This window comes from Vibrio rotiferianus CAIM 577 = LMG 21460 (genome assembly GCF_002741985.1).
Taxonomy (GTDB): domain Bacteria; phylum Pseudomonadota; class Gammaproteobacteria; order Enterobacterales; family Vibrionaceae; genus Vibrio; species Vibrio rotiferianus.
Genome location: NZ_APHW01000108.1, coordinates 287,654 through 372,221, shown reverse-complemented (window position 1 = coordinate 372,221; position 84,568 = coordinate 287,654). Strand labels below are relative to the sequence as shown.

Below are 84,568 nucleotides of genomic sequence, written 5' to 3'. Positions count from 1 at the left end.
TCACGGCTCAGACGACAAAGCGATCATCACGCCAGATCAACCGGGCGATGACAAAGGCGCGGTTCAAGAAGACGTAACGTTGACCACTGGCGGCAACCTAAACGTGGACGACCCTGATGCAGGTGAAGCTGTCTTTCAACCGCAAACAGGCGTTCAAGATGGCAACTGGGGTACCTTCTCTATCGATGAGCAAGGTAACTGGACGTATACGCTGAACAACAGTCACCCAGACGTGCAAGCGTTAGATGCTGATAGCGAACCGGTTATTCGCACCATGACAGTGACGTCTGCGGATGGTACCACTCATGACGTGGTTGTGACGATCACCGGTTCAGACGACAAAGCGGTCATTACGCCAGATCAACCGGGTGATGATAAAGGCGCGGTTCAAGAAGACGTAACGCTGACCACTGGCGGCAACTTAAACGTGGACGACCCTGACGTAGGTGAAGCGGTATTCCAACCACAAACCGACGTTCAAGATGGTAATTGGGGTACTTTCTCTATCGATGAGCAAGGTAACTGGACGTATACGCTGAACAACAGTCACCCAGATGTGCAGGCGTTAGACGCTGATAGCGATCCGGTTATTCGCACCATGACAGTGACGTCTGCGGACGGCACGACTCATGACGTTGTAGTCACCATTACTGGTTCAGACGACAACTCCATTATTACGCCAGATCAACCGGGTGATGATAAGGGCGCGGTTCAAGAAGACGTAACGCTAGCCACTGGCGGTAATTTGAATGTTGATGACCCTGATGTGGGTGAAGCAGCCTTCCAGCCTCAAACTAACGTTCAAGACGGCAATTGGGGCACCTTCTCTATCGATGCAGATGGTAACTGGACCTATGAGCTGAACAATAGCCACCCAGACGTGCAAGCGTTAGACGCCGATAGTGAACCAGTTGTTCGCACTATAGCTGTGCAGTCCGTCGGAGGGGGAGCGCATCAAATTGTAGTGACGATCACGGGCTCAGACGACAAAGCGATCATCACACCAGACCAACCGGGTGATGATAAAGGCGCGGTTCAAGAAGACGTAACGCTGACCACTGGCGGTAACCTAAACGTGGACGACCCTGATGCAGGTGAAGCGGTCTTCCAGCCCCAAATAGACGTTCAAGACGGTAATTGGGGTACTTTCTCTATCGATGAGCAAGGTAACTGGACGTATAAGCTGAACAACAGCCACCCAGATGTGCAAGCGTTAGACGCTGATAGCGATCCGGTGATTCGCACCATGACAGTAACATCTGCGGATGGCACGACTCATGACGTGGTCGTGACGATCACGGGCTCAGACGACAAAGCGGTAATCACACCAGACCAACCGGGTGATGATAAAGGCGCAGTTCAAGAAGACGTAACGCTGACCACTGGCGGCAACTTAAACGTGGACGACCCCGATGCAGGTGAGGCGGTATTCCAACCTCAAACCGACGTTCAAGATGGCAACTGGGGTACATTCACTATCGATGAGCAAGGTAATTGGACCTATAAGCTGAACAACAGCCACCCAGACGTGCAAGCGTTAGACGCTGATAGCGATCCGGTGATCCGCACCATGACAGTGACGTCTGCGGACGGTACGACTCATGACGTGGTTGTGACAATCACGGGCTCAGACGACAAAGCGATCATCACACCTGATCAACCGGGCGATGACAAAGGCGCGGTTCAAGAAGACGTAACGCTGACCACTGGCGGCAACCTAAACGTGGACGACCCTGATGCAGGTGAAGCGGTATTCCAACCGCAGACAGACGTTCAAGACGGCAATTGGGGCACCTTCTCTATCGATGCAGATGGTAACTGGACGTATACACTGAACAACAGTCACCCAGATGTGCAGGCGTTAGACGCCGATAGCGATCCGGTGATTCGCACCATGACAGTGACGTCTGCGGACGGCACGACTCATGACGTGGTCGTGACGATCACGGGCTCAGACGACAAAGCGATCATCACACCAGATCAACCGGGTGATGATAAAGGCGCGGTTCAAGAAGACGTAACGCTGACCACTGGCGGCAACTTAAACGTGGACGACCCTGATGCAGGTGAGGCGGTCTTCCAACCTCAAACCGACGTTCAAGATGACAATTGGGGTACGTTCTCTATCGATGAGCAAGGTAACTGGACGTATAAGCTGAATAACAGCCACCCAGACGTGCAAGCGTTAGACGCTGATAGTGATCCGTTGACTCGCACCATGACAGTTACGTCTGCAGATGGCACGACTCATGACGTGGTTGTGACAATCACGGGCTCAGACGACAAAGCGATCATCACACCTGATCAACCGGGTGATGATAAAGGCGCGGTTCAAGAAGACGTAACGCTGACCACTGGCGGCAACCTAAACGTGGACGACCCTGATGCAGGCGAAGCGGTCTTCCAACCGCAAACGGACGTTCAAGACGGCAATTGGGGTACCTTCTCTATCGATGAGCAAGGTAACTGGACCTATAAGCTGAACAACAGCCACCCAGACGTGCAATCGTTAGACGCCGATAGCGATCCGGTGATTCGTACCATGACAGTAACATCTGCAGATGGCACGACTCATGACGTGGTTGTGACTATTACAGGTAACAACGATGCTCCTGAATTCATTAGTGGAACGAATGATAGCCACGGCCTAGATGAAGATGGCAAAGCCGATACCGATAGTTACCAATTTAGCATTAATGAGAATGCTGTTGCTGGCGTAATTGGGCAGGTTGAGGCATTTGATGTCGATAAAGGTAGCAATGTAACTTATCAGTTAACCAATCATACTGACCTTTTTGAAATAAATAGTCACACAGGTGAGATCAGCGTTAAAAGTGGCGTAGTCTTTGACCATGAAACGTCAGATAGCTACCAACTATTGGTAGAAGCTCAAGACCAGTCTGGAGCGAAGGATACGGCCAACGTCAATGTCGTGATAAATGACATTAACGAAGCTCCAATCGCTGAAGATGACAAGGGTATTGAGAAAGAGACTAAGGTTTTAGATCACACGAACTGGGACGACAGCACCGATATTAGTGTGGATTACTACATCGTTGATACCAACACGGGTAACAAAATCGGTGACGCTAACAAGGCGGATTACACCGGTGACGGTGGTACGCATAAGTTTGGGGTTAGCTCCTCCTTAGATGGCGGTACGGATCAGGTAAAAGACGGTCAAATTGGATTCGATGATGCCACTTCACACAGTGAGGCTATGCGTTTCACTTTCGCTGATGGACAAGTCGCAGATCATGCTGAAGTTCAAGTTGAAAATCTTTGGAGCTCTTGGGAGCCTGGAGTTGAGCGCGGTGTTTGGAAGGCTTACTACAAAGGTGAGGTTGTCGCTTCGGGAGTATTTGAAGGAACTGGCAATGGTAAGCAAGTTGTAAGTATTGATGCGGATGGTCGATATTTTGATAGCATTGAAATGTCAGCCGTGGGTTACAAAGATGGCTTGGTTGATCCTAAGGGGTCGGAGTACTTTGTAACACAAGTTTCTGCCGATTTGACGAGCTTTGATGAGGACTATCAAACAACAGGAGCCGGTATTCTAGAGCTGGATGTGTTAGCGAATGATAGCGATCCAGACGGTGACGAACTGACTATTATTAACTACCCACAAACAGAATATCTAAACTTAATAGATGGCAAATTGGTGTTTGATGCAGCCAAGTATCTTGAGTCATTGCCAGAAGATCAGCGCACGATTAAGACAGGGGAAATAAAGGAATACTCATTTGAATACGTCATTGAAGATGCGGATGGCCTAACTGATAAAGCTGAAGTGACAGTGCATGTAGTAGGTGAGCCTATTTCACTGGATGATTCGCATATCACGCTCGATGAGTCTGCAGTTGGTGCGAACTCTAGCGTACATGCTGAAGGTGATTTAGTTGCCAGCCTTGGTTCTGCATCAGATGCTGAGTTCCGATTTGATTCTGAACAGAATCTGGAGAACGTTACCAGTGAAGGCAAGCCAGTTGTGTTTGAAGTGAGTGATGATCGCGGTACTTTAACCGGATATGTTGGCTCAGGTGATGATAAGGTCAAAGTCATTGAAGCGAGCATTGATGGTAAAACTGGGCATTATACTGTCGAGCAATATGAGCCAGTAGATCACTCTGAACTAGGTGCTGACACGTTAGATATCCCTGTTAGCGTTCAAGTGGATGCGGGTGGCCGAGTTGAAAATGCAACTTTGCACCTTGGAGTTGTTGACTCTTTGCCTTCAGTTAATTCAGAGCATCATGAAATCATGGATGTTGACCCACAAAACAACAGTGTTGTTATCGCGTTAGATGCATCGGGTTCAATGTGGGATGACATGGTTAAAAACGAGCAAGGCGTTGAAGTTACCCGCTGGGACCTAGCACGCAGTGCAATTAAGACCATGTTTGAAAAGTATGATGATCTTGGTGACGTTCGATTTAAGATTGCGACGCACTCAGGTTATCCAGATGGTCAAACGTCTGAATGGCTGGAATCGGTAGATGATATTGATGCTTACTTGGATTCGATTGGTCGCGGCGGCTGGACGCCATATAGCCAAGCGATTGACCAAGTAAATGCTGCCTTAACTGACCTTAGCCAAGAAACAGATGACACTAGCAATCATCAGCTTTACTTTATTTCGGATGGTGCGCCAAGCGACTTCAACTCATGGACAAATACGTCAGATCCGGCATATACAGAGTTGCGCGAGAGCTTAATGAAGTGGTCTACAGCAGACGATTTTGAAAGTGAGCAGCGCTACGAGTACTTAGCTAATGGTTGGGATCAACCGACAGAAGCTGAGCAAAGCATCATTCTTGAAAATGCGATGGAGCGCAGTATCGGGTCGAGCGGTGCATCTTTAGAGAACATCTGGTCAATTGGCATTGGTGCTGGTGCAGATTTGAAGTATCTAGAACCAGTTGCAACCGATAAAGGCTCTGCTCTAGTAGTAACTGACGACTCACAAATAGAGGGGCTTCTGAACAAAACAGTATCAGGACAGCTTCAAAGCAACCTTCTAGATGAGATCGGTGGTGATAGCCAATGGGTGGAGCAAATTGAAGTTGATGGTGAAACCTATCATTACAATAAAGCTGATGGCACAGTAAGTACAAGTAATGGGGCGGTTATCTCTCTACACTCGCTAGCAGAGATCGACACTGAGCATGGTACGCTAACCCTTAACTTTGAGAATGGTCGCTATGACTACAAAGCGACGAATGTTAAGGGGCATCAACAAGAAAAATTCAATATCACCGTTATCGATGCAGACGGAGATACAGTGACTGGTGAAGTGACAATCGATATTCGAGATCGCGCTCCTGAGTTTATTAGCAATACTGATGCAGATCAGACTCATGGAACCGATGTCAGCGGTATGCCAACTGCAGATAATGCAACTTTTAACGTTGCAGAGCAGGAAGCTGGATTGTTGGTGGGTAAGGTTAAAGCTTTCGACCCTGATGGTGCAGATACCATTAAATACGAGCTAAGTGGTGGTGATGCCAATTTATTCCGCGTAGATTCAAATAGCGGTGAGATTTGGCTTAAAGACGGAGTTAAGCTAGACCACTCTGTTCAGGATAGTTATCAGTTGGAAGTCACGGCGACGGATGGTACGGACAAAGACACAACTCAGGTCACTCTAAATGTAACTGAAAACCATGCCCCAACTTCATCGCCAGTACATGGCTTTGCTGAAATGGAAGACTTGCCGATTAACAAAGTGACGGTTGTGTTTGATGAATCAAACAGTATGACTCGCACATTTGATGGGCAAAATACCGTTGGTAGTGAGGCTACTGCAGAAAAGAGCGAATCAAGAGCTTATAAGGCAGCAGAGGCTCTGCATTCCATGGTTGAAAACATGATTGAGGATGGCGGTCAATCTAATACTTTCATTCGTTTGGTTCGTTTTGATGGCGATACGTCTACACAGAGCTGGTTAACTTTAGATCAAGTAGAAGACATGAGTCGTCCGCCTTTGCTGAATGGACGTGATTCCAATGATCCTGAATATCTGAGTGAAGTTGCCTCTTACGTGAGTCGATGGTGTGATATTGATCACGGTACGAACACAGACTATAGCAAGGCACTAGAAGCCGTCATGGCCTCTAACGAAATTGGAACTCGATTCCCTTGGCAAGATGGCTTAGATGAAAACGGCAATTTTGATTGGGATCTGTACTTGAAAGAACAGCCAATCGAAAGTAAAGAGACCATATTCTTTATCTCTGACGGCGCACCAAACCCTAAAGAAGGTGAAACAGCAGCTCCAGATTTGAATGAACGATGGGAAGAGTATAAGCAAACGCATGATGCCAAAGTTTATGGTATTGGTATTGCAACGTCAGACAATGAAAGTGCAGCCCAAGCACTGGAAGAATTGAGCGACCAAGTTGTATTTATCGATTCTGGCGAGCAGTTAGGCCAATTCCTAAATCACTTTTCACCTGAACCAATTGCTGGTGAGTTGCTGTCAGGAAGCCAAGATGCAGATGGCGACATCATGACAGTCTCTTTGGCTGATGGGGACTTCACTCTTTTAAGTGCTGATTTGCATGATGTCACCGTCGACCAAGACCTTGTTTCTTCGACGAGTCAAGTCGATGGGAGCTTACATGTTGAAATGGCATTTGGCTTGTTAGAAGTCGAGTCAAACGGTAGTTACAGCTTTACACAAAGTGATAGCTTTACCTTAGAAGGTAGCCAACAAGTCGATCTTAACTTTCTCTTTAAAGTGTCAGACGGAAGAGGCGGGGTGAGTGACAACGTCTTTACTCTAACACTTAGTGAATCAGGTGCAGACGTCGCTTCTACTGAGCGTCATGCTGTCATGGGTAATGACCTGGCCAACTTGCTTGATGGTAGTGAGACTATTGATATCATGCTGGGACAAGACGGTGCAGATACCTTAAATGGCGCTGCAGGCGATGACATCCTAGTGGGTGGTCTTGGCAATGACATTCTCATCGGAGGTTTAGGGAATGATATCCTAACGGGAGGTGAAGGGAGCGATACGTTTACTTTCACCAATGAGTCTTTAAGTTCTGAAGCATCTATGGATGTCATCAAAGACTTTAATCTCGGTGAAGATAAATTAGACTTGAGTGATATTGTTTCTCCAGTAGATGATGATGTGGCGGCCATGGAAGCCTTGCTGGATCACGTCAGCGCTAGTTTTGATGGTGAACAGGATACCCTCAATCTAACGATTACTAATGAGACTGGCCAATCTACATCGGTCGCACTGGAGCACTTTGACATGTCTGGCCTAGAACTGGGCGCATCAGCGACTTCGCATGAAATTGTTGACCAATTGTTCCAGCATCAAGTGTTTACAACTGACTAAAAATTTAGCGTTGGTAAGATAACTATTAATGTTAAGCGGCATCTGGATTATTCAGATGCCGTTTTATTTTGGTTAATCCAGGGACTACATATTCTGATAACTCGGTCCACCGCCACCTTCTGGTGCTTTCCATGTAATGTTTTGCGATGGATCTTTGATGTCACAGGTTTTGCAATGCACACAGTTTGCGGCATTGATTTGGAATATTCGCTCGCCTTCGACTTCTACCACTTCATACACGCCAGCAGGGCAGTAACGTTGGCTCGGCTCATCAAACTTCTTCAAATGGACTTGAATCGGAATATGAGGATAGGCGAGTTGCAAGTGGCAAGGCTGATTCTCTTCGTGTTGCGTACCTGACAAAAATACCGATGAAGGTTTATCGAAGCTGATTACACCATCTGGTTTCGAGTATTGAATAGGTTGGCACTCGTCGGTTGGTTTCAGTTGTTCATGATCGTGCGAAGGATCTGTGACCGTCCACGGTATTGGTTTCTTTACCAGTGGCTGCCATAGATTGTGCTCGAAGGTGGAAAGTGCGCCGCCGATCACACTGCCGAACTTATGAATATTTGCACCAAAGTTGCGTGTGTCATTAAGTTCTTCATATAACCATGAATCTTCAAACTTGGTTTGGTAATCCGGTTCCGAATTGGATTCTGTGAATGCTTCAGCAATGGCTTCTGCGGCTAACAAACCGGATTTCATCGCAGTATGGCAGCCTTTGATTTTGGCGACGTTTAAGGTGCCCGCATCACAACCAATCAATAAACCGCCGGGGAATTGCTGTCTCGGCAGAGAAGACAGTCCTCCTTTCGCTATGGCTCTTGCGCCGTAAGCGATTCGTTGAGCGCCTTTCAAATGCTGCTCGATTGCAGGGTGGTGCTTAAAGCGTTGAAATTCGTCAAACGGACTCAAGTAAGGATTGCTGTAATTTAAGTCGACAATAAGCCCAACGGCGATTTGGTTGTTCTCCATGTGGTAGAGAAAACCGCCGCCTGTGGTGCTGGATTCACACAGAGGATACCCTGCAGAATGAATCACGCTGCCTGATTGACCTTTGGCATCGACAGGTAACTCCCAAATCTCTTTAAGCCCAAGCGCATAATGTTGCGGTTGTTTATCATCGTCTAAACCAAATCGTTGAATGAGCTCTTTACCTAGATGACCTCGGCACCCCTCGGCGAATACGGTGTATTTGGCTTTTAGCTCAATACCGGCTTCAAAGTTGGGTTTGGCTTCTCCTTTCTTGTCCAAACCCATGTCGCTGGTGTTTACTCCTGTAACAGCGCCAAATGCATCGTAGTTAATCGTGGATGCGGCGAAACCGGGATAGACCTCGACACCAAGTGATTCTGCTTGTTCTGCTAACCAACGACACAAGTTCGCCAAGCTGATGACGTAGTTGTTTTCGTCATTGTGCATTGGGTTAGGTGTAAGAAAGTGGGGAACACGAACGTGATTAAGTTCTGTGGTTAGGTACAAGAAGGCATCGTTTTTTACAGCTGCGGAAAGCGGCGAGCCCATGCTTTGCCAATCAGGAAAAAGTTCATCCAGTGCACGTGTTTCGAATACCGCGCCAGATAAGATATGTGCACCAACTTCTGAACCTTTCTCTACCACACAAATAGACAGCGGTTCACCTTCACGTTCTTGATTGAGTTGCGCTAAGCGGCATGCTGCACTCAAACCAGCAGGTCCGGCGCCGACAATCACCACATCAAATTCCATACATTCTCTTTCCATCTTCTTGCTTCCTTGATACGAAACCTTTCTTTGTGTTTTAGGTGCTTCTTCTATTACGCAGTGCTCGTATAAAGAAATATAGTCCAGTTGACGTAAACGTAAACTAAACTAAGCTCAAATGGTAACGTCATAGGGCGTGATAAAGGTTTTGAGTGACGGTGTCATGATGTATTTTTACCAAGCAAGGTTATGAAAAAACTGAGCTTTAATGCAAATCTTTGTCGCGCATGACCCAATTGCTAGGACGCGTATCGCTTTGCGATCTGCTAGGAGGGAATGTGAAAGTACTGGTTGCGATTAAACGTGTAATTGACCCTTACGTTAAAGTAAGAGTGAAATCTGATGGTTACGGCGTGGAAACCAACAACGTGAAGATGACGATGAACCCATTCTGTGAAATTGCGGTGGAAGAGGCGGTACGCCTTAAAGAAGCTGGGGTAGCAGAAGAGGTGTTAGTGGTGTCGATTGGTGACACTAGTTGTCAGGAACAATTGCGCTCAGCGCTTGCATTAGGTGCGGATCGTGCGATTCATATTGATGTTGAACAGTCACCAGAACCGCTTGCGGTCGCGAAGTTACTCAAAGTCGTGATGGAACAAGAACAGGCTCAATTGGTGCTTCTGGGTAAACAGTCAATCGATACGGATAACAACCAAGTCGCGCAAATGTTGGCAGCACTGTCGAATCGTCCGCAGGGGACATTTGCATCGGAAGTGAAAGTAGAAGGGGAAACGGTTCTGGTTACGCGAGAAATCGATGGTGGCTTAGAGACGCTCAAACTGGATCTGCCTGCGATCATCAGCACGGATTTGCGTTTGAATGAACCGCGTTACGCCTCACTACCTAATATCATGAAAGCAAAGAAGAAGCCTCTATCGGTAATGACGCCAGACTTCTTTGGGGTGAGTGTCGAGCGTTCTCAGCAAGTGCTGGAAGTTATGACTCCGCCTGCCCGTAAAGCTGGCGAAATAGTTGGTAGTGTGAGCGAGTTAGTCGACAAACTCAAAAATGAAGCGAAAGTGATTTAGGAGGCATAACTATGGAAAACAAACCGTTAGCAACCTTGGTCGTTGTAGAACACGATAACCAATCACTTTCAGTCGATACACTACGCGCGTTGAGCGCTGCTTCTCAAGTTCAACAAGACGGCGCCTCTTTGCCTGTCACCGCTTTGTTAGTCGGGCACCAATGCAGCTCAGTTTTGGATGAGTTGAAGTGTGTGCAAGGTATCTCTCAGATCGTTGTGATTGATGCAGCTGAATACCAGCATGCATTGGCAGAAAACCAGTCTACCTTGATTGCCGAAGTTGGTCGGGATTATTCGCACATCCTAGCTCCTGCGAGTACCTTCGGTAAGAACTTGATGCCCCGAGTCGCTGCCTTACTGGATGTTGGGCAGTTGTCAGATGTGATTGCAATTGAATCGCTCGATACGGTTGTTCGCCCCATCTATGCCGGTAATGCGTTAGCCAGAGTTCGTTCGGACGATGCAACCAAAGTGATGACGATTCGAAGCTCAGCGTTTGACGCAATTGCTCTGTCTGACTCTCCAGTAGCCGAGAATGTCGTGACGTTAGAAACGGTCATTAAGGTAGAGCACAGTGAGTTTGTTTCACAGCAAAAAGCGGAAAGCGAAAGACCAGAGCTACCAGCAGCAAACGTTGTGGTTTCTGGTGGTCGAGGGTTAGGTAGCAAAGAGAATTTTGCGCTGGTGGAACAGCTTGCAGATAAGCTTGGTGGTGCAATTGGCGCATCACGCGCTGCGGTAGACGCAGGTTTTGTCTCTAACGATTTGCAAGTTGGGCAAACGGGTAAGATTGTCGCGCCTCAACTGTACATTGCCGTGGGTATTTCCGGTGCAATTCAACATTTAGCAGGGATGAAAGATTCCAAGGTGATTGTGGCGATCAACAGTGATCCTGAAGCGCCAATCTTCCAAGTCGCAGACTATGGTTTGGTTGGTGATTTGTTTGAGATTATGCCGGAGTTGTTGGAGAAGGTTTAAGTTCGGTATTTGTAGGGCGCCGTTCCCTAGAGTGAAGAATGAGCGAGTAGGGAATCTCTCATTTAAATTCATCTTCAAAACAAAAGGGCTTCCAATCGAAAGCCCTTTTGTTACTCATGGAAAACGTTACTTAAACGCTCGGTTTTCTTAGGTGCTCTGCCAGTACTTTTGTGAACCTTGCTGCTTCACCGCCGGTACATGCTCGGTGGTCAAACGTAATCGACAGCGGCATGGCTTTCACTGCTACAGCTTGCCCGTCTCGAATTACGACCTTCTTAATGATTCGACCAGCACCGACAATCGCGACTTGTGGCGGCGTGACCACAGGCGTTGCGTATATGCCTGCAATTGCACCAAAGTTTGAGAGCGTAATGGTGGCGTGTTGCAACTGCTCACGGCCAATCTTACGTTCGCGTATGCCTTGTACGGTTTCATCTAACCAACGACGTACCTCTTGCGGCTCGTATTCATCAGCGTGTCGTAGAACAGGCACGTACAAACCGTGTCGGCTGTCTACGGCAATACCAATATTGACCGTGCTGTGGACACAACGCGTCATGGTTTCGGCATCAAACCACGCATTCATAGCAGGCTCTTCCTGACACGCATGCACGATCGCTTGGACCAGACGAATACTGATGTCTTCACCTTGCTTCCAGCCTTCCAAGACAGCTTCTTCAGTAATGGTCACTGCCGCGACATTGTGGTGGGATTCCGCCATGGTCGACACCATGGTTCGGCGTGCGCCTTTGAGTACTTCCGTACCTGGGCGCTGTTTGCCGGCTTCGTCGTAAATGTCGGCATCGACGATCAAACCGTCCGGACCACTGCCTTTGACCAAATCTAAATCCACACCCAGTTTCTTCGCTAATAGGCGAGCAGAAGGAAGTGCAGTGATGAGGTTATCTGGCGATGGATTGTGTTCGCCGCCAATCCAGAAATCGTCCACATTTACGCTGTGTGCATGTTGGGAGACATTACCAACACCGTTGCTGCATCGGCAGTTTGCTTCTGTTCGGAGACGGTTTGCTCTGCTCCGGTTTCGTCGATTTCCAGAAGTAGAGCACCAATGTTGATTACGTCGCCTTCTTCGCCATGACGACTCACGATACGACCGCTATAAGGAGCAGGAACATCCACGGTCGCTTTTGCGGTTTCTACGGTAAGCACCACTTGATCGAGCTTGACCATATCGCCAACACTAATATGCCATTTGACAATTTCTGACTCAGCGAGACCTTCGCCGAGATCGGGTAAGTTAAACGTCTTCATTTCCAATCCTCCACGAGTTCGCGCGCGGCGAGCACAATGTCTTCTTCCTGAGTCATGTAATAATCTTCGTTGCGGTAGTACGGCATGATGGTATCCATGCCCGTGACACGTTTTGGTGGTGCTTTGAGTAGGCACATGGCATGTTCTGCGGTTCTGGCTAACAGTTCTGAGCCGACACCACAGGTTTTACTTGCTTCATGGACCACCAAGAGGCGTCCGGTTTTCTCAAGTGAACGGAAGATGGTCGCGGTATCAATGGGTTTGATGCTGGCTAAATCAATCACCTCAACTTCGATACCTTGATTGGACAGTGTTTGAGCCGCTTGCAGTGATTCGACAACACATGCCCCCCCCAAGTCACTAACGTAATGTCGCGACCTTTGCGAAGGGTAAAGCAAGTGTCGAGAGGTAGCGCTTCGCCATTATCCACCACTTCAGATTTCACTGTGCGATAGATACGTTTTGGCTCAAAGAACATCACCGGATCGTTGCTACGAATGGCTGCTAGAAGCAAACCATAAGCGCGTTGCGGTGATGAAGGAATCACAACCTTAAAGCCTGCGGTGTGAGCAAACAACGCTTCTACACTTTCAGAATGGTGCTCTGGTGCATGAATACCGCCACCAAAGGGCGCGCGGAACACTGCAGGGCAGGTGAGTCGACCACGAGTACGGTTACGCATTCGTGCCGCATGACACATCAAATGCTCTAATGCAGGGAAGACAAAGCCTTGGAATTGAAACTCTGCCACAGGTCGTAAGCCTTGCGTTGCCATGCCGACAGTGACACCGCCAATAAGCGCTTCAGCAAGAGGTGTGTCGATAACGCGCTTAAGACCGTATTTTTGTTTGAGTCCAACTGTGGCGCGGAATACACCGCCGTTATCACCCACGTCTTCGCCAAGGACGATGACATTCGGATCGTGTTCCATTTCATGGTGCAGTGCGAGGTTCACTGCTTCAACTAACGTGAGTTCAGCCATGTTTCCCTCCCTGCATTCGCATTGCTTTGTTGATTAGCTCATCCCTTTGCGCATGAAGCTCTTGGGGTAGGGATTCATAAAGGAAGTCGAAGCCCGTTTCAGGCGCTTGATTCGGCATATTGAGATAACGTTCAACGGCGAGTTCAACTTGTTCTTTGCAGTGGGTTTGCCACTCTTGCTCTTTCTCGTTACTCCAAACGCCTTGATTGGTGAGAAAGGCTTTAAGTCGACGGACGGGCTCATATTGCCAAGCCGTTTGAACTTCATCCTCGTTACGATAACGGGTCGCGTCGTCGGCAGTAGTGTGATCGCTCAAGCGGTAACTTATGGCTTCTATTAACGTTGCGCCTTTGCCTTTTCTGGCTCGGTTAAGCGCATTCTTCGTTGCATCAAACACCGCAACGATGTCATTGCCATCCACCGTAATACCGGGGATGCCGGCGCCTTTGGCTTTTTCTGAGAGAAATTCCGCAGCGCATTGCAAACTACGCGGTACGGAGATAGCCCATTGGTTGTTGTTTACGACGAACACCAGTGGAATGTTCCATGCGCCCGCACAGTTAACGGATTCGAGGAAGTCGCCTTTTGATGTTGCGCCGTCACCACACATCACCAAGGCTGCCTCATGGTTGCCTTGGATCTTCAGTGCAGATGCAACACCCACCGCATGAGTGCATTGGGTGGCGATAGGCACGCAGAAAGGTAAGTCTCGGCTAGGGAATGGGCTGCCTTCGGGTGCGAAGTCGCTTCCGCGCTCATCGCCTCCCCAGTATTGCAGGTTCTTTTCCATTCCTATGCCACGACACAACATGGCAGGCATGTCGCGATAGTATGGAACAAAGACGTCACTGGCTTTTAGTGCTCTGCCTACGGCAACCCCAATGGCTTCCGAGCCAAGATGCGAAGGGTAGGTGCCTAATTTACCAGTGCGTTGCAGGGCAACGGCTTTGTTATCGTAGGTGCGAGTTAATACCATATCTTGGTAAAACCCGACCAAGGTTTCTAGATCAGCCCAGTTGGGTAGTTGGCTGACGAGGTTCCCATCATGGTCGATAAACCGATGCATGGGTAATGCCTGAACGTTCATCTCAAGCTCCTTTTGACGCTGCGGGTCTTTTGGACTGCAGCTGCTCATAGTTAAATCAAAGTCTGTATGGGTACTCAGTCTTTGATATCAGCGCAAAAGGTCATACCTAGGATTGCAGTTGTTTTTGTTAGTTATCGACGCACCTCTTTTCCGTCTCTCTAGCAAAACCGTGTTGTGGTAAACACAAGGCGACATCTCATACTGCTGTTTACACCGCCTAATCCAGTGATGAATCTTGGTATAACCAGATATAGTAAGTGTAAACAAATTGTTAAATTGTGCTTTGGTTTGAGTTATCTTCATCAGTAAAGTTTCGCTTACACCGCACTTTTCTAGGATAAAACACTGCTTTTTAGAATTGTAAGTTTTCAAAGTTGAAGGGATTCACTGAGCTTGATATGAAAATTGTAATAAAATTGTGTTGTGAAATTTCACAGAGGATTCGTTTTAATCTGCAGGGTTTATGTATGAACTTTTGAGCTCTCTCGTCAAGGGAGGGACATTTGTCCTCTAGATTTCGCCAAGACGGCGTTACCATAAACACGAAAATTATCAATACAACAGAAAGGTGCTTTGCTCTTCCTTGTTCTTACTGGCAGTGGGAAAATGAGCGCACTAATAATTATAGGGCAACGCCATGAACGTACTCGTTATTAATGGTCATCCAAATTTGGACCGTTCTTACGCAAACTCTGAAATCCTATCCCATTTCTCTCAGAACACGAGTTGGCAGATTGCAAATGCCACTGATTTTACTGGAGATATAAAATCTGAGCAGCAACGTCTTCTTAGTTCTGATCTGGTTATTATTCAGTTCCCACTTTACTGGAGTACGTTTCCATCAGTATTAAAAGAGTGGATCGATCAAGTATTTACCTATGGATTTGCTTTTGGTCCAAATGGAAGCCAGTTAAAAAACAAAAAAGTGTTGTTTTCAATCACGGCCGGGGCGACAGCAGAATCATACTCTGAATCTGGTTTTAACTTTATGCCTCTAGAGTGTTATCAGCGAGCGTTTGAACATGCATTTAAAGCTGCTGAAATGAATATTGTCGACACCATCGTTACATTTGAAATGAATGCCATTCCAGAGGAAGGCGGTGATGTAGAAAAAACCATCGAGTTAGCTCACCAGCACGCAAGTCAGGTTATCAAAGTCGTAGATTCTCACAACGGATAAAACATTATGCTTCAGTCATTACTTGGTATCGCCGTATTACTCGGTGTGGGCTTCCTATGCTCAGAAAACAGAAAACAAATTAGTTGGCGTGCGGTTTCTGGCGCGTTTGGAATCATCTTGGTTGTTGCGGGCTTTGTATTGGCAACAGATATTGGTGCAGATGTATTGCTATCAGTGTCTAGTGCAGTCGGTAAGGTGTTTAGCTATGGCACGGAAGGCATTAAGTTTGCGTTTGGTAGCTTAGTGAACTTCAGCGTTGATGGTATAGGGTTTATTTGGGCGCTACAGGTTCTTCCACAAATCATTTTCACAGCGTCACTGACCTCCCTTCTTTACTATTTAGGCATCATGCAGTGGTTCGTTCGAATCATTGGTGGTGGATTGCAGCGAGTGCTGGGCACATCTCGTGCAGAGTCAATGAACGCTGCTGGTAACATTGTATTAGGCCAAACAGAAGCTCCGTTGCTGGTGAAGCCATACCATCGCGTACTAACACGAGCACAGATCTTCGCTATTATGGTGGGCGGCTTGTCGTCTATTGCAGGCTCAATTCTGGCAGGTCTTGCTGGCATGGGTGTTGATCTCAACTACTTAATCATGGCGTGTTTTATGTCTGCACCTGCAGGATTGATGTTCGCAAAGTTGATCATCCCTGAAACAGAAGAAACGATCGATGAAGTGCCAGAACTGCCAGATAATGAAAAACCGACGAGCTTTATTGATGCGGTAGCGAAGGGCGCGATCGCAGGTACCTCTATTGCGGCAATTGTGGGTGCGGTCATTATCTCATGTATTGGCTTAATGGCGATGTTAAATGGCGGCTTGGGTGCGATAGGAGAGTTCTTTGGGTTTAATGGCTTAACGGTTGATGTCATCCTTGGCGTTCTATTCTCTCCTGTTGCTTGGCTGATTGGTGTTCCTTGGGGCGAAGCCATGAGTGCAGGGGCATTTTTGGGCCAGAAAATTGCCCTTAATGAGTTCGTTGCTTTCGCAAGTATGGGTGGGGTAGAACTGAGCGATCGTACAACAGCGATCATGACCATTGCTTTATGTGGCTTTGCTAACATTGGCTCGGTTGCAATGGTTTGTGGTGCACTAAGCAGCATGATCCCAGATAGAGCGGGTGTTATCGGTAAGCTAGGCATGAAAGTACTACTTGCTGCAACTCTTGCAAACCTGATGAACGCAGCAATTGTTGGTTTGTTCGTTTAGACATTTATAATTGAGTCGAGTTGCTCTAAAACGCCACCTTGTATCATTTACGGGTGGCGTTTTTTATTTGTTATGTTATACCGATGTTTCTTGGGTGCTAAGCGATGCACTTAGGGGTATTTACCTAAAAACAAACAACCAGTTGGAGAGACAATGTATCACGCTCATATCTATTATCCTTTAATCCATGAACAGAAAGCGCAGGAACTGAGTGACCTCATCCGCGAGCAAAGACAAGATGTACTTAGAGTATTCCCGCTGGTGAACAGACTTGTAGGTCCTCATAAAATGCCTATGTTTGAACTACACATGGAGTCGGTAAGCGATGAGTTTGTATCATGGTTAGATGCGCATCGTGGTGACTTCTCCGTGTTAATTCATCCCGTCAGCGAAGAAGAGCTTATTGATCATACTGTTCGCGCCATATGGCTTGGCCGTGAGCTTGGTATTTTTGAAGATAAGTTAGACGCTTAAGCGGTAAAGTCTCCCTCTCTCGGTAAGCGTGCTTAAGCAATGTGTGCTAAACCTAAATATGAGGCGGTAGTTATTTTGCCACCTCATAAATAGAGATAATCATTAGTGCTTAATCAGGCGTTAAGGTTAACTTAACTCTTAATTTTTAGGGAAGTGCAGTTTACGACCCCAACGCAATTGGCAATGAAAGTGACGTTTTCTGAGGGGGAGGGGTATGCTAACACTACTTCTAGTCGTACTTGCACTTTATATCTTTTGGTTGCTGTTTAGGAATGGACCAGCCTTTGCTGAGCATGAGCCCAAGAGCGATAAAAGCTGGGTTGGGCCAACAAGCAACATAGAAGAGTGGCGCGGCTATTGTCATAATGTTGTCCAACCGTTTAGTTCTCAAACGTCGTTTTATGCCATTGCCTACTTTGCGAATTTTGTTGCTGCCGCGAATGCGATTTCATGGTCTACGGTCTACGAAGGGGATTACCCGGTTATCATAAGTCGTTTTGGTAGCTATTTTATCCTGTCAACACATGATGCGTTGCTTACCTCAGGCTTTGTTGCATTAGCTATTTTTATTATCAATTGGCAACTTGCTGTTCATTGTGCAGGTATTCTTAGCCAGTTCCTTGTAAGAGTCTTAATTATTAATCGCACACGCTTTGTCGCGATTAGTCTGGTGTTTTGCAGTTATTTTGCTTACCTACTGACTGTCGGTATCTTTTGGTTGTTTCAAGAACGTTATTCAATTTGGGATGGTCTAAAACTATCCCCGGTATTTCTCATTCTGGCGCTTTTGCTTGCGTTTGGTTTACCTTCAATGAAGCGTAAGCCTTCCAAATAAATGATGAAGTTGCGGAGAATTAAAGGGGAGTGGACAGGAAGCGGAGCTATTCGCCTGTAGCATTTGTATAAGCATTGATGTAGCATTGCCGACCTTTTTCGTCAGTGGGAGGATTTATGTACATCGGCTTTGACTACGGCACCGCAAACTGTTCGGTGGCGAAAATGGAACAGGGTGAGCCTAAGTTGCTCAAGCTTGAGGGAGCGAATCCCTACATTCCTTCCACCCTTTCTGCACCGACTCGTGAGTCGGTTTCTGAACACCTTTTCCGACATCGAGACATCAAGCCTTTTGATCAGGTCGGGGAGCAGGTGTTACGTCGTGCAATTAACTTCAATCGTGAAGAAAGCATAGATCTTGAACTTGAAGATATGGCTTTTGGTCAAGCTGCATTAGAGCGTTATCTTGCAGATCCTCAAGACATTTATTATGTGAAATCGCCAAAATCATTTTTGGGCGCATCGGGTTTACGCGACGTACAGCTCAGTTTTTTTGAGGACTTAGTATGTGCCATGATGGATAACATTAAGTCTCAGGCTGAGAACGATGCACAACAGTCAATTACTGATGCTGTGATTGGTCGTCCAATAAACTTCCACGGCCGTGGAGGAGAGGCTGCCAATATTCAAGCTGAAAATATCCTGTTACGTGCGGCGAAACGAGCTGGTTTTCGGAATGTTGAGTTTCAGTTTGAACCGGTTGCTGCTGGTCTGGAATATGAAGCTACGCTCACTGAAGACAAAACTGTTTTAGTGGTCGATATTGGCGGGGGTACTACAGACTGTTCACTTATCCAAATGGGCCCATCTTGGCGCGGAAAGGCTGATCGTACAGCAAGCTTGTTATCACATAGTGGGCAACGTATTGGTGGAAATGACTTAGACATTGCGTTGGCGTTTAAAAAGCTGATGTTCCCATTTGGTATGGAAAGCAAGATGGAGTCAGGAATTGTTATGCCAACGACTCAGTTCTGGAACCCAATTGCGATTAACAATGTTGAAGCTCAAAATGACTTCTACTCGCGTGAAAATCTAGCCGCGCTGAAACTGCTCCACAAACAAGCGCAAGAGCCACAAAAGCTTGCTCGTTTATTGGAGGTCTACCATGAATCGCTAGGTTACAACATTGTCCGCCGAGCTGAAGAGGCAAAGGTTGCTTTGTCTGAAGAGCCATCCTATCGAGCGGGCATTAATTTGCTATCTGAGCTGATTGAAGTTGATGTGTTACGTGACGAGATGATTGACGCTATTGAGTCTCCAAAAACAAAAATGACTGAGCTTGTAGCAGAAGCGGTAAACCTCGCAGGGGTAACACCAGATGCAATCTTCATGACCGGGGGATCGGCACGCTCGCCAATATTGCGTGAAGCAGTACAAACCGTGTTGCCAAATATTCCTGTTGTTAGTGGCAACTACTTCGGTTCCGTAACCGCAGGTTTGGCGCGCTGGGCTGACGTTTGTTTTAAGTAGTTACATCTTACTTCCTTTCTATGCAAACGCCTCGCTTCTTTGAGGCGTTTCTATTTCTTGTAAATGGCACACCTTTCCCTAAAAGGGTGGCTGCACATTATCCTTAATTTGTTGGTAAATAGTGCAAAGTGAATAACTAATCTTCGGTTGGTTCTCGTTTACTGAATTATGACAGTAATTTCGTTTAGGATACGTTACTCTCTCGCACCTTTATATCGCTCGTAGCGCCCGAAAAATAAGGGCTCTGCGGAAAAATAAGAATTTCTGATAATGAAATACGAACAACAAATCGGATATCGATATCCTAAAGGTCGATTTGCGATGGTGAGTGTTTACGCGTTCACTGGTGCAGCCATTTTAGCATCGACCATTTTTTCTCTTCTCTTGTTTTTGTCTATTGATGAAAACCCAATGATGCAAGCGCTGTTTGGTGGTTTGGCAATCATTTTTGAAGCGGGCAAGTTTTACGCTTGGTATGAGTATGGGGAGCGTAGAGCACACAGGAATTTTTCTGGCGCCCTGACTGCTTTAGTCTTTTATCTGGTGCTTGCTGCTATATCGATTGGAGGCAGTATTGGTGGTATTAACAGTGCGACTAATACAGCGCAAAGTCATATATCGGTAGAGCAAGCAAAAGTAGACGCGTACAACCGTCAAATCGCTTCGATAGATCAGCAGATTGAATTGAATAATTTGGCTGCTGAGAAATATATTCAGATGGAACGTATCGCAACAGGTGTTGCGCGCATTCAAGAGCAAAACAATAAGCTGCGTGAAGAGCAACAACGATTAGCTACAGAGCGTGATAGCTTGCCTCCAGTCGCACAAGGCTCAGTGATTGGTTTGATTGACAGCTTGGCAAAAGCATTTGGTACGACATCATCACAAGCGCAGTTGGGCTTAGTTGTGTTCTTGTCTATCTTGTTGGATTTTTTTGCAGCGTTCTTTGTCGGTTTGATTGGTGAGGAACAACGTTTCCGCCATTATTTCAGACTTTATAATGGAGTTACTCTGGAAGCTATAAAAGACATTGAACCAGAACCTGCGGGATATTTACCTCACATTAAAGAAGAGGATGAATCTGAAGCGAACGACTCAATAGAGCCAGAAGAGCCAAAAACACTATTAGAGCAGGTCAGTGAATCACTTAAGAATCACCAAATTACGTGTACCAAGAAGGCTGTAGCGAAACATTTCAGACTCTCAGCTGAAGAAGTCGATAAGGTGTTTGAAGAGCTAAGCGAACTCGGTTTAGTCGGTAAGAAAGCCAATCACCATTATCATTGGATTGGTCAGGCTGAAGCGGCTTAAGCATCGCGAATTAAGAATGAGAGAGCGTCCAGATGGACGCTCTTTTTTGTTTATTTTAAACCGATATTCACCCAGCGTATTCATATCGTTCTGAGATTAATCCGAGATGACCTTCTTGGTGGTGTATTGAAGCGGTTTCTTTTGTCATTTCAGAAGATTAGTCGTTGGCGAGGTCAATTTCTCTTGCGATATTCTGATCATTCATCACAACGCCATCGACCTCAATGGTTGCACCATCTAAGTTGGCTTCCTGAATACCATCAAGTTGAGTGTTGGTATCAATCAGCACGGTTTTGGTCTGGAATTCTGGCCCGTGGTCATTTTGACAAGCAAGGACAAAAGTTCGGGAGCTGGCATCGTAGCTGTCTACTAAGCCTGTACACTCAAAAGACTCTAATCTCTCAGGCGTATCATTGTTATCTGTTGCAGCAAAGCTGCTTGCTGAAGCAAAAGCGCCGAAAAGCATAATTAAAGGCAGTGTCATTTTACGCATTATTATTCCCTCATTTGGTCATACGTATCTGTATTAAAGATTGAAAAGAAAAGTTGATACGAGTAAGAGGGAGAAGCACCACGGGCGCAGTGCTTCTGGTTGTGTTTTTGGGCTTAGTGGCTTTTTAATCCTCGGCTTCCCAAGGTTCAATCTCAAGTGCAACATTAGTGTTGTTGATGATAGTACCTTCCACTTCTACGTGTTTATTGGCGATGTTTGAAAATGACAGACCATCTTCATACATTGTTTTGCCATTCACAACCACGCTTGAGTTATCTATGGTTTGGTTTAGGTCATTCCAACAGTGGTCGATATCGAAAGTTGCTTTATCCACACCGTTTACTTTGTAGTTGGATACCCAGCCAGAACATTCAAACTCATTAACGTTCCAGTCATCATCGTTATCGTCTGCCCAGTCTGGTTTCTCAAACTCTACGTGAGTTGCAACAGGTGTGTTTGCGGTTCCCAATACAGAAGTGACTTCAACCTCAGCGCCTACTGCCAAGTTTGAAATCAACGACGGATTACAAGGTGCGTCATCATCACTTTGGAAGCAGGTTTTGCTATCAATTACAAACGTACCACGGTAGTTCAGTTCAAATGCACTCTGATCTTGGTTTACCCAAGTAACGATACCTTCAACATCATTATCACCAGCTAATTGGTTGTAGTTTTCAATCTCTACATAAGAAGCATCGAAGACATTTCCATTGAAAGAACCTTCCGCTTCCACCCATTGACCTACTTGTAGGTCTGCAATGCGGCCATAAGCGACCGTGACATTTGCGCCAAGTTTGAACTCTTTCTTATTGAGATTAATGCTTGAAATTCGACCTTCGATTTCATCTTTTTCAGAAAAATCGGATTCAAATTTCACTACTGAAAGAACTTTATATTGGTCGTTCGCTGCAGGTAGAGAAGAAACCATTACCCAGTCACCATTTTCGATATCTGACTTATTTAGATCTGGATAGACGAGCTCAAAACCGTTAATGGTGAACTTGCCAGTGGTTTTATCAATGATCTGAATGTGACCCGTCATGGTTGGCTCTAGTGTGACAATAACGGGTGCGTTAGAGGATTTTTCTTTGCCAGACCCGACTTGTACCATCATATTAGGCTTAATCGAAGCCAGGTTGGTTTGCTTCCCGCCATACATCACTTCTGATACGCGGTAAGTGTAACCATTTACGGTGATTGAATCGTTTTCACTGTTCACAGACTCTACCGTACCGATAGCGGTACTCGGTTTTGCAGTAGGCTGGGTAGAAGAATTACTGCTGTCTCCAGAACCACCACAACCTGATAATACCAACCCCACTGCTGCTACAAGCGCTAATTTTTTCATTATTTGGACCTATTTTTGAAAGCTTCTTTATGAATTTGGTTGTATCTTATGGCGCGTATTGTGAAGTGATCGTGAAGAAACGTGAGCCCTATGAAAATTTTAATTGTCGACGATAATCACAATGTCTCAGAGACCATTGCTGATTATTTGGAACTCGAGGGAATGACTATTGATTGCGCATACCATGGAGAGGCGGCGCTAAATCTAATCCGAGATAATCATTACGATGTCATCATTATGGACATCATGATGCCGAAGCTTGATGGCATCAGTACGGTCGAGAAACTTCGTTGTGAATTCTTGTGCGGTACACCCATTCTATTCTTAACTGCGAAAGATACCTTAGACGATAAAGTGGCAGCATTTAATGCGGGTGGCGATGACTATTTGATGAAGCCTTTTGCCATGCAAGAGCTGAGCTTAAGAGTTCATGCATTGGCTAATAGAGGGCCTAGGCAAGATATCGGCACTCTAAAATTTGCGGACATAGCGCTGGATGTGAGGACTGATGAAGTCACCCGAATGGGCAAATACATTAAACTGAGTCGTATCCAAACTACCATTCTTAAATTACTGCTCAAGCGTGCCCCTGCCGCGGTATCGCGTTCAGAAGTTATTGATAACGTATGGGGTGATGAGCCGCCTGGTAGTGATGCATTAAGAAGCCATATTTACGGTTTGAGAACGGCACTTGATAAAGGTTTTGATGATTCCAGATTAGAGACAATTCATGGACAAGGCTACCGACTCAAAGCATAAAGAATATCCGAGCATATATCGTAAAATCCGTTGGGGCTTTGGCTTAATGACCTTTGCAATGTTTACATTGTTTTGGTCATTGATTTACGTTGCTGAAAATAAGCTTGAAGTATTGAGTCTACACCACTGGCTTGATACTGAAGTTGAACTCTACAAAGACAATTACCAAAAAATGGGCTGGGATGCACCGCTACCTAATGTAATGGAGTTTGATACCTATTGGAGTGAAGCTCCCACACCAAGTTGGTTGTTATCGTTTAAGTTTCCAGGGTTTTATGAGTATTTGCTAGGCGATGAAGACAAGCACTTTGTGGTGTTTGACCATCCTTCAGGAAAAGGGGTGATGTACATTGTTTTTCAAGATGACTCCGATGATTATCTGGATGAATACGAAAGCTCGTTACATCAATTTACCTTCCTGTTAGGCGGGGTGTTTTCAATAATCATGGTGGGATATGGCGTTTATATGGTGCGTATTCTGTCTCGTCCACTGACTAAGATTGAAGATAAAATTGCTTATATGCCGCCAGATCAGCCAATGTTTGAAGTGGATACCAATTTTAGTGAAACACGCCATATAGAACAGACATTACTGGACAGTAAGAATGAAATCGCGGGTTATTTTCGCCGTGAGCAGGAGTTCAGCCGTTTTGCATCGCATGAGTTGCGTACCCCAATCATGGTAATCAAAGGCTCTGCTGATATTCTCAGTCGGGTACCAGAGCAGCCACGGGTGGCACAGAAAGCAATAACACGAATGCAGTCGGCTGGTGAAGAAATGCGAGTGCTGACAGAGGCGTTCCTTTTACTAGGCAAAGAGAAAATTGAGCCACAACATTACGGCGACCATGAATTGCTCTCATGCCTTAATAGACAGTTGGAAGAGCTAGCCCCTTTGTTTGCTAAACAAGGTGCGGAGTATCAGCTAAAAGAGAGCACCAGTGGTGTAGCACATGCTCCGGAAAGCTTTGTCACCATTGTGATTAATAACCTGATTAAGAACGCGTTCAGCTACAGTGTGGGTGACATCGAGATCGAGCTAGATAGTACAGAGTTAGTTGTGACAAATCGTCACGATGGCAATGAAACATACAACGCTGGATATGGGTGTGGCTTAGTGATTGTGCAGCGTATCTGTGAGCGAATGGATTGGCACTTTGAGCTAGAAGACGATGGAGTTAGGTTTACCGCTAGATTGGGCTTTGTTTCCTAATTTATCCTTTAATTTTACTCCTTTCAACTCAGGTCTATAAATCTGGGTGACCCTATCTTGACGTATAAAGAGAATGCGCGTTCATAACCCAAAAAAATGATGCCGCTAACTTATCTTAGCGGCATTAAGAGGGTAACCTCTCCTTTTTATTCTTCGCTCTTAAAATGCATAGGTAATATTGAATCGGAAATCACGCCCCGGGCTCGCATAACCTTGTGCTACTGGGCTTCCGATGTATGCCATGTATGAGGCATGGTCAAAGTAGTACTTATCAAAGACGTTTTTCACCGATAGGGTTAAGGACAGCTCTTCATCAGTGAGTGGCATCCAGTATGCGTAAACATCGTGCACACCATAGCCTGGCTTTTCTGGATGAACGGTTGGATCCGCTACATCGGTCAAGCGTTCAACAAATCGTGCGTTCCAGCCAAACTCAAGGGTTTCCATTGGTTGGTAGATCAGATCAAGCACCCAAGTATCACCAATCGATGTTCCTAATGTAGAGTCTTCATCTGAAAGCGGAGTACCGTTTAGCTCTGGACGGGATTGGTTGTAACTCAGTCGGGCAGACACATCAGCAATCGCATAACCTAAGTAAGCGGTAATACCTTGGTTATCTAAATCACCCACATTGGTGTAAACCGCACCTTGGTTTGTTACCACGTCTTTGATGGTGCTATCGAAGAAGGTGACGCCAGCAAAGAAATCATCGTATTGGTAATTTGCCCCCAGCTCTAAGTTACGTGCTTCTTCAGGCTTACGATTTGGGTCGTTTTCGCGGTAGTCGATAACAAACAGTTCTTTGATTTGTTGACCACGGAATGCTTCTGCATAACTAGCAAATAGGTTCAAACCTTCCAACGCATAGTAATTAATACCCACGTTAGGGCTAAAGCCGCTCGAATCAAAATCTTGATCCATGTTATCAGTAAGCTCATACCAGTCATAACGAGCTCCCGCGGTAAGGATGATGGTTTCTGTTAGCATCCAATCATCTTGGACAAACAGACCATAGACTGTGCCTTTTTCTTCATCATCCTTTTTACCATCGTAGTTGGTTTCAAACTCAGATTTGTCTTTCTTGTAATCCAAGCCATAGACCAAGGTGTGGTCGGTAAATTTACTCGTGTTGAAGATCTTTACGCCAGTAGTCTGGATCGAACCATCACTGGTGCCCCAACGAGGATGATCTTTATGGGCTAAGCGGCTATCGGTGTAGTAGAAAGTCGTGTCTAAATTAAATAGTTCGCTTGCTGCGTATTTGTGATTCAGAGTAAAAGTAGAACGATCGGTTTCTTGGTCGAGAGGCGCGTTTTTAAAGCTTGGCTGGAAGTGAGGGCGATTTAAACGTCGACCATCATCATTGCGGTAATCGTAACTGACAGATAAGTAATGTTCGTCATTCAACTGACCGGATAGTTTGAGCAATGCGATTTGCTGTTCTAACGCAGTGTATGGTTGTTCCTGACCTTTGCCGTCTTCGATGTTATCACCGTCGACGTAACCAAATGAAGCCAGAAGACCAAGCTGATCAGCGACTTCTCCGTATAAACTTGCTGAAACCTTGTAACCCTTATTATTGGTGTAATAACCGCCCTTTAGCATCGCACCATAGGTCTCACCCGCGGCAAGAAGATCATGTGCGTCTTTAGTGGTGAACTTGATCGCGCCACCCAAGGCTCCAGAACCATCTGTTGCTCGACCAGTGCCGGCACTCACATCAACTTGTTTAAGTAACTCTGGCTCAATTGACAAACGACCTTGGTGGTGGAAGAGGTTACCGGATTGCTCTGCACCGTCGATAGATACATTCAGCATGGTATCTTCCAGACCGCGGACATAGATCTTTTGAGAAACACCAGAAGAGCCACCGACGCTCACTTCTGCATCTTTACGGAAAATGTCATTCAAATCTTGAGCTTGTGATTTGGCGAGCTGGTCGGAGTTTATCGTAATATCGATTCCTTCCGGGGTGTGTCCTAGCACCTCCATCACTTCAATGTCATCCTTGGCGAACGCTGATTGTGATGCAACCACAAGCGCGATGGTGAGTGGGCTTAGCTTAAATACGGTTGAAGCAGGCACCGTAACCTCCATTGTTAATGAGAATTATTATCGAGTGAGATTTTGGTGATTCTTCCTCTTTGAGTAAACGACTTTTACAACTGTTACAATCCTTTTGAGGAGCCGGAATTAGCGTCGTTTAGGTACTGAAATATCCATCGTCAATCCCTTTTGTTCTGCGTTGTAAGCGATAACCTTGCCGCCTACTGCTTCGATATGGCGTTTAGCGAGTGCGAGACCAACCCCAAAGCCTTTTCGGGATGTAACTTGGTTATTGGCTTTAAAGAAGGGTTTGAAGATTTGTCGATACAGGCTAGGGTCGATACCCGGACCTGAATCGGTAATCAAGATTTGATAATGATTGGATTTGGTGAGAACACGAATGTCTAACGTTTCTTTTGTTTGTGTGTATCGCAGACCGTTACGAATGATGTTCTCCAAAGATTGGCAGAGCGCCATTTGGTTTGAGTCTTGTAGAGGAAGAGAATGCTCTTGCAGCAATGAAACCTGTTTATCCGGGTATTCAAAACGCGCATCTTCTACGATGATTTCAATCAGCTCGGCGAGATCAAACGACTCGGTTCTTAAGTTTGGTTGCTCATTTTCAATCCACGCAAGGGTCAGTGTGTCTTCGGCGGTCGCTCGCATTTTTTGAGTATCGCTTTTGATTCGTTCTAGCATTTGCTCGCGTTCTATATTTTTATCTACGCAGTCAATTGCCATCTCAATTCGAGCGAGTGGGGTACGTATCTCATGTGACATGTCCGCAATAAGGTTGCGGTTGTGCTGAATCACATCTGACGTTCGTTCCGCCATTTTGTCGAAAGTACGAGCGACTTGGCTAATCTCGTCGTCGCCTAGTTTCATGGTATGCCCAATACGAGCAGAGTAATCGCCCTGACTGAAGGCTTGGCTGGCACGATGAAACTGCTGTAAGGGGCGCATAACATAGCGGTACAAATACACAGTAAGTGCTAGTAGAGAAAGAAAGGGAATCACAAAGCGAAACAACCAAAACGCGTGAGACATGTAGGTTCCCGGTCGCATTCGATCTGGTAGCAGAATCAAAAAGTGGTATCCGAATGGAGAGAGTGGGACTTCCATAATTGGGTTGTCTGGGAAATCGAGGTGAATCTTCCACTCTACACTTCGACCAATTCCATAACCTTGCCAAAAACGTTGGTTGAGCGGGTTCCCTCCTTTCACGTCAAGGTGGGATTGCAACACGGTTGCCCAAGTTGATTCTTTGATAGCAAGCTCTTCCAGCCAAACATCAAGTCCGTGCCAATCTTGTTGGTCAATGAAGGTTTGTGCGGTATTGCCCCAATCTAAAATTTGTTGACGATGAGACTTCTTTAAATAGCTCATTTTCTCGTTAGAGAGGATGGCAGCACTATGAATCAGAGAGAAAAAGATCACCACTCCAAGGGATAAGACGATAAATAGCCGCCAAAACAGCATTTTTTTCATTTAAAAATGTATCCCTTGCCATGAACGGTTTGGATGCGGTCGTTAGACATTCCCTCTGCGATGAGGCGCTTGCGTACTCGGCTTAAGTGCATATCAAGAGCACGGTCGTATTGACTGAACTGACGCTCTAGAACGGTCTGATAGAGAAAGGGTTTACTTAACACTTCACCGCGATGTTCGATTAAAGTCCAAAGTAACTTGAACTGAATCGGTGTGAGTTGAACAGGTTCCATTTCTGGGCGGTGATGAAGCGTAACGGAATGCGTCTGCTTACTGAGAAGAAGCTCTCTATCAGTGAGTTTTGTGGCAGAGTTAGGTTGTTGAATCAGTTGGGTTCGGCGCAGTATCGCTTCAACACGTAAGCTAACCTCGGTGAAGCTACAGGGTTTAGTAATGTAATCATCAGCACCACATTTAAGACCTTGAATTCGATATTCTTCCGCACCGTAAGCGGTGAGCATGACAACGGGGGCTTGCGACTGAGATCGAATCACATTGAGTACTTCAAATCCATCAAGGTTAGGTAGGTTCACATCTAAAATCACCAAGTCGAACGTTTTTTTATGAAATGCGCTTACTCCATCGTCACCACTGTACATAGAACTCACGCTGTAACCTTGCTCCTTGAGTAGTTCTGTGAGTTGAAGGTTGAGGTCGGGATCATCTTCAACTAACAAAATAGAAGGAGCAGTTGAGGGAGCACTAGACGACCAGTTTTGATGAGAAGTGGTAGCGGCTGACGTTGGACTGAACATGTTGATGCATTACTCATTATTTGATAATGCGAACTATTATCAAAAATCAACTGGTGAAAATCAATGTGCTGAATGAGAAAGCTATCAGTTATTAGTAATAGAGCGTCAAAGTGCGACCTAATTAGAAGTTTCGTTATCGGAGAGGGAAGAGATGCGAACGTGTGATTTAGGACGGTTAATTAGTAAATAAAAAGCGGCGAGTGGATGAAAAGTGAACAAAAAGAAAACCCACCAAGGCTGGTGGGTTTTTTCGGTAGTAGCAAAAGAAACTATTTCATTTTCTTAACTTCTTGCTGAAGTTGTTCTAGCTGTTTCATTTTCCCTTGTAGCCCAAGAGATTGGTAGCTAATTGATGCAGGGTTCATCATTTGGCCTTGCTGCATTGGGTAATCCGGCAACGTCTGGAAGAACTCACCTAGCACGTCTTGGATTGGTACGAATAACCACATGTTGTCTGCCATCCAGCGTAGGTACATACCAGATTCGTGTGGCGCTTTCTCGAATGGGTCAGCACGTAGGTGGATGATCTTCGGCCAGTTTGGAGCGAAACGAACCGCATCCGTGATGTTACCTTCTAGTGTAGCGAAGTGCAGTTTCCAATCGTTCCAGCGAACTGCGTTTAGTTCACCGTTTGCTGTGAAGTACAGTAGCGATTCACGTGGACCTTTCTCTTCTTTACCTTGGAAGTAAGGCATGAAGTTGTAGCCATCAATATGTACGCGCCAGTCTTTGCCGTTTGCCTTGTAGCCTTTAGCCAGTTTCTCTTTCACGTCAGGAACGCCTGCTGCTGCCATCAGTGTTGGTAACCAGTCTTGGTGCGCCATCATTTCGTTGATCTTAGTACCTGGTTCGATTACGCCAGGCCAACGAACAAGTTGAGGAACACGCATACCGCCTTCCCAAGTGGTACCTTTCTCACCGTGGAACGGTGTTGCACCGCCATCAGGCCAAGACACGGTTTCTGCACCGTTATCCGTTGAGTAGATTACGATGGTGTTGTCAGCCACACCTAGCTCATCCAATTTATCCAGTAGAACACCCACTTGATCATCATGCTCTAGCATGCCATCCGCGTAGATACTGATACCAGATTTACCTTGGTACTTTTCTTGTAGACGAGTCCAAACGTGCATACGGGTGGTGTTGTGCCAGATGAAGAAAGGCTTGTCTGCTTTTACGGCTTTTTCCATGAACGCCAATGACGTTTCTAGGAACTCTTCATCCGCATGCTCCATACGCTTGCGCGTCATTGGGCCAGTGTCTTCGATCTTACCGTCAGCAAATGATTTGATTACACCACGAGGACCGTAGTTTTTACGAAACTCAGGGTCTTTCGGGTAGTAGTATGTTTCTGGTTCTTCTTCAGCGTTTAGGTGGTAAAGGTTACCAAAGAACTCGTCGAAACCATGATTAGTTGGTAAGTGTTGGTCTTGGTCACCCAAGTGGTTCTTACCGAACTGAGCTGTCATGTAGCCTTGCCCTTTTAGAAGGTCGGCAATGGTTGGTGCCCAGTCTGGAATACCATGAGTTGAGCCTGGCATACCGATTGTAAGCAAGCCAGTACGGAACGGTTCTTGGCCTGTGATGAATGATGCACGGCCGGCAGTACAAGATTGCTGACCGTAGTGATCAGTGAATAGTGCACCTTCGTTTGCGATACGGTCGATATTCGGGGTTTCGTAACCCATCATACCTTGGTTGTACGCACTGATGTTCCAGTAACCAACGTCATCACCAAAAATCGCAAGGATGTTTGGTTTGTCTGCCGCCACTGCTGCGCTTGAGGTTGCCAGTACGCCGAGACCGACAGCCAGCTTGCTCATTTGGTTAGCCATAAAAACTCCAAATTGGTTGAAAGTTGGAAGAGAAGCACAGGTACTACCTACGCTTCGTTGGCTATTAAGTTAATGATGCAATTGAAGAATGTCGCTTTATAGTGTTTATAACCATAAGTTATGCAGGTAATTAACTCATTGTTTTATAAGTCTAATATTCAAACCTTTCGCTTTGTGTGGTAAACTGAAGCGAGACTTGGGTCACGTTAATCTTGTTTACAATGAGTGTCTATCGACCTTAGTTTTAGTCCAAGTTTATTTATGCTATTGGATTCGCATTAGTCTAATTTGTGAACTATATGTTTGTGTGCAGGATGCACTTTTCTAATACAGACAGAGGTTTATATGACAGCGAATTATGGCGTTAAACGCCGATTAGCGATTCTTGCCGCTGCTTTTATCGGCGCGACAAGTAGCAGTATCGCAGCAGAAAAACCGAACATTCTGGTTATCTGGGGTGATGATATTGGACAGTCGAATATCAGCGCCTATACGTTCGGCCTCATGGGCTACAAAACCCCAAACATAGATAGAATCGCAAAAGAAGGCATGATGTTCACCGACTATTATGGTGAGCAATCTTGTACCGCGGGCCGTTCCACCTTTATTACTGGTCAAACAGTACTGCGAACGGGCTTGAGTAAGGTAGGCCTTCCAGGTGCGGATCTGGGCTTACAAGCAGAAGATGCGACAATTGCAGAAATGCTCAAACCACTCGGCTACATGACGGGGCAGTTCGGTAAAAATCACTTAGGCGATAAAGATGAACACCTTCCAACTAACCACGGCTTCGACGAATTTTTTGGCAACCTCTATCACTTGAACGCCGAGGAAGAACCAGAGAATGTGGATTATCCGAAAGATCCCGAGTTTCGTAAGAAATTTGGTCCTCGAGGTGTGATCAAGTCTTTTGCTGATGGCAAGATTGAAGATACCGGTCCGTTAACGCGTAAGCGTATGGAAACGGTAGATGAAGAAACGTTAGACGCGGCGCTTGATTTTATGGATCGTGCGGTGAAAGCAGACAAGCCGTTTTTCGTCTGGTGGAACGCAACTCGCATGCACTTCCGTACTCACGTCAAAGAAGGCAATCTAGGTAAAACGGGCATCAGCTTCTATGCCGACGGTATGGTTGAGCACGATAACCACGTGGGTCAGCTTTTGAAGAAAGTGGATGACCTAGGCATTCAAGACAACACCATTGTATTTTACTCCACCGATAACGGCCCACACATGAACTCGTGGCCAGATGCAGGTACAACCCCATTCCGTGGTGAGAAAAACACCAACTGGGAAGGGGCATTCCGCGTTCCAGCAATGGTTCGCTGGCCGGGTAAAATTGAACCGGGAAGTGTTTCTAATGAGATCATGCACCATATGGACTGGATGCCAACGTTCTTGGCAGCCGCAGGTGATGATCAAATCAAAGAGAAGCTCCTGAAAGGTTATACAGCGGGTGACAAGACATTCAAAAACCACCTTGATGGCTACAACTTTCTGCCTTACCTAACTGGTAAAGAAGATAAAGGGCCGCGTGAAGAAATCTTCTACTTCACAGATGATGGTGATTTGAGTTCACTTCGCTTCCGCAACTGGAAGATCGTATTCCTAGAGCAGCGCGCAAAAGGAACACTACGTATCTGGGCTGAACCGTTTACACCATTACGTGTGCCTAAGATCTTCAACCTACGCATGGACCCATACGAAGTGGCGGACATCACGTCGAATACATACTACGACTGGTTGATTGACCACGCATACATGTTGGTTCCAGCACAGGCTTATGTAGGTAAATTCTTGGCAACGTTCGAAGAATTCCCACCGCGACAAAAAGCAGCAAGTTTCTCACTTGATCAGGTGATGGAGAAGTTGCAGGAAAGTCACAATAAATAAATTGATTGCAAGTAAACGTGGGGCTCTTCGGAGCCTCTTTTTTTTTGCGCCCCGTTTCAGTTTTTCTTAAAACTCATGTAATTGCTTGTCTAAAAAGAAAAAACACTTCTATCTTTGATCAGAGTATAAAAAGAATCACACACAAGGACAGTTATGACTCAGTGGGCATGTTGTAAGCAGGCTCTGATCGGCCTAGCAGCGCTCGTCAGTTTTTCTCTGTTTGCACAAGAAACGCTTTCTTCACAAGAACCTCTTGTTGAGCAGCAAGTCGGGACAGACACACCTAAATCAATCGATTCCTCGAAGCTTACCTATGTTGGTAGTGAAGCGTGTATTGATTGCCACAAGAAAGAAACCGAAGCGTGGCAGGGTTCTCATCACGATATGGCGATGCGTCATGCCGATGCGGAATCTGTACTCGGTGACTTTGATGACCATACATTCACCTTTGAAGGGAAGCCAAATCGCTTCTATCGGAAAGGGGAAGAGTATTGGGTCAATATCCAAGGGCCTGATGGTGAGTGGCATGATTACAAAATCAGCTACACCTTTGCGTGGGAGCCGCTTCAACAATACATGGTGCAATTCGAAGACGGACGCGTGCAGCTAATTCCTTTCGCTTGGGATTCGAGAACCAAGCAAGAAGGCGGACAGCGCTGGTTCCATCTTTATCCCGATACCACCCCAAAAGATGAGTTTTACTGGACGAACACGGGTCAGAATTGGAACTTCATGTGTGCTGATTGCCATTCAACCAATCTAGAAAAAAACTACGATGCAACAGCCAATACGTATTCGACGACATGGTCAGAAATCAATGTCGGTTGCGAAGCATGTCATGGCCCAGCCAGTGAACACGTCGAGCTTGCCAAACAAGCAGAAAAATCTGGGAATACCATAGCCTCAGCGAACCACTATGGTTTTGACCGAGATTTAGGTATGGCAGTAAAAGAGTGGGTCTACGAAGAAGGGCACAGTACGCTCCAACCAAAAGAAATCGCGACGACTCATCAAGTTCAAACCTGTGCGCAGTGCCATAGCCGTCGTACACAGTTAAATGAAAGTGCAGATCACGTCAAAGGCTCGTTCCTAGATAAATACCGCCTCAGCTTGATTACACCAGAGCTCTATTATCACGATGGTCAAATCTACGATGAAGATTACGTTTATGGCTCATTTTTGCAGTCTGCCATGGCAGAGAAAGGGGTAACCTGTACCAACTGCCACGATCCTCATACCGCAGAGTTAAAAATCCCTGAAGAAGCGGTTTGTGCTCAGTGCCATATTGCATCTGACTACATGCCGGAAAATCACACGTTCCACGAGGCAAATACCGAGGCATCCCAATGCACCACTTGTCACATGCCGGAAACGACCTACATGCAAGTTGACCCGCGTCGTGACCACAGCTGGCATGTGCCACGTCCGGATCTAAGCCAACACATCAATACGCCAAACGTCTGTACATCATGCCATGAAGACGAAACCAACCAGTGGGCGGATCAGAAAATAGGCGAGTGGTTCCCGAATTCGAAATACCGTAATCAACAACACTTTGCAGTGGCATTCTACGCCGATTCTATTGGTCATCGCGGCGCGCCTGATGCGTTAGCGTATTCCGCTCAAGACTCACCGTTGAGTGACATTATTCGTGCCTCTGCGTTAGAGCGTATGGGTGGCAATACCGGACAAAACACCCTAGTATCTCTGGCTCGTGCGGTGAAGCATGAAAGCGATATGATCCGTTTGGGTGCCGTTGCTGGTTCTTCTGGTTATGAATTTAGCGATCGTTGGCAAATTCTCGAACCATTACTAACTGACCCAGTATTGTCCGTTCGCGCTGAAGCCGCGGCTGCTTTGGTTCGTCATTATCCAGAAATGAATCCGCTGCAACGCGACAAGATCAAACAGCCGTTGGAAGACTACATGGCAATCCAACGCTTTAATGCTGACCGAGGCTTTGGGCGAACGAACCTAGCGAATGTCTATCGAGATCTTGGCGAAACAGACAAAGCCATTGCGTCTTATCAAAAGGCGATTGAAATAGAACCTTATTTCGAGAACAGCTATGCAAACTTAGCCGATTTGTATCGTGCTCAGGGCGACGACAAAAAAGCATTAGAAACCTTGATGGCAGGGATTGAAGCGCAACCTAAATCGAGTGCTTTGCCTTACAGCGCTGGTTTGGCATGGCTTCGTGTTGGAGATGGCGTTAAGGCAAACCAATATTTGAAACAAGCGGCTGAAACGGCAGGACACAACCCGCAGTATTGGTATGTGTATGGCTTGGCCCTAGAGAAGAGTGACATACTCGCGGCAAGCAAAGCACTGAGCACAGCCTACCAAGTGGGTGGAAATCCGCAGCATTTGTACGCCGAGTGTGAAGCGTTAGCGCGCAACTATAAACAAGGGGCCGTAGCTTTTGCTTTTGAACAATGTGTTAAGCAGCTTGCAGAAGTGGCTCCAGCGGAGGTTGTTCAACAATTACGAGCTACAATTTCAAATTAAAATTGGCGGTAAGTTATTGGCTATAAATGGTTACAAATAAGTTGGGTATTAAGTTTATAACCAATAGTTATAGGGCTTGTGAGTAGGATGTACACAGCAAAAATTACGCATTTTGAGGGCACATTATGAACCACGCACAACAAGCCATTAATGAATTAATCGAACAAACTGAAAAAAGCGTCATTGGACAAAGCCATGTGGTTCAGGCTTTGGTGATAGGGTTACTGACCAATGGTCACGTACTTCTAGAGGGTTTACCGGGGACGGCAAAAACGCGCTCGGTGAAATCGCTTGCCAATCTACTTAATACCAGCTTTGGTCGTATTCAGTTTACCCCCGACTTGTTACCTTCAGACGTTACAGGTACCGAGGTGTACCAAGAACTAGATGGCAAGCCTCAACTCCACTTCCAACCAGGTCCAATCTTTAACAGCATCGTATTGGCGGACGAGGTAAACCGTGCGCCAGCAAAAGTACAAGCTGCACTGCTAGAAGCGATGGCAGAAGGTACGATTACAGTGGGTGATAAGACGCACGTCTTGCCAGAGTTGTTCATGGTGCTTGCGACGCAAAACCCAGTTGAACAAGAGGGCACTTACCCATTGCCAGAAGCGCAGATGGATCGCTTTATCATGAAAGTGACCGTCGACTATCCAGAAGATGAAGCTGAGCGTGACATTATTCGTTTAGTGCGCAGTGAAGAGCTGGGTTCAGAAACCAGTAGTGAATTAGTGACGCCAAAACACATTGAGCCAGAGCTTGTGATTGAAGCGCGATGTCAACTGCCAAATATTACTGTTTCCGATTTGGTCGAGAACTACATCGTTGCGCTTGTGATGGCGACGCGTAAACCAGAGCGCTACGCGGATTCCCAGCTACAAAAATGGATCGAAATCGGCTCAAGCCCTCGCGCATCAATTTCGTTGGACAAATGTGCTCGTGCTTACGCGTGGCTACAAGGGCGTGACTATGTAACGCCTGATGACGTACGTGCGATGGTGCCATCGGTACTTGGACACCGATTCTCACTTTCTTACGATGCACTTGCCGATGGTGTTGATCACCAGCGAGTGGTGCAAGAGCTGCTTGATTGTGTAGAAATCGGATAAGCAGGAGGGACTATGGCAAAGCCAACGCTTACTCCTCAATCCCAAGGGCTCGATCCTCGCTTGTATTGTGATTACGCTCGCTTAGTGCGTTTACAAGCACAAGCCGAATCCTTCAGCCTGCTGCCTCACTTAAAAGCGGGCAGTGTGCTTTCTGGTCGTCATAACTCATTATTTCGCGGACGTGGTTTGAACTTTGAAGAACTGCGTCACTACCAGCTGGGGGACGACATCCGAAACCTAGATTGGAAAGTCACTATGCGCACGGGCAAGCCTCATGTGCGCAGTTACACCGAAGAAAAAGACCGCAATGTGATTGTTTGTGTTGATCAGCGCAGTGCGATGTTTTTTGCCTCTACCGAGGTCATGAAATCTGTAGTCGCTGCTGAAGTCGCGGCTATGTGTGGTTGGCGAGTATTGAAAGACGGTGACCGAGTCGGGTTTGTTATCGCCTCTGACTCTGCTCTATACCACAGCAAAGCTCAGCGTTCCCAAAACGATTTGCTCGCTCAGCTGAAGCGGCTCTCTCAGGCCAACCAGCGCTTAAATGTGGACTCGTTAGATTCAGACAAAGTGACGTTCAGTAAATGGATTGAGCTCATTAAACGGATGAAGCTAAAACAATCCACGCTGATTTTCATCAGTGATTGGCGCGATTGCGAAGAGCACCACCTTGACCACCTTAAGCAACTTCAACAGCACAACGATGTGCTCGCGGTGATGGTAAGCGATCCTCTAGAGCAGTCGCTTCCGCAAGATTTGGCGAAAGTGAAATGGGTGATTGGTGATGGTCGTTACCAACTCAACCTAGACAGTAAAGCCAAAGTCGATGCAGCTAGCGCCAGCTTGGTTGAGAAAGTTCAGTTACAACGTCAATCACTGGCACAACTCATGGCAATCAAAAAGCTGCCTCATATCGAAATCGATACAACAGGTGACCACATTACTCAATTCCAAAAACTCGTTGGAGGCCGGTAAATGACAGACTTACACACGCCTCCAAGCACGTATATTCTGCGTGAGCTACATGATGTCGCGGTGCCAGAAAGCGTCAGCTGGGTGCCACAAACCATTGGTTGGAAGATCCTTGCAATTGTGGGTGCGATTGTACTCATGTATGTCGGCTACCGACTGGCACACCACTGGTGGGATAACCGTTACCGTAAAGAAGCTATTGAAGCGATTTCTCGTTTAACACCAGATGACGCCAGCATGCCGAAAGCGCTGTTCTCGATTCTGAAAATCGTCTTAATCCATCTTGATAGCTCTCATGCTCGCTTGTTTGATACCGCGTTCCTGCGCAAGTTAGATGAGCTTAACCCCAAGCACAAATTGTTTGATGATGAAATATCTAAGCGATGGCTGCAAAGTATCGTTGACCCAAGTGTCGAACTGGAAAAAACAGAGCGTTTACAACTTTTTGAACGTGCAACTGAGTGGGTGAAAGAGCACGATGAGAACGCTCACAACATTGAAAAGCGCACGCTTGCCTACAAAGCGCGTGCATTAAAAGGAGGTCGCCATGGGTGATCTTCTTGCTTCATGGCTTGGCATGAGCAGTTTTGAGTTTGAGCATCCGCTTTGGTTCATCATCTTGCCGCTGCCTTTGGTAGTGTATTTCCTCGTCCCAGCTTACCGCACCAAACAAATGGCCATCAAAGTGCCGTTCTTTAGTCAGCTTGTGGATGCGATTGGTGAAACGCCGTCAGAAGGCGCAAGCCAACTCACTCCGAGCTGGTGGCAGCGCGCAACGCTCATCATCTCTTGGCTTTTGGTCGTGACCGCAATGGCAAAGCCGACAGTACTTGGCGAGCCACAGGTGCGTGAAAGCTTAGGCCGCGATGTTATGGTCGTCGTCGATTTGTCTGGCTCAATGGCAGAGCAAGACTTCACATCCAAAACCGGTGAAAAGATCTCTCGTCTCGATGCAGCCAAAGAAGTATTGAGTGACTTTGCCAAAACGCGCAAAGGCGACCGCTTAGGGTTAATCTTGTTTGGCGATGCGGCATTTGTTCAAACCCCTTTAACGCCCGATCAAAAAGTGTGGTTAGAGTTGCTTAACCAAACGGATGTGGCGATGGCTGGGCAAAGTACTCACTTAGGTGATGCAATTGGCTTGGCGATTAAGGTGTTTGAGCAAAGTGAAAAGTCGCGTACCGACGTAGAAGAGAACAAAGAGAAAGTCGCCATTGTTCTGACAGATGGTAATGATACCGGAAGCTTCGTTGAGCCGATTGATGCGGCGAAAGTCGCGAAAGCCAAAGATGTACGTATCCACGTGATTGCCATGGGTGATCCACAAACCGTGGGTGAAACTGCACTAGATATGAATACGATCAAACGTATTGCCAAAGAATCCGGTGGTGAGGCGTTTGAAGCGCTCAACCGTGACGAACTTGCTAAAGCCTATGATGAGATTGGTAAGTTAGAGCCACAGCTTTATGAAAGTACCACTTACCGTCCCAAGCAAAGCTTGCATCATTACTTAATGGCTTTGGTGGTTGCGATGTATTTAACCGCGTTCTCGTTGGCAACATTTAAGCGTCGTCGACTATCAGTGAACAGTGAAGGTTCTGTACAAGCAGACAACGTAGAAGGAGAGCGCCATGTTTGATTCTCCTTTCTCTAGCATGGGGCTAGAACAGTTTGTCACACAGTTCCATTTCATTCGTCCAATGTGGCTATTGGCGTTCATCCCAATGTTTCTTTTGCTTTGGTTAAGGTGGCGAGAAGAATCCAAGCCAAGTTGGAAAGACATTCTTCCTGAGCATTTACGTAAAGCCTTAACGATTGGCGACTATGGTTGGCGAAAACAACTGCCGCTCAAGTTACTTATGATAATAGTAGCGATTGCCATCATCATCTGTGCTGGACCTTCTTGGGAGCGCCAAGCTTCACCGTTTGGCGAAGACAAAGCCTCCATGCTGGTGGTGTTGGACAACAACGACTCAATGTTGCAAAAAGACCTTCCGCCAAGTCGTTTGGAACGCTCTAAGCAAAAGATCCGTGACCTCTTGGCAGCAAGAAAAGGTGGCAGCACTGGGTTGGTTGTGTATGCGGGTTCTGCTCATGTAGCGATGCCTGTGACGCAAGACAGCAAAGTATTCGAACCGTTTCTAGCGGCGATAACACCAGAAATCATGCCAGTTGAAGGTAAACTTGCTGAAACGGCGTTGCCTTTGATTGACCAACAATTACAAGGCCAACCGGGTTCTACGGTTCTGTTGGTTACGGATGGCGTCAATCCTGCAACCATTACCGCTTACAAAAACTACTTTGCAGACAAGCCTTATCAATTGCTTATCTTGGCTGCGGGTAACTCGGACATTGTTTCTAACAACCCGGTCGATTTGGACTCGTTAAATAATCTTGCCAGCGCGACGGGTGGACGCCTTGTTGAAGTGACGGTAGATAACAGCGACATAGAGAAGCTGAATCGTTTTGTTGAGCGAAACATGCAACTCAATGGCGAATCATCCATGCCTTGGAAAGATATGGGCTATCAACTGCTGTTCCCAATTGTTCTCATCATGATGCTTTGGTTCCGCAAAGGCTGGTTAGTGCAATGGTGTGTGGTTGCGATGGTGTCAACGTCTTTGTTTATGACGCCAAAAGCCATGGCGGAAACCGTCTCGCTCAAAGCGGATAAGCCTGAAGTGGTGCAAGAGGTAACCGTCTGGGATAAAGCGTCTCAATGGTGGTGGGATTTATGGCTCACGCCAAATCAGCAAGGACAGCGTTTGTTCAACAAAAACGAATACCTTGAGGCAGCAAAGCACTTTACGGATCCGTTGCGTAAAGGGACGGCTTATTACTACGCAGGCGAATACAAACTGGCTCATACCGCTTTCTTGGAGATGCAAAACGATCCATCAGATGCAGTAAAAGACTATGGCTTGTACAACGCTGCGAGTGCGTTGGCGCGTCAACGTGAATACTTGGCCGCGCGTAATTTGTTGCAAACACTGGCAGACAAAGACACCTTGAGTGAGCAATTGCGACCAGACGTCGAGCATAACCTAAAAGTCATTGGTGGCATTGTCGAAGAGATAAACCGCACCAGTGAAAGCCAAGCGGGGACAACAGATGGACCCGAAGAGTCGTTTGAACTGGGGGACAACCCACAAACGGCAGATGGGGCAGACGAAAAAACCGCGGCTGAATTAATGCTGAAAGAGAAACTCAATGCGAACGAAATACTTGGCAGCCAGGAACTGGCGGATAAGTGGTTAAAACGCGTAGAGGCCGATCCCAAGTACTTCTTGCGCGCTAAATTCCAAATTCAACTGCGTGAGCCCGTGACAACGGAGCCGAAGACACAACCGCAACGACAACAAGAAGAGGAGCAAGCACAATGATGAATGCATTCAAACTTGGCGCTGACTCCGTGGTTGGGCGTCTAAGCACTATCTTAATGATGTTTACTTTGTTTTTTACTGGCTTGGCGAACGCACAAGATATTCAAGACTTGCAGCGCCCGTCTCTACCTAAAGAAAGTGATGTCGAGTTATTAACATGGGTTGGCAAGCAGGGAACAGGGGTCGATGCGAAGGAAGCACCTAAGTTCAGTGTGAATGAGCAGGTGATCTTGTACATCGAAGTCGCAACGCCTCGTTGGTTCACTGGTGGTACACGCATTGGCAGCGTAGAAATCCCTAACGTGATTGCAAAGCAGCGTAACCAATTAGCAACCAACTATACCGAGCGTAAAGGGGGGGGCAAACGTGGTCTCGTCAGCGCTGGGAAATAACTTTGTATCCACAAGCCTCAGGGCAGTTTGTGGTTCCACCTGTCGCCGTTGGTGTGCAAGTCTCTGCGCCTGATGGTTCGAAAGTTGCTGGTACACTTTATACGCAGCCAATTAAGTTCGAAGCGTCTATGCCTTCTGGTTTGCTCAGTGATGACTCTGCATGGTTTACCGCGACTAAAGTGAGTGTGGATCAGAAATGGACAACGTCTAACGATGAGCTGAAAGTCGGTGATGCAATCACTCGCACCATAACGATCAATGCACAAGACAGTTTGTCAGTGTTGCTTCCAGACTTGTTATCCAATGATTCTACTGCCAGTTATCAAGCATACCCTCAACCAAACCGCTTAGACGATAAGCAAACGCGTGGCGATTACCAATCAAGTCGCATAGAAGAAAGCGTGTATGTGATTCAACAAGGCGGTGAGTTCACCTTGCCTGAACACAAGTTCCAATGGTGGAATAGCAAGAGTAAAGCGCTGGAAACGGTGGTGATTGAGGGTAAGACCTTCAAAGCCAAGCATACATTCAAATCGTTTGTTAGAGCTTATTCCGGTTGGTTGATTGGCAGTGCAGTGACGCTATTTGTTCTCGTTATCGCCGTCTTGAGCATTCACCGCTATTATCGTTCTCGTCCTACGCCGCCATGGTTGGTATTCAGACGAATGGTGAAAGCGAATCGATGGGGTGCTGCTAGAGCAAGCTTGTATAAGCAGCTGAGAAGCAACACGGGTGGCCTTGAAATGAGTAAAGCCAGTAACACTGACGTTTGGCAGAAGCGTTCACAGCGCCTACAAGAGGGGCAGGAGGATGCAAGCTTGATGAATGCGCTTTGGAAAGGGATACAAGCGCTGAAGCCAAAACGCCTTAAGTGGGCGATACCAAAGGCCTTGCCGCAACTTGATGAGCTACGGAGCAGGAACATGCGAAAAAGATAGCCTCTAAAAGCTCCAATCAGTGGCTAGGTACTCTTTGCTAATATTGAGGGTCTTGTATATTTTGTTGCCAATAGTTGATTTAGACCCACTAGAGCTTTAAATCTGCGTGCGCCAACAAATCAAGTCATTGTCAAAGAGCGAAGCACCTTAAGGTTACTTATGTATAGATTTGTATGGAAGAGATAATATGCCAGCGCTAAAATCGACCACCTAAGTACAGACTCTCGAGAATCATATCAAATGAATCAAAAATTTATGCTCCGTGCCTTGGAAGTATCACGGAACGCACTCCCTGCTTGCCAGCCAAATCCACCTGTTGGTTGTGTGTTAGTGAAAGATGGTCAAATCGTATCGGAAGGGCACACACAAGCGATTGGTGGCAATCATGCAGAAGTGGAGGCCCTAAACGCATATAACGGTGATCTAAGTGACGTCACCGCGTACGTAACACTAGAGCCATGTTCATTTGTTGGTCGCACGCCAGCTTGCGCTAAAACCTTAGTGACTTGCGGCATCAAAAAAGTGGTGGTTGCTATGCTCGATCCTGACCCTCGTAACGCCGGTCTTGGTATCGAAATCCTAAAAGAAGGTGGCGTTGAAGTCGAAGTCGGCTTGTGCGGTGAAGAGGCGAGTGCATTCTTGAGCCCTTACCTAGGAAAATCCTGAGCGATTTTCAGAATATTCTTCGTCAATGCGAGGTTAAAACTCGCGAAAACATGCATAGACGCTCAAATCTGGTGTTCTGAGTCGTTAACTATCATGCTGTTAGCTAAAATAAGGTCATGTCCTGTTTTATGTTTGCAAAATGAAGAGCACCGACTTAAACCTTATCCCTATTTTCGTGGCGATTTATGAAGAGCAGAACCTGTCTAAGGCTGCTGCTCGTCTTGATATCAGCCAACCTGCGGTGAGCAAAGCACTCGCTCGTTTGCGTGATATCTATGACGAACCACTGTTTCACCGCAGCACATCGGGTGTCGAGCCGACCAGTTTTGCTATGGATATTTATCCTGCAATGGTCGCAGCGCTGAAAAACTTTACGTCTACTTTATCCGCATCTAGTAGCTTCGATCCTAAAGTGTCTAATCGTATATTTTCGATTGCTTGTGTCTCGGTGGCGAGCTATGAGTTGATGCCTCAACTGCTACGTCAAATCCGCAAGAGCGCACCAAATATTGGGTTGGAAGTGCATCCCTTATTTACTGAAGATTATGAAAGCGATCTTCGTTTGCAAAGGTACGACTTAATCATTGATATGCCACCGCGAGGACGCACCGTTCTCAAGATGGAACCAGTATTTTCTGAGCGTTTGATGGTGGTGTGCAGTGCAGACCATCCTCGCATTCAAGACACCTGTTCTGTCGAGCAATTCTTGGCAGAGGAGCATGTCGTGGTCTCGCGTTGGCATGCACGCAAGAGCCTGATGAGTGAAGAAGATATCGAAGACCTAGCTAAGCGCAACATTGTATATCGTGCGTCTGGCGCGATGGAGATGCTACCTGTTATTGATGGCTCCGAATATATTGGGATGTTACCGCTGTCTACGATAAAGCACTTCTCTAAAACTTATAACATTAAGGCGGTACCACTTCCTTTTAGTGATAAAATTCACGATTTATGTGCGATTTGGCACTCGAGCCGCAACAATGAAAGTGCTCATCAATGGTTGAGAACTCAGCTCAAAAAAGCTGGTAAGGTAATCGAATACTAGGTAGGGAAGAGTATGAAAGCAATACGCGCCATTCTAAACGGTAAGAAGGCCGGAACACCGGAGCTTCGCAGTGAGATCATGCGAATGCGAGAGCAAGGTGTGGATCTGCAAGTTCGGGTCACTTGGGAATCTGCGGATATGGAACGCTTAGTTAAAGAAGCGGTTAATGAAGGCATTAAACGTATTGTTGTCGCGGGTGGTGATGGGACTGTCAATGAAGCCATCACAGCGCTCAACCAGGTAAACTCAAATGCTAGACCTGAGTTGGCCATTATCCCTATGGGGACCGCGAATGATTTCGCGACTGCGACGAAAATCCCCACCACGATTCGAGAGTCTATAGAACTTGCTGTTAATGGTGACGCGGTTGCGGTAGATAGCGTTCAGGCCAATGAGCGCTACTTTATGAATGTTGCAGCAGCAGGTTTTGGAGCAGAAATTACCGCGGAGACCCCCGTAGAGCTAAAGAACTTTCTTGGTGGAGGCGCTTACACGTTAACAGGACTAGTGAAAGCGTTGGGCTTTAAACCTTATGATGGAACGCTGACGATTGAGCAGGGTAGCTTTCAAGGCGAAATTTTAGTCGGTGCGTTTTGCAATAGCCGACTCGCTGGTGGAGGACAAGAGCTTGCACCAAGTGCATTGATCGATGATGGCTTAATGGATATCACCTTAGTACATCCATTCTTGCCCCATGAGCTACCTCAGGTGCTTGAAGAAATTCAGAACCCAACTGAAAAAGGCCAATTTGTGAAGCACACTCAGGCAAGTTGGTTAGAAATTGACTTTCCGAAAGCGCTGCCATTAAACCTTGATGGTGAGCCTTATCGATCCAAGAAGATCCGTTTTGAGGTTCAACCCCAAAGTATACGTTTGGTGCTCCCGCCTCACTGCCCATGCTTAGTAGTGCGTTAAACCCACAAAATGAAAGCCACTAGCCTGGTGGCTTTCAGCTTACTGACAGTAAAGTTAGAGCTTTTGAATAGTATCAACGTCAATTTGTGTTGTTGTCCAGTCGGAGTCTACTTCGCCACGAATCGCAACGCGGTCTTGCGGTGATACGTCTTGCCCCATCCAATCTTCATTGTCGATCTCAACTTGAATTTGGCCTGTATTATCTTTAAACAGATAAGTTTCATTCCCAAGTGATTGAACGATGCTACCTGTTAACAGTACATAACTGTCGTCAGATGCTTTCTGAGCTTCTTTTACTGTGTTGATTGCTGCCGTTTCAGGACCGTTGAAGGCAGCCAATGCAGAGCCAGAAATTAGAGCTAATGCTGTCGTAATAATCAGTTTTTTCATGCTTATGGCTTCCTAATTTAGAAGTAGTATGTAGAGCCTACGTTGATTGATGCTGTGTTTGCGTAGCTATCAAGTTGGTATTTTGCGTTAGCACCGATGGTCAACTGAGGGAAGATCTTGTATTCAGCACCAACAGAGAATACGGCACCAAACTCGTTGTTCTTTTCTGTGCTGTGGAAAAGCGTTTTGCTCATTTCCACATCGTCATTTGAAACCAACTCATGCTCCTCATACTTACCTGCTTTAGATTCGTATTGTGTGTAGCTCAGACCTGCTTTTACTTTGGTGGTCCATTTATCGTTTAATGCGTAGCTAAACACAGGAGCAAGGGTGATTTGTTTTGCTTTGATTGAAGAATCCCATTCCATTTCACGGTGGTAGTCTTTACCATCAATGTTCTCGATGCCTAAGTTTTTTGAACGACTATCGTCCAGTTCAAATTGGCTGTAACCTAGTTCTACTGCCCAAGAGTCGTTGATCGAGTAGCCAACAAAGCCACCATAAATACCGTCTTCCAATTCAGGGTTTAGATTCACACCGTCAGCTTCAAAAGATGTTTCAAAATCGTGGTCGGTGGTGCCGAATCCATACTCTAAACCCACATAAGGTGCTGCTGCTACCGAAAATGAGCTTGCTGCTAGAATCGTCAGGACTGCTTTTTTCATTCTGTTTTTACCTCTTCGTTTTGATGAGAGGTATTGTGTGTGAAGAGTCGTGAAGTGATCGTGAAGAAAAGCCTACCGTTTGGAAATGAATAAAAAAACTCCCCGAGAAGGGGAGCTTTAAAGAAGTGGTAATGGTGTTAGTAGACGGTGCACCATTCGTTTTTCATGTCAATAAGATGCCAATTATCGCGTTGATTGGCTTCATCCATTGCTTTATCTAAGTGACCGACGCTGGATTTTCGGTCGTATTTCCACTCGCGGTCTTCATCGGTGTGATGAACGATCATCGCCATCGAGTTTGGTTGACTGGTTGCCCACTGCATCATCGCGTGGTCACCGTCTGAGTTACCAATCGCGAGAACAGGTTTCTTACCGATGATGTGTTGAATGTTTTCCACTTTCCCGGCTTTGTCATCGATCGTAAGGATTTCACCTAACTTAGTCACGGTTGGTTTACCGTCGTTGTAATCGTACTTGTATTTTAGTGCGCTACCAATGATTTGCTCTGCAGGAATGCCGTAGACCTCTGGTGCCCAAACTCGCATGAAGTCCACGCCGCCACCAGATACTATGTAAGTCTTAAAACCATGCTCTTGCAGGTAGGTCACCATTTCGCGCATTGGTTTGTATGTAAGTTCGGTATAAGCTTTGCCAAAGCGTGGATCTTTCGCGACTTTCAGCCAATCGGCGACTTTTTGCTGATATTCCTCTACCGTCATACCACTATGAGTGACTTTAACGATCTCAAGCAGTGCTTTTTCACCGCCCTTAAAGACGCCTTCAATATCGTCATTTAGTACAGATTTAAACGGTTCTTGCGTCTTCCACTCTGGGTGATCTTTTGCCATGATTTTCACTTCGTCTAGCGCATAGGCCAGCTGGAAGTAGAAAGGCTTCTCTGACCATAATGTACCGTCGTTATCAAATACGGCAATACGGTTTTGCTCAGGGATGAATGTCGATTTTGTTGTATCCAAAGATTGGTCAACGTAGTTCACGATGGCGGTCTTACTCGCTCCATCTTTCCAAGATGGCAGCAAGCTTGGGTCGCAATCTAAAGCCATCGTTGAGAACGATAAACCAGATAAGACTGCAAGGGCACAGATGTGTTTCTTCATATTATTATTTACCTAAGTTTGAATGTATTGTTTGTATACATTTGGGTATAGAGAAGAACAACGTGGATTTAGCCTCTTTCCCTAACCATTTCCCTAACCAAGAGACGTGTTAATTGGTAAGAATGCGCAAAGGGGCAGTAACGTCGCTTCTCATGCGTAATCGTGCTTAATCAGCATCTTTAGCAAGGCGAAGTCCCATGTCCGACATAATTATAGACTGGCTAGCGAAGTCTCGACGGAAATTCTCTGATTCATCAGAATCATAGGCAAAGCTGCCGCCTCGTACGGACTTGTGTGCTAGGCCTGCTTTTTCGTCTTTAGCGTTGTTCGGATTCTCGGTTGGGCCAAAGCGGTAGAAGGTGTCGTCATAAGCATCAATAACGAACTCACCAACGTTGCCTGTCATGTCATACAGACCAAGCTCATTGGGTTGCTTTTGACCAACTGGGTGAGCTTGGTTTTTAGAGTTATCGACGTACCACGCCACATCAGCAATGTTGTTTGAGCCTGCGAAAGTGAAACCTTGGCTCTTGTTACCACCTTTTGCGGCAAACTCCCATTCCGCTTCTGTCGGTAAGCGGTAGTTTTCACCAGTCAGTTCGTTCAACTTCTCAATGAAGTAATTTGCTTGTTGCCAGCTCAAGTTATTAACGGGAATGTTTGCACCTTGGAAGTAACTCATTGAAGAACCCATGACAGATTCGAATAATTCTTGAGTGACCTCGAATTTGGAAATGTAGAAGCCGTCTACCTTTACTTCGCGTGCTGGGGTTTCTGCCTTCTTGGCGGAGTCGCTGTCCGATCCCATGACAAATGAACCGCCTTCAACTAACACCATGTCTTGATCAATGTTGAGCGCGATAGGGTGCGGTGATTGAGTCGCACAACCACTCATTAATACGCTGAATGATAGAATGGAAAGTGCGGTTAACGATTTGCTTTTAAATGATTTCATCAATAGTTTCTCGCCAAAAAAGTCACGATAAATATTAGCAATAAACGCTATGAAAAAAGGTTATAAACGGTATAACAAGCCTCTTGTATTAATGGGATTTATGATTAGGTCATCAAGGTGAGAATGGCAGGCTTATGAGCGTTCTCAGCTGCATTTCATAACGAAAAAGGTGACGTATGCACATTACTCAAGGTCCTCAGTTCAACGGTAAAGCCTCTAAGCGTTTGCATGTCATGGCAAAGCCTATTGGGGCAGCTTGTAACATTGATTGCACTTACTGCTATTACCTCAGCAAACAGGACTTACTTGAGTACAAAAAAGGCTGCACGCCTGTGATGGATGAAGAGACGTTAGAAACCTATATTCGTCAGTACATTGAAGGACAGAACACGCCGGAAATCATCTTCTCTTGGCAGGGTGGTGAACCAACGATGTTGGGCTTGGATTACTTTAAAAAGATTGTTGAGTTTCAATCTAAGTACAAGCCTGAAGGCGTGGTCATTTCAAACGATTTGCAAACCAACGGTACGTTGCTCAACGATGATTGGTGTGCATTTTTAAAAGCAAATAACTTCTTGGTCGGTTTGAGTATCGACGGGCCAGAAATGATGCACAACGCTTACCGAACCAACCGTGCAGGGCGTGGCACGTTTAACCAAGTGATGAAGGCTGTTGAACTGCTGCACAAACACGAAGTGAAGTTCGCAACACTAACTTGTGTAAACAATCTAACCAGCCGCAATCCTCTTGAGGTGTACCGATTCCTGCGTGATGAAGTGCGTTCTCCACAAATGCAGTTTATTCCCATCGTGGAACAAAAAACGTTCCGTACTACAGCTCCTCAAACATGGGAGCCGCAAGAGCAGCTAAAACAAGGCGACAAGCGTCTGATTCCTGGTCACAAAGACTCTGTGGTTGAGCCATGGTGTGTGGCAGACGAGGCGTGGGGTAACTTCCTTATCGCGATTTTTGATGAGTGGATTCAACACGACATTGGCAAAGTGTTTGTGCAGTACTTTGAAGCGAGTGTAGAGACTTGGATGGGGCGCAAAAACCCACTTTGTACACTGGGCGAGATTTGTGGCAAAGGTTTGGCAATGGAACCAAACGGCGATGTTTTCGCTTGTGACCACTACGTTTACCCAGAATACAAGATTGGCAATATCCACCACGAAAAATTAGATACGTTGGCGTATGGTCCTGAGCAGCAAAAGTTTGGCTTTGCCAAGACTCGCTCGCTAACCAAGCAGTGCCAACAGTGTGATTACCAATTCGCTTGCTACGGCGAGTGTCCGAAAAACCGTTTCATTCGCACCAAAGATGGTGAACCAGGGTTAAACTACCTGTGTGCAGGTTGGAAAAAGTTCTTCTCTCATGCTGATAAGGCTATGGCATACATTCTTCGCGCTACGGGGAACCCTGTGGCACATGGCAAATTCAGTGATGCGGTGTTACGCCAACAAGCGGCGAAGCGTCCTGTATTCGAAACCAAATTTTAAGGGGATTGATATGACATTCACAAAAACGTTATTAGCCATCGCTCTGGGCGTCACGGTTAGCCAATCTGTTGCCGCACAGGATGAAACTTTGCTGGCACCGGACCAAGTTTCTTCTACCAGCGTGACAAGCGCTCAAAAAGCAAACTCAGCGCAGATGTCGCCACAGCAAATGGTTGCGAAGTTGTCTTATCAAGCGCAGGACATCAAACAGCCCGTTGAAAAACGTATTGAAGCACTGCATGAGTTGGCGAATTACCCAAGCCAAAACGCGCTGGTAGCGGTTGCACGCAGCCTTCAAGACCAAGACCCTGCGGTTCGTGAAGCTGCGATTGTCGGAGCAGAACCTTACACGATTGAACATCGTTGGCGCATGATTGAGCCACTGTTGAGTGATCCAGAGGCGATGGTTCGTATTACTGCAGCGACCAACTTAGTGCGTGACTTTTCTAATGTGAGCAGCGAGCAACAGCAAATGCTTGAAGCCCCGGTTGCTGAACTGATCAGCTACTTAGAGCACAAGAAAGACGACGGCTCTAAACTGCTGTTAGCAGATGTGTATCGTTGGCACCATGAATGGGATAAAGCAGATAAAATCTATCAAGTTTTAGTGACCACTCAGCCGGAGAATCCACAAATCTGGTTAAGCTTGGCGGACAACTACCGAGCTCAGCGACGCGATGCTGATGCAGTGAAGACGTTGGATTCTGCAATTAAGCTTCATCCTGATAATGCGTCTTTGCATTACTCGAAAGCGCTGACACTAGTGCGTTTGGATGAGAAGAAGAATGCAGCAAAAGAAATCGAAAAAGCGGCCAAGATGGCGAAAGATAACAGCTACTACTGGTATCTCAATGGTGTACTGCAAGAAGACTACAACTTAGACAAATCGGTGAAGTCTTTTGAGCAAGCGTATTTGATTTCTGGTGCGCCGGAACAGCTTTATGCGGTTTGCGATATTTATGTTCGTTACGACAACCCGAAAACCGATGAGTGCTTGGGCGAACTAGAGAAAGTCGCACCAAGCTACGTGATTGAGCAATTGAAAGAGAAGAAAGGACAGAAGAACGCCAAAGCAAGAAGCTAAGGCTATTCTGGCTCTTTCCCTAAGCTTGTGCTGTTACATAACAAACTGAGAACGGCACATTGAGGCGATTGAACTCCTTGATCCAACGCCATTGGTTATCTTGGAGTTTATCGCCCGGACCTTTCACTTCTATCCATTCAAACTTCCCATCTTTAAATGCAATCAAATCCGGCATACCGTTTCGATAGAGTTTTAGGTCGCTTAACTGCACGTTAAACAGTTCGACCAACAGGTCATTAGGGATATGTTCAAGTGCGAGGGATATCAGCTCTTCGTTCATGTATGCCCAACTGACGAAAGGATTACTGATCCCAACTTTATCTCTGTATGTATCAAACAACGCCTGTGTATTCCCTTGTTGAACTTGCTCAAGTGTATTGTCGATAAGCTGCTTTCTTTTATCGGCAAAATCGGCGTGATACAAATCCAATGGTCGATGTTGATAAGCGTTAATGAATGCGCCTTCTATCGGTGCAAAAATCGCATCCCACAAGGTTAAGCCTAACAAGCCGTTGAGTAGGGTATTCTCGGAATAGAAAACGGTCCAACCTAAACTTTCGAAATGTGCTTTTGTTGCTAGCTCCACACGTTGCTGGGAGAGATCCAATTCGATATGGTATTCGCTGCATTTTTGCTTGGTGGCTCTCGGGACTTTCAATCCTTGTTTACGTTTAACGCGTTGTTCAAGCTTTTGTGCCACTTCAAGCTCGGAAACATCTATAGGGTGAGCGAGCATTTCAGTGACAATGTCACTAAACAAATCGTTTTGTTCCAGCTTGTCGTAGATGCGAGCTCGACGTTCTCTGCTTGGGCTGAGTGCCGTTGTCTCAAACAAGGCAATTGCAATCCCAAGTTCGTTTATGCGTTCGTAATCACGGGCAATGTCGTTAATCATGTGCTCACGTTTACGGTCGACGTAGCGATGTTCAACCCGTTCTGGCATCGCTTCGATAAGAATATCGAGGTTATCTTTTTGTTTTCTTTCGCATTGCCAATAAAGGTTGGAGAGCTGGCTGAGCTCAATAAGACGGTCGATTTGCTCTCTGCTCTCGAAAAATCGACGTGCTTTACTTAACTGGTATTGTTCGAATTGGTGTAAGCCTAAATCATCGAGCACGAACTGGCTGAGGTCTTGATGGGTATTAGCAAAAAACAGCGTCAGCAAAACATCAATCATGTGTGCGGAGTTAAGCTTAATCACCGTGAAAGCCAGAGCCTCAAATAGCTCGAAACGCTCTTCACTCAGGCATGCCACTAATGCCTCTTTCTTGAGGGATTTGGGATGCTCAGGGTAGAGCGTGACGATCTCAGGCTTGGTCAGTAGATTTGCTGCTAACTCCTGCGTTGTTAGTTCAGGGGAGAGCGAGACAAAGTAATGAGCTGCCAATTCATCCAAAGCAGACTGGATATTCTCGATTTCTTGATAGTTGAGTTTGTCGCTTCGAAACCAGCAACCTTTACGGCTGTATAGGCGAACAAGAAGACACTGTGCGGGTTTGTTCAAGTTCTCAAACGCGGATAGCCATTGGTGCTCATCTGAGCAAAGTAAGTCGCTGTACCATTCGGTAGCGTGCTGAGTGAGTTTAAAGAAGTTATCGAGATAGTAATCTGGCGCGAGTTCGACGGTGTTTTCCATAACCAACTAACAATAAAAAAGGCTTAACCCATAGGTTAAGCCTTTTTCGAATCAATTTCTGCAGATCTATTAGATAAATAGAACGGGACTGGCGATTAAGCGTTTTTCAGTTGCGCTACTTTCGCTTCAGTCAGCGGTTTAGTGATGAACGCTAGTACGATACACACTGCCATCATTACTGCTGAGATAGTGTAAGCAAGCCCGTAACCGTCACCGTTAGTCATTGAGAAACCAACAACAGCAGCACCGATTGCACCACCGATACCCCATGCTGTGTATAGCACACCGTAGTTAGTGCCGTAGTTCTTCAGGCCGTAGAATTCAGCCGTTAGAGTAGGGAATACTGCTAGAAGCGTACCGTAACCTACTGCTGCAATTGCTGTACCGATGATCAGCGTGAACTCAGTCTTGAACGTTGCGAACAGAACCATGTTGATGCCCTGTAGAACGAACGCTAGAAGAAGAGTACGAACGCCACCGATCTTGTCTGCAAGCATACCTGCTGCTACACGGCCGCCTGAGTTAAACACCGCAAGGATAGACGCTAGGTAAACCGCGTTTGGTAGGTTAGCTTGAACGCTTGCGATAGTTGTGATGTTACCGATGATCATAAGACCAACAGAAGCTGCGAACGCGTACATGATCCATAGAGAGTAGAACTGTGGCGTTTTAAGCATTGCTTTCCAAGTTAGGTCGTCAGACTTCTTCACAACCTTAGGCGCTTGACCTTCTTTTACTTTAGGCTCTGCTGGCGTGTAATCCGCTGGTGGGTTGTTGATTGTTGCTGCTAGAGGAACTGCGATAGCAAGGATACCAACACCAAGAACTAGGAAGCTCGTTTGGATGCCCATGCTGTCGATCAGCGCAGAAGTCACAGGAGCTAGGTAGATAGCTGCAAGACCGAAACCTGCTGCGATGATGCCGTTAACCATACCTTTCTTAGATGCGTGGAACCACTTCATTGCTGAAGGAGAAAGACACGCGTAACCAAAACCGATACCTGCACCAGTGATCACACCGAAAGTGATGTTCAGCATTAGTGGTGAGTTAACAAAACCAGACGCGATCATGCCTAGACCTGTAAGAACAGTACCTAGGATAAGAATCAAACGTGGACCCATACGGTCTTGAAGAATACCTGCAACAAGAAGACAGATAGAGAAAGTAATAGTTGCAGTCGCGTAAGGTGCAGATGCTTCTGCTGCGCTCCAGCCTGACTCAGTCACTAGTGCTTTGTTGAATACACTCCAAGCATACAGGATGCCAAGACAAAGGTTGATACAGAATCCCGCTAACAGGATGCGCATAGCTTTATCAATCTTGCTCATTTTTGTTCTCAGTAATACCTCTTGGCGGATAGCAAAGAGGGGTCGGTTTAAAGATAAGGTTTACTCAAAATAAGTTTGCGTTTTTCAACACATAACGTAATGAGCGCGGATTATAACCAATAAATGTGTGATTGGAATCTCTTTTTACCCCTGTAGCTAAAAAAAATTTGAAACATTAAAAATGATTGTAATGAGGGTGTTTTATATATGACGAAAATGTTGATCTAACGTAAAGAAGCTTTGGTTTGGTAGTGAGATCCTAAGTGAAACAAGGTTGATAGCTCGAACATGGGTGTTTGGCTCACAGTTTAAGCAAAAAGTTTCAAAATGTTTAAGTGTTAATGTTCTGTAACAAAAGTGGCCAAAATAGAGACTGCTTTTTGTAAGTGCAGGATCTAAAGGGTTTATAAATTCGAGAATGTTAACTGCTTGTAATAACTAGATTCAAAGGGGAGGGTTGAACACAAAGTGAGCAAAAAATGTGCTTGTAATTGCTAAATAGATAAGCAAAATAGGGCGCAAAATGAGTTTTCATTAATGAAAGGATGCTTTTCTCTACTTGTAGTGAGGTGACTTATGAAATTGTTCCTATTACTTATGGCTTCTATTTCTGCAGGTGTCGCATCAGCAGATCACATCCATTCATTCATGCTAGGTCTTTCTATTGCATCGCTTGCAGTAGGTAGCTGCTACTTCTTCGCATTCCGTAGTTCGCGTTTCCCACAGCTTGCTTTGTTCTTACTGATCTGTGGCATGTTGTCTAAATTGACGATTACTGTGGTCGGTGTGATGTGGGGTATGTCAGCTGAGCTGATTACGTCTCCTATCGTGTTTGCTTTGTCTTACTTGTTCTTCTCACTAGCCGTGACCTACTTGTGGTTCAGCTATCGTCAAAGCATCACTAAGATTCCAGAGCGCTTTAAAGCTGCTTAATCAGCGTCACTTATAGCCGAATACAAAAACGCCAGCGATCATCGCTGGCGTTTTACTTTCTGTGTTTACAGCGTTACAGTAAGCGGTGGCTCTGGTACTTCCAAGAAGCACGCTATCACTCGGTACAATTCGCCTTCTGCAACGGTGATCTGACCGTCAGACTCAATTGCTAAACGACATGCTTTGACGAACAAAATACGCTGTTTAGGATTAAGTTGTAGTAAAAGTTCTAACGCTGCTCGGCTTAATCTCCAGTCTTGGTTAGCGTCTGGCAACTGAGTTTTCGGTAGGCCTAAAGAGGTGAGCGCACTGTTGAAAGCATATTGTGCTTTGTCTTTTTCTGAGTGACTTACCCAGGCTAACTCTCTCAGGAGCCAATGAACACTCTCCATCAATTGCATCAGTGATTTACTCTGGCGAGTAAAAGCAAATGAGGCAAGTAATTGCTTTTCCAGTAAGTTAATGACACACCATTCTCCAAGTGAGTAGTGATTATCGGTTTGGGATAATTCTCGTAGCACTTGGCATAGTCTGTTCTTTTGACCTTCACTGAGTGCTTTGAGGGCTGGGACTGCAAGCTCTAATAGAGGGAGACGCAGATGCGTTGGCAGTTCGTAATCCAACCACGGTAATAGTTTTGCGTGTGAAACCATAGGAATGTGGCCTTTGATCATCTCACGCTGCACATCACTGCCATCAAAGATCAGCAGCAATGCAATAAAGCGAGAGCTGTAGGGCTCACGTGCAATATCGACTAAGTCTTGTGGTAATTGGCTGATGAGCAGTCTACCTGTTTCACTCAACTCCGAAGAAGTTGGCGTTTCGACTCGAGTCTTAAGAGCTTGAGAGCCAAAATCGGCATCCGACGCAAACCCACTGACTTGTCCAGTTTCAAACGCTGAAGTTTGGCGCTGACTTCCGCGCGAAAAGCTGCCATCCCAACTTGGCTCGATACGGCGAATTCGTTCTTCGAGAGGCGGGTGAGTAGCGAATAAGCCAGTGAAGCCAGACAAACTGCTTTGCCCAAACATCATGTGACTCATTTGGCTACTTGCTTTCGCTTTTAGGCTTGAGCCAGATGCATGACTGCCAATCTTTTTCAAAGCACCTGAAATACCTTGGTCATTACGAGTAAACTGAACCGCACTCGCATCAGCTAAGAATTCGCGTTGACGCGAGATGGCTGCTTTGATCATCGAGCCGAATAAAGTACCAACCCAACCAAGAACTAAACACACGATCGCGATCAGCATGATTACCGCAAAACCTTTTTCTGAATCGGAAGAGCTTCTTGATACGCGACTGGTGTGGTGAGTGTTATCTAACACCAAATGACCGAAATGGGCAATGCAAGTGATGCCGAACAGAACACCAATTAGACGTGTGTTCATGCGCATGTCACCGTTTAAGATGTGGCTGAACTCATGAGCAATCACGCCTTGTAATTCATCGCGTGTGAAGGTGTCTAGTGCGCCTTGCGTGACACCGATTACAGCATCATCAATACTCATCCCTGCGGCAAACGCGTTGATACCTCGTTCTTCCTGCATCACATAAACAGGAGGAACGGGAATCCCTGAAGCAATCGACATTTCCTCCACTACGTTAAGAAATCGCCTGTGTTTGGCATCTATCGTGTTAGAGGAAATCAGCTTGCCACCGATGCTTTCAGCTACGCCTCGGCCGCCGTTCGAAGATAGGTCAGATAGGCGAATCATCGAGCTAATTGCAACGATCAACACGACACCCGCAAAGCACAACAAGACATAGCTAATGGCAGTGTTTTGATCAAATGGCTCACCGGTCACCCCGTAGTAAATACCAATCGATAGGACGCTGACCAAACCCGTGATGACGAATACCGCTAAGGAGAACAGAAACACCAAAAGCCCGGTACGCTGACGTGCGGTATCTTGATGGTCGAAAAAATCCATTAGAACTCAACCTTTGGTGCTTCTTGGATTGCTTCGCTGTCTGCAAACTCCAGCAACTTACCATCTTGGAAGCCAAACATATTGGCAAACAAGACTGGTGGGAAAGTTTGTTTGTAAGTGTTGTAGCTGGTAACAGCATCATTGAAAGCTTGGCGAGCAAAAGCGACTTTATTCTCCGTGCTGGTTAGTTCTTCTTGCAACTGAGTCATGGTTTCGCTGGCTTTCAGTTCTGGGTAAGCTTCAACGACGACGTTTAACTTACCTAGTGCATTTTGTAGCATGCCTTCTGCTTGTGCCAGTTGGCTAATTGCCGCATCGCTGTCTGGCGCGTCACTTGCTGCTTTCAAGCCCGAAATTGCCTGGTTACGCGCTTGGATGACTCGCTCGAAGGTTTCTTTTTCGTGTTCCATGTAACCTTTCGCTGTGCTGACAAGATTTGGGATCAGGTCGTAACGACGTTTTAACTGAACCTCAATCTGAGCAAAGCTGTTTTTAAAGCGATTACGCAGCGTCACTAGTTTGTTGTAAATACTGACCGCAAACACCGCGATAAGCAAAATGATGACGATGAAAACAATAAGTGAAGTCATAGTAAGTTCCATTTTGTGAATGTATTTGGACTTTATATAAGTAGTTGAGATATTAAGCAAATTAGACTTACTTATAATGTGCAATGTTTTGTAATTATGGAACGTATTGCGTATTCAGTACGAGGTATCAAAGAGGGGAAAGGTGGTGACAAGGTCTGTGGAATACAAATTAAAAAGCCCGACAAAACTGCCGAGCTTGTTCGAACTAGATGATTGTGATTAGCGCTTATGCTGACATTGGTACAAGAACCATAGTACCGATGATCACTGTAATCAGACCCGCTAGAACTGGCACTGATGTGCGTTTTACTACCTCAAACGGACTGATGTTTGCCATACCTGAAGTCGCAACGATTACACCAGATACTGGCGAGATAGTGCGACCGAGGTTAGATGCTTGAAGCATTGGGATGATTAGGAACGCAGGGTTTAAACCCATCTTCGCAGCCAGTGAAGGAGCAAGTTCTACGAACGCGTAGAATGGTGCGTTACCAGAACCTGTTGCGATTGCCGCTGCAACAGTAAGGCCAGTTAGGAGCAGCATCAGAGCAACGCCGCCTGCACCAGCGTTATCTGCTAGGTGAAGTAGGTTGTCGATTGCACCGATAGACATTAAACCTTGCGCGAATACGCCCGCAGCTACCAACAGCATTACTACGCCTTTGAACGCATCCGCCATGCCCGCGTAACATGAGTCTAGATCTTCAAGAGATTTCTTGCCATCGAACTTGTTCACAACGTAGTGAATAATGGCGCCCAAGAAAATTGAACCAACTACGATGGTGTAAATATCTAGGCTTAGACCAGGGATTGTGCGGCCGTTGAATAGGAATACACCGATGATTGGTAGGAAAGGTAGCACGGCATAAAATGCTGGCGCATCTGCTTTAATTTCAGATACGTCGATTCTCTCCATTGGAGTATTTTCTTTCTTGTCTAGGTATTTGTTCCAGAAGAAGGCCGCCGCTGCCATTACGATGATCGCGCAAATAGAAACAGGAAGTACGGTTTGAACTGCGAACACGTCAAGCGCTAGACCTGATTTTTCTGCAGCGATAACTACGTCACCTGATGTTGGTGAAAGAATGATTGCAGCTGGTGATGCACACACTGCAACTGCTGCTGGGCGAGAGATGCCCATCGCTGTCATCATAGGGAATAGGGTAGCCATCAATAGGACGCCTAGACCTGTTGCTGAACTCACTGCAAGAGACATCAAACATGCCACGATGTAAGCCGCTACCAAAAGGACGTATGGAGACTTGATAACAGAAAGCGGTTTAGAGAACTGTTTTACTACTACATTGTTTGCGCCGATATGCGTCATGTAAGACGCGAAACCGCAAAGTAGCATGATTTGCATACCAAGACCGCCACCACGGTATTGAAGCATGTATTTTACGTACTCTAGTGCGTCCGTCACCATATTACCCGTTGAGGTTACTTTTGATGGCAGAACGTCATGGCCAAGAATGCCAGTCATAAGAAGCAAACTAATACCTGCGGTTAATAACACGCCAGCAGCTTTATAGCCTTTGACGATGAAATAACCCACAGCAATGGTCACTGCTAAGCCAATTAAGAGCTCTAACATAGGGTTGTCTCCAAATATTATGAACAAAAGAAAGAAACTGTTTCAGTTTATGTCTAGGAATTTACAGAATTCTTTCCTGTGGCACGAGACTAAATTAGAGCTAGCATGATCTAAAACAAATAATAGATTAATAAATAATTGCGTTGGATTATATTGTTTAAATTACGTTTTTCAGGTGTTATGTACTGGTTTTGTTGTTTTTAATGAAACGAAAATATGAACAATTTGTCGAATAAAAATCGCACGAAATGATTAAAAAGTGGGAAAAGCAATAGTTCGAGCTGGATCACGTTAAAGACGCTTGGTTGAACAAAAAAGCTCCGAATGAACGGAGCTTTTGTTTAGACGTCTTTATATTGAAGCGCGAGTTACACGTTATGCGTAGCGTCGAACTAAGAGGTTCCAACTGCGTTGTTGACGTTCAAATTCTTCCTTAATTTGTTCGTATTTCAGCTTTGATACTGAACGTTCGTACTTTTTCACTACCGTTGCTGTTTTCTCACCCAGCAATTCTTTACGTGCTTCGTAATATTCTTGCATGTGGTGTACGAGTGCATCGAATTCCTTCTGAAGCTGATCTCTAATCGATTGGCTGTTTGGCTTACTCTCTAGTTTCTCTTTGGCTTTCTTCAATAATTGAGTTGCTCGTGCTTTCTCAATACGAAATGTCGAAGTCGTGCGAAGCTTCGTCGTCAAACCTAACCAAGAGCATGATTTTATTAGCCATTTGGTTGGATCGTAGTGCCACCAGTAGACGCCATTGCGGTAATCGTTCTCAAAGATGTGGTGGAAGTTATGATAGCCCTCACCAAAGGTAAAGAATGCCAAAATGCCGTTATCGCGAGCGGTGTTTTTGTCGGTGAAAGTTTGCTTGCCCCAAACGTGCGCCAATGAGTTGATAAAGAAAGTGGTGTGATGGCTCAAGAACAGACGAGCAGCACCAACGATCAGGAACATTCCCCAGATATCACCGTATAGAAGCCCAAGAGCCAGTGGGAACCCGATGTTAGTCGCGATAGCCAAAAGAACATAATACTTGTGTTGCCACACAACGATTTTGTCGCGCTTCAAATCGCGACAGTTCGTGTACTCGTTCTCTCTTGATTTGTTGTAATCACGAAGCATCCAACCAATATGCGAGTACCAAAAACCGCGCTTAGCTGAGTAGGGGTCTTTGTCGTTGTCGTCGACATGTTTGTGGTGAACTCGATGATCAGATGACCAATGCATAGCACTGTTTTGTAGAGAGAAAGCACCACCGATGGCAAAGATGAATCGTAAAACTGGGTGAGCTTCGTAGGTTTTGTGACTCCAAAGGCGGTGATAGCCCGCTGTAATAGAGAGGTTGGTGAAACTAAAGGCAATAATGCCCCAGGTCAGATGTTCCCAACCTAAACCGTAGCGGTATGCATACCAAGGTAGTACAACAAAGGTGAGAATGAAACTGGCAGAAAATATCAAAATATTCAACCAGATGAGTGGTGGTTTATTATGCTTCACAATGTGTCCCTAACTTTGAGCTAACAACTGTACGCTAGAATATCAGCGTACACGTGTAAGTCAAATCATAGTTATTTGACTTTGTTTCGAGATGTGACAGTTCTATCACTAAAAGAAATGTCGCATTATTGGCAGCTTAGAGTGGGATATTTTGCTTTTAAATGAATAATGAGTAGTATTAATCAATGAGCTGAGGCGTTAGGTTTGAAGTATCTACCAATAATTAGCGGTATATGAGGTGGAAAATGCCAACGCTAGCTAGAGAAGCAATAGAAAACATAGGAATACGTAATGGAATTACGAGTAGCGGAATATAAGGATTATGAACGCATAGCGCAGTTACATGCGGACAGTTGGAAGCGTCACTACCGTGGTGTTTTGAGTGACAGTTACTTAGATAGTGAAGCCATCGACGACAAATTGTTGATATGGCAAACGCGCTTAACCAATCCACCATTTAACCAACATATCGTTTTAGCCGAAGAGGGCGGTCTTCTTCTTGGTTTTGTTTGTGTGTTTGGCAATCACGACTTTGAGCGTGGTAGTTTTATTGAGGCTTTGCATGTTGATGATGGCTATCGCGGTCGTGGGATAGGAAAGCAGCTTTTGTTAGCTGTTGCTGAGTGGCATCAACAATACTTTAAAGACAGCGGCCTTTACTTGGAGGTCGTGTCTCAAAATACGCAAGCAGTCGAGTTCTATCGACATCTTGGTGGTCAGGAGTGTAAAGAACGAAACTGGCGAGCTCCAGGCGGCAGTGAAGTATTAGAAAAAGTGTTTCGATGGACGAATGCTCAGTCATTAGTGTCTGGGATAGAAGAGCACGTCGTTTACTCCTGATCCTTAAGAGTATTACCTCAACAACAAAGCAGCCAAGAGCTGCTTTTTTTGTTTCTCTCATCTATTATTGCTGCTTAAAAAGCACTCAAATAAACAATAGATCTCAAATAGAAAACACGTGTCACAAACAAAAGAAAGATCGCTGCGCTGCATCACTGTATTAACTGATATATAATTAGTTCTAGAGTTGTTATGTCTATAATTTCAATGAAATAGGTTTAAATGGGTCGTTGGCACGATAGTATGGATGCATTGCGTAAGGTATACCAGTATGCAGAGCCGAATCTGACGTTAGTTGGTTGGATGGGGTTTGTTGGCTTTCCGACGTACTTTATTGTATGGGAGTACTTGTTCCCACAGCCATACGAAAACTTACCGCTGCGCTTGTTTTGCTCACTTCTATTTCTCGGGATTATCGTTAGAAACAAATTAAGCTCTCGCCTAAAAGCAAACATGCATTGGTACTATCAGTTTGCTATAACCCTTTGCTTACCATTTTTCTTTTTCTATATGTTGCTGATGAATGATTGGTCCAATGTTTGGGTTATGTCATTTATGTCGGCGATTTTTTTGCATATCCTTTTGGTCCATATCACTCGAGTGATGTTTATCCAAACGTTCGTTGGGGTTTTTCTGGCTACGTTTTTTGCGTGGGCCTCGAAAGGGTTTCACCTGCATATAACGATGGATTGGACTCATGTTCCGATCTTTTTGTTTATCTATCTTTTCGGCAATCTATTTTATTTTAGAAACCAAGTTGAACATGAAGCGAAAGTATCAATAGCTAAGTCATTTGGAGCGGGGATTGCTCACGAAATGCGTAACCCGTTAAGCGGGCTTTGCTCTTCCATCGATGTGATGCAGTCAATTATTCCAGATCCAAAACAAGAGAAAAAAGACACTTATCAACTGTCCATTGAAGATGTTGAGTTATTGCGCGAGATTAGCGATGACGCAATGAAAATGATTCAGTCAGGTAATGAGACTATCGATTTGTTGCTGACATCAATAGATGAGAATAGAGTTTCTCGCGCTACCTTTAAAAAGCATAATGTCCAACAAGTGATTGAAAATTCAATTGAAAGTTTCAGCTATAAGCGAGCGTCAGATAGGGCGGCAATATCAATCGATATCCGGAGTGGCTTTGACTTTTTAGGTAGTGACACTTTGTTAAAGTACGTAGTTTACAACCTATTTAAAAATGCATTTCATCATCGCAGTTCAGAAGACTTCCATATTCACTTGACCGTTGAGTCGAACGATAATGCCAACCGTATTGTTGTTACTGATAATGGGGCTGGGATCTCGGTTGATGCTCTTGAAAACATTTTTAGGGACTTCTATACAACCGGTAAATCTGGAAATTATGGACTAGGCTTACCATTTTGTAAGAAGGTCATGTGCTCCTTCGGTGGTGATATTAAATGTGTCTCTGAGCTTGGAGAGTGGTCTCAATTTACGCTGACATTTCCTCTTCTTAATTCGCCAGTAGTAGAAGAAATAAAGGATGAGTTAATCAAGTTGAAATCAGTACTGTTGATATCTAACCAAAAGATCCTTGTGAGTAAGGCGACAGACTTAAGTCGTCATATGGGGTTTCAATTTGATGTTATTAATACGCTAGATGTCTTCAATAAGAAAGAGTATGAGTTCGAGTATGACGTGATTTTTGTCGACCTTGAAAGTATTGATATCCGAGGAACACAGCTGGATAGAATTGAATCACTTCTATCATTTACAGAAGGGCGAATCGTTTACTTGTTCCAACAGCATTCACCATCTCGTCCAATTAAGGCTGGTTATTTCCCTATCTGGATGGAGACTCAAGCTTGGTTACTAAACACTTACACGACGATCGAACGGTTATTGTTTGATGTTGATTATGAGTCTGCTGCGGCCCCTATTAGAGAAATAGAGCACGATAACAGAAGGACTATCATGGTCGTTGACGATAACGAGTCGCTACGAAAGTTCACCGCGTTGTTGTTAGAAAAGCAGGGATTTGATGTTATTCAGAAAGAAGATGGCGAACAAGCACTGGAAGCTTTGAGTTCTGAAAGTATTGATTTAATTTTAATGGATATTGAAATGCCAGTGATGGATGGGATTGAAACATCGCGCAAGATTCGTAGTTCCAAGTGTGCTTACTCGACGATTCCAATTATTGCACATACAGGTGATAGTTCACCGGTGACACTTGAAAAGATAGAGTCATCAGGCATGTCTGATTTTATCGTCAAGCCAGCTGATAAAGCTCGATTGTTTGACAAAATCGCTCATTGGATATAGAGCTCAGCGAACTGAGCTCCGAGTTTATTCGTACTAAAACAGTTATTTAGACAAATTCTAGTTCAGGGTTATTGAAAGCCTTTTCGCACACGGCCAATACGTGTCCGACTTGAGCCGTTGTGATATCAGCGTTGATAGAAAAACGAATGATATTCTTGTTTTTTCCTGTGGCTGGTCGACAGAAAACGGCTCCAAATACATCATGTTCCTCTAGAAAGTCCCTCACTTTTTCCGTGTTCTCTTCGCTTCCACATTCCAAAGCAATGATCTGTGATTCACTACGAATCTGAAATCCAATCTGCTTTAGTCCGGTTCTTAAAGATGATGAACGTGCAAACAAAGCTTTTCGTTTGTCATCCGCACTTTTAATAACGTTCAGCGTAGATTCCAAGCGGACAACTTCTTGAGGAAGAATTGTCGAGCTAAAAATAGCAGGATACGCAACAAACGGGAGCGATTGAGATAGCTTTTGCGGGCCCAAGATTGCGCCTGCCCGATAAGCAAATGTTTTGGCTAAGCTAACCGTAATAAAATCTACTTTACTCGTTAAACCAAGTGCTTTTACTAGCCCGGCTCCTGCAGGGCCATGTGTACCTAATGAATGTGACTCATCGACGATAAGAGCGCAGTTTGATTCAGAAGCAATTTCGTAGATTGTTTCGAGGGGCGCTATGGTTCCAATAGTGCTGTAAATAGAATCAACGATAATAATGCCCTCACCGTGTCGCTTGATTTGCTTTTGAAGGTGGTTCATGTTGTTGTGCATGAACGGGTGAATTTCAGCTCCAGCGATACGAGCTCCCTCCCACAATGACATGTGGGCGAAGAAGTCGATATAGACCGGAGTTTGTGGTGCACATATCGTTTGTAATAAGCCAACATTTGCAGCCCAACCTGATTGGGACAATAAACAACTTTCCATTCCCGTAAAATCAGCAAGTTGCTGTTCAAATTTAGGCTTAGATTGCTCATCTTGTAAAAAAATTGCCGACATTACGACGTTATCATCATCTACTGATATAGCGTGCTGGTGGTCAGCTTGAATCTGTCGGTTGCTTGACAAGGATAGGTAGTCGTTGCTTTGCATCACCACTGAACTATCCGTTGGGCGTTTTCCTAGTACAAGGTGTTTTTTGTTTTGATTTTTTGCTATTAAATCATGGATGTAAAAGTCCAGACGCTCCTCAACAAAGGAAGGAAGTGGTTTTATTTTAGCTTTGTCACTCATAATATACTCTCTTCGTTATACAGAAAACGTCAGCGCTGACACTGTGTATGATCCGTATTGTGAGAGAAGTGTCATTACCCAAGTTGCATAAGTTTGAGAGCCCATGCAAACTCAATATTTAAGGCTTTAACTATGCTAAATCGCATATAGGCTTGTGGGGATGCAATCTACTTATACAGGCAGTCTAAGGTGACTTTTTGAGGCCAGATAGGCGAACTGGTTAGTGTTGATTTTGGGTTTCATTGTGACAAAAAAAGCGCGATGACTCGCGCTTTTAATTGTATTTGAGAGTATTTTTATCGCTTATTACGAAGGTAACGCTTACGACGTTCTTCTTTACGTTTCGCTTTCTCTTCTTCTTTGCGAGCAGTTTCGATTTCTACTTCGATTAGCTCTTGAGTAATCATCTCTGGTAGCTCAAGAGTAATTTGACCCAGTGTGCCTTGACGAAGTTCGTGAAGAAGGATTTCAGATACTTTGTGAAGGTCTACTCGTCCGCCAGCACGCAATGCACCACGGCGACGACCGATCTCTTCCATCATCTCGATATCCGATTGTGGCAGTTCGTCGATTTGGTAACGCTCTTTTAGCTTTTCAGGGTAGTGAGCCGCTAGGTATTCCACCGTGTAGAAGGCTACTTCATCGTATTCCATTGCGGTGTCCTTTACCGCGCCAGTTGCAGCAAGACGGAAGCCACTGTGTGGGTTTTCTACTTTTGGCCATAGAATCCCCGGAGTGTCAGAAAGAACGATACCATTTTGAAGGTTAATACGCTGCTGACGACGTGTAACCGCTGGTTGGTTGCCTGTTACTGCAATGGTACGGCCCGCAAGTGTATTGATAATGGTCGACTTCCCAACATTAGGGATGCCCATGATCATGGTGCGGATGTTTTTGCCGATTTCTTCGCGATGCGGAGCAAGTTTACGTACCAACTCCATAATTTTTTGGACTTCAGACGGTTGAGAGGTAGTAATGGCAATCGCTTTTACGTTGTGCTCTTTCTCGAAGTGGTCAATCCAAACTTGAGTCAACTCCGGATCTGCAAGATCGCGTTTGTTAAGCACTTTTACTACAGGCTTATCTCCCTTGAGTTCCGCAATCATAGGGTTTTCACTACTAAAAGGGATACGAGCATCAAGCACTTCAATAATGACATCAATTTGAGGGATCGCTTCTGCAATCTCTTTTTGGGCTTTATGCATGTGGCCCGGAAACCACTGGATAGAGTTGTTAACCATTTGAATATATAACCTTTAGTAATTCTCAATCTTGCTATGACATATAAAGAGAGTGTCGGTAATACCGTAAGCACAAGAGGTAGCTACGTCGTCGCATAATTAGGTAATTCTAACACGGAAAGTTGGTTTGACCTTGTATAGTTGCTTGTTTAACTATCCGGGTGTACAAAAACTGTGCTTGTCGGAGTGAAATCGGTAAAGTAATTGTGGTTAAAAATACAGTGTCTTCTTCTTGCAGCTTAAGTGTAGACTAACGAGTAACTAGCAATATCAATTACACGAATACTAAAGATGTCAGATTCTTCTTCACTTCAACAAATTATTCACTCGCGCCGTTCCGTACGAAAATACGATGCAAACGCAAACTTTAACCATGATGATGTAGCGCATGCGTTAGAACTCGCGACACTCAGCCCTAATAGTAGCAACATGCAGATGTGGGAGTTCCATCGTGTGATCTCAGAAGATAAGCGAATGAAACTTGCCGATTATTGTATGGGACAAAATGCAGCCAAGACGGCAAATGAGTTAGTCGTATTTGTAGCGACGACCCATAACTGGAAAGAGCGCGCAAAGTGCAACGCAGAGACTGTGCGTCAAGCTTTCGAAGGCCGTGACGACGTTGCGGCCAAGCGCGCTCTAAAGTATTACGAAAAATTAATCCCTATGGTTTACAACAACGATGCGATTGGCTTCCGTGGCGCAGTTAGGAAGGTTTATAGCTGGTGGTTAGGACGCAGTAAACCAATGGTACGAGAGGTCAGTAAATCAGATCTCCGTGTTTGTCTTCATAAAAGTGTTTCTCTTGCGGCAATGACGTTCATGTACGCGATGCGAGACAAAGGATACGATACTTGTCCTATGGAAGGCTTCGACTCCAAGAGAGTAAAGGAGTTATTGGGACTGCGTAGTAGTGATCAAATTACCATGGTGATCAGTTGTGGAGTGAGAACTCCTGAGGGCATTTATGGAGCTCGACACCGCGTTGAAAATGAGTCGGTGGTTAAAATGCATTAATAGGTAAAGCTTTATAACTCTATGCCGATAAATATGTAGAGCTTAATCTCTGCTAGTCAAACTAGGTCGAATTTGTCTAAAATGAGACCAAATTTCAATGCGATGCAGAGAAGTGTGCAGTAAGTATCCTTTTATTTATTTACAAAACCTATTGTAAGGACTAAAAAAGGAGACTTGGAAATATTGCTTCCAGATGTTTATGGGAGACATCGTTCATCTTGATCGATCTACAGCTTGGATAAAGTGGTTTTATGAGTAACGTAACCAGCACAATTTTGACAGAAAGTGGTACTAATGAACTTGAAATTATTGAGTTTCATTTAGAGAAAAAATTACCTGATGGCACGACGAAGACATGCTATTACGGCATCAACGTAGCTAAGGTTCGTGAGGTTATTCGTGTACCAGAAACTACGGATTATCCTAACGCTCAGCCACACATGATAGGAGTATTCTCATCTCGTGAGGTGTTAACTCCCTTAGTTGATCTTGCTGGCTGGTTAGGTGTTCAAACTCGTCAAGATATTGAGCGTAAGTTCGTTATCGTGACAGATTTTAACAAGATGACCAATGGCTTTTTGATCGACAGCATCTCACGTATTCATCGAATTTCTTGGAATGATGTTGAGTCACCAAGCCAGTTCCTTGAAGCTGGTGAACAAGATTGTGTCGTGGCTGTTGTGCGTAAAGATGGCAACTTGATCATGATTCTTGATTTCGAAAAGATTATCGCAGATATCAACCCTGAACTGAGTATGGAAAAATACGATGTTACAGGTGATAAGTCTGTGGATCTTAATCAAAGAATGGTTGGCAAACGCAATAGCAAGACAGTTATGGTCGTGGATGACTCTGCGTTTATTCGCTCGCTAATTCAAGATACGTTAGCATCGGCAGGGTATAACGTTATAACCTGTAAAGACGGCGGTGAAGCTCATGAAAAATTGATGAGTTTGATTGAAGTTGCTAAAGAAGAAAACTTGCCAGTGAAAGAGCTACTGGATGCAGTTGTTACAGACGTTGAGATGCCGAGAATGGATGGTATGCACTTAGTTAAGCGCCTACGTGATACAGAAGCATTCAAGGAAATGCCTATTGTTATGTTCTCGTCTCTGATGAGTGAAGATAACCGAGCAAAAGCCCTTGCTCTTGGTGCAAATGATACCATTACCAAGCCAGAGATTGGTCGCATGGTGAATATGATGGATAAATACGTGTTTAATTTCACGTAAGTTCCAGAATAAATTAAAAGAGGCTGCCAATCGGCAGCCTTTCTTTTATTCAAGGTAAGGAAGAATTTTGAGCTCGCCACTTTTGTTTGCTGATTGAAGCCACCCATATAAAATACCGTATTGAATTATATTGGACTTGTTCGTGGAGCATAGGCTGTTGCAATCAGTATTGCATCAGGGCTTGAACCTGATGGATACCATAGAATCTTCTAATCTGAACCCAAACCATCAATGCCTGGAAACAGTATAGGTCAGTTCTGATTATCGGTATCTATTACAGTAACCGTATTAGCTACTTTCAATAGCGAGAAAAAGAAGAAGTGATTGAAGGCTGATCAGGAAATATTTTGATTGTTTTTTTAATAACTTTGATGAATTCTATACGGGGTGAGAAATTATTATTTATAAGTAGTTTATATTTAATTAAATCTCCAATAACTACATCATATATAAGATGACGTCGATGGGTTTCGATTCTACTAATTTGCTTGCTATGGGACTGATATTCCTCGGTTCTTACGTACAAACTGCTATCGGTTTTGGCTTGGCTATTGTGGCTGCGCCCTTACTTATTCTTTGGGCTCCGGAATATGTGCCTGCTCCAATTTGCCTTGTTGCGTTATTTATTTCTTTGATGAATGCGATGAAGCATCGTAGCAGCGTTGAAATTGGCGGTTTAAAGATGGCGCTAATTGGTCGAATTCCTGGATCGTTAGCGGGTGGGGCGCTACTGTTTTTTGTTTCAACAGAAGCTCTCACGCTTTGGATTGGTTTTCTTGTACTTTTTGCCGTGGCAGTCAGTGTTCTTCCATTTCGTATAGAGCCGACTCCGGGTCGTATGACGTTTGCTGGTTTCTTCTCTGGCTTATTTGGTACAAGTTCTGCAATTGGTGGACCTCCAATGGCTTTGTTGCTGCAACATCAAGAAGCTAACCAGTTACGCGGTAATCTTTCTGCTTTCTTTGTTTTTAGCTCTATTATCTCGCTAGTGGTACAAATTCCGGTTGGATTCTTCACACTTCACCATTTGGTGATCACTTTACCGCTTTTACCCGCTGGGGCTCTTGGTTACTGGTTAGCAATTAAAACCACGCAAACTCTACCAAAAGAAAAAATTCGCTTTGGCGCGCTGACACTCTGTTTTGTCAGCGGTATTACGGCAGTGATTCAAGGTCTAGCTTTGTAATAGCGGATCTTCGTTCTCAAATTCACTTTACAAACTTACTTTGCTCTATAGAATCGCGTCACTTTTTATTTGTCGAGTTAGTTATGAATAACAGTCGTTACGGCAATTTTATGGCTGCACTATCCTTCATTATTTGGGGATTGCTGCCTGTTTATTATCGCTTTCTGCCAAATGCGTCAATGGATGAGCTATTAGCGCTACGTATTATTGGTTCTGTGCCTGTAGGCTTTATTTTGGTACTTGCAATTACTCGTCACAAGCCCAACTGGAATGTGATTTGGCAAGATAAAAAATCGCTTTGCTATACGTTTGTGGCGAGCAGCTTGATGTGTATCTCTTGGGTTGCGTTTACCTGGGCGTTAACGAATAACCGAGTCATTGATGCGAGTTTGGGTTTCTTCATTGGTCCTCTAATTTCGGTAGCTCTGGGAGTCTTTGTCTTAGGCGATAAGCTCTCAAAAGGGCAGTTTACTGCGATCCTATTGGTGACGGTTGGTGTGATGTACCAAGTGATTCAATATGGCCAGTTACCTTTAGTGGCTCTTACAATGGGGTTGTTCTTCTCACTTTATGGCCTGTTTAAGAAGAAAATTAAATTTGATTGGAGCACAACTTTATTTATAGAGGCTGTGGTTCTTACGCCTTTTGCGTTCGCGTATTTATTGATCAAGCAGTGGTCTGTAGGTGAGTTGACGTCTACGGTAGATATGACGACTTTCATGCTTTATTTAGGAAGTGCGCCAGTGACCATATTACCATTGATCTTCTACTCAATCGCGATTCGTATCACTAACTTGTCTACTGTTGGTCTGATGCAATACATTGAACCAAGCCTTCAATTTGTGTTGGCCGTGGTCTTTTTTGGTGAGTTGTTCGATAGTGTAAAAGCAGTGACTTTTGCCTTTATTTGGGTTGGTCTGTTGTTCACTATTTGTGAAGGCGTTGTAAAGCGATCGAAACGTAAAAAGTTGGCAAACTACTCACTTTAGTCAATTTCTTCTTTGGATTCATAGAGCTGGCTTATATAAGATATATACCCAAGTGATCCTCGCTCAACCAAGCATCTCACGGTTACTTGGGTATAGTTAGCCTCGAAAGAATGCTGGTACTGTGCAAGTGTTCGAACATAACAATATCTAAAGAAGGAAGTTTTATGATTACCGCTCTCTACGCGTCCGCTCTCGCTCTACTGCTCATCTGGCTTGCTTTTCAAGTCATAAAACAACGTCGCAGCAACAAAATCGCTTATGCGGATGGTGGTGTTGAGTCTCTGCAAATCGCTCGCAGTGCCCAAAGTAACGCCAGTGAATACATACCTATAACTCTGATTCTAATGGCCCTACTGGAATACAATGGTGCATCGGTTTTATGGATACATCTTGCTGGTATTGCTTTTGTTATTGGGCGTGTCATTCATGCCAGAGGAATATTAGCAGAAGACCTAAAAGGTCGAGTGACAGGGATGAAGTTAACCTTCTTTACTATGATTGGTTTAGTGGCTCTTAACTTAATCTATTTACCCTACGGAAACTTATGGTAAAAAAATCGACCTATTTACCTCCAGCGTGGTTGCTTGTTCTTGTTGGATTAATACTCAACATTGCGGCAATTATTCTAACCAGTGTCGTGTTAGATAAATTGGGTAAAGAAACGGGACTACTCGCGGAGAAAAAGGCTGAGAACCTCTATTCGATACAGTTGGCTTGGGACAGCGTTGAAACGCTAGAAAGGAAGCGGGAAGTGTTGTTATTGCACTTACACCTTGCTCAGTTCGAATTGCCATCTGAAGAGGTGAGTCAAGTTTTACAAGGGCATTTGTCAGCTTGGACAGGTAAGAAAGTCAGTGCTATAAACGTCTCGCAATTATCGAATTTGATGTCGGAGATCAACCAAGCCCAGAGCAATGATAGAGAGCGAATCGACAGTTACTATCTAGAGAACTTAGAGATTAGCGAAGTGATGTCAACCTTGGAAGAAAAGATTGCTTGGTACAAAAGCATAGGCTTGTTTCTTCAGATATTTGGGTTAGCGCTTATTTTAGCTCGGGATCTTGCTCGTAAGCCGTAAGTTTTGCAAAGCAAGTGATTGCGATTTGCAAAGAGATGTTCGCATAATGCACTCAATTTAATGTAAAGGCTGGTGTTGTTAATTGAGTTTTAATGCAAGTGATTGAATAGCAATTGATTTTATTTCGCCTGTAAGTTGGCACGGCGAATGCAGTAGTACTTATGACCCTTTTAAGCCGAGGGTCACCTAGCCAACTGACGTTGTTAGTGGACCAGATTGTTCACACGTATACACAGCCAATCACAAGTTTTGTGGTTGGCTTTTTTTTCACAATCAATTCACGTTTTAATTGTTACAGTTTCCAGTCGAATAATGTCGAAAGCTGTGATAGTTTTCGCGCGCATATGAAGTCTAATTGGTTGTATTAATGAAGAAAGTTGTACGTTTAGTTGGTGCCGTCTCTATTTTTGCTGCGCAATCGGTAAATGCAATGAGCGAAAAGGATTGGGATGTGCTTACCGATATTGGTGCTTATGGGTTGGTTGCAACTGCGGCCGCGGTACCAGCCTACAAAGGAGATTGGGAAGGCTTTTGGCAAGCAGGCTTTAGTATTGGCGCCGCCTCTGGGATTGGTTTAATTGGCAAAACAACCATTGATGCGGAACGTCCAGATAAAAGTGGCAATGACAGTTTTCCTTCCAACCATACTGCCAACGCTTTCGCTTCGGCAACGACCCTTTATTTGCGTTATGGCTGGGAAGCGGGTTTACCTGCTTATGGTGTTGCTGCGTTAGTCGGTGTTGGGCGAGTTGAAGCGAAGAAGCATTACTGGCGTGATGTACTTGCTGGAGCAGCACTTGGTACCCTAAGTGCGTATGTATTTACTGATGCTTATGATGAAAATGTACAGCTTGTCCCTTGGGTAACGAGTGAAGACGTCGGTGTATCAATCACTTACCGTTGGTAGTCTGAGTTCTGAACAGTAAAAAGCCTCGGTATTAACCGAGGCTTTGTTGTATCTAAATGTAAGAACAGCAGTGCTTAGAACTGAGCTTTAATCCAGATCATACGGTGGTCAGAAGAGACATCTTTACCGTTACCGTACTTGCCGATGCGAGCATCGTTGAACAGCTTACGACCTTCTTCGTATGATGCGGCCCAGTAAACACCAGAGTCCACAACGTTTAGGTTTGCTGATGGCATTGCATAGTCAACACCAAGACCGAACGTAGACGTGATGCGGTTTGGAATTGGGTGCGTAGAGTTCTTGTCTACGGCATGCTCAGCTGCGCCAAAGCTTGTTGGGTAAAGCTCACCATTCATCACATCTTGGTTTACCAGTGGATCATTGTGGAACGCTTGCATGATGTCGCTAAAGCCGTCGCCATCCAATGGATCTAGGTTTTGGTCGCCCATCATTACAAACTTCGCACCTTCCGCTAGACCACCTTTGTTTCCTGCGTCATCGTAGAAGTACTCTTTGCCTTGTACATAGTGATGCCAGAATTCAACTTCAGCACCATTTTGTACTTTGTTTTTACCTGGATCAAAAACAGGAGGAGTAGGGTGAGACATTAGTAAGTGAATAACTTCATCACCTTTCTCTGTAGGGATGATAATTGGTGCGTCTACGTGGTTTTTAGAAGACAGGCGAACGACATCCCACTCATCTGCAGTGTACCAGTCGTCTCCACACTCCATGCCATCAGGGATAGTTTGCGAACCGTCACAGATTGTAATCGTTGGGATTTGAGCACCTTCCATGTCTTTCCATTTGAATTCTTGGAAAGTACGTGTGTTTTCTGTATCGATCTTGTATTTAGACATCAAAGCAAACGCATACTGGCCGTGGTAGAAACCAAAGCCCCACGCATCGCCAGGAAGTTGACCTGCTGTGCCGTTGTTGTCTAGGTCAAGGCCGCTGTTTAGGCCCGTGTTTGTTGAGTAAGATTCTGCGTAAGGGTATTCGATTGGCTCAAGGTTTGCGTCGCCGCCTGCGCCTTCAAGGCTTTGTGCGATAGATAGGTAGTTCTTCTGGAAGCCTTCCAGTGCCACTTTATCTTCGCCAGTACCATCGTTGTTGAACTCTGCCATCATTAGCACGTCAGGACGGTTTTTCTGAATAATAGCTGCCACGTTACGGATTTGAATGACTTTTTCAGCCATTGTTTTATCTTCATCTGCGATGGTGCCATCAAGGTAAGCGGTGACAAGTTCCGTTTGTTTTGCTGGCTCAACTTGCATTTCTGCTACAAGGTCTTCAAACGTACTGCGATCAAAAGAAAGGTTATAAGTGGCGATCTTTACGTCTTGAGGTTGAACATATTTGATATCGTCATCATCACAGCCAGTTAAGAGTGCTGCGCCAATAAGGAGAGCTAAGGGAGTTTTGAAATGTTTCATGGGTATGTCATACCTTATAATTGGATTCGCGCAAATACTAAAGTTATCAGTAGCTTTTGTAAGCGATCTTCGTCACACAATCGATTGCGTATTTGCATATGTAACCAGTTTATTTGTGATTTGTGAGGCGAATGCATCGTTTTCAACACCAGAAGGTTATATTCAAACTGTTAAATATCGATGATTAAGTGATTTGATTAACATGAAATCATTGGGTGGATTTATTGAAACCGCCAACTAGAATCACTATAGATAACCACTCAAATAACTACAAAATAACGCTATTTACACGTAGACGTTCAACTCTGTCAGGTTGGCTGTGCTTAGTTAATAAGACCGGGGATCAAATGATGGAAACAGTAGCACCTCATCGTTACAGAGTTGTCGCGACGACAATCCTTCTCTCAGCAATATGTTTTTCACCTTATTCTTTTTCCGCAAAACCAGAAAGATTAGAAAATAACCATGGATATCTCGTTGCTCTTGAAAAGCGCAATCAGTCTTCAACCCAAAATGTCGGTAAGGCTTTGGGGCTTCAAAAAGAGCATAACGTAGAGAAAATTCAATCCAACCAAGGCAAAAATGGCTACCTGCATACCCGTTATAGGCAAACGTACAAAGGCATACCATTATGGGGGAAGCAGATTGTTGTTCACCGAGATAACAATGGCAAAATACAGCGAATCAACGGGACGTTGGTTAAAGACATCACTAGTGATATTTCCAATGTGTCACCATCGCTTAAAGCGGCAGAAGCAAAGGCCAGCGTTCAAAAACAATTTGTCTCAGATGGCTATCAGATTGAAGACCAAAAGCAGGCGTTAACCATCTACGTTGATAACAATAATGTTGCTCATTTGGCTTATGAGATTCGCTTTTTTGCCGACTCTGAAAATGCTCATAAACCGACAAGGCCAACGTTTTTAGTTGATGCGCACACTGGCAAAATTTTGCATCAGTATGAAGGATTAGCCCATGCCAGTGCTGATGGTCCCGGCGGAAACCTCAAAATTGGTGAGTATCAATACGGTGTTGATTACGAAGCGTTAAATGTCCAGCAATCTGGCAGCACTTGTATTATGGATATCGATGGCGTGGTCAAGACAGTCAACTTGAATGGCCGCACTTCAGGCAGCACTCATACATTTACTTGCCCAACTAATACTGTAAAGCAAATCAATGGTGCTTACAGCCCTCTTAATGATGCCCACTATTTCGGTAAAGTCGTGTACGACATGTACCGAGATTGGCTGGGTATCGCACCATTGACTTTCCAATTAGAGATGCGCGTCCACTACAGAAAACGTTATGAAAATGCCTTTTGGAATGGCTCTAGCATGACCTTTGGCGATGGCGATACTTATTTCTATCCGTTGGTGAGTTTGGACGTTTCCGCTCATGAGGTCAGCCATGGTTTTACGGAACAAAATTCGAACCTCATTTATTCTGAACAATCGGGTGGTATCAATGAAGCGTTTTCAGATATTGCTGGTGAGGCCGCTGAGTTTTATTCACGAGGCAGCAATGATTGGAAAGTCGGTTATGACATTCGCAAATCCGCTAACGGCGCGTTGCGATACATGGACAATCCGCCTCTAGACGGACGCTCAATCGGTCATGCTTCCGACTATGTCAGTGGTATGGATGTGCATTACTCGAGTGGGGTGTTTAACAAGGCGTTTTATTTACTTGCAACCGAATATGGTTGGGGGACACAAAGAGCCTTTGTGACTTTTGCTTACGCAAACCAGAATTATTGGACGCCTGATGCGACTTATGATTCAGCGGCTGCTGGTGTATTAGCTGCTGCACAAGCGTTAGGTTATTCCGGTACGGACATTACTAATGCATTCGCACAAGTTGGGGTCTCTACAAGCGGCGGTGTTGTTGAACCACCAGTGACATCTTGTGATATCACGGTACTGGTAAATGGTGTAGGGTCGTCGGTTGACTCTGCTTCGACAGGTCAATGGCGTTGTTTCACCATTGATGTGCCAAGTGGAGTAACAGAACTCAATGTCGTGACTTCGGGCAGTAATGGCGATGCCGATTTATACGTTAAGCTGGGCAGTGCGCCTTCAGAATCGGATTATGATTGTCGCTCTTATAGTAGTAACAGCAATGAGAGTTGTACCTTAGCATCACCAAGTACAGGTACGTGGCACATTGGTGTTTATGCTTATGCGGCATACAGTAATCTTTCTGTGACAGCAACCTACGTTGAGGAGGAAGCGCCGCCACCACCTCCACCAGAAAGTGATGTGACAACGACCTCGACAAACAACGGGAAAACGTGGACTGCTCGAGTCACTGGTTCGGGATTGATGGAGGGCTATTGGTCTCTTGGCGATGTATGTAAATCTGATACTGAGTGTGTATTGAGTGGCATTCCGAAGAAAACCAGTTCCGTTAACTTTACCCTGAGTGATGGACGAGTCTTTACAATACTGAAACCATAGACGTTGCTGTCGATCTCAAAGGCTCTGATACTGTTCAGAGCCTTTTTGTTTCTGTGTTTTTTGTATTTAGTCTTTTGGTTATAATGCGCGCTTACAAGAAGTGAGGACGACCTCACCGCTCTCATCACTATCGGGGACGACCCCAATCATTTGGAATCTCTCAATGGCTTGGGCAATTCTTTTTCTTGCAGGTCTATGCGAAGTCGCATGGGCAGTTGGGCTCAAATACACCGAAGGTTTTAGTAAGCTTGCACCATCTGCATTCACTATTGGGTTTATGGGGTTAAGCTTTTGGTTACTGGGTATCGCGCTTAGAACGTTACCGCTAGGTGTGGCTTATGGAGTTTGGGTCGGTATTGGCGCGATAGGTACCGCAATTGCCAGTATCTATTTATTTGATGAACCAGCGACGTTAATTAAGCTTATCAGTTTACTGCTCATTGTTGCAGGTATCGCGGGTTTGAAGTTCGCAGCTTAACCTTTGAATCACAGGAGAAAGAAAAGCCAGAGTTCTGCTCTGGCTTTTGCTATTTGAATGATGAGAAGCCCTAAGCATGTGAGAGTTTACGAGCGCTTTCTCATAAACAGTACTAGATGTTGACCAAAGACATTAATGAGAGCTCCCGTTACGATCAATGCGCCGCCTAAGTATGTCCATGCGGAAGGCAGTTCACCAAAGAAGACGATACCCAACATGATAGAAAATATGATCTGAACGTATGAGTAAGCTGAGGCTTTCCCGGCTTCCTGCGTTTGCATTGCCTTCGTTAATCCTAGTTGCCCGACCTGAGTAAAAACACCGACCAAAACGAGCATCATGGTTAGATACAAATCTGGCATGACGAATTGATCTCCAATCAAAAGAATCGATGCAGGCAATGCCACTAAAGGGAAGTAAAAGATGATGACGGAGCTGTCTTCTGTCTGGCTTAGCTTACGCACGATCACATATGCAATAGAGCTGCCAAACGCGCCTAAGATAGCGATCATCACACTGAACATTGGTAAGGCATGCTCCGCGTCTGGACCGGTTTCTGGTCTCACCATGACGTATACCCCAAGTAAACAGAGGGCGATACAAATAAACGTAGAGAATTGGATTCGTTCTTTAAGGAAGAAAACGGCAAGTAAGGCAGTAAATACTGGGTGGATATACTGAAAAATGGTTGCTTCAGCTAATGGTAGCGTTGTAACAGAATAGTACACACACATCAAAGCCATGGTTCCAACGGCACCGCGAGCAAAGAGCAAGGGCTTATTATTACCCCAAACTGAAATGCCTTTGCGTTTTACATCGAGATAGCTGATCACTAGCGAAACCAGAGCCCTAGCAGCTACGATTTCAAATACAGGTATACCGTGTAAGCTAACGTGCTTTACCGTTGCGGACATCAGTGCAAAACCAAAAGCGGACAGCACCATAAAGCGCACGCCAATCGGAACCATTGAGTTGAGTGAGTTAGGCATCTTACTGCTCGTTTATTGCGGGAGATCGCACTTTAGCACACTAAACTCACAAAAAGATCAGCACCTTGTGATTAAGCCCCCTTATCCGCATGATACAAGGTAGACTGTCCCGTTCTGATTGAAAATAATAAATCTATAAGGAAAATGCATGATTCCTATTCAAGCAACGCATGTGTCTGGTGTGGTGATTTCTGAGTTCGACGGCATAAAGAAAATGCTGTTGCTAGAGCGAGTGAAAGGTGGCTATTGGTGTCATGTCGCTGGTGGCGTCGAAGAGGGCGAAGCGGGTTGGCAAACCATCGTACGAGAGCTTAAGGAAGAAACACAAATCGAAGATGTCGAGCTTCATAGCGCAGACTTTCTCGAACAGTTTTATGAGGCGCACAAGAATCGAATCATGGTTATCCCTTGCTTTGTTTTGTTCTGTAAGCCGAATCAAGCGGTGACGCTAAATCATGAGCACACTGACTACCGCTGGTGCACGTTGGAAGAAGCAAAACAGCTCGCGCCATTTGCTAACCAGCACCAGCTCTACGAGCACGTCTGGAAGAACTACGTAGAAAGTGAACTCACGCCATTCACTTTGATTAAGCAAAGTTAACTACGGAATCACTATGTACCAAGGGTATGAACAACATCAGACACTGCAAATTTCGGAGCGTATTTCCATTGAGCCTTTGCAGGCAAAACACGCGAATGTTCTGCTCGAAGTAGTCAATAAAAGCCGTGACAGCTTGTCTCGATATCTACCTTGGACAGACTTTGTCACGAATAGAAGAGAGGCCTTGCGTTATATCTCACAGCGGGTCAACAGCATTGCACTCGATTCGTACTGGTTTGCCCTTTTTCTGGATAACCAATTTGTTGGCGTGCTAGGGGTTAAAGGTATGAACGAAGATACGCGAGTTGTCGAGATAGGTTACTGGCTAGCGGAGATTGGACGCGGTCATGGGGTGGTTCACCAGGTGCTCTCCGTTATTATACCGTCCGTCAAGCAAAGAGGGCGCGCTAGCGTGATCCAGTTTCATTGCATGGAAGATAATATCGCAAGCATTCACGTGGCACAACGAGCGGGAGCGACACTAAAAGAGTATGTTGATCATAATTTTGAAACCCTAGATTCTTCTCAACGACTGGGTATTTATGAGCTGGATCTGGCTACAATAAGTAATTGAAAATAGTAGCTTAAAATTCGTTGTGGCGATATAAAGGGATGAGTGAGCTGGAAAGGAAAAGAGCAATGGAAATAAGCATTCATACCATTACTTGGCAAGATGCAATGCCAATTCGCCATCAAGTACTATGGGCAAATAAACCCATCGAACATTGCCAAGTAGAAGGCGACGAGGAAGCGGAGCATTTTGGCGCATTCGTCGACAACGTATTGGTGGGGGTGGCGTCGATATACCGAGAAGACAATCAAGCTCGATTGCGCAAGTTTGCTATCTTGCCTGAGTATCAAGGGCAGGGTATTGGTTCGTCCATGATTCGATGTGTGTTAGAAAGCTTTAAGTTTTCACCTGTTGAGTATTTCTGGTGCGATGCGAGAGAATCGGCCTTGGCTTTCTACGAAAAGTTTGGGATGCAAGTTGAAGGTGAGCGCTTCTACAAATCTGACGTTCCTTATTACAAAATGAGGCTTGCGCTTTAACCAAAATAAATCTGAGTTTGAACTCTAATTTCCTTAGTGCGTTAATAGTCAGAATGTTGCCCTTATGTTAACTTTGAATCATACATAAGTGCGACATTGGCCTTTATCGGGTGCACAAGGAGAAAAACATGAATGCGATCGTCGACGTCGAAGTTGGTCAACCGCTGCAACACAAGTTAGATAAGCTCAAAGCCGCATACAATGCTGAGCCTTATCCAGCTTTAGAGGTAAGAAAGCAAAAGCTGAACCTTCTTAAGCAGACTATTTTGAATAACCAGCAAGCGCTGGTGGAAGCCTTAAGTGCCGACTTTGGTTACCGCTCTGAATTTGATACGGCAATGACGGATGTATTGCCGACGGTTGCCCAAATCAATTACACCCTAAAACGCCTCAATAAATGGTGTAAGCCAAGTCGCCGTCATGCAGGTTTGTTACTTGCTCCTTCAAAAGTCACCGTTGAATACCAACCGGTTGGCGTGGTTGGCATCATCTCTCCTTGGAACTTCCCAGTCATTCTCAGTTTATCGCCATTAGTGACTGCGCTTGCTGCGGGTAACCGAGTGATGATGAAACTCTCCGAATTCACCCCGATGACCAACAAAGTGATTTCTGAGATTTGCCGAGCGTTACCTGAAGATGTTGAAGTCGTAGAAGGCGAAGCGGAAGTTGCACAAGCGTTCAGCAAGTTGCCATTTGATCATCTGTTGTTTACTGGCTCAACCAATGTGGGTCGCGCGGTTGCTCGTGCTGCAGCGGAAAACTTAACCCCAATTACGTTGGAGCTCGGTGGTAAATCTCCAGTCATCGTGGCGGATGACGCTAACTTGAATAAAGCGGTTGATGCGATACTGTTTGGTAAATGCATCAATGCCGGACAAATCTGTGTTGCGCCAGATTATGCCTTTGTACCAGAGGGAAGAATCAACGAGTTTGTCGCACTGTTTCTACAACGTTTTGAAGCGCTGTACCTCAACGGCCAAAACGACCAAGGCTTTACTCATATCATCAATCAACGTCAGTACGACCGCTTAAAGGCAGTATTGGAAGATGCCAAAGTCAAGGGCGCAGAAATACACACCGTGTCCGAGACGAGCGCAGAGGGCCGATGTTTGTATCCGCACCTAGTGACCAATGTTTCCGAAGAGATGACCATTATGCAGGAAGAGATTTTTGGTCCTCTTATGCCAGTCAAGCCTTACCGTGATATCCAAGAGGTCATCAGCTACATCAACCAGAATCAACGCCCACTTGCTCTATACATCATGTCAGAAGATAAGAGTGTTATTGAGCGTATTACCCGTAATACCCACAGTGGCGGGGTTGGGGTGAATGACACCATCTTACACGTTGGTGCGGAAGACGCGCCGTTTGGTGGTATTGGTGAATCTGGTATCGGCCACTACCATGGCGAGGAAGGTTTTAGAACCTTTAGCCACGCCAAAACTGTTCTAAATACACCTACGTGGTTACCTCGTGTGGGTATGTTGATGGAGCGTCGTGGCATGGCAATAAAAGCATTACAGAAACTCTTTATGCGTTAACGCTACTGATATTGGACCATCTACGAATAAGAAAACCGCCCAGTGAGGCGGTTTTTGTTTGTTGTTAACTCGGGGTGTTGAAGTAAGTTAATGGCTACCTAAACATTCGGTAGCCATTGATGGTATTACTCTACGCAGCTCCAGCCTGTGGTATCGATCGAGTTAATCCAATCGGCAATTAACTGAACACCTTCATCGTGAACAACGTGTCTGCCTAGTTCTGGCATCATATTACCGTTGTCGACATTGATGCGGTAGTGCAGCACAGAGTTTTCTGGATCACCCGGTACAATCACATACGGAGATGGACCTTTGTGGAAGGTGATTCCACGAGCACAGATGCCCATTTCACTGATCCCTTCACGCCAGTATTCAAACTTGAACGGGTTGCTCGCCGCTTTGCCTTCGGTGCGGTGACAGTGCGCACAGTTCACATCCAGATATGCTTTGGCATAATCCAGTAGCTCAGTATCCGTTAGATTACTTGCTCCCGCTTCGGTATCAAAGACAGGGGTCTTAGGTAAGTTCTCTGGCGTATCTGGTAAAGCTTCTGTAAATAGCCCCAGCGTTTCCCAATGTACAAGTTGGTTGACTGGCGAGCCATCAGAGACATCCTGAACACTATTTAGGTTACGTGCTTTAGGACCAATAGGAGAGAAACCTTTTGGCTGTGTGTTACCAGTAGGATCGGAGACATCAGATTCTACTTTGTGACACAAGGTACACTCATTTCGGCTTGGTACTTCATAAGTGAAATTAAGCGTTTCGCCATTATGTTCTACGCTGCGCTCAAAGGGTACCGATACCGCAGTCAGGTAAGCATCGGTTTTGTCTTCGTTCCAGACGTAAGGCAGGGCAATCCAACCGCTGTCACGACGAATCAATAGGCGAGTTTCAATGAGCTCTTCATTTTCGCGACGGGCATTTGCTGTGCTTGAAGGTAGCGCAAAGGTTTTGATTAACACGGTACCTACTGGGAAGTCGAACACCTCTTGTTCACGATAGCTTGCAGAGGCTTCGTTCGGCATCACAACAAAACGGTATTTGCGTGCGTAGTCAGTAAAGAGTTCAACGTTCATCTCATACAAAGTACCTTTCGCAGATGCCGCTAAGTTGAGGTTTTGTGTTGGATCTTTGGCATCTTCAAACAGATTGTATTGCGACAAGCTCACACAGTTTTCACCGTATGTCGCGCTTTCACGAGTAATCGCATCCCAGTTGATACCCGTCACGTCGTCTAGGGTACAGCTTGCGTTGCCAACGATACCGTTTGGTGTATCTGGGTTATCAGGATCCGTCGCTCCGTCTTCGGTTTGATTGTAGCCATACACAACACCATTAATTGTGACGGTATTGATGTCTAATGGCGTCTTAGAATCACAACCTGTAGTAAGTAGCGTGGTTTGCTCGTTCTCGTATAAGAAATCTGCATTGGCTGGGTTTTCCGCATAACGACCAATCGCTGTTGGGTCCATGTTATCAACCAACACACCAACACTTGCGCCATTATTGACTAAGCAGTTGCTGTCTGCATCGGTAAACTCGGTAAGGTAATTCCAGTTGGTTGTTCCTGTCATACCGTTGAGCGCATCACGCAATGGTGCAAACATTTGTGAACGAATCAGTGACTCACCTGCGCCATCGTAAAACAGAGCAGGGAAGGCTTGATGATTTAACGTATATGCCAAAATCATATCTTCAATCAGGGAACCATTTGGATTGGCACCTGTGTTGGTAATGGTGTTGTCGTGGAAATACATGTTGGTCGGAACAGGGTTCCAGCCCTGCATAACGGCATTGCCTTCAGATGTCCCATTGAGTGGGCTGTAAGCGTTGGGATCGCCATTCACCAACAAGTAACTCGTCATCGCAAGTGCCATCGAGTCGTGGTTAGTAATCGTGTTGTTGAAGAACTCACTATTACGACCGGACAAAATGACGACGCCAGTACCAGGAGGGACGATGCCCACCACGCCACAGCCGCCAAGCCCATTTTGACACGTGGTATCAACATAGTTCTCTAAGTTGTTGTCACGAATGACGTTATCAAAGATACGTACATCATCAATTAAGCGACTAATAGTGGTCGCGCCCGGTAGGTCAAACAGCAGCACACCGCCCGTGTTTCCGAGCGCTAAGTTGTTGTAGACATCCACGTTCGAACTGTTTTCTATCTCGATACCCGCGATGTTCTTTTCCGCTACGTTGTCACGGATAACCGCTCCGATGGTTTGACCCACATAGATACCCGCGTCGGCACTGCCGTAACTCCATGTATCTTCAATCAAGACGTTTTGAGATTTTACTGGATAGATGCCGTAAGTACCGCGTAGGTTGCCATCTTCGTCACGTGCACGAGGTACTTCGAGCCAAACCGCCGCGACATCACGAATAATGATGCCTTCAACCCCGTCAGCTTTAAGACCGTTCTTAGAGGCTTCCGAAATTTGGAGATCGGAGACGGTGATGTTCGAACCACCACTGATGGCAATACCATCTTTGCCATCCACGCCACTGAAGTCGAGGTAGGTTTGGTCGATACCTGTACCACGTAACACGAGGTTATTCTTCGAATCGACCGTCAATTGATTGTTCATTTTGAAACAACCGGCGGGGAGTGTTACCACGCTGTTGTCTTCGGCAAGTTCGACTAGGTTTTCAATCGCGGTGACTTGTTCCGCGCTCGCCCATTCCTGACCATTGCCACATAATTCTGGTGTACCGTATTCAGATAATTCATAACCGCTAGAGGTTTGCGGTTCGTCATAATCGTCACTGTTACAACCCATCAAAAGACTGGAACTGATGAGTGCAGCGACAACCGTTTTGTTTATTCCGTGCATGATTTGCTTCCCTGTAATTAGTGTTATTGACTCAGTCAGGAATAATTAGAAAGAGTGGTTGTATTGGATTCCGTATATGTACGCATCACCTTCGGAGCGATAGGCGATATCCACGCCCGGTAGAGCGTGCGGCTCAAGCGGCTCAGTGAACGTGACTTCTTCGGCATCAATAAAGGTGAAGCCAAAGTCGATTCGGCTGTTTTGATTGAAGGCGTAGGTGGCCCCAAAACTGTAATTGATTCGGTCTGAATCTGGCAAACTGATGCTCTTGTCGTTCACGTTAGGCGTTTCGTCGTAAGCAATACCGGCGCGCAGAGTGAAGGATGTGTTGAGTTGGTAAGTCGCACCAAATGCGTATTTGAAGGCGTTCTCGAAGTTCTCATCCTTTTGTAGAACTTCTTGCCCATCTACGGTAGCGCGGATTTCCTCAAACACATCCTAACCCGTCATCATCACGCTGTAGTGGATAGCCAGGGGTTCGATAATCTGATGGAAACCAGAGAATTCAGTGATGCTCGGCAGATTGAGGGTTAAGTCTCCCGTGACAGTTTGACCCGGCATCGAAATTTCGCTCGGAACATCTGAGTAATAATCGCCTTCAAAATCTACATCCACTTTAGAGCGATAGCTTAATCCGAAGCGATGCTTCTCGTTGATCTCCCAAAGCGCGCCGAGGTTAAAGCCGTAACCCCAACCATCACCATCGAGTGATTTCGCCACGTCGGTACGAGCAAAATTTGCGCCCGTATCAGCATTAATCGCATCGGCAAGAATACCCAGTGTGCGCGTGAGCTTGGCTTTACCATAAACAATGCTAGCGCCAGCACCAACACTGAACTCGTCATTGATTCGGTAGGCGATGGTAGGATTAAAATTAATGGTTTCTAAACTGGTTTCCCCACCAATCGGTCCGGCTAAATAGTCATCAGGGTATTCGGTTGCCAACCCAAAGTCAGTGAAGATACCAAGCCCCCAGGACCAAGAGTCATTGATTGGGGCAGCGATATAAAATGACGGCACAACCACATTGTCAACGACGTCATTGTTGGTTAGCTGATTATTGAAGGAATCTGAAGGGCCGTTACCCGTTACGCGAACCTCAGGCATGATGTAAGCGGCACCAACGGACAGCTCATACGAATCGAACATCGTAATGGCAGCCGGGTTATGTGCGACCACTGATGCGCCATCAGCAATGGCGGCTTCACCTGCATTGGCACGCCCTAGACCTGCAGCAGAATGTTCAGATAATTGAA

The 84,568-nt window shown here is 45.4% G+C and carries 62 protein-coding genes and 4 pseudogenes (1 of these 66 only partly in view); 40 read left to right on the top strand and 26 right to left on the bottom strand.

What is annotated here, in order from left to right; genetic code table 11:
• Positions 1–7,351: VCBS domain-containing protein (locus B853_RS24025; RefSeq protein WP_128827031.1), on the top strand; the 7,351-nt coding region annotated here is incomplete at its 5' end.
• 84 nt (positions 7,352–7,435) lie between these two features.
• On the opposite strand, the gene B853_RS24020 is transcribed toward B853_RS24025, so the two are convergent.
• On the bottom strand, positions 7,436–9,097 hold the full coding sequence (locus B853_RS24020) for an electron transfer flavoprotein-ubiquinone oxidoreductase (RefSeq protein WP_038886061.1): 1,662 nt from the start codon (positions 9,095–9,097) through the stop codon (positions 7,436–7,438).
• A 278-nt stretch (positions 9,098–9,375) separates the two neighbouring features.
• On the opposite strand from B853_RS24020, the gene B853_RS24015 reads away from it, so the two are divergent.
• Both B853_RS24015 and B853_RS24010 read left to right on the top strand, forming a co-directional pair.
• Positions 9,376–10,125: an electron transfer flavoprotein subunit beta/FixA family protein gene (locus B853_RS24015; RefSeq protein WP_038886063.1), complete on the top strand. Its 750-nt coding sequence runs from the start codon at positions 9,376–9,378 to the stop codon at positions 10,123–10,125.
• A gap of 11 nt (positions 10,126–10,136) precedes the next feature.
• Positions 10,137–11,102 (top strand): electron transfer flavoprotein subunit alpha/FixB family protein, encoded by a 966-nt coding sequence (locus B853_RS24010; protein WP_038886065.1) that lies wholly within the window; start codon positions 10,137–10,139, stop codon positions 11,100–11,102.
• A 130-nt stretch (positions 11,103–11,232) separates the two neighbouring features.
• Here B853_RS24010 and B853_RS24005 read toward each other — a convergent pair.
• From B853_RS24005 to pdhA, 3 genes and pseudogenes are all read right to left on the bottom strand, one after another.
• A pseudogene (locus B853_RS24005) lies at positions 11,233–12,374 on the bottom strand (dihydrolipoamide acetyltransferase family protein).
• Positions 12,371–13,356 (bottom strand): annotated as a pseudogene (locus B853_RS24000) (alpha-ketoacid dehydrogenase subunit beta). Before B853_RS24000 ends, B853_RS24005 begins: the two co-directional pseudogenes overlap by 4 nt.
• Positions 13,349–14,443 (bottom strand): pyruvate dehydrogenase (acetyl-transferring) E1 component subunit alpha, encoded by a 1,095-nt coding sequence (gene pdhA, locus B853_RS23995; protein WP_038886426.1) that lies wholly within the window; start codon positions 14,441–14,443, stop codon positions 13,349–13,351. Before pdhA ends, B853_RS24000 begins: the two are co-directional and overlap by 8 nt.
• Positions 14,444–15,080: 637 nt before the next feature.
• On the opposite strand from pdhA, the gene B853_RS23990 reads away from it, so the two are divergent.
• The 6 genes from B853_RS23990 to B853_RS23965 all read left to right on the top strand — a co-directional run bounded on the left by B853_RS23990 (position 15,081) and on the right by B853_RS23965 (position 20,924).
• Positions 15,081–15,623 carry an NAD(P)H-dependent oxidoreductase gene (locus B853_RS23990; protein WP_038886424.1) on the top strand — a complete coding sequence of 181 codons (543 nt, stop codon included), beginning with the start codon at positions 15,081–15,083 and terminating at the stop codon, positions 15,621–15,623.
• A gap of 6 nt (positions 15,624–15,629) precedes the next feature.
• Positions 15,630–16,835: a NupC/NupG family nucleoside CNT transporter gene (locus B853_RS23985; RefSeq protein ID WP_038886423.1), complete on the top strand. Its 1,206-nt coding sequence runs from the start codon at positions 15,630–15,632 to the stop codon at positions 16,833–16,835.
• 153 nt (positions 16,836–16,988) lie between these two features.
• Entirely contained in the window at positions 16,989–17,309 is a 321-nt protein-coding gene (locus B853_RS23980; protein ID WP_038886421.1) for a DOPA 4,5-dioxygenase family protein, read from the top strand.
• Positions 17,310–17,523: 214 nt separating this feature from the next.
• A complete protein-coding gene (locus B853_RS23975; RefSeq protein WP_038886420.1) occupies positions 17,524–18,144 on the top strand; it encodes a hypothetical protein in 621 nt (206 codons plus the stop codon).
• A 116-nt stretch (positions 18,145–18,260) separates the two neighbouring features.
• Positions 18,261–19,613 carry a molecular chaperone gene (yegD, locus tag B853_RS23970; protein ID WP_010452234.1) on the top strand — a complete coding sequence of 451 codons (1,353 nt, stop codon included), beginning with the start codon at positions 18,261–18,263 and terminating at the stop codon, positions 19,611–19,613.
• A gap of 270 nt (positions 19,614–19,883) precedes the next feature.
• Entirely contained in the window at positions 19,884–20,924 is a 1,041-nt protein-coding gene (locus tag B853_RS23965; protein WP_038886418.1) for a preprotein translocase subunit SecY, read from the top strand.
• 157 nt (positions 20,925–21,081) lie between these two features.
• On the opposite strand, the gene B853_RS23960 is transcribed toward B853_RS23965, so the two are convergent.
• Together B853_RS23960 and B853_RS23955 are read right to left on the bottom strand one after the other, a co-directional pair.
• The gene (locus B853_RS23960) at positions 21,082–21,417 is read right to left on the bottom strand and encodes a hypothetical protein (RefSeq protein ID WP_038886415.1); all 336 of its coding nucleotides are present in this window, start codon (positions 21,415–21,417) and stop codon (positions 21,082–21,084) included.
• A gap of 124 nt (positions 21,418–21,541) precedes the next feature.
• Entirely contained in the window at positions 21,542–22,765 is a 1,224-nt protein-coding gene (locus tag B853_RS23955; protein ID WP_038886413.1) for a DUF5666 domain-containing protein, read from the bottom strand.
• Positions 22,766–22,855: 90 nt separating this feature from the next.
• On the opposite strand from B853_RS23955, the gene B853_RS23950 reads away from it, so the two are divergent.
• Together B853_RS23950 and B853_RS23945 are read left to right on the top strand one after the other, a co-directional pair.
• Positions 22,856–23,524 carry a response regulator transcription factor gene (locus B853_RS23950; protein ID WP_038886411.1) on the top strand — a complete coding sequence of 223 codons (669 nt, stop codon included), beginning with the start codon at positions 22,856–22,858 and terminating at the stop codon, positions 23,522–23,524.
• Positions 23,496–24,737 (top strand): sensor histidine kinase, encoded by a 1,242-nt coding sequence (locus tag B853_RS23945; RefSeq protein ID WP_038886409.1) that lies wholly within the window; start codon positions 23,496–23,498, stop codon positions 24,735–24,737. Before B853_RS23950 ends, B853_RS23945 begins: the two co-directional genes overlap by 29 nt.
• 159 nt (positions 24,738–24,896) lie before the next feature.
• Here B853_RS23945 and B853_RS23940 read toward each other — a convergent pair whose 3' ends face one another.
• From B853_RS23940 to B853_RS23925, 4 genes are all read right to left on the bottom strand, one after another.
• On the bottom strand, positions 24,897–26,822 hold the full coding sequence (locus B853_RS23940) for a TonB-dependent receptor domain-containing protein (protein ID WP_081641230.1): 1,926 nt from the start codon (positions 26,820–26,822) through the stop codon (positions 24,897–24,899).
• 108 nt (positions 26,823–26,930) lie between these two features.
• On the bottom strand, positions 26,931–28,271 hold the full coding sequence (locus tag B853_RS23935; RefSeq protein WP_038886406.1) for a sensor histidine kinase: 1,341 nt from the start codon (positions 28,269–28,271) through the stop codon (positions 26,931–26,933).
• Positions 28,268–29,026, bottom strand: coding sequence for a response regulator transcription factor (locus B853_RS23930; RefSeq protein WP_038886405.1), 759 nt, complete (start codon positions 29,024–29,026; stop codon positions 28,268–28,270). Before B853_RS23930 ends, B853_RS23935 begins: the two co-directional genes overlap by 4 nt.
• 269 nt (positions 29,027–29,295) lie before the next feature.
• The gene (locus B853_RS23925; RefSeq protein ID WP_038886403.1) at positions 29,296–30,861 is read right to left on the bottom strand and encodes an arylsulfatase; all 1,566 of its coding nucleotides are present in this window, start codon (positions 30,859–30,861) and stop codon (positions 29,296–29,298) included.
• Between the two features lie 345 nt (positions 30,862–31,206).
• Between B853_RS23925 and B853_RS23920 the strand changes: the two genes are divergently transcribed.
• The 11 genes and pseudogenes from B853_RS23920 to yegS all read left to right on the top strand — a co-directional run bounded on the left by B853_RS23920 (position 31,207) and on the right by yegS (position 44,682).
• Complete coding sequence (locus B853_RS23920) at positions 31,207–32,754, top strand: arylsulfatase (protein ID WP_038886402.1); 1,548 nt, start codon at positions 31,207–31,209, stop codon at positions 32,752–32,754.
• A 153-nt stretch (positions 32,755–32,907) separates the two neighbouring features.
• Entirely contained in the window at positions 32,908–35,262 is a 2,355-nt protein-coding gene (locus B853_RS23915; RefSeq protein WP_038886401.1) for a multiheme c-type cytochrome, read from the top strand.
• Positions 35,263–35,387: 125 nt separating this feature from the next.
• Positions 35,388–36,371: an AAA family ATPase gene (locus B853_RS23910; protein WP_038886399.1), complete on the top strand. Its 984-nt coding sequence runs from the start codon at positions 35,388–35,390 to the stop codon at positions 36,369–36,371.
• A 12-nt stretch (positions 36,372–36,383) separates the two neighbouring features.
• Positions 36,384–37,346: a DUF58 domain-containing protein gene (locus B853_RS23905; RefSeq protein ID WP_038886398.1), complete on the top strand. Its 963-nt coding sequence runs from the start codon at positions 36,384–36,386 to the stop codon at positions 37,344–37,346.
• Positions 37,347–37,898, top strand: coding sequence for a DUF4381 domain-containing protein (locus tag B853_RS23900; protein ID WP_038867922.1), 552 nt, complete (start codon positions 37,347–37,349; stop codon positions 37,896–37,898).
• Positions 37,891–38,982, top strand: a complete 1,092-nt coding sequence (locus B853_RS23895; protein ID WP_038886397.1) for a vWA domain-containing protein — start codon at positions 37,891–37,893, stop codon at positions 38,980–38,982. Before B853_RS23900 ends, B853_RS23895 begins: the two co-directional genes overlap by 8 nt.
• A complete protein-coding gene (locus B853_RS23890; protein ID WP_038886396.1) occupies positions 38,975–40,726 on the top strand; it encodes a vWA domain-containing protein in 1,752 nt (583 codons plus the stop codon). Before B853_RS23895 ends, B853_RS23890 begins: the two co-directional genes overlap by 8 nt.
• Positions 40,723–42,056, top strand: a pseudogene (locus tag B853_RS23885) (BatD family protein). Before B853_RS23890 ends, B853_RS23885 begins: the two are co-directional and overlap by 4 nt.
• A gap of 240 nt (positions 42,057–42,296) precedes the next feature.
• Positions 42,297–42,722: a bifunctional diaminohydroxyphosphoribosylaminopyrimidine deaminase/5-amino-6-(5-phosphoribosylamino)uracil reductase RibD gene (locus B853_RS23880; RefSeq protein ID WP_010452201.1), complete on the top strand. Its 426-nt coding sequence runs from the start codon at positions 42,297–42,299 to the stop codon at positions 42,720–42,722.
• A 139-nt stretch (positions 42,723–42,861) separates the two neighbouring features.
• Positions 42,862–43,767 (top strand): LysR family transcriptional regulator, encoded by a 906-nt coding sequence (locus B853_RS23875; RefSeq protein ID WP_038886393.1) that lies wholly within the window; start codon positions 42,862–42,864, stop codon positions 43,765–43,767.
• Positions 43,768–43,779: 12 nt separating this feature from the next.
• Positions 43,780–44,682, top strand: coding sequence for a lipid kinase YegS (yegS, locus tag B853_RS23870; protein WP_038886391.1), 903 nt, complete (start codon positions 43,780–43,782; stop codon positions 44,680–44,682).
• 54 nt (positions 44,683–44,736) lie between these two features.
• Here yegS and B853_RS23865 read toward each other — a convergent pair whose 3' ends face one another.
• From B853_RS23865 to B853_RS23850, 4 genes are all read right to left on the bottom strand, one after another.
• Complete coding sequence (locus B853_RS23865; protein ID WP_010452195.1) at positions 44,737–45,072, bottom strand: YgiW/YdeI family stress tolerance OB fold protein; 336 nt, start codon at positions 45,070–45,072, stop codon at positions 44,737–44,739.
• A gap of 17 nt (positions 45,073–45,089) precedes the next feature.
• Entirely contained in the window at positions 45,090–45,737 is a 648-nt protein-coding gene (locus B853_RS23860; protein ID WP_010452193.1) for an AcfA family outer membrane beta-barrel protein, read from the bottom strand.
• A 137-nt stretch (positions 45,738–45,874) separates the two neighbouring features.
• Positions 45,875–46,855, bottom strand: a complete 981-nt coding sequence (locus B853_RS23855; RefSeq protein ID WP_038886390.1) for an HAD family hydrolase — start codon at positions 46,853–46,855, stop codon at positions 45,875–45,877.
• 166 nt (positions 46,856–47,021) lie between these two features.
• The gene (locus B853_RS23850) at positions 47,022–47,810 is read right to left on the bottom strand and encodes a formylglycine-generating enzyme family protein (RefSeq protein WP_038886388.1); all 789 of its coding nucleotides are present in this window, start codon (positions 47,808–47,810) and stop codon (positions 47,022–47,024) included.
• Positions 47,811–47,986: 176 nt separating this feature from the next.
• Between B853_RS23850 and B853_RS23845 the strand changes: the two genes are divergently transcribed.
• On the top strand, positions 47,987–49,309 hold the full coding sequence (locus B853_RS23845; protein WP_038886387.1) for an anaerobic sulfatase maturase: 1,323 nt from the start codon (positions 47,987–47,989) through the stop codon (positions 49,307–49,309).
• A 10-nt stretch (positions 49,310–49,319) separates the two neighbouring features.
• On the top strand, positions 49,320–50,393 hold the full coding sequence (locus B853_RS23840) for a HEAT repeat domain-containing protein (RefSeq protein WP_038886386.1): 1,074 nt from the start codon (positions 49,320–49,322) through the stop codon (positions 50,391–50,393).
• Positions 50,394–50,412: 19 nt separating this feature from the next.
• On the opposite strand, the gene B853_RS23835 is transcribed toward B853_RS23840, so the two are convergent.
• Both B853_RS23835 and B853_RS23830 read right to left on the bottom strand, forming a co-directional pair.
• Complete coding sequence (locus B853_RS23835) at positions 50,413–52,029, bottom strand: VRR-NUC domain-containing protein (RefSeq protein WP_038886384.1); 1,617 nt, start codon at positions 52,027–52,029, stop codon at positions 50,413–50,415.
• A 95-nt stretch (positions 52,030–52,124) separates the two neighbouring features.
• Entirely contained in the window at positions 52,125–53,357 is a 1,233-nt protein-coding gene (locus B853_RS23830; protein ID WP_009704178.1) for an L-lactate MFS transporter, read from the bottom strand.
• A gap of 576 nt (positions 53,358–53,933) precedes the next feature.
• On the opposite strand from B853_RS23830, the gene B853_RS23825 reads away from it, so the two are divergent.
• Positions 53,934–54,290, top strand: a complete 357-nt coding sequence (locus tag B853_RS23825) for a hypothetical protein (RefSeq protein WP_038886383.1) — start codon at positions 53,934–53,936, stop codon at positions 54,288–54,290.
• Between the two features lie 65 nt (positions 54,291–54,355).
• Here the strand turns inward: B853_RS23825 and B853_RS23820 are convergent, their stop codons facing one another.
• The 4 genes from B853_RS23820 to B853_RS23805 form a co-directional block, all read right to left on the bottom strand.
• Positions 54,356–56,224, bottom strand: a complete 1,869-nt coding sequence (locus B853_RS23820) for a M48 family metallopeptidase (protein ID WP_038886381.1) — start codon at positions 56,222–56,224, stop codon at positions 54,356–54,358.
• Positions 56,224–56,814 (bottom strand): LemA family protein, encoded by a 591-nt coding sequence (locus B853_RS23815; protein WP_038886380.1) that lies wholly within the window; start codon positions 56,812–56,814, stop codon positions 56,224–56,226. The genes B853_RS23820 and B853_RS23815 overlap by 1 nt, the downstream gene beginning before the upstream one ends.
• Before the next feature lie 226 nt (positions 56,815–57,040).
• Positions 57,041–58,408 (bottom strand): anaerobic C4-dicarboxylate transporter DcuC, encoded by a 1,368-nt coding sequence (gene dcuC, locus B853_RS23810; RefSeq protein ID WP_038886378.1) that lies wholly within the window; start codon positions 58,406–58,408, stop codon positions 57,041–57,043.
• Between the two features lie 375 nt (positions 58,409–58,783).
• Entirely contained in the window at positions 58,784–59,908 is a 1,125-nt protein-coding gene (locus tag B853_RS23805) for a fatty acid desaturase (RefSeq protein ID WP_038886376.1), read from the bottom strand.
• A 291-nt stretch (positions 59,909–60,199) separates the two neighbouring features.
• Here B853_RS23805 and B853_RS23800 point away from each other — a divergent pair, with 291 nt between their 5' ends.
• Both B853_RS23800 and B853_RS23795 read left to right on the top strand, forming a co-directional pair.
• Complete coding sequence (locus B853_RS23800) at positions 60,200–60,748, top strand: GNAT family N-acetyltransferase (RefSeq protein ID WP_010452170.1); 549 nt, start codon at positions 60,200–60,202, stop codon at positions 60,746–60,748.
• A gap of 243 nt (positions 60,749–60,991) precedes the next feature.
• Positions 60,992–63,037 (top strand): hybrid sensor histidine kinase/response regulator, encoded by a 2,046-nt coding sequence (locus B853_RS23795; RefSeq protein WP_038886432.1) that lies wholly within the window; start codon positions 60,992–60,994, stop codon positions 63,035–63,037.
• A gap of 46 nt (positions 63,038–63,083) precedes the next feature.
• Here B853_RS23795 and cqsA read toward each other — a convergent pair whose 3' ends face one another.
• Positions 63,084–64,265, bottom strand: coding sequence for an alpha-hydroxyketone-type quorum-sensing autoinducer synthase (gene cqsA, locus B853_RS23790; RefSeq protein ID WP_038886375.1), 1,182 nt, complete (start codon positions 64,263–64,265; stop codon positions 63,084–63,086).
• A gap of 296 nt (positions 64,266–64,561) precedes the next feature.
• The gene (ylqF, locus tag B853_RS23785) at positions 64,562–65,506 is read right to left on the bottom strand and encodes a ribosome biogenesis GTPase YlqF (protein WP_038886373.1); all 945 of its coding nucleotides are present in this window, start codon (positions 65,504–65,506) and stop codon (positions 64,562–64,564) included.
• Positions 65,507–65,797: 291 nt separating this feature from the next.
• Between ylqF and B853_RS23780 the strand changes: the two genes are divergently transcribed.
• The 7 genes from B853_RS23780 (at position 65,798) to B853_RS23745 (ending at position 71,915) form a co-directional block, all read left to right on the top strand.
• Positions 65,798–66,523 (top strand): nitroreductase family protein, encoded by a 726-nt coding sequence (locus B853_RS23780; RefSeq protein ID WP_038886371.1) that lies wholly within the window; start codon positions 65,798–65,800, stop codon positions 66,521–66,523.
• Between the two features lie 251 nt (positions 66,524–66,774).
• Complete coding sequence (locus B853_RS23775) at positions 66,775–67,755, top strand: chemotaxis protein (RefSeq protein WP_010452160.1); 981 nt, start codon at positions 66,775–66,777, stop codon at positions 67,753–67,755.
• 463 nt (positions 67,756–68,218) lie between these two features.
• Positions 68,219–68,941 (top strand): sulfite exporter TauE/SafE family protein, encoded by a 723-nt coding sequence (locus tag B853_RS23770; protein WP_038887230.1) that lies wholly within the window; start codon positions 68,219–68,221, stop codon positions 68,939–68,941.
• Positions 68,942–69,024: 83 nt separating this feature from the next.
• Positions 69,025–69,930, top strand: coding sequence for an EamA family transporter RarD (rarD, locus tag B853_RS23765; protein ID WP_038887232.1), 906 nt, complete (start codon positions 69,025–69,027; stop codon positions 69,928–69,930).
• Between the two features lie 164 nt (positions 69,931–70,094).
• Positions 70,095–70,481: an MAPEG family protein gene (locus B853_RS23760; protein WP_038887234.1), complete on the top strand. Its 387-nt coding sequence runs from the start codon at positions 70,095–70,097 to the stop codon at positions 70,479–70,481.
• Complete coding sequence (locus B853_RS23755; protein ID WP_038887235.1) at positions 70,475–71,008, top strand: hypothetical protein; 534 nt, start codon at positions 70,475–70,477, stop codon at positions 71,006–71,008. Before B853_RS23760 ends, B853_RS23755 begins: the two co-directional genes overlap by 7 nt.
• Positions 71,009–71,375: 367 nt before the next feature.
• Positions 71,376–71,915 carry a phosphatase PAP2 family protein gene (locus B853_RS23745; RefSeq protein WP_038887237.1) on the top strand — a complete coding sequence of 180 codons (540 nt, stop codon included), beginning with the start codon at positions 71,376–71,378 and terminating at the stop codon, positions 71,913–71,915.
• A gap of 74 nt (positions 71,916–71,989) precedes the next feature.
• On the opposite strand, the gene B853_RS23740 is transcribed toward B853_RS23745, so the two are convergent.
• The gene (locus B853_RS23740) at positions 71,990–73,351 is read right to left on the bottom strand and encodes an endonuclease/exonuclease/phosphatase family protein (RefSeq protein WP_038887239.1); all 1,362 of its coding nucleotides are present in this window, start codon (positions 73,349–73,351) and stop codon (positions 71,990–71,992) included.
• 350 nt (positions 73,352–73,701) lie between these two features.
• Here B853_RS23740 and B853_RS23730 point away from each other — a divergent pair, with 350 nt between their 5' ends.
• Both B853_RS23730 and B853_RS23725 read left to right on the top strand, forming a co-directional pair.
• A complete protein-coding gene (locus B853_RS23730; protein ID WP_038887241.1) occupies positions 73,702–75,810 on the top strand; it encodes a M4 family metallopeptidase in 2,109 nt (702 codons plus the stop codon).
• A 163-nt stretch (positions 75,811–75,973) separates the two neighbouring features.
• Positions 75,974–76,288, top strand: coding sequence for a DMT family transporter (locus tag B853_RS23725; RefSeq protein ID WP_010452144.1), 315 nt, complete (start codon positions 75,974–75,976; stop codon positions 76,286–76,288).
• Between the two features lie 86 nt (positions 76,289–76,374).
• On the opposite strand, the gene B853_RS23720 is transcribed toward B853_RS23725, so the two are convergent.
• Positions 76,375–77,277: a DMT family transporter gene (locus B853_RS23720; RefSeq protein ID WP_128827028.1), complete on the bottom strand. Its 903-nt coding sequence runs from the start codon at positions 77,275–77,277 to the stop codon at positions 76,375–76,377.
• 148 nt (positions 77,278–77,425) lie between these two features.
• On the opposite strand from B853_RS23720, the gene B853_RS23715 reads away from it, so the two are divergent.
• The 4 genes from B853_RS23715 (at position 77,426) to B853_RS23700 (ending at position 80,469) form a co-directional block, all read left to right on the top strand.
• Positions 77,426–77,878 (top strand): NUDIX hydrolase, encoded by a 453-nt coding sequence (locus B853_RS23715; RefSeq protein ID WP_038886608.1) that lies wholly within the window; start codon positions 77,426–77,428, stop codon positions 77,876–77,878.
• Between the two features lie 13 nt (positions 77,879–77,891).
• Entirely contained in the window at positions 77,892–78,452 is a 561-nt protein-coding gene (locus B853_RS23710; protein WP_038886609.1) for a GNAT family N-acetyltransferase, read from the top strand.
• 65 nt (positions 78,453–78,517) lie between these two features.
• Positions 78,518–78,928: a GNAT family N-acetyltransferase gene (locus B853_RS23705; protein ID WP_038886610.1), complete on the top strand. Its 411-nt coding sequence runs from the start codon at positions 78,518–78,520 to the stop codon at positions 78,926–78,928.
• Between the two features lie 128 nt (positions 78,929–79,056).
• Entirely contained in the window at positions 79,057–80,469 is a 1,413-nt protein-coding gene (locus tag B853_RS23700) for a coniferyl aldehyde dehydrogenase (RefSeq protein WP_038886611.1), read from the top strand.
• A 125-nt stretch (positions 80,470–80,594) separates the two neighbouring features.
• Here the strand turns inward: B853_RS23700 and B853_RS23695 are convergent, their stop codons facing one another.
• The gene (locus B853_RS23695) at positions 80,595–83,312 is read right to left on the bottom strand and encodes an SO2930 family diheme c-type cytochrome (protein WP_038886612.1); all 2,718 of its coding nucleotides are present in this window, start codon (positions 83,310–83,312) and stop codon (positions 80,595–80,597) included.
• A 45-nt stretch (positions 83,313–83,357) separates the two neighbouring features.
• Positions 83,358–84,568 (bottom strand): annotated as a pseudogene (locus B853_RS23690) (outer membrane protein transport protein); it runs 76 nt beyond the window's last position.

Bases quoted from the DNA above. Each gene is read 5' to 3' on its own strand.
- B853_RS23905 (WP_038886398.1), top strand. From the start codon at position 36,384: ATGGCAAAGCCAACGCTTACTCCTCAATCCCAAGGGCTCGATCCTCGC.
- B853_RS23700 (WP_038886611.1), top strand. From the start codon at position 79,057: ATGAATGCGATCGTCGACGTCGAAGTTGGTCAACCGCTGCAACACAAG.
- B853_RS23925 (WP_038886403.1), bottom strand. From the start codon at position 30,861: ATGGCTAACCAAATGAGCAAGCTGGCTGTCGGTCTCGGCGTACTGGCA.
- B853_RS23910 (WP_038886399.1), top strand. From the start codon at position 35,388: ATGAACCACGCACAACAAGCCATTAATGAATTAATCGAACAAACTGAA.
- B853_RS23820 (WP_038886381.1), bottom strand. From the start codon at position 56,224: ATGGATTTTTTCGACCATCAAGATACCGCACGTCAGCGTACCGGGCTT.
- B853_RS23900 (WP_038867922.1), top strand. From the start codon at position 37,347: ATGACAGACTTACACACGCCTCCAAGCACGTATATTCTGCGTGAGCTA.
- B853_RS23830 (WP_009704178.1), bottom strand. From the start codon at position 53,357: ATGAGCAAGATTGATAAAGCTATGCGCATCCTGTTAGCGGGATTCTGT.
- B853_RS23920 (WP_038886402.1), top strand. From the start codon at position 31,207: ATGACAGCGAATTATGGCGTTAAACGCCGATTAGCGATTCTTGCCGCT.
- B853_RS23745 (WP_038887237.1), top strand. From the start codon at position 71,376: ATGAAGAAAGTTGTACGTTTAGTTGGTGCCGTCTCTATTTTTGCTGCG.
- B853_RS23915 (WP_038886401.1), top strand. From the start codon at position 32,908: ATGACTCAGTGGGCATGTTGTAAGCAGGCTCTGATCGGCCTAGCAGCG.
- pdhA (WP_038886426.1), bottom strand. From the start codon at position 14,443: ATGAACGTTCAGGCATTACCCATGCATCGGTTTATCGACCATGATGGG.
- B853_RS24010 (WP_038886065.1), top strand. From the start codon at position 10,137: ATGGAAAACAAACCGTTAGCAACCTTGGTCGTTGTAGAACACGATAAC.
- B853_RS23725 (WP_010452144.1), top strand. From the start codon at position 75,974: ATGGCTTGGGCAATTCTTTTTCTTGCAGGTCTATGCGAAGTCGCATGG.
- B853_RS23975 (WP_038886420.1), top strand. From the start codon at position 17,524: ATGCTAACACTACTTCTAGTCGTACTTGCACTTTATATCTTTTGGTTG.
- B853_RS23755 (WP_038887235.1), top strand. From the start codon at position 70,475: ATGGTAAAAAAATCGACCTATTTACCTCCAGCGTGGTTGCTTGTTCTT.
- ylqF (WP_038886373.1), bottom strand. From the start codon at position 65,506: ATGGTTAACAACTCTATCCAGTGGTTTCCGGGCCACATGCATAAAGCC.
- B853_RS23855 (WP_038886390.1), bottom strand. From the start codon at position 46,855: ATGAAGAAACACATCTGTGCCCTTGCAGTCTTATCTGGTTTATCGTTC.
- B853_RS23730 (WP_038887241.1), top strand. From the start codon at position 73,702: ATGGAAACAGTAGCACCTCATCGTTACAGAGTTGTCGCGACGACAATC.
- B853_RS23865 (WP_010452195.1), bottom strand. From the start codon at position 45,072: ATGAAAAAACTGATTATTACGACAGCATTAGCTCTAATTTCTGGCTCT.
- B853_RS23960 (WP_038886415.1), bottom strand. From the start codon at position 21,417: ATGCGTAAAATGACACTGCCTTTAATTATGCTTTTCGGCGCTTTTGCT.
- B853_RS23825 (WP_038886383.1), top strand. From the start codon at position 53,934: ATGAAATTGTTCCTATTACTTATGGCTTCTATTTCTGCAGGTGTCGCA.
- B853_RS23875 (WP_038886393.1), top strand. From the start codon at position 42,862: ATGAAGAGCACCGACTTAAACCTTATCCCTATTTTCGTGGCGATTTAT.
- B853_RS23715 (WP_038886608.1), top strand. From the start codon at position 77,426: ATGATTCCTATTCAAGCAACGCATGTGTCTGGTGTGGTGATTTCTGAG.
- B853_RS23770 (WP_038887230.1), top strand. From the start codon at position 68,219: ATGGGTTTCGATTCTACTAATTTGCTTGCTATGGGACTGATATTCCTC.
- B853_RS23930 (WP_038886405.1), bottom strand. From the start codon at position 29,026: ATGTTCAGTCCAACGTCAGCCGCTACCACTTCTCATCAAAACTGGTCG.
- B853_RS23800 (WP_010452170.1), top strand. From the start codon at position 60,200: ATGGAATTACGAGTAGCGGAATATAAGGATTATGAACGCATAGCGCAG.
- B853_RS23985 (WP_038886423.1), top strand. From the start codon at position 15,630: ATGCTTCAGTCATTACTTGGTATCGCCGTATTACTCGGTGTGGGCTTC.
- B853_RS23990 (WP_038886424.1), top strand. From the start codon at position 15,081: ATGAACGTACTCGTTATTAATGGTCATCCAAATTTGGACCGTTCTTAC.
- B853_RS23840 (WP_038886386.1), top strand. From the start codon at position 49,320: ATGACATTCACAAAAACGTTATTAGCCATCGCTCTGGGCGTCACGGTT.
- dcuC (WP_038886378.1), bottom strand. From the start codon at position 58,408: ATGTTAGAGCTCTTAATTGGCTTAGCAGTGACCATTGCTGTGGGTTAT.
- B853_RS24020 (WP_038886061.1), bottom strand. From the start codon at position 9,097: ATGGAAAGAGAATGTATGGAATTTGATGTGGTGATTGTCGGCGCCGGA.
- B853_RS23850 (WP_038886388.1), bottom strand. From the start codon at position 47,810: ATGAAATCATTTAAAAGCAAATCGTTAACCGCACTTTCCATTCTATCA.
- B853_RS23895 (WP_038886397.1), top strand. From the start codon at position 37,891: ATGGGTGATCTTCTTGCTTCATGGCTTGGCATGAGCAGTTTTGAGTTT.
- yegS (WP_038886391.1), top strand. From the start codon at position 43,780: ATGAAAGCAATACGCGCCATTCTAAACGGTAAGAAGGCCGGAACACCG.
- B853_RS23880 (WP_010452201.1), top strand. From the start codon at position 42,297: ATGAATCAAAAATTTATGCTCCGTGCCTTGGAAGTATCACGGAACGCA.
- B853_RS23890 (WP_038886396.1), top strand. From the start codon at position 38,975: ATGTTTGATTCTCCTTTCTCTAGCATGGGGCTAGAACAGTTTGTCACA.
- B853_RS23980 (WP_038886421.1), top strand. From the start codon at position 16,989: ATGTATCACGCTCATATCTATTATCCTTTAATCCATGAACAGAAAGCG.
- B853_RS23760 (WP_038887234.1), top strand. From the start codon at position 70,095: ATGATTACCGCTCTCTACGCGTCCGCTCTCGCTCTACTGCTCATCTGG.
- B853_RS23795 (WP_038886432.1), top strand. From the start codon at position 60,992: ATGGATGCATTGCGTAAGGTATACCAGTATGCAGAGCCGAATCTGACG.
- B853_RS23955 (WP_038886413.1), bottom strand. From the start codon at position 22,765: ATGAAAAAATTAGCGCTTGTAGCAGCAGTGGGGTTGGTATTATCAGGT.
- B853_RS23935 (WP_038886406.1), bottom strand. From the start codon at position 28,271: ATGAAAAAAATGCTGTTTTGGCGGCTATTTATCGTCTTATCCCTTGGA.
- cqsA (WP_038886375.1), bottom strand. From the start codon at position 64,265: ATGAGTGACAAAGCTAAAATAAAACCACTTCCTTCCTTTGTTGAGGAG.
- B853_RS23860 (WP_010452193.1), bottom strand. From the start codon at position 45,737: ATGAAAAAAGCAGTCCTGACGATTCTAGCAGCAAGCTCATTTTCGGTA.
- B853_RS23815 (WP_038886380.1), bottom strand. From the start codon at position 56,814: ATGACTTCACTTATTGTTTTCATCGTCATCATTTTGCTTATCGCGGTG.
- B853_RS23965 (WP_038886418.1), top strand. From the start codon at position 19,884: ATGAAATACGAACAACAAATCGGATATCGATATCCTAAAGGTCGATTT.
- B853_RS23720 (WP_128827028.1), bottom strand. From the start codon at position 77,277: ATGCCTAACTCACTCAACTCAATGGTTCCGATTGGCGTGCGCTTTATG.
- B853_RS23695 (WP_038886612.1), bottom strand. From the start codon at position 83,312: ATGCACGGAATAAACAAAACGGTTGTCGCTGCACTCATCAGTTCCAGT.
- B853_RS23775 (WP_010452160.1), top strand. From the start codon at position 66,775: ATGAGTAACGTAACCAGCACAATTTTGACAGAAAGTGGTACTAATGAA.
- B853_RS23835 (WP_038886384.1), bottom strand. From the start codon at position 52,029: ATGGAAAACACCGTCGAACTCGCGCCAGATTACTATCTCGATAACTTC.
- rarD (WP_038887232.1), top strand. From the start codon at position 69,025: ATGAATAACAGTCGTTACGGCAATTTTATGGCTGCACTATCCTTCATT.
- yegD (WP_010452234.1), top strand. From the start codon at position 18,261: ATGTACATCGGCTTTGACTACGGCACCGCAAACTGTTCGGTGGCGAAA.
- B853_RS23950 (WP_038886411.1), top strand. From the start codon at position 22,856: ATGAAAATTTTAATTGTCGACGATAATCACAATGTCTCAGAGACCATT.
- B853_RS23780 (WP_038886371.1), top strand. From the start codon at position 65,798: ATGTCAGATTCTTCTTCACTTCAACAAATTATTCACTCGCGCCGTTCC.
- B853_RS23945 (WP_038886409.1), top strand. From the start codon at position 23,496: ATGGACAAGGCTACCGACTCAAAGCATAAAGAATATCCGAGCATATAT.
- B853_RS23705 (WP_038886610.1), top strand. From the start codon at position 78,518: ATGGAAATAAGCATTCATACCATTACTTGGCAAGATGCAATGCCAATT.
- B853_RS23710 (WP_038886609.1), top strand. From the start codon at position 77,892: ATGTACCAAGGGTATGAACAACATCAGACACTGCAAATTTCGGAGCGT.
- B853_RS23845 (WP_038886387.1), top strand. From the start codon at position 47,987: ATGCACATTACTCAAGGTCCTCAGTTCAACGGTAAAGCCTCTAAGCGT.
- B853_RS23740 (WP_038887239.1), bottom strand. From the start codon at position 73,351: ATGAAACATTTCAAAACTCCCTTAGCTCTCCTTATTGGCGCAGCACTC.